Source organism: Flavobacterium aquariorum, from assembly GCF_003254745.1.
GTDB lineage: Bacteria > Bacteroidota > Bacteroidia > Flavobacteriales > Flavobacteriaceae > Flavobacterium > Flavobacterium aquariorum.
On the sequence record NZ_QKXH01000005.1, the window covers coordinates 230,687 to 326,726 of the forward strand.

Sequence of the window (96,040 nt, forward strand, 5' to 3'; positions counted from 1 at the left end):
TGATTTGTTTTGCCCAAAACAAGAGTTAAGAGATAAGATGCAAAAGAAGAATATTATTATTTTTTTCATTTTTTTTACATTAAAAGATTAAGATATACCAAAAGATTATTTTTTTCTCTCCATTTTATCCAATACTCTTTATTCAGAGTAGTGTTTTTAATATTTAACCAATCGTCTTTAATTTCAATTACTTCAATTTCATCGTCTGGTTGTAAGTTTTTAATATTAATTGCTTTTCCATTCACTTTATCAAACAATGGATTTAAGCGTATGTTCTTATTTTCAATACTAGTTACTTGATTTTTTAAAAAATCATACCAGTCATAATACAAATATTTTGGAGTAGGCTTTATATATGCATATTTACCATTAGAAATAGCAATTTTATAGTATTTGCTATTTTTTTCTAAGCAAACAAAAAATTGGATACCATAATCAGGTTTGTTTAAGATAGGAATTATATCCTTTCCGATTTTTGCTTGATTAGTTTTTATGATTTTACATGAACTATCATTATATAAGGCAATTTTTTCATTTGGATTTACTAATTGTACTAATCCAATACCTAGTTCTTTTATTAAATTGTCATTTTGATATTCTAATCGCGTTTCCTTCTTTTGAGCATTACAGTGTATTACTTGAAATAAGAAAAAGATGATACTAAATAATTTTGCTTTTTTCATATTACTATTTATCTTAAACTTAGATGAAATATGATCTTGGTTCTTTTCTAATTCTTGATCTATATACTTAATTTCTTTTTTAAAACAATTGACTTTACTACTTTGGTAAAACCATAGCGTATCTTGTTTATTACGACACGCTATTGTTTACCTTTATGAGCTATTTTTTTGTTTTTCTAAATGTCAATGAACTTTTGTTTTGTATTCAGAATCCCTTGAGGATTGTTTCGTCTATGTTCTTTGTGGGCATGGATTGCAAATCCGCGCTATCGGGTTAATGATGGTGATTATTTTTTATCCACCACTTTGATTGTTTTTGAATTAAAATTTTCAAATAAAACTGTCCCGAAATTTTTGTTTGAAAGTATAGTATCTGGTATTTCTTTATCTGGGTTTTTTCTGTCTGAAAAAGATTGTCCAAATTTATGAAGCACTATTTGATTTGTACTTCTATCGTATTTAAAGGTTGTGTATTCATCAATAAGATACCAGCCTCCACAAGTGTTTTGCTCAATGGTGAAAAAATTATCTTTTACTACTAAGTTTTGAAATCCATCCGAAGGGCAATTTGATATAGTCGTATAAATTATATCTAAATTTTTATACACCAAATAATCGTTATTCCCTTTGTTTAGTAATATGCAAACAGGAGAATTCATTGTAATATCAGTTTCGGAATTAGTAGCTACTTGTTTAGGCTCAAAAATTAATAACTCATCTTCTTTTCCATCTTGATTTAAATCACATTTTTTTTCGATGCTTATCACATATCCCTTATTTTGAAGATCTTTTTTGAAAGTGTTGATGTTGTAAAGATTAGAATTGTTTTCTTCTTTAACTCTAACTCTACTTTTATGTACGTAACCTGTTTTTCCTGTTTTAGTTTTTATATACCACCAATCACCTAGACTTTCTATTATTTTAATCTCTTCACCTGAGATTAGTTTGTCAATAATTTTTGAAGAAGAATTTTTATCTGCTCTTAAATTAGTATAGCCATCTTTATCAAAGATTTCAAATTTATTTTGTTTGTTTTTGGATACATTTTCAGGAACAGTGCTTCGTTCTTTCTTGATTTTTTCAAAAACTAACATTGCTTTATTCCTCATAGATTCATCAAGGACAAGATTTAATTTTTGAGGATATTTTAAATCTTCTTTATCAAAATAAAAGCTCCAAAATGAGTTTATTTTGTTTTCGTCTAATTTATTTAGCAATAGAACAAACTCTTTATCTGTTTCAATTATATTTTGTAAGTTTTTATGGAAATAATTAACGCCATCAGCTTCCCATTTACCATTAACAGCAATATTGACAATCTTTGTTTTGTAGCTATTATACTTCGATTGAGACACTAACTTGAAGAAATAATCTATATATTCATTAGCACTATCATAAAAGATATTAGGTTTATCTAACTTGTCATTCCATCCAAAAGTTGCTTTAAAATTTTCGAAATTTTCTGGAAATTTCTCTAAAAAAACTTTTTCGTCTTTGGCTATATATGCTTTTCTAAACAACTTAGTGCTATCGATATCTTGTGCTTTATTATTACATGAAACTAGTAATAGTAATAAAATAAAAAATTTATTCATAATTTGCTGTTATTATAATTTCTACTCTTTCTATTCCCTTAAGTGTTACATAATCATTTATTTATTTTAGTTTTGGCTTGCTTGCTTCAACAAAATCTTCTGATTTGCTAGAATCGATCAATAAGCAATATTCAGTATCTGAAGCGTAATTTCCAGAATGTATCAAAATTGCTCTTGATTCAGGGTTCTATTGTTTAACAAACCCATAGCGCATCGTGTTTATTGCGACACGCTATTGTTTGCCTTTAGGAGCTTTTTTGTTTCTATAATGTCAATGAACTTTTTTTATATATTCAGAATCCCATGAGGATTGTTTTGTTTATGTTCTTTGTGGGCGCGGATTGCAATTCTGCGCTATCTAGGGTTTATTTAATCCTTTCATAAACTCGTTTGGGGATTTTATTTAAATCTTTACCTTGAGCTTTCATTAATTCAAGATATTTCTGGTATGATTTTTTAGCTTTTTCATTTTGATCGAAGCCCCATTGTGCATCTCCTAAATTTAAATAAGCAACAACTCTGTCAGGAGAAAAACTAACAATATCTAATAGAATTATTCTAGCTTCATTATAATTCCCGCCTTCAATTAAGTTATATGCAGCATTGTTGTAAATCGTAATATTTTCTTTGGAAATAGGATTAGTTTTTAAAATATCTGCTATAGCATAAATATCCATTTGCATCAATTTTTCTTTATCTTTAATGACATCAAGAGAAGATGTTTTTTTGCTAGTCATTTCTCCAAATTGTTCTACTACAGTGTTGAAATCAAATTCTTTTATGGATATTGTGATTTTTTTTGTTTGCTTCACTTCTCCTGTAGGAGAATCACTGTAATATGTGATGGAATTTGAAACCCAATTATTTCCCGTATTAAAAAAATCAACATCTATCGATTTTTGTCCATTTATAATAGTTAATGGTATAAAATCTCCTTTTATATGTCTAATATGAATAATACTGTTTTCAAAACATCTTTCAAAAATCATTTCGTCTTTTTTGTTTTTTAATGAAATACAATTATCATCCTCTATATTGATTACTTTATTACCATTGTCAATTTTAAAAGAGTCATTAACTACATCCCCAACGTTATCATTTGTAACACAATCTTTTTTGGTTCCCTTTACAGTTTTTATGGTCTTTAATTTCAATATATTTACATAGTATTTAACAACTGTAGCTGATTTATCATAGTGTATTTCCCATTTAGAGATGCCTTTTTCTTTATTTTCCCAAAGAAATTTATAGTATGATTTTTCTTGCTTATCTGTAAATAGAATTATTTCATCATTGTCTTGTTTTATATGATCAATTTTAAAGTCACTATTTTCTATTATCCCTTTGTCAAGAATTGAAGTATTAGAAACTTTTATACTTGCTCCTTCATAACCACAATCTACTATTACAAAATCTCCACCTTTTTTTTGAATCTCTAACCATGTGCCTATATAGGCTTTTTGATTGTTCTGTGAATTGCAGGATACTATTATGTTTAATAAAAATAAAATAAATACTAATTTTCTCATTTTTTATTGTTATTTCTTATTTGTGTTACTGTGCGAAAATTTATATCATTAGTTATTTGCAGGAATTATCTACTATATAAGTATTCGCTCCACTACTTTGATATAAGAAATGCACCTCTTTCTTATTTTAACAAATCCATAGCGCATCGCGTTTATTACGAAGCGCTATTGTCTGTCTGATGAGCTATTTTTTTGTTTTTCTAAATGTCAATGAACTTTTATATCTAGAATCCTTTAAGGACTGTTTTGTTTATTCTATTTGTGGGCACGGATTGCAAATCTGCGCTATCGGGTTATTGGGATTTATTTTATTTTTCTTAAAGGAAACTCCTCATTACCTGGATTTATAGTAGAAATTGGTTCTCCAGAAATAATGTACTCTTTTCCATAATTTTGAATGTATATAATACCCATATCATCGTATTTTTTATTAAAAACTATTTTTATTTTGTCATCAGCTACTATTTCTCCAACTATATTTTTGTACGTTTCGGGTTTTTCCCCATCACTTATGTAAACTACCGTTATATTATTTAAATTATTAATAACAATTTCAAAGCTGGTTTTTAAATCATCTCTATTTGATTTTTCAAAGGAATATTTTCCTATCCAAGAATTGTTATTTTTATTAACATCCGGAGTTTGAGAATTATTAAAAATGTGATGCTTTATCAAATTGATTTTCCCACTCCCTTTATCAATCTTATAGTAATTCCAAAATATTACTTTTATTCCATCTTCATCTTCATTAGTTTCTAAAGTCCATAAGTTTAGATCAGAATCTATATAAAAATATTGATTTATTGCCACTAGTGCTTCTGAATAATTCTCTTCTTTATAAACGGTCAATTCATCAATTTTTTTATCGTTTTTATAAATTGAAAGATTAATGTGGGTAAAAAGGGTAGCATCTGGGTTTTTCTTTTTTTCCTTTTTTAATTTTAAAGTAATAGTACCAATATTCTTCTCTTCAGTGGTGTTATAATCCCATGTTGTAAACTTATCATAATCGAATTTAATTTTTGATAAATTTGCACGTTGTAATTTTATATCATTGTTGTTTTGTATTTGACTCACAAAATCAGACTTTGATATTAATAAATCACCATATGAAATAAAACCTATTTCACTATTCTGAGTATTCTGTATTTTATTTGATATAGATTTATCAGTTTCTTTTTTACAAGAAATTAATAAAATAACTGCTAAAAAAAGAATTATTTTTTTCATTATTTTTTACTTATTATTATACTATCATTGTTGAAATTTCCGGAATGTAAATGGCTGTTATGCAATGCTCCACCATCCTCTGCATTCTTGATTTGTTTGCAATAGTGGTTATTACCAACCAAAACTTCAGTGAATTTGAATTTAATTATAGCGTCTATAAATGATTGGTCTTTTATAAGGCTATTATAATAAATTGTATCTACACTTCTTCCATTAACATGTTCCGCACTAGGAAAGCAAGAACCTTCTTTAAAGCAGCTTCCGGTTGTTGTAATTCCTTCAGAGTAACTGCATTCAGCTAAAGCTCCGATAAAGCCTGCAAATACATTAGGTCCAGTATATTTCCTTTTTGTTTGAGAAAAACTATATTTAATTACAATACCATCTTTCGAATAATTCAAACTATCTGGCATTTTTATCAATTCAATATCATTTCCAGTAGATTTATATAACCTCCAAATTAAGCCTTTCGTAGGGTGTTTTCCGTATTCTGCAATGTCATCATTCTTATATTTAACTCTTCTTGATGTACTTCCATCTGAGACTTTTTCGTCAGTAAGAACTTCAGCGTGAGTCGGTTTGCTATTGTGTATTATTCCTACTTCTTTTCCTTTTGTATTGTACCAATCTAAAATGCATATAGGATGCTCTTTGTTCTTCTTATCATGATAAACATACTTATATCTATTTTCATAACCTTCTTTTATGGTTTTTGGGATTATCTTCTCGATTTTACCATCACTGTATATATTATAGGTAACAATATCTTTATCAGTAGTATTATTTAAAACTATTGGACAAGTACCAAAAAAAATAATTTTTTCAGGAATACCTTCATTGTGCAAATCATTTATCGCTTCCTCAAATTCCCAAGCATAAGAACTCCCTTTTTTTCCTGCGTAATAATGTTTTTTTCCTTTTTTATCTATCCAATATTCATCCTTTTCTCTTTTAAATATTGGATTGTCATCATATGCATCTTTAGTGCTATCATAAACGACATAGTTCTTTTCTGTACCGTGGCCACACGCATTGGGATAATTAACTGCTAAATATAAGTCTGTTTTTGTTTTTAGCTTTCCATCGAATTTTTTTTGTTTGAAAAATTTTTCTACATAATCTAATTGTGCAGTTGCTGATAGTTTTATTAATTCAGATCTTTTTACACCTAAATCAATAGCAGCAACCTTTCCAATTTGAATTAACCCTACATAGCCATTTTTTGTGTCATCTTTATGTTTTTTGAATGTACCGCATGTAGGACTGAATGTTCTTCCCGTTTCTAATGCCATTACTGCCATAAGCCAGTTTGCTCCTTCATTCTTCTCTTGAGGTAATCCCAGGTTTTTAGATATTTCAACAACTTTCTTTCTAAAGTCGCAACTTACTTTATTTCCCCAAATCAAATCATAGTCCTTACAAACACAAAGGCCATTCTTTTCTTTTTTCTCATCTTTAGGGTTTTTATCAGGCTCTCCAATTTTTAAAGGATTGTTTCCAGTAGGTGCTTTTGGGTTAGGAGCAACTATTGGTTTAACTTTAAATAAACCTTCCCACCAATCTATAATGTCATCTCCAATAGATTTTTCTTTCTCTTTTTGCTTCTCTTGTTTTTTGGATGGTCCTTTTTTCTGAGCAGGTGTTTCTTTTTTAGGAGCAGCTGGTTGTGCTGTTGTGTCCTTGTAACTAGGATTGGCAACATTAGTATTGGCACTAGCTGTTTTTTTATTCAAAATTTCGGCAGTGACATAATACTCATGCGTTTTGCCTTCGTCGGTATCGCCTTTTGCTTTTATGGCATTGGCAATTTTGGCAAAATCAGGTTCTAAAACAAAATCAATATCAGCAATTCCTCCTTTTACAGTGCCGGGAAGTGTCTTCATTTTGTTCTTCTCATTGGCTTTGTTATGTCCTGCGCCGGCAGCGTCGTCTTCCCATAAGGTAGCATATATTGTACGTCTTTCCATGTGCAGACAATGTACTCTAGCTTTGAGTGTTTGTCCGTATGCAAAAGGTTTGGTAGGTTTATTTCCGTTTCTGTCAAGAAATTCTATACTTTCTATTTTAGGACTTTCGGCTTTGTGTGGTTTTATATCAAGTCTAGCCACTTGATTACCTCTCTTGGCAAGAATGCGAATACCTTTTCTTTCCAGACTTTTTTGTATAAAAGTGTAAGAAACTTTGTTACCCGTTTTGTCGTTTTCTTCTTTTTGAATCCATCTCCCGTTCTCCAATATATGTACTGACCACTCCACTGGATATTCAAAAGCATTAAGTTTTGAACCATCAAAAATTTTAGTCGGTATTGCGCTAGATAGCAATTGGTTTACCGAATAGAATTCAGCCTTGCCTACTGTAGGGGTCGGGTTTCCTGTTATTTTTAATTCAGACATACTAGTTACTTTTATTTACAAATAGAATCTGTTCCATTAACCTCGGCTTGAAATTTTGCGGTATTGACCAAAGGATTAATTTGGTTGCTTACTTGTGGCTTTGCCTTTTTTGCATTTTGTTTACTGGCTTCTGCTTTTTGCCCGTGTTTGTCAACAGTGATGCAATCTGGTCCACCTATGGGACAGGTTGCTTTACTGCTTTCTAATAATATCTTCCCTTTATTAGACAACGTTACTTTATCATAAAAACCGCTCCATTTGGTAATCACAGCTTGGCATGGCAAGTAATCACCACTTCCGTTGGGTTGTTTTTTACATTTACCAAAAGTGTTCTTTTCTAAGGTTTGACCAATTTCTTTATCGGTGGCTATGAGTTTTTTTGAGGCATCTTTGTCATTGGCATAATGCTTACTATGTGTTTTTACCTTTAGTTTGTCTAACTTAGGCTCTACACTAAACTTACACTTTACGGTGGCTCCCTGTACTACTATATGTTTCTCGCTCATAGCTTTAATTTTGTGTTTCATTAAAAACGCCAGTCAGTAAACTAAAAAAGCTTTCTTTTTTAGGCATACCACCTGTATTTGTTGAATTTTCATTATTGGTGTCTACAACCTCTTCTGGTTTTATTTCCTCGATATTTATGGTCGCTTTTATAGGACTATCATAATGAATTACGCATTCTAATTCCATTTTTTCTACGCAATACGAATTTGGATTCAAAAAATACGTAGCATTATAATTTCCTTTCCAAGGGTCAAATTCAAAATCAATATCAAAATCGGTATCTAAATAATCTCCCTTTTGTTCTATCTTAATCCACTTACGATCTTCCAAAAAAGGAGTAACTTTTTGTTGAACAAGAAATGAAGCTTGTTCATCTTTTATTAAAGGGAAAGTGATGTTGTTTTCAAAAGTGTGATTTGTAGTGTAGTCAATATGTATTCCATTGAATAAGGCTCTCAAAAACAAATCGGATCTTAATGAATCATTTAATGCAGCTTTACTGGTAAGAGATTGTTCTGTATGTTCTATATATATTTGAGCGACTTCACCTTCATAATAATCTACTATTTCATTTTTTTTATTTTCCCAACGTTCTAGAATTTGATTGTAATTGTGTATATCAATCCATTTTCCAGTAAGGTCAACAACTATTTGTAACGGATATAGAATTTCGGCTGTTTTTGCTGCCAATTCCTCCATCATAGTGTCAGGTTCAGTATCGTTAATGTATGTTTTGGATAATCTGTCTATTTCAAAAAAGTGAAATCCTTTTGGATCAACAGCCATCCATTTTACACTAGTTTCAAAATGAATAGTATCTTTTTCGTCTCCATCTTCTAAAACATAAAGTACATCATAGTTTTTCTTAGAACCTGAAGGCAAAAAAGGCAATGTGCTTCCATTAACAAAACCAACTTTTCTAGTTTTTCCCCCTGTTGAACTATTTGCTGTAACTTCACTCTTATCGGATGGTAATAACAATAATTCAAGATGACTTGGGAAATCTGCTTCGATCAAATCTGGAATCTCACAATAGATATTGTGATGCCTGCGAAGTTCCATTGGTGGAATAGCAAGTTCTTGGGCTACTTTGTGCAAAGTATCTCCTGTTTTGATGGTATAGGTTCTTTCTTTTGTTCTCAAGATGTTCCTGTTTATAGTAGTGTTATTATAAAATTAAAGATCTGCTTACTGATTCTGGTAAATTTGTCGGCAAACATCTAAGTCTCTGCGCACTTTTTCCAGTTCTTCTTTGTAGGTTTTAGCTGATTGATTTAAGCTGTCTATAAGATGTGCATTATGTGTAAGGCTTCTGATTTCTTTTTTGTAATCGATGATTTGTTTGTAAGCCAAGATAATGTTGTTGTACATTTTTTTGTTATTGATTGAGTCTTTTGGCAGTTTTTGATAAATGTCTGCCAAGATTACATTCGCCAATCGCTGTTGGAAATCATTGTCTTGTTTTGGTGCATTTATTGAGTCTATCACCGTTCTTACGCTATCAATCTTAAGAGCGAAATTGGTTTGGTATTCCATCTCTTTTTTGAGTTTTTCATTATCTGACTTCAATACTTTATTTTCGGCCTTTGGCATATAAAAATTGAATGAAGCCGCAATTAGTATAACGGTAACCGTTAGAATAAAAACGATTAAAAAGGCGAGAAATGCTTTTTGGCGTTCTTGTTTGTTTAATACTTCCATTTTGATTTATTAATTTTATTTTTCTATAAAGAAACTGTGACGTTTTTTGTTGTTTAAAATGCTATCGGGTTTGTCTGTTTCCGCTACAAATAATTCGATGTTTTCTTTTTTCTTGCCTATGTAATCCAATCTGTTTAGGGTTTCGAAAAGTTTTTCTATTTTTTCTAGAAAATGCAGCGATGCAGAAGCTGTTTTATCAATATGAACGTGATCATAATTGGTGTTTATTAACGTCGTAAACAGCGTTTCAAAATCACCTTGTGATAATTCACACCAGTCTGCAAAATAGTTTAAAAGCTCTTCCTTACCAGATCCTGATTTTGAATCAATAAAATTTTTCATGACCCTAGCCAAGGATACAACTGTTGTAAACATGGCCGCTGGATGTTGGTGCAGCGAAAACCAACGAAATTGCGTAAGGACTTGCCCTAAATAATTGGCTGTAAAATCGGCCAAGCCCATCATCATTTGAACCAGAATACCAGTTTGTTGGTTTCGGTTGATTTTTTGGGATATTTGTACAGAGTATATTTCTAATTGCCCAAATGAATGAGAGATATTGGATTGAATATCGATAAGTTTTGGATGGCTAGATACCGTCATACACGAAGGAATATAGGCTTCGTCAAGAGTAGTATTGTCTCCAATAACTATTTTACCTATTGCAAGATAAAAACCACCGTATCCTATTCCTGATCTAAACTCATCCGAATTAATCAAGTGAAGTTTGTATTCTGGTTGCGTGTTTGGGTATCTTGGAGGCACCTCTTCTGGATCCGGTTCGCCAAAAGGAATTCTTTTCATGGAATTTACAGATATACAAGCAAGTAATACATGTTGCTCACCCTCTTTTATCTGATAAGTGTCCTCAGGATAAGGGATTTGTAAATCAAGAGTGTCAGTATAGTTTCGACTAATTTCTATTCTGGAACCATTGGGTGTTATGGCATGGCATTCTTCGACTCTTACTCTAAGGAGTTTGTGATTGTCTATTCCTAAAGTGATTTTAATAGCCTCTTTATTTTGACTGCCTAAATTCAATAAACCATAGGTTATTGGGGTAGTGTGAATACCAATGGCATCATTTACTAACTCCGCAACATTATCCTGCATTGCCAAAAAATGACTTTTATTTATCTTCATTCCATCAATCCAATTGACCGGAAAATGATTTAGTTTTTCAACCATTTATTTATAGTATTAGTAGTTCGTTTGTATTAGTTCTCTTGGTTTTCATGAATAAAACCTATAGTGTTGCTTTCTTTTTTGTTTACAATTTGTTTTTCTTTTCGTTCACATATAATTACTGAATTCTCAGTAATTCCATTCATGCCCAAAGTGTATCTAGCATCAACATATTTTGCCTTTTCGTTCCATTTAGGTTGTAGAAAAAAGACCCAATTACAAGGTTTTTCTTCAAAATTGAGTTGTATGGGCTGATTTGAAAAGTGTTTGTTATAATCGTGTGCTGTGTGATAAAATAATCGACCAAAGTCCATTCTTACTGGCCCTTTTGCTCTTATTGAGGTGTACTCTTTATCATTTTCATTCTTTTTTATCAATAAGGTTATTAATAAAAGATCTCTAATTTCTGCATCTTCTAAATCGGCGTATGCATTTTTTTCTTCTGGGAATTTCCATGTGACATAAATTTTTGGTGGAATTTTTATGATGTAATCGAATAGTCCATTTATCCAAGTAGGTACGAAAAATACAATGAATTGGGAACACATTAGTGCTGTAAATTGCAATCCACTAAGGGCAGTATATATAAGAATAAATGGAATGCAGGAATACAATATGATGACTAAAGAAAATAGTAATTCTGCACCGAGTTTTTTTATATCGAATTGATTAAAATACCATCGGTAGAAGAAAACGTGTATTCCGCCAAAAAGCAGCGTTGCAATTTGATAAAATAAGTATTCATCGGATAATTTTGAGAAAAGTTTATTGAACCCCAAAAAAGCAACTAAGGCATAAATGAAGACAAATGACAAAGCATAGATGTAAAATTTCCTTCTGTAGTTTTGATTGAAATCTTTGACTTTATCACTGAAAATCATAGTCAATACGACCGTGATGGCAATCAGAATTGCTAAAATTATAATAAGTCTTATGTCGATAAGATCTCTTAAATGGTTTTTGATCATTTTTATATTCTTGTTGAGTAGCCTAGTACAGGTTGTTTGTTAAAATTAAATTCTTCTATATCGTGATTCATCAGTAAAAGAGTTTTGAGCTCTACTTCCATAGGGAAGAAGTGGTCATAGAAACAATCAATGAATTTTTTTATCTCTCCGTTATTGATGAATTTTTCGAATGGATTTTTAGTGATAGGCCCAATTTCTACCGTGACATTATACGAATAGTCCGTATAGCTGTTGCCACATATAAAATCAATGCCCAAACGATTATCTCCTAATGTTATTTCTTCTTTATTGTCGCTGTATTCTTTTGATCCTGAGTTTTTAAAGCTTACCGGTTCTTCGATTATACTGGACAAGCAACGGCAGGAAAGTTCAATGTCGCCCACGATTTTATAAGCATAGGGCAATAGCTGGATGAATTTTGAAACCAAGACAGGTGGGAAGCTTTTTGATAAGCCCCAAAACTCATAAAAGAATTCTAAAGGTTTGCTTCCATTTAGTTTGTATAAAAAATCACGTTCTGTATTTTCGATTTTAGTTCTATAATGAAATATTTCATTTTCGAACGGATTGAAAAAATTACGTGATTCAGCTTCCTTTTTTTTCTGCTGTTTATGTTCTTTAATCATTTGATGAACTGATTTCTCGGAGCCATTGTCACTTGGGCTATGCATAAATCCTTCGGGGAGTGTATCGTAAATACTATCTCTGGATAGATGTAATTTGAGTAACTCATGATTATCATAGTTGTTGTCAACAATGCTTGAACTTAATACATCATGACGATAAGCTCGGGAGAATTGGCCTTCATTTGCAACCATGATATTGCTTTCAGAAATCATTCCGCTTTGAATGAGTTCATTAACAATAATCTCAGCTCTAATGTCATGAGAAATGGATTCTATCTGTTTGACTATTTTGTCTAACTCCATGATGTTATTTTGTTGCATCTTTATTAATTCTTCCTGAAGCAATATACCTTAATTGGAAATATTCGTCATTGAAATTGTAGATAGCAAGTCCTTTATCGGTACAAGCCAAGATTCTGTCATTGTGCAAATACATACCTACATCGGAGATAGGATGATCTTTGTCATATCTAAAAAAGACTAAATCACCTTCTTCAAGAAAAGTTCGTCCTGTAAACAGCTGTAAGGATTTTGATCGAAACATTCCTGCAGGATCTTTAGGTAGCGTCACTTTAAAAACACTGCTAAACAGGGATTGTATGAAATAAGAACAGTCAATACCATCCTTAGAAAAACTTTTTTCTTTGTATGGAGTATCAATCCATTGATCGATATATGAATATAATTTATAGTTTGTAATTTTTGTCGGCATTACTCCGAGGACAATTGAGTATTTTTCTTTAATAGCCAAAGTTTCATCATTCAAATTTTCGGAATTATCATTGACAACTGCTTGATTTCCTAAAGAAATATCATCCATTTTGTTTTGTTTTTTTAACAAATCAATAGAATAATCGTACTTAAATGGAACCTGAGCAATATAATTTTCGCTTCCACAACCTAATTGGGTTAAGAATAGAAGTATATACAATATTTTACATTTCATTTGTAGGTTATTTTTTTTGAGAACATCAACTTTATTAGGTTTATGTTTTCACTGTATTTATAAAACGATGTCCATTTTTTTTCGTTTATTAAATGGTATTATTATTCCTGAAAAAACAAGAATAATTATCTATGCTTTAAAATTTAATTGGAAAAACCTTAATAGAAATTATAGGATTTTCTAAAAAACAGAAAGCTCTGAAAAGGATGAAATGCGCTTTGGAAATTTTTCTGATTGACTAAAATTTGCAATTCAAAAAAAGTGTGGTAAGGCGCAAATGTATAAATTAAAATTTAAAAACAAATATTTTTTGTAATTTAAAACTTAAAAAAATAAAAACACGTATAAGAAAATGTTGCTATTTGATTTGTGTGATTTTAATGTTAAAAAAATAATTTTAAAATAGTCTATATTTTAGATTGTAATGTATTGATAGTTAGTTGTTAATAATTATTAATGCTTATTTTATATTCTTATTATTTAAAAATTTTCTTATACTTATGATGATTAGAATAGAATAAAGATATATGTTTGTATTTAAAATCATACACATTTACTTGATAATTGTATGATTTGTTTTTATTTTTAAAATAAATAGATTGATGAGAAAAGGTTTTTTGGATGTTAAGTTTGATTTAAAGATTGTATTGTTTTTTACTCTGTTTTTTTTGGGGGCAGTTGTGTATTTTTTAGTCCAATTTTTTAACAGAGTTGATTGTGATACAGCAAGATTTTATGTGCTGTCGGAGCATTTTCAGAGTGATGAATCCATTGAGTTTTATGATAAAACTGCTAATGTTGATACCTGGCTTTGGGATTTTGGTGATAACTCAGAATTAGACTCTAGGCAACACACTTTTCATATTTATAAACAGCCTGGAAAATACATAGTTTCTCTAACTCTTAATGGTGATTGTATTCATACCAAAGAAGTAATAATTACTGATAATAACAGTGTCAATAAAGAAGAAATGCCAACCATTATTGCCTCACGGAGTATTACTGTAGGAAGCCCAACTTATTTTAGAGGAATAAAAGAAGGAGGCAAAACGTGGGAATGGTCTTTTGGCGAAAATAGCGGAGTAGATGATACCTCCCAAAATCCTGTTTATACGTTTGAAAAAGCTGGAGAAAAAATAATTACACTTGTGACTAACGGCAATTTTAGCAGTGTAGCAAGAATTGCGGTTTACGTGCATCCGAAAGAAGTAAAAAAAATAAATCCTTTGGATGTTGCTTCTTATGAGTATGAAAAAGAACCGGAAAAATTTTCGTTGCCAAAAGGGAAAGTTCAAAAAGACCCACTGGAAGATATGTTGCAGTATATTCCTGTGGCGTCTCGCACAGAAGCGAAAAAAGACTCAACAAAAATTGATAAAAAAGCTCCTAAAATTTCCGAAGACCAATTTGAGCTTTTACTGTTAAAAGTGGCTGAAGGGAGCAAAGTTAAAGACGATTTTGAAGAATATCTCTGCGGAAATTTTGAAATTCCTGTGGTTAAAAATGGAGAAGATCTTTTGACTTTCGATCAATTATGTGAGAGTTTAAAAGGTAAAAAGATACGAATTGATGCCATTCGTTTGAATAAAGACAAGAAGACCAATGGTATAAAAGGGTTAAACATTACATATAAAGTCAAAAAAATGTTCATTTGGACAAAAGATTAAAGTAGAAATGGAAGAAGGAAAAAATATATTTAGCAGAGAATTAATAGATGCTTTTGAAATTGCAAAGAAAATTGCGAAGAATAATTCGAATCCATTTTATGCAGGCTCCCATTTGCTAAAAGCCATTTTGAATAGAGATTTTTCTCTTTTGAAACAGTTGGAGATTCTTGGTAAAGATGTTTATTATTTGGAGGAATGGGCTGAAGTGAGAATGGAAAATGAACCCAAAACCAATAATGTACTCAACGCTGAGCCGGATGATGTTATTGACGCGATTGTAAATGAAGCCGAACTTGTAAGGGAGATGTTTAATGAAGAGGAGATTTCTCTTTTTGCAATCATGGTTGCTTTGAGTTCACCAGGAGTGGGCTTCAATTTTGATCAAATGAAAACCTATCCAATCTCTAGAAATGAATTGCTTGATGAGCAAATTATATCACCTCAAGAATCAGGAAATTTTTCAAATAAAGAAGTGAAAAAAGGATTTTTAGGAAAGTATTGTTTTCACAAAAATAGCGAAAAAAATAAAAAGCATAGAATTGCAATTGGACGGGAAGAAGAATTGAATACGATGAAAGAAATTTTGTGTCGTTTCTCCAAACCCAATGTGTTAATTATAGGGGATAGGGGAATAGGGAAGTCCACATTGATTGATAATTTGGTTCTAAATGTAATTCAGAATCAGGTTCCTGATGTGTTGCATAAAGTGCAATTATTTGAGTTGGATTTGTCTTCCTTGATTGCGGGAGCATCTTACAAAGGTGAAATTGAAGATAGATTGCGTAATTGCATTCAAGAATTGAATCAATACCCAAAAGCAATATTGATTATAGAGGAAATTCATACTTTGCTGGATAAAAATGGAGGAGATTCTGGAGTTTCAAATGTTTTAAAAGCGGAGTTAGCCAAAGGATTAACCATCATTGCGACTTCAACAATTGAAGAGTATTCAAAAAGAATTGAAAAGGAGCAGGGACTAGCTGGAATGTTTGAAATTTTGAAACTGCAAGAAACTGATGATGACACTATGTTTCGAATGGTAAAAGAATCGATACAAGTCTATCAAGAACATCATAAAATTAAGATAGATGACGAAACAATTTCAGAATCAATCCGATTATCAAGACGTTATTTGAAAGAGAAAAGTTTGCCGGAGTCTGCATTGAATCTGATAGATCATACTATGTCAGTACTGAAGACTTCAGGGGAATCATTTTTAAAAGAAAAGCAATTATTGGTTGCTAAACTTGAAATTTTAAAAGTGAATGAAAAGGATTTGTCTGAGGAACAATTGTTTAAAGAAGCAAATTGGTTCATGCAGGATTTGATAAAAAAGACAACTTTTCTAATGGTTGTTGATGAGCAAAATAGTGTTGTTTTTGAAAATTCTAAATTTTTACTGCAGCATATTGAAAGCTTAATTAATACGCTGGAAGAAAAAGCATTGGATAAAAGAGTGCACATTGAAGCTTTTGATTTATCTCTTGTGATTGCACAAAAGACAGGTATTCCCGTGGGAAAATTAAAAGAGGAAGAAAAAAACAAATTGAACTCAATTGAAGAAGTGTTGAGTCAAAGAGTAATTGGTCAGGATCATTGTATTGCTACAGTTGCTGGATCTATATTAGAATCTCGATCTGGACTAAGCAAGGCTGGTCAGCCTATTGCTTCATTCTTTTTTCTTGGGCCAACTGGAACAGGGAAAACGGAATTAGCAAAAAGTTTGGCTGAGTTTCTTTTTCAGGATGAAAATGCAATTATCCGTTTTGATATGTCGGAGTTCAAAGAAGAACATTCGGCTGCATTGCTTTATGGAGCACCTCCTGGCTATGTTGGTTACGAAGAAGGCGGATTATTGGTGAATAAAATAAGGCAAAAACCTTATTCTATTGTACTTTTTGATGAGATTGAAAAGGCTCACACCTCTGTTTACGATGTTTTTTTGCAAATAATGGACGAAGGAAAACTTCACGATCGATTGGGGAAAGAAGGGGATTTTTCGAATGCTATTGTGTTATTTACATCGAACATTGGGGCTGATCATATAGTGGAGTCTTTTGGCCGAAATGTTGTGCCAACTTCAACTTCTTTAATGGAAATTATGGGTGGTTTTTTTAGGCCTGAGTTTTTGGGAAGACTTACGGAGATTGTCCCGTTTGCTCCTATTAGCAAAGAAAATGCCCTTAAAATATTTGAAGTGCATCTCAAGAAAGAGTTTGTCGATTTGCTCAAAAATATCAGTATCACAGTCGATATTCCGATGGAAGTCAAAATGCACTTGGCCGAAAGCGGTTACAATGCAAAGTACGGTGCAAGACCTATAAAAAGTATAATTAGAAGTCATTTGAGAAGACCTCTAGCCAAGAAAATTATTTCGGGAGAAGTGCAAGAAGGGGATAGGATGACAGTCTCTATAGAAAATGGAGAAGTGAAGTGGATGAAAGAATTGGTATTGGTTGATTAATAATTTTATTAGTTTTATAATTTTGATGAAAAGCAAATACGCGAGTGCTTGCTTTTTTATTTTAACTGAATAGGAATTTAAGGATTGTCCTAAATTCCACTAAAGTTGATGATTTCGACAGTGTGAGGGATAGAAATAAGCCACCAAAGTGGCATGGATAGCCCGACAGCAATAAAAAAAGGAGCAACTAGCACGAATGTTAAGTTAGCTCCTTTTTTTATTGGTGGCACACCCAAATGGCCTTTAATATTTTTCTTATTCTTCAATAAAAAGGCGATAGGGAAAAACATTGGAGGACCTTTGTTTTAAGTATTTCATGAAACTCTCGCATAGATAATCCCATTCGGTTGTGGAAATATGTTGTTTTTCTTCAGGATTTGTTTTAATAAACACATCGACTGTTCTGCTGAAGCCTGCTTTTATTGAGATTTCTTTTCGGGTTCCTTTTTCAATTCGAACTTCTAATGCAGTAGCCTTAAAGTGATCGTAAGCAAAAGCTTTGATGTCTGCAAAAGTTACGATTCGGCCACGGGTAAGCAGGGCATTACGGTAGGCAAGGATACGATCTTTGTTGTTTTGTTTATTGATGCCACCCACAGTGTTTGTGATTAATGTGGCTTGCTTGCTGACAAAAAACAAATCATCTTTGGATTCCAGTGCGGTTCCTGCTTTGATGTCATTGCCGTCTTCGGCACATGTTGACCAGTACTGGGCTGTGAAATTTTTCCCTTTTTCGGCGTTGTGTTTGGGTCTAATCATCAAGTAGGGAGCGTTATTTCTGGAAAAACTGCTTTCTTTGGCTTGCTGTTCTACGGATGCCAATAATTGGTTTATTTCTGTGAGAGCACTTTTCATGAAATCCTGCCCAAGATCTGAAAAGGAGGAACTCTCGTCTTTTAATAAATCTAAAACATTTTGTAACAATTCGGATGCAGTTCTGGAATCGAAACGGGATACTCCGCCGGTTCTCAAAACGGCATTTCCTTCATCGACAATTCCGTCTTTGAATTCTTTTATCTCATAATGATTTCCCGATGGATCAACGACAGAATCAATGTCTAAATAGTTGTTTTCGGCTGTATCCAAGGCCATATAGCTCAAAAAACCGCTTAGTTCACGGGTTATGGCGTGCAGCCTTTTGTTGATTACTGGAAAACAGTTTGAAGTAATAGAAACGTTATCAATAATTTCAGGGACTAAGGATTCTGGAAAAATCATTTTTATCCAAATAATATTGTTTTGGTTCTCCGCATCTATTTCTTCAAACACCTTGTATTCTGGCTTGTATTCGGAAATTTTTTTATGATTCAGTTTGCCTTTTATCGTATAAAAATTATCGAAATAAAATTCATTTACTTCGCGGGATATTTCAGCCAAATGAGTATAATTCCTGTTGATTATGGACTTAATATTCATGTCGTTTATTGGAACATTGTATCCTTCCCCTATTTTTAACTGTTGGTCATCATGAAAACATTTTAATTGTTTTAGGTAATATTGAAACATCTCTTTTTGATGAGTGTTTTTTATATCAATATATAGCATTAAATCTTCCAATTCGAGGACATCAGGATTGGTGATTTCTAGGCCTAACATAATTTCACCGGGAAGCAGCACGTTTTTATAACCGCGCAAAGGCTCTTTGTAAAAAAGATTCGAAATTTCGAATAAATTACGTTCGTAGGCCATGTATTTTACATTACAGGAAGATAGTTTTACTTCTAATGTTGGTGAAAGATGGATTTCTTTTAAAATTGGCTTTAGCGGATTGTAGATGTTGTGCATCCTACGGCTAACGACCATTTGGTTTTTTAGTGAAACATTGAGGTTGTTTTCCAAAGGCAATGCGTGAAGGATACCTCTCGCTGGTTTTGAACCTGAAGTAACTTCGGGAAACATAATTTCCAAAACGCGTTCTACCACTCTGGTTTTGGAATCTTCGAGTTCGTGTGAAACTTTTTCTAATTCATAAGAAAGGGCATTTAGCAGTAAACTGACCGCCGGGTCAAAAGTGGTTTCCATTTCAATATCCGAAAACCCCCAAGCTCTTGCCGCTCTTTTCAGTACTCTATCTTTTATTCTTTCTTGTCTCATATTCTAAAAAAATGTATTGAATCTTTATTTACGATTGTTGTTTTCGAAAACGGATTTTAGTAAAATTATTTGCGTAAATATAAGAACAAAATAATTTTATTCTTATATATTATTTTTTTTAAATAAGATTTTTGTATCAAAAAAAACGTATTCTATTTTAGAAGATCAAATTGAATAAAATGGATGTGTAAGGAAGGTTTTTTTTTAATAGTTCTTGTGGGAATCACGATTGGTAATTACAGAGCTTCAAAAAAACACAATACTTAATTAGGAATTATTCTATAATTTAAATTTTCATAAGTTGTTTCTTTTATTGCAAGTCTGGGGTGAAAGATCACTTTGATGGTGTTTAACATCGGCTGTAAATCCATTGTCACTTTTTTGTTTTAATTTTGTAAAAAAATAATCTGTAGATGTATTTGGTTTTTAAGTTTTTATCGTTGCAAAAAAGGTTTTATACGTTTCGTGAATTTATATAATCGTTTTTTATAACAAGCTATTATCTTATATTCCAATGCTTATTGGGATTATTTTTTAATCCTTTCGGATAATACTCAGAATTATGGAAGCCTTTATTGTCATAACTATAAAATATATAATAGGGATATATTGGGGCTCTATCTCCATATTCTTTTTCAGTCTCATCGTTTTTAAATATTTGATCTACAAGATGTTCCTCCGTAAACTCAGCGTTATCATCTCGAATATCAACATGGGCTCCTATAAAGGCAGTATAGTAAGGCTTATAAAATCGGGTTAAGTTAAAAGATTCCTTGTAAAATGCTTGAGTATATCGTTCAGTTGTTATTCTAGATTTCAAATCAATGGAATCATTCATTTTTTCTATTAATTTTATTAACATTTCCTTGGAAGAAGGTGGATTTTGAACAATAAAAATATCACCATAGCCATCTCCAATTTTTTTAGAATCAAATTTAAGCCAATGAATTTTAGTCCCTTGCAGTCTATAAAACAATAAAGGAGATGATAATATTGCAATAATGATTAACGTAACTTTTAAGCGTTTAGTAACTTTCATTAATTATTTTTCGATATATTTTTCAATGGCATATATTGGTTATTTCTAAGAAGCATTTACTTTTTCTCAATGTTTATTGGGTTATTTTTTAGTCCTTTTGGATAATACTCAGAATTATGGAATCCTTCATCATCATATTTATAAAATATATAGTAGGGATAAATTGGAATATTCTCTCTATGTATATTGCCATCTTTGTCATTTTTATAGATGTAATCAACGAGATGTTCTTTGTCAAAATCACCATCGTTATCTACTCTAATGTCAACATAGTTTCCCAGAATAGGAGCGTAGTAAGGTTTAAAAAAACGATTTAAATGAAAACTTTCTTTATAAAAATATTGGACATAATAAGTTTTTTTATTTAATCGGTCTGTAAAATTTATTGTATCATTCATTTCTGCTATCAGTCTTATTAAATCTTCTTTTGCTGAAGGTGGATTTTGAATAATAAAGATATCACCATTGTCATCACCAATTTTTTCAGAATCAAACTTAAGCCAGTATATTCTAGTTCCTTTAAGTTTATAAAATAAAATAAGAGATGATAATATAGTAATAATGATTAAAATAATTTTTAAGCTCTTAGTAACTTTCATTGATTATTTTGTTATTTATTTTCATTATAGTCAAAAAAGTTTTATGACCATATTTGTGTTGTAATGTAAACCAACAGAGAAAATCACCACGCTCTAGTCGCTATTTTGAGTGTGCTCTGTCTTTTATTCTTTCTTACCTCATATTATTAAAAATGTATTGAATCTTTATTTATGATTATTATTTTGAAAAACGTTTATCGTTAATTAGTTGTGGTAAATTGGGTATTATTTAATTACAATACAGTATTGCTATGCATATTGTAGTAATTATTATTTTATCTTTCATTTATTATAGATTATGTAAATGTTTTTTTAGAGTATTTGTTTAACAAAAAATGAAATAATAAATAAATAATAGAGCAAATCAAAATTGGAAAAAATGATAGTTTAAAAACATAAGAATCAATATCATAGTTTGAGAACGAACTCCAATCAGACACTCTAGTTTCGAAGATATCAGTATTGATTACTTTTAGCCAAATAAAAATTAAATAGATTATCACAACAATCACAGATAAATAATCTTTTTTGTAAAAATTCAAAATAAAATGAATTATAACAATAGGGATGAAAATTAAAAAGGTAACATATTTAATTAGTACTTCATTAAATGTGCATGATGTGCAACCGGAGGATAATTGATTTGCATATTGACCCATTGATAGATATGTTTGGATAGTGGTTAGTATGGCGCAAAAAAAACCAACAATAAGAGGCTTATATGATGTTGTCATTTTTAGATTTTTTAATTATATCTTTAATTTATCTTATTGTGTAGATAAATTAATATGGGTATACTTTTAACAAGTGAGAATTCAACTATATTTTTTTAAGTAGAAATAATAGTAACTAGCAAATCGGGCTATTTATAAGAATAAACCACCAATATTTTATCTTATTTATATTCAGAAAATAAACTATTGTTTGGAATAATAACCAAGAAAAAAAACCAGCCGATATAGGAAAGATATTCAAAGCTAACCATGTCTTAGTTGGTACACCTCCAAAATCATAACAGAATAGTAAAAAGGAAAAAAATAAAACTAAAACTAAAAATAACTCTAGAATACTTCTTTTAGTAAAAAAAATGGTTTTAAATCTCATAACTAAATTGTGTTAAAAATTGTCAGTAAATGATATTTTGGTTATAAATGGTTTGTAACCTCTAAAATGTTGAAATATAAACCAAGCTATAAATATATCATAATCAAATTTTTCTATGTCTGGATAATCTAAACCAAAGTGATCATAAAAATTAAATTGAAGCTTTCCGTGAGGTTCATTATTTTTTTAGATAATATGACACTGTCCCATAAAGTGTGTATTTTTTCATGTTTATTTCTTTTTATATCCTGGTTTTTTTCCTGAGCTAAAAGCGTTTTTTAATCCATCTTCAACCTCTGTCCAGAATTGTGTATAACATAAATCATGAGATAATATAGCAACGACTTTACCATCCATATTTCTTTTAATGCCATTCTAATTTAAAAAAAAGTTTTAGAGGGGAAAAAATCCAAACTTATATCCAATTTAGGATGAATTCTAAAGCATAATGAATTAAAGTAACTATTGCACTTATAATAAGAATTGCAAAAATCCTTACAATATTTTGATTTCGTTTAATTTCTATATTTCTTTTAATATAATATAAGTCGATTAGTATAAACGGGATAAAGGAAATCAATCCAATAAATTCACCTATCCAAATTATTATTGATTCATCTAGTCCATTAAATATGGTGAAAAAGTTCGTTGCCCTAGTGGGTTTTCCAAGTTCTATTCTCATCCATCCCATTCCTGAAAATACACTTATAAGAAGCCATATTAGGTATTTAATAATTGTTGCTAAAATTTTCATTTAAAATAATTAAGGTTTAAAATAAGGGGATATTTATTTTTTTTAACAAACGGATTTTTTTAAATAAAAAAATGTCTATTTAGGTTTATATCCAGTGTTTTTACCCGAACTAAAAGCAGATTTCAATACCTCATCGACCTTTAGCCAATATTGAGTATGACTCAAACTGTGCGAAACTGTCGCTAAATAAGGAATACTTCCATGTTTTTTAGCCATTTCTATGCTCATATCTGATTTTGCAACAAGATCCGCATTATATTTATTTACAAGATTCTTCACTCCCCAAATTTGATGTAAAACTGAATAATTTCATCACTTTTTATTAATTATGAGTAATTACGGATAATCAATAATTTTTTAATTATATTTATTTATAAACATTTTAGAATATACAATTACTACTATTATTATTAATAGAATTGATAAACACACTGGAATAATCCATAAGTCTAATACTTGTTGGGGCTTATATACAAAAAAATAAATACCTATTAATAATAGAATATTAAACAATGATAAAATAGTTGATTCAATCAAAGCAATTGGTATATGGCTGTTCCCATGTTTATTAATATAATATAAATATCCAAAGCTTATAATCTGAGCAACACTGATTAGAACTGGAAATAGTATGTTTTTATTCATTATTTTCTTTTGAATGAGCTGATTATTGTGTTAAAATTTAGGCTCTCTCATCATTTTGGCGCGTTCAATTTCAAATTTTCTTTCGATTTTGGGATCTGCTTTTTTGCCTTGTTTCTTTTTATATGCATCTAAGGACTGGATATGCAAATAAAAACTACACATTAAGTTAAGCTACATTTTTGTAATTAATTTGATTATTAAATTCTTCAATAGTTGCATAGTTCAAAGTAGAATGTCTTCTTTTTCTGTTGTACCAAATTTCAATATATTCAAAGATTTCCAGTTTCATTTGTTCTTTAGAAATCAGTTTGTTCCCATAAATCAATTCGGTTTTCAAAGATTTGAAGAAGCTTTCCACTACAGCATTATCCCAGCAATTTCCTTTACGACTCGTACTGCGGATTATTTTTTTATAGGAATCAAGAACATTTACAAACTTTTTGCTGGCATATTGGACACCTCTGTCGGAATGAAAAATCAAATCTTCTTCAATATCTCGATTTTTAATCGCCATTTTCCAAGCTCCAAGCGTTGTCTCCTCAGTACTCATTCCATCGTTTAAACTCCAGCCGATAATTTTTCTGTCGTATAAATCCATAATAGTGGTAAGGCATACAAATCCCTCTTTAGTTTTAATATATGTAATATCCGAAACCCAAACTTTTGAAGGCATTTTTACAATAAACTCTCTGTTTAATACATTTTCGACAACTAAATAATTATGATTTGAGTTGGTTGTAACTTTGAACTTTTTGCTTAATTTGCTTCGTAAGCCAAGTTCTTTCATGTATTTTGCAACTGTAATTTGTGAAACTTTGTAGCCTAAATGCTGTAATTTCAATGTTATTCTAGGACTTCCATATCTTTGTTTGGCTCCAAAATAAATCAATGTTATCTGTTCTTTTATGGCAATTTTTAGTTGTTGTCTTGCGGTGATTGCTTGTTTTTTCCATCGGTAATAACTTCCGCTACTTACTTGTGAACTTTGCACATTTTTTCAATCGGGAATAGTTGTTCATTGCTTTTTATGAAACTATAAATCATCGACCGCTCTTGGAAAAAATGCCGATTGCTTTTTTTAATATATCACGTTCTAACTCGGCATCTTTGAGCTTTTTCTCTAGTTCGTGGATTTTTTCTTGCTCAGGAGTTAGTTTTAAATTCCCTTTCCCAGGAAAACGTCCTTCTCCAAATTCCTCGAACTCTTTACGCCATTTATACAACTGTGGTGCTGTTATTCCCAACTCTCTGGCAAGTTCTGATACATTTGTTCTCTCATAACTCAATTGAACGACTTTTTCTTTAAAAGCTTTGTCATAAATTTTGCGCACTTGTTTCATAGGTTAAAATTAAGATTATTTCTTAACTTTCTGTAGTGGCTAAGTTAGCATGTCCAATAAAATTTTTCTTCGTAACCTGCATAATAAATTACATCGGCTCCTATAGGTGTGCCGTGCTGTGGTGTCCAAGCACTAGGAGACCACCCCCGCCCTCCACCAGATCCTCCAAAAGGCAAAGTGGCAGGAATGCCTTCGAGCGTAATAATATCTCCCCGAACAAATTCTACACAATATACATTTTCATTTCCTTTTACAGATAGTTGTGGCTGACAGGCAGTACTCTGCCATTCGTATTTGTTTTTCATTTGGCAACTGGCATTTAAACTTACTATTAATAAAATTAAAATTTTATAAAATTTATTCATGATGTATTCCTTAATACTCTTAATAATTCTAAGTTTAAATTGTTTTATTAGTAGGACCCTTTGTACATAACTGATCCTTTATAAATTCGTACACTGTCTACTTCAACAGGTTGGTTATTTAAAAACAATTCCAGTTTTTTGTTGTCTTTACTTATTTTTACCTCAAATTCCTGCTTATCCTCAGCTTTGAAGTTTTTGAATTTTTCGAATATCACTTTCTCATTTAAAAAGATATTGCCACGAAAACGTTCACGCCCACTGGTTTCCCAGTCCATCTCCAGAATTTGCGGTAAAGCCCGATTGTCATAACTGGTTGCCGGTAAGGGAGGCATAAAAATAATATCTTGTTCCCCATTATAATTGGTAAAACAATATTGAAATAGACGCAAATTGGGGTTTTCATTTTGCATCACAACCCTAAAGGTATAGCGTTTGCGGTACATATCCCACTGGGCACAGGAAGCATTGGGCATAAAATCACGTGCCTTTACCTCTTCACGGTTCATAGACCAATCCCTAAAGAGTTTTTTCTCCAATTCCTTATCATCAGTAATGACTTCTGCCTGATAACGCCCCAATTCAATCCTGATAACACCATATTCTTTCCAGACGACCACCATACCTTGTGGCGCAAAACCAAAAATTAATCCTGAAAATTTTTCATGGTTATCATCATAGTATTGATAGGTTGTGTCCACTGCTTTTTTCATCTCTTCTACAGGAAAATCTGTTTTAAGATGGTAAAATTTATCTTCGTAACCTGCATAATAAATTACATCGGCTCCTATTGGTGTACCATGTTGAGAAGTCCAACTTTTTCCAGAATCTCCCCAACGACCTGAGGAGCCTCCAAATGGCAAAGTGGCAGGAATGCCTTCGAGCGTAATAATATCTCCGCGAACAAATTCTACACAATATACATTTTCATTCCCTTTAACAGATAGTCGAGGCTGGCAGGTATAACTATCCCATTCGTATTTGTTTTTCATTTGGCAACTGGCATTTAAACTTACTATTAATAAAATTACAATTTTATAAAATTTATCCATGATGTATTTCTCTTTTTCGTTTTTCTATAGGCAATACTTCCTCGAATCTTGGACCTAAACCAAACTTATCTGCCTTTACTGACCAGTGCAGATACTCGTGACGCAGTCTTTTTAAATCTTCAGGCTTTATATAATCAAGATAACTTATTTTTGCTGACTCTGCAATATACTGCTGTGTATCTTTTTTTTCTTTGATGGAATCATTTCGATGCGCCATAACTGCCTTACTGTAAGTGGTTAACTGCTCAAAAATATCGGCAATAAACGGATCTGAAATATTTGTTTTTTTCTTCTCTCTTCCTTCATCATATTTTATATCAAACTGTTTCGAGACCATAATCATTTTATTCAGGGGTACTTTATCATATGTATTTTGTAAAGTGCGGGTACCTACAAGATAGGTTTTACTTTCGTCATATTTAAATTCAAAAGTCAGTTCATGCGGTTCGTACCATCCTTCTTCCACTACTATTTTTTTAAAAGCAGCAGCTTTTTTAGTATACGGAACTGTCTCGCGGTTCTCGGTGTAGGTTTCAGTATAGATTTCGCCATAAACAGCAGAACGTTCTTTATCATTTTGCAGATACGAACCGCCAATATCGGAGTGTACGCCGGGAAGTATTAATTCGAGGCCGTGTATGCCGGCACTGTGAATATCCGTTAAATCGAAATTTTCGCGGTATTCATCAGCTGCGGATAGCTGAAATACCATTCTTGCTTTTTTTATTGCATCAAGACCTAATTCGGAAACATCGTTGCCATGGTAGATTCCGTGCGAAGAAACCGTATCGTATAGACCCACAAAATTGAACGCTATTTTTTTTACCTCATACATACCATTGGCAATCAGGCATTGCCCAAAATAGCCATGATTTATCACTAATTGTTTTGGATATGGGGCTTTTGTATTGTCCTCGTTTTTGGGATGGGTCAGGGGTTTGTTTTTCCCCGGAAGATAAAAAGACCCATTAGATAAAATATTTGCCGTATATGATTCATTTGTAATATGTAAAAAGTGCCTAGCCGTTGCTGCGCCACGGCTAAAACCATATACATTGATCGTCAGTAAATCAATAGGTTTCCCTTTGGAAGCTTTCTTAACTTCTAATGCTGCTTTTTCACAACCTCTATTTACTTTGTCTTTTAAGCCCGAATGCCAAAATCCGGCACTTTGTGCTATACCAATGGGCAGGGTATCATCTGAATCCAAATCGTTCGTGCCTACCCCTTCGACATACACTGATTTTTGTGTTGGCTCATCTACAGAAACTGCATCATAAGCCCTTGCCACGTTGGTAAAATCATTTTCATAACTATCGTCTTTTTTATTAGAATTTTTTTGATAGGCACTGTCATTTTTTTCTCTGGCTTCTGTATTGATTTTATTATTTGTTGTACCATCAAAAAATATATTCAGGGTAAGTTCCAGCCTGTTTGACATTGTATCAGCAGGATGTAAAGGTTCGTATTCTTTATGAATAATTCCATTTTCTTCTCCATGCCAATTATTTTGTGTGGCGGCATAAAGATTATAATCACCATCAGTTGCATGTAAATCCATTATTCCTGTGGTGGCATTCTTCATTTCTCCACCAATAATTCTTGTAATACTCATAGTTAAGCGTTTTTGGATTTTTCGCCACTATGTGAGTTTACGTTTTTGGCACTTTTTATATTTATTGCAGCTTCTGTACTATCTAAAATTACCAATTTTGCTGTTTCTTTTCTCTCCTTACTTTCTGACTCTCTGTTTCCTTTTATAAGTTCAAAGAAACTTCCCTCTACATTTGCTAAAAAATCACCGGTTACAGATGTCATTTTCATGGCACCTATACTTTCTGTGTTGTTCATACCAATAGTATCAGATTTATTCAGTGCTATATTTGTAGTCATATTTTCCCCAACGTTTATGTTTAAATTTTTGCCGGCTGTAAAAGTTATATCATTTGGTGCATTCACACTAATATTTCCTTTTCCATCCATTTTCCAAGTATTGCCACTTGGGTCTTCGATGAATACACTTCCTTCGGCATCATTAAAAATCATTTTGGTTCCAGAGCGGGTGTGAATCACTTTTTGATCATTGCCACTGGTGTTGTATCCTGAACTTTCACTTCCGTTGTAGTTTGTTCCCATAACATACGGTCTATCGGCATTACCGCCTTCAAAACCTATGAGCACTTCTTCGCCAACTTCGGGGACAAAATAAAATCCTTTCCCTGCACCTGCATGAGGCTGTATGAGTCGTATCCAGTCGCTTTTGATATTTCCTCCTGCCCAGTAGAACGAAACCTGTATTCTTCCCAAACCCTCGGGATCGTTGTTGTCTGTTACTTTGGCGGGCTGGGTTTCGGATTTAGCGTAGGCGTGCACATCTGTGTAATGAGGTGCAGTCACGTCGGCAGGTATGGCTTTGAAAGAACAGCTGTAATTTCCGTAAACTTCGGAATTATGTGTTGCTTCAATAACCAGTAAATTATGTTCTACCGTTTTATTCTGAATCGTGAATTTTTGACCAATTCCAAGTGGAAGATAAGAGACACCGCTGTAAAAAATACTATTTGCATCTTTACCATTGGTTTGCAATTTTACCATTTCTTCAAGAGTGCTTGAATCCGGCGCTTGGGCGGTATAAGCTCCTACTTCAAGATCGGGTTGCGCTACGGCTCCTTGTCTGTATCCCACAGCAGATGCAAAGCCATCACCGCTTCCTGTTGTGGTTTTGGCCGAGGCATTCTTGATGTTGGAAGCACTATTGTAATCGTAACCCCCCAGAGATTCTTTGTGGGAAACCAATAGGGTTTGTATCTTAAAATGATGCAAAGAAGCTCCATTGATTAATTTTACCTTACTAGGCTTTGTCTGCCCAAACTGCATGCGCATTCCATCCGAGTAAAACCATTGTCCGTAACGCTGTGCCAGCCTTTTCAGGAAACCAAAGTTGGTTTCGTTGTATTGTGGCATATAGGCCAGATTCGGTTCATAAGTTGGCACGATAGCCTCACGATTATAAAAGTCTCCCGGACCTTCGGCTAGAACGGTTTTAACAATTGTTTCTAAATCCTGTTCCATAAAGGTTCGTGATCGATTCATGTCATCTAGAAATATTGAGTGGCTTATTCCTTTTACATGTAATCCCGCAGGACTTCCGTGTAAATCAATGGACTCCAAAGAATTAATAACTCCTTTGGCCATTAGCTGGATTCCGGTAAGACTCTTGAAAGTAAAAATAACATCTCTCCCTAAATAATCCCTTATGGCTTGTGCTTGGGCGTTAGGATCTATAATGGCAGTATTCGTGTATTGCCAGACAAAGGAAAAATGATGGTGATCCGCCATTTTTTGTTCCAGCTTTAAATCATAATAAATGACGCTTGGTGTGAAGCCACTAATATCTAAATGTACTTGTTCTGCAAATCTGCTCATGAGTTTGGGGGTTTAATCGGTTAAGAATTTAATCGGTGTCAATTAAATAGTTACTAGTCTAAAGCAATCCAATTGTTTGAAAATTTAGCGTCGCCAAAAGTTAATTCTTTGGCGATGAGCTCAAGAGTTATTTTCATTGGAATGTCAGTAGTGCTTGTAAACTGCTCATGGTAGTTAATACAAAAAGCTTTCTTAAAATCAAGTTCTTTCATTTTGCTCAAGGCATCACGGCGATAAAATATAATTTTCCCGTCTTTGGTCAATTCGCTGTTTAGCATCCAAGAAAGGAATTTGGTGTTTTGTGTAGCTTCTATTATTAATTTGATAGCACCACCTTTTGGATCTCCAATTGGTTTTCCTGTAGTGTCTGTCCCTTGTTTGAAATCAATATTAAATTCGAGTACATTGTACTCTTCTCCGTCAACATGGAAGGTGGATAAAAAACTCATATTTTATAATTTTAGATTTTGCATTTTAGATTCAAAAAAGGGGAATGCTAAAACAGTATGAAATAGGGCGAAATGTGATTGTAATACAAAAAGGAAGTCCATAAAATAGACTTCCTTTAATAGGTTCAAGCTTAAAAAAGTTTGACAAAGTCTATCGGATTATACCCAAGCATTGTCAAATTCTCCTCCACCCATTGCAATTTTGCGAGCAGAAATCATAAAAGTTTCTGTTAACGGATTGTCACCAGTGTGGTCAAAGTTTTCTTTGTACTTCACCATGTAAGCTTCTGTGAACTTCAATTCTTTTAGAGTTGCGTTTGAATCGCGTTTGATGAATTTTACTGTACCATCTTTTCTTTCGAAATTGTTGGTCATCCATTCGAACAATTCAGTTCCTCCAGTAGATTCAACCTCTACCATGATTCTTCCTCCACGTGTTACTGTAGATGGACGCCCTGAAGCGTCAGTTTCTTGTGCTAAGTCGTAGCTTACAGAAAGTACTTTGTAATCTTTCCCACCTACGGTCAATGTTGTTGAAAATGACATAATAAAAATGTTTTAGTTATAAATTTATTTATTTACAAAGTAAAACTAGCTAAAAATTCGTACACTATTTTGTAAGAATGTTAATTTTTTGTTAAATGTGATTTTTCTTATAAAAATCAATACTTGAGGAACTTTTTTCGGATTGATTTCTACTTTAAATTTGATTATTTCGATACTAAATCAATTAAAAATGTTAATTTTTTCTTTCAAGTTTGCATACATGTTAGAGATAAATCTTTCAATAATGATATTTTTTTATAAAAAACAAGAGAAATAGGAGTGCATTAGTGTTCTTAAATCGCGTATTTTTACGTAGGTGTTTTGCAAAATAGGCAATAATATTTTGTAAGAATTAATAAGTTTCTGCTGCTTTACTTTATATCCTAAAATAGTTTTAATTAACAACTGATAAACATCATATTTTGACTTGATTTTCTGTTTTAAATTTACTTACAATTTAAAATTAGGGTGTTATGAGACAGCAGGTTCCCGTGTCAACAATTATGACAACAAATATAATTAAACTGACTATTGCAGATGATTTAACAAAAGCGGAGTCGCTCTTTAAGCATTACAAAATTAGGCACATTCCTGTAGTCAACGGAGCAACCATAATCGGAATGCTGAGTTATACTGATTTGTTGCGTATTTCCTTTGCAGATGCAATAGATGATGATGAAGAGGTTGTGGATACCACCGTTTATAATATGTTTACCGTAGAGCAGGTTATGGCCAAAAAATTAATTACCATCACCCCGGATACAACTATTAAAGAGGCCGCCCAAATATTGGCCACTAAAGAATTTCATGCTTTGCCGGTTTGTGAAGACCATTTATTGGTGGGGATAGTAACCACTACCGATTTGATAAAGTATTTAATTGATCAGTACAAATAAGTGTTTACTAAAGAAGAAAGTCCCAATGTCTCTTTTATGAGTATTGGGACTTTTGTATTTTTATACTGTTGTCAATTGTTTTAAATCGGCTACGGTTTGGATAGGGTTTTCAGCTTTAAATACAAAGCTTCCCGCAACCAGTACATCCGCTCCGGCTTCAACCAATTGTAAAGCGTTTTTATTGGTAACGCCACCATCAATTTCTATAAGAGTCGAAGCTCCTTTTCGGGTAATCAAATCTTTTAATTTTTTTACTTTGACATAAGTGTTTTCTATAAACGACTGCCCGCCAAAACCAGGATTCACACTCATGATACAAACCATATCGATATCATTGATTACATCTTCCAATAAATCAACACTCGTGTGTGGATTTAATGCCACTCCAGCTTTCATTCCTTGCGCTTTAATTGCTTGAAGCGTTCTGTGTAGGTGAGTGCAGGCTTCGTAATGTACGGTCAAAATATCGGCACCAAGATCTTTGAATGTCTTAATGTATTGGTCTGGGTTGACAATCATCAAATGCACGTCAACTGTTTTTTTAGTGTGTCTTGTAATGGCTTCAAGAACTGGCATTCCAAAAGAGATATTCGGAACAAAAACGCCATCCATGATGTCAATGTGAAACCAGTCGGCTTGACTGTTGTTGATCATTTCGATATCACGTTGCAAATTGGCAAAATCGGCAGCTAGAACTGAAGGGGCAATTAGTGTGTTTTTACTCATCATTGTTTTTTGTTGCGTAGAGACGTACTGTTGTGCATCTTAACAAATTTGTAGTTTTTTGCAAAATTAGTTTTTTTTAGCGCAAAGGCGCAAAGATTTTTTCAAATTCGCAAAGATTAACGATTTTTTGGGTTTCGGGGAGATTTAAGAAATGAGATTGATGGAGGTCTTAATGGTGTAAAAAATAAAACTCCGGACCCGAGCCTTAAAAAGGCGAATAGTGCGAAGCAAAACCCGAGAACGAAGTTCGAACAGACTGGGGTTTTATTGATAAAAATAAAACTCCGGTAATCAGCCGGAGTTTCAATCATCAATCAAAAAACGAACAGTTAATCAGACTGTTGTTCACGTTGTATTAAAATAGTTAAAATTACTTTTTTAAAAATTTTAATTTGGGGATATTTTATACTAACCTAAATACGTTTTCAAAATTTTACTTCTTGAAGTATGTTTCAATCTACGGATTGCTTTTTCCTTGATTTGACGTACACGTTCGCGAGTTAAATCAAAAGTTTCACCAATTTCTTCCAATGTCATTGGGTGTTGGTCACCAAGACCAAAGTACAAACGCACTACATCGGCCTCTCTTGGAGTCAATGTTTCCAGTGAACGCTCGATTTCAGTACGCAAAGATTCGTGGATTAATTCTCTGTCAGGATTTGGAGACTCACCAGAACGCAATACGTCGTAAAGGTTTGAATCTTCTCCTTCTACAAGAGGAGCATCCATAGATAAGTGACGACCAGAGTTTTTCATAGACTCTTTTACGTCATTTACGGTCATGTCAAGTTCTTTTGCAATTTCTTCAGCAGATGGCGGACGCTCATTAGATTGCTCTAATAATGCATACATTTTGTTGATTTTATTGATAGAACCAATTTTATTTAATGGTAAACGAACGATACGAGATTGTTCGGCCAAAGCTTGAAGTATCGATTGACGAATCCACCATACAGCGTATGAAATGAATTTAAATCCACGAGTTTCGTCAAAACGTTGTGCTGCTTTTATCAATCCAAGATTTCCTTCATTGATTAAATCGGGAAGGGTAAGACCTTGATTTTGGTATTGTTTGGCTACCGAAACTACGAAACGTAAATTGGCTTTTGTTAATTTCTCAAGGGCTCTTTGATCCCCGGCTTTAATTCTTTGAGCTAATTCTACCTCTTCGTCAGCGGTAATAAGGTCAACTTTTCCAATTTCTTGTAAATATTTGTCTAATGAAGCGGTTTCACGATTGGTAACCTGCTTGGTGATTTTAAGTTGTCTCATGTTTCTGTCTCCTCAATTTTTTTAAGTGTACAAGTGGTTATACGTACGGGGTTTCAAAAAAGTTACAAAAGACATATTCTTTTTTTTAAATTAAAATAAAAATACCTGCCCCAAAAAGATTGAGACAGGTAAATCTAACTAATTTAATTGTTAATTGGTCGATTAGTTAATACAAGAAATAGTGCTAAATGGCATAGACTATTTTTTATTTTCATTGGTTTTATTCCATTCCTTCTAAATTGATGATTCGATCGAATATTTGCTTTAAGAATAAAATCATAAAAAACACGCCTGCAGCTAAAATCAAGTGATCAGAGGTGAGCAAAAAAGGTTCGTCTAGGATGTCATATAAGCTCGGTATAATGAGGCATAATGATGCTATAAGTCCAATCCAAGGATTGATTTTGTTAAAAAAAGTTTTGAATTGCATATTTGTTTGGTTGTTAATTTCTAGTCTCATGGTAATTCGGCTTTTTAATTTTTTGGTAGAGTAAAAGTAAAGTGCAAAACATCTTTTTTTTAAAGAAATGTCATGAATGCGTTTTTTACTGTCATGAAAGGGTAGGTTGAATATGTAAATCCACGTTCTGGAATAATCTAAGAAGATTATAAATTCGGAACAGTTAATTGTAAAAGATTTTGAGGAGCGAAAGAATAGGCTTTATTAGCAAGCATTGTTCCTGCACACGAGGCTGAAAGCCGAACTGGCGTAGCAATCCGCTATATTCCGTCCCGTCTCGTCTTTAGGGACGAGACGGGACGCGATGCTGTTTCTACCAGGGCTAAAGAGCCAGCATATTAAATTTTTGCAAAAAAATGCCTAATACTTGGCAGCAAGGAAACACAAACATTCAGGAGAGAATATTTGGGGTATTCAAAAAAGGGGTATTACGATATAATATTCATTTTCTTGATGAAATCTTTGTAGGTATCGCTAAGATTTATTTTGTGGTTTCCTTTGAGGATGACAAGGTTGTCGGCCAAGATGATTTCTTCTATTTTGTCGGTGTTGACAATATAATTTCTGTGCGTTTTGACGAATTTGTCCTTGTCGAGAAGTGCGCTGATTTTGGTTAATGAAATCAGGATGACAAATTTTTCTTTCTCGGTGATAATGTTGCAATAGCGTTCCTCCACTTCTATGTAGAGAATGTCTTGTAACGATACTTTTTTTAGTGCATTTTTCTTTTTGATGAACAGATAATCATTACTGATTACAGTATCCTGATCTTCACTCAAAAAGACATTGGTCTGCTCGTAGAATTTTTCGACAGCCATTTCAAGGGCGTAAAGAATTTCTAATTCATTGAAGGGTTTCATCAAAAAACTGAAAGGCTTCGTTAGTTTGGCTCTCTCGAAAATCTGACGATCCTGAGAGCTGGTCAAAAAAACAAAGGGTTTGGATGCGTTTGGTACAATGTTGATAGTCTCTGCAAAAGTGATTCCGTCTGGTTTTCCGTCAAGAAAGACATCGATAACAATAATATCCACTGTATTTTGGTAGAATAATGTCAGTGCATCAATATAATTTTTGGCAACGCCTACAATGTTGTATTTATTGGCTAGCAAGACTTTACTCAGTGCGTCACTTTGCTCTGGCGTGTCTTCTATAATAAGTACATTGATGTTATCCATTTTGTTCTGTTTTTGGGAACGTCAATACAATTTTGGTTCCTTTGTTTGGTTCGCTTTCTATGGCTAGCTTTCCTCCATTTTTCTTAATCATTTGTTTGCACAATTGCATTCCTAACCCCGTTCCTATAATCTCCGAATTGCTTTTCTTGGCCAATAACTCATTGTCTTCAAGCAACTCGTTTATGGTGTCTTGGCTCATTCCTAAACCGTTGTCCTGAATCACAAGTTGACAAAAATTTGTATTTGTTTCTGTCGTATAAATCCTGATTTCACCATTTTCATTAGAAAATTTAATAGCATTGTCAAACAGGTTGCGCAATACAATTTTTAACGAATCAAGGTCTACGAAGATAAAACTATTTTTGGAAACGGCGTTCTCAAAAGTAATGACTTTATCCAGTAGTAAGGGTTTGTAGTTGTATTCTATTTGTTGAACGATGGAATACAAGTGGACTGAATCTTTATGAAAATATAATTGTTTAGTTTGCAGCAAAGCCCAATGAAGCAAGTTGTCCAGCAAACTGTAGGCGCCGTTTGCAATCGCGCTATTTTGATGTAGGAGTTGATCTAGCTCGTTGTAGTTTTTGGTTTCCAGCGAAGTGGTTAATTTTGCATTGCTGGTTTTTAAGGCATTGACAGAGGAACGCAAATCATGACTCACAATGGAGAAAAGTTGGTCTTTGGTGGCATTGAGCTCGTCTAATTTATTTTTTTGAGTAAGGATTATTTTGCTGTTTTTTACTTTTTGAGCATATATATAAACGCCTCCTATTAGTAGAAATAACAAAGCTAATACTGAATAAAATAAACCATTACGTTGAGTGTCTTTTAATTTGTTCTCTACCTTAAGTACTGAGATTTGTTTTTGTTTTTGTGCTACCGCATATTTTTTTTCGTAATCTGCAAGTGCCCAAACTTTGTTTTGATTATTAAGAGAGTCTTTCCACTTCTCGGATTCTTTTCTGTAGGTTAGTGCTAATTTGAAGTTGCCTCTGTTTTCTTCTACAACAGCCATGTTTTTTGAAGCAATTCTATTTGAGTCAAAATCTTTTATTTCTTTTGAAAGGTTATAAGCTTTTTTAAAATAGAAAATAGCTAAATTGTCTTTATATAGCTCGTAATATAAATTAGCAAGATTAGTATATGAAGTGCAAATTCTTTCTTTGTTTTTAGTTTTTATATTTAATTGTAAATTTTTAATTAAAAATTCTTCGGCTTTCTTGTATTGCTTTAGAAAAATATATGTGGTACCAACCCCTGTATATATATCTGCTAAAAAAGTAACTTCTTTTTGGTTAATTGATTGGTTTTCTGCTAATTTAAAGAAAAAAAGAGATTTTGTATATTCTCTTGATTCTAAAAAGGAAGCGCCAAGAAAATAGTATTTGACAGATTTAAGAGGAAATTTATCTGACACTAAGAATAATTCTTTTTGAGATTCTTTATGGAGTTTTTTGTTGAAAAAACTTACTCCTCTAAAATGATGACAATAATCTGCTATTTTCCTATTATTGCTAGTACTTAATTGTTTCATTGAATACAATAAAGTAGAATCCCAATCTTTTTTTAAATAAAAAGATTGGGCTTTAACAAAATTGATTTCTCCTTTATATTCTATTGCTTTTTGCTGGAGTATTTTTTTTTCAAATGTATTGTTCTCTTTCGATTGTGAAAAAAGGAAAAAAGGAATTATTAGAATAAAGTAAAAGTAATAATTGTTGAGTTTTAAATTCATTTTAAGGAATTTTGGTCTCCGTTCCTCTTGAAGTCTCAGGATCTAAGTTTACCATATAGGACATAATAGTAGTAATATCTCCAACAGTAGGCGAGGTGTAATCTAGTTCTACATACCACACATCACATGTTTCTGGGGTTTCCATAGAAAAATCGTAATCGTAGTTGATAGTCAAAACACCATCTTTTTCTGTAGGGGGTTCTACAACAGGAGCGTCTGGAATTTCGGAGTTCATGTATACTGTTGCTCTTACTTTTATGGTTAAAGGACCTCCCTTTGGGGTGTAGAATTTTGCAGAAACCAATGGGGCTACTGGGTAATTAACTTCAGCTGGCTCAAGGAAAGTAAACGGTAAAGTGTTAATCTTGGTGGTTTGGATGGTTGGGTAAGGGGTAAAGGATAGTTCTTTTGTAGAATCACACATAGTTGTTTTTTTAATTGGTTAATAGATACTAATTTTCACGTTAAAGATATTTTTTTTCTTTGAATAAAATGTATTGGTTTTATTATTTTTTTGAATTATTCGCTTTGAATTGTATAAAATAGTAATTGTTGCTGAGTTTGTTTAAACGCAAGGAACACAAAGGTTTACGGAAGGGACGCAAAGTTTTAGTTTTGTGTGTTGGTTTTGGCCACAGATTTGACGGATGGAACGGATTTACACGGATTTTTTAAAATAGTTGTTTTGTGGAATTTAATGCAAAAGGCACTACCCTTTATGTGTTGAGAAGTGTGATTGGGATACTATTTTTAGGTATGAATTTCTCGCTTTTACGATTGCGTGAAGGATAGGAATAAGCTACCAAAGTAGCATGGATAGCCCGACCGCGTTGAGGGGAGGGGCTTTGTAAGCGGTGCTATTGGTAAGCCCCTTTACTCAACGGGGTCATGCCCTAATAATTTTTATTTGGATTAAAAAACCCCAAATCAAATTAATGAGTTGGGGTTTTGGGGGTATTTATTGTACTTCAAAAGTGTCTTTTAGCGAGACCGGTATGCCTTGGTCTGTGAAACCTTCGAGTGTAATCTCAAATGTTCCTGTTACATCCGAAGTGTAAAAGGATATGGGGTTTTCATTGCTGGCTAAGGTAAGTTGAGGAAGCCACAATAATTGATAGCGATAATCTGGAATTCTTTCGTTTTTAGATTTGTCGGTATAGTCTGGGGTGTAATACTCTTTTTTTAGTGATGGTCTTAAAACTGATGCATCAAGAATATAGGATCCGGATTGCTTACTGACAAAATCCTGAGTTTTTGTGGTAAAACTGATGATGCCGTTGAAAGCTTTTGGGCCAAGGTAATATAGTCCGGGAATCACACTAATTTTGGATATATTTTTCATGTTGTATTCAAAAAGTTCATTTGTGTCCTGTAAAAGTAATCCATCAATAAGTACTAATGCGGGTTCTGGAGATTGAGTATAAATACTAACATCTCTTAAATGTAAAGTGTATTTTTTATCTTTTTGCTCATAATACATTTCTTTTACAATCTCAATAGCTGTTTCTTTTAGCGTAGGAAATCGTGTATAGTCATCAAGAACATATTCCTTGGCAATTGGCTCGTAAAAAGCATTTATTGATTTTGTTTTTAGAATACTATCTGTTTTATTGCTGTAATAAGCATTTTCAATTTGACTGGCTATGGATCGATTAAGTAACGTTTCTGAAAGAGCAGGTGTCAAACTTATACTGGGTTGAAAATTGAGTTTTGAATAATCAACTCCAGAAGTGTTGTCTAGTACCACCGTGTAATTTGAACGTTTGTCATCTATAACTTGGATGTTTACTGCTGAGTTGTAGTAGGGTTTGTCAAGATTGAAAATGAAATTTCCATTTTTATCAGTTTTCACTACTTTGAAAGCAAATGTTTTTCCAGGAATTGATAAACCGATATTTATATTTTGGATATCGTTTGGATTGTTTTTGCAAGTGATCTTACCGCTAATCATTTCGCCTCTTAATTCAGGTAAAGTAATTTTATTGCCTTTATTTATTGGTTCTATTTTTGAAACTATTTTTGAAAATTCTTCAGCAGAGGTTTGTTTCGTTGAAGGTAAATCTTCTAGTTTTCTAACAGAGAAGGAATAATTTCCATTTTTTGCAATTTCATTTAAGGTTGCAACATTAACGTTTACTTGTTCTCTATTTGTGAATGCTTTTTTATTTAAATTGAGTTTTAAATAATCATTTTGAGTTATTTGAATTGGTATTGCAGTAGATGTTTCAGCTGCGGTATTGACAGCGGCAACGCTTGCTGCAGTTTGGTTTTCCGCTGTTTGAAATGGATTGATAATAACAATATCAATTTGGAAAAAAGGTGCAACAGTTTGGTTCAGCATCCAGTTAGTATAGCCAAGGAGTTTGTAATTACCTGTTTTTATTGTGGTAGGCACGAAATAATCGCCTTGGCCTCTAGTGTTTTCAAGATAAATTTTGTTTTTGAAAACCGTTTTTTTGTCACTGTCCACAAGTTCCACGTAAGCTATTTTACTAACATTACTTGGTGTTTTGTTGGATAATTTTAGGCAATTAAGTTTATAGTAAAGCGTCTCACCAGTGACAAATGTTGTCGCATTTGTACTTAGAAATACGGTTTCATCACTATGAAAATTTTGCTTTTCACTGGATGAGTTGATTTGCTGGGCAAATGCCGGTTGCTTGTTAACCATAGTTAAAACTAGGAGCAGGGTGTATTTTAAATTTTTCAAAATATATAAGATTTTATTAGATGTATTTTAATCTTCCCAAAATAAAGGTTTAATGTTTGATGAAAATGAAGTGCAATCTCCACATTCAATATTGACCATATGATAATTTATACCTTCGTGAAATTGATATGCTAATTTATTTAGTTCAATGCCTTGAATTAAATCTGCACCTCTGCAAGGATCGGGACCAAAACAAAGTGGATATACATCTTGATCACAATTGGTATAGTATGGTGGTGCTAATTCTCCTGGAAATAATTCTTCATAATTAAAATATATTCTTTTGGATGAAACTGAAGCGACATCGAAAAAGCCAATTATTTTGTCATTTTCATTGTTTACAGATTTCACATTGCCGTTTATAAAGCCGGGTTGGGTAGGATATAAAATACTTCCGGAACCGGATATTTTTTTTAAAGTTGTGTAATAAGTGTATGAAGCTAAACTTTCTACGTATTGTTTTACCAAAATACTATACCGATGTGTAATAATATAATTTTGATCACTAACAAAACGTACTAAAAAGTTAAGCCGGGCTTCATTTAGATTGTTAGTATTTGTTAAAAGTAGTTCTGTATTCTTTTTTGTACTATAACAAATTCTGGTGTTAGTTGGGTTTGGGATAATGCCGATTGTAAATTCGGTCAGTGCAATTGATTTGCTAGGAACCCATTTTGGAGCAATTATTTTATAGGTTTCTTCATATTCATAACGGTAATATTTTGCAGTATTTGTCGGGTCGTAACTGCTTACTCTAATACCAACGCCCCTTAAACTGTCTTTCGTTTCCACTGCTGCTTTAACCTCCTGCATAGCATTTATGGGAGTAAGTGTTTCGGTTGAAGATTCAAAAGTTCTGCCATCACTTGTTTTAATGTTTAATCTATATTCCTTGCCTGAAACGGCTTGGAATTCAGTTGTAGAAATGTATTTTCCTGACTCTTCTTTAAAGTCATATTGAATTCCAGTATTATCAGTAATAAAAACTTTTGCACCCTTTTCTATTTGAATCTCTTTGTCCTCAAATCGAGCCGTTTTCGTTAGTGTTATTTCTTGTTTTTTGAGTTCATTCGTTATTGTTGCTTCTACGACCAATGCTTCTTCATAGGTATTGGTTTCCAATATATACGGTTCAGTACATCCATTCAGTAGAAAGGAAGACAGTATTAAAAAGATAATCCCATTTAATACAATAGATGTTCTTTTACACGCTATTGGTGAAGAACTTTTTTGGTTTTTATTTTGATTGTAAGTAGTCATTTATTTTTAATTCGTTTGCTTTCTTTAATCTTCCCAAAAAGAAGGTTTTATATTTGAGCCAATTTTTGTACAGTCACCACAAGGAGCATTAACCCAATTTGGGCTACCAAAATAGGTTACTTTACCTAATCCGATGTCGTCTATAAGTCCATCTTTATGAGTGCAGGGTTGTTCTCCATAGCAAAATGGGGTACAATCCGTATAATAATGTGGGGGAGCCTCACCCGGAAATAAATCGATGTAATTAAAATAAATTCTTTTTGTTGATACCGAAGTTACATCAAAATAGCCAATTATTTTATCGCTAGGATTATCTACGGATCTTAAATTTCCATATAAAAAACCAGGCTGATTAGGGGATAATAAACTTCCGGATCCAGAGAGTTTCTTTAAAGTGCTGTAATAAGAATAGGAAGCTAAGTTTTCTACATATTGCCGAACCAAAATGCTATAGCGCTCCATAATGATATAATTCTGGTTGCTGATGAATCTCACGTTAAAATCGACGTGATTATCATTTAACTCCGCTGTGCTTGTCAACAAAATTTCGGTTGATTTTTTTGTATTATAACAAATTCTAGTGTCAGGTGAATTGGGAATTAAGGCGTAAGTTGGCTCTGCTCTAGGGTTTCTTGGATCAGCAGGAACTACAATTGCTTTATTTAAATTCCAACTGGGAGCAATAATTTTATAGGTTTCCTCATATTCATATCTATAATATTTGGCTTCGTTTGTTGGGTCAAAACTTGTCACTCTAATGGCAGCTCCTCTAATACTGTCTTTTGTTTCCGCTGAAGCTTTTACATCTTGCATAGCATTTATTGGAGTAAGTGTTTCGGTTGAAGATACAAAAGATCGACCATCATTGGTATTAATATTCAATCGATATTCCTTTCCTGGAACTGCTTGAAATTCCGTTGTAGAAATATATTTACCAGATTCTTCCTCGAAATCATATCGAGTTCCAATCTCGTCAATAATAAAAACATCGGCACCCGATTCTATTTGTGTTGCTGTATCTTCAAATTTAGAAGTTTTAGTTAAGGTTATCTCTTGTTTTTTGAGTTCATTAGTAATAGTGGCTTCAACGACTAATGCTTCTTCGTAAGTGTTTGTTTCTAAGATGTAGGGTTCAGTGCAACTATTTGTAGTAAAACAGATTAGGAACAAGAAGATTGTTTTGTTAAAAGACACAGTTATTTCTTTACGCTCTTTTTTGGAGGTAAATGTAAAATCTAAGGCTATTGGTTTGCTTCTAGATTTTGAAAATAAATATGTAATTAATCTACCCAAAATGCTGGTTTTATGTTAGAGCCAATTGTAGTGCAATCTCCGCAGGGAGCCGGATATATATGATAAAGAATTCCTTCGTGGAGAGAATAAGTCATTTTATTTAAAGCAAAGTAATAAGCTAATTCATTTCCATAACATTCTGGCGCACCGAAACAAAATCGAAGTACCTGCTCATCGCATTGTGTGTAGTAAGGAGGTAAGGGATCGGTAGGAAATAGATCAATATAATTAAAATAAATTCTTTTTGAGGAAACAGAAGCCACATCAAAATAGCCAATTATTTTGTCATTTGGATTATTTACTGATTTCAAATTACCAATTACTAAACCAGGTTGTAGAGGTGATAATACAGACTCTGTCCCTGAAATTTTTTTTAATGTTTTGTAGTAGGTATAAGCAGGTAGGTTTTCGACATATTGCTTGACTAAAATGCTATAGCGATGTGATATAATGTAGTTTTGGTCACTGATAAAACGAGGGACGAAATCTACTCGGTCTTCACTTAATTCATTAGTGCTTGTAAGTATGATTTCAGTGTTTTTTTTGGTACTATAACAAATTCTAGTGTTAGGATCATTAGCTATTATTTCTAATGTTGGGTCAGCACCATTTACGCCATCTATGGTAATCGCTTTTTTTAAACGCCATTCAGGAGCAATAATTTTATACGTTTCTTCATATTCATAACGGTAATATTTAGCTGTATTTGTTGGATCGTAACTGCTTACTCTAATGGCTACCCCTCTTAAACTGTCTTTTGTTTCTACTGCTGCTTTTACATCCTGCATTGGGTTTATTGCAGGAAGAGTTTCAGTTGTTGATACGATCGTTCTGCCATCTTTAGTATTGATATTTAATCGATATTCTTTTCCTGGAATGGCTTGAAATTCTATTGTAGAAATATATCTACCCGATTCTTCCTCGAAATCATATCGAGTTCCAGTATTATCTGTTATAAAAACGTCAGCTCCCTTTTCTATTTGGGTTTCCTTGTCTTCAAAACGGGAAGTTTTAGTTAAGGTTATTTCTTGTTTTTTGAGTTCATTGGTTATGGTGGCTTCAACAACTAAAGCTTCTTCGTATGTGTTTGTTTCTAATATATAGGGTTCAGTGCAACTATTTATCGTAAAATAGATTATCAGTAATAGAATTGTTTTATTAATAGGCATAGTTATTTGTTTACGCTCTTTTTTGGAGGTAAAAGTAAAATCTAAAGCCAATAGTAGGCTTTTAGATTTTGAAACTAAATATGTAATTAATCTACCCAAAATGGTGGTTTAATGTTTGATGAAAAAGTGGTGCAATCTCCGCAGGGAGCAGGGTATATATGATAAAGAATTCCTTCATGGAGAGAATAAGTCATTAAATTATTTGCAAAATAATAAACTAATTCATCTCCATAGCATGGCGGTGGTCCGAAACAAAATAAAAGTGCCTGCTCGTCACATTTTGTGTAGTAAGGAGGTGGGGGATCTTTTGGAAATAAATCTATATAATTAAAATAAATTCTTTTCGAAGAAACAGAAGCCACATCAAAATAGCCCATTATTTTGTCATTAGGATTATTTACCGATTTTAAATTCCCATTTAGGAAACCAGGTTGTAGAGGTGATAATATACTCTCCGTTCCTGAAATTTTTTTTAACGTTTTGTAGTAGGTATAAGCAGGTAGGTTTTCGACATATTGCTTGACTAAAATACAATAGCGATGTGATATAATATAGTTTTGGTCACTGATAAAACGAGGAACGAAATCTACTCTGTCTTCATTTAATTCATTAGTACTTGTAAGTATGATTTCAGTGTTTTTTTTGGTACTGTAACAAATTCTAGTGTTAGGATCATTAGCTATTACTTCTAATGTTGGGTTAGCGCCATTTACACCATCTATGGTAATCGCTTTTTTTAAACGCCATTCAGGAGCAATAATTTTATAGGTTTCTTCGTATTCAAAACGATAATATTTGGCGGTATTAGTAGGGTCGTAACTGCTTACTCTAATGGCAACACCTCTTAAGCTATCTTTTGTTTCTACAGCTGCTTTTACATCCTGCATTGGGTTTATAGCTGAAAGGGTTTCAGTTGTTGATACGATCGTTCTGCCATCTTTAGTATTGATATTTAATCGATATTCTTTTCCTGGAATGGCTTGAAATTCTATTGTAGAAATATATTTACCCGATTCTTCCTCGAAATGATATCGAGTTCCAGTATTATCTGTTATAAAAACGTCAGCTCCCTTTTCTATTTGGGTTTCTTTATCTTCAAATCGGGAAGTTTTTGTTATTGTTATTTCTTGTTTTTTTAGTTCATTGGTTATGGTGGCTTCAACCACTAATGCTTCTTCGTATGTGTTTGTTTCTAATATATAAGGCTCAGTACAACTATTAAAAATGAAGCATAATAGTAGTAAGGAGAAAAGATTAGATGTTATTTTGATTTTCATTATTTCAATTAAAATTTGAAATTATAGGTAATACTTGGCACAGGTATTGAAAAGATTGAAGTTTTGAAAGCTTTAACTTTTCCGTCACCATCAGTCACAAAATAAATAGAATAAGGATTTGCTCTCCCCAAAACATTATAAACAGAGATGTTCCAAAAACTATGAGCCAATTTTTTTATTTTATGATTTCCCTCAATGTTTATACCTATGTCTAAACGATAATAATCTGGAATACGAAATGCATTTCGATCACTATATAACGTATAGTTTGCATTATTGTATATATAGGTTCCAATAGGGTAGGTAATAGGCCTTCCAGTTTGGTAAACAAAATTGGAAGAGAGACTGTATCTTTTAGTAAACTTGTAGTTTAAAATAGCACTTACATCGTGAGGTTTGTCATAATTAGCTGGGAAATAATTTCCATTATTTACTTTTTCTTCACTAAACTGGCTATCCAGTTTTATGAAAGTTCTAGAGTAGGTATATCCCAACCAACCGTTTAATCGTCCAAACTGTTTTTTGACTAAAAATTCAATACCATATGCTTTTCCTTCTCCTTGCAAAAGTTCGGTTTCAACATGCTCATTTAATTGCAGTTGAGCACCGACTTTATAATCTAGGATGTTTTTTGATTTTTTATAATAGCTTTCTAAGCTAACTTCATATAAATTGTTATCGAAATTCTTGAATATACCAATCGAAGCTTGTTGCGCTGTTTGTGGTTTTATATTCAAATTCGACAGTATCCAAGTATCTGTAGGTGATTGTGTGACATTACTAGATAGTAAATGAATATATTGGCTGGTTTTGTCGTAACCAGCCTTAATAGATAAATCGTCAGTTAGTAAATATCGGGCAGCTAAACGTGGTTCAAAAGTTCCGTAAGTGGTTGCTACTTGGTTGTTGCCATAATGCTTAGTTTCAATAACCGTTGCATCATTTAGTGGAAGGTTAGGAGCATAAACTCTTTGATCTGTTTCACCCAAAGAAGCATATAATGAATAACGTAAGCCTAGATCTACAGAGAATTTGTCATTTATTTTATAACTATCTGAAACATAAAGTGCCGATTCCAACCCTTTTTCCTGTGCAATTTCTATTGGTTTTAGTGTGGTGTTAGGGTTGGTAGGATTCAAAAAGCCTGGGTAAACATTGTATAGTTTACTTGTTAAACCATATTGAAATTTATGTTTGTCACTATATAAATAGTTGAATTTTAATAATAGTTGTGTTTCATTTAGTTTATATCCTGACACAAAAGCATTTTTTGCAGTTGTATCGAAGTCAATGTCGAATTTGTATTCGCTATTGGTTAAAATTACGGCTGCTTTGTTTTTAGAATTAAAAGAATGATCCCATTTGATAGAAGCAAGTCTGTTACTATAAGAATAAATAGAATCAGAACTAAGGCTGAACTTATCATGGCTATAATAAAGAGTAGACTCTAGGAAGTTGTTTTTATTTAAAGCATTGTTGTATTTTAATATTCCATCATAAAAACTGGCTTGGCTATTGGCCAAATCGTCGTTTTTTAAAGATTTTAAAACCCAATCAGAGTAGGTTGCACGACCACCAAAAAGGAGGCTGGATTTGTTTTTCTCTAAAGGCACACTTACACTTAAATTTGATGTTATTGGGCCAATTGCTCCTTCACCAGTAATGGTTTCAGGATTTCCGTTTTTGGTAGTTATATCAAATACAGACGATAATCTTCCTCCTAAATCGGCAGGAATGCTTCCTTTGTAGATGGTTGCTTTCTTTGCAGTATATGGATTTATAGAAGAGAAAAACCCTAAAAAATGTTGAGGATTATAGAGTACAGCATTGTCAAGAAGAAATAAGTTTTGATCATCTTTTCCACCACGCACATTAAACCCTGCAGATCCTTCACCAGTGGTTTTAACCCCGGGCAATGTAGTCGCCACTTTTAAGATATCTCGTTCTCCAAGTATCAATGGCATATTTTTCATAGCTTCTATGTCTATGGAAATTACACCCGAAACAACTGATTCTACAGCTTTTGATCCTTTACCTTTTATAAATACTTCATCTAGCTGATTTGAATTTTCGGCTATATTGATGTTTAGTTCTCCGTTATTGTAAACCACCAATGTCTTTACCACCTTTTTGTGACTTAAGGATCTTGTTTCTATTATGTTTGTACCCGTTGGAAGTTTTAAGGAATAATTTCCATCGTTATCACTAATTGTACTTATGTTTTTGTTTCGGACTTTAATAACAATATTGGATTCAGGTTTCCCAGTTGTCGTGTTAATTATTATTCCGGTTATAGTACAGAATTTAGCATCTGTTGTTTTTGTTTCTTTTCCAATAAAAACTACTCCATTATTATTCTTGGTGTATGATTTGTTTATAGAATCATACTGCTGATAAAAAACAGGTTTTCCAGTTAAATCATTAGAATCTTTATTACTATTTTCAGTTTTAATCGCTCCAAAATAATTGGTAGCCAATTTTTCATGAATAACATTATTTTGAGTCAAAATAATCTTGTTTTTTGTAACATAGAAGTTTAAAGAGGTGTTGTTAAAGATGCTCTCTAGAAGAGTTGTGATTGTAACGTTCTTATAACTTCCAGAGATTAAACTTTTATCAGAATCCATCCATTCCTTTTCAAAATAAAAATGATAAGGAGTAGTAGCTTCTATAGTTTCTATAGCTTTTAATCTATCTACATTTTTGAATTCAAAGGAATAAGTGTCTCCAGTTTTTTGTGCTAATAAAGAAAAATGAATTAAGGCTGTGAAAAGGACGAGTAATATTTTCCTCATTTTTATTATTTTGAATTATTTATTGAAAAATCATAAATAGAAATCATTAAACTATTTATAAATTGTTTGTAGTCAGTTGTGCTTAGGTTTCTATTTTTTTGATAAAAGACATTGATATTCTTCTTGTTTTCCGGAAATATTTTTACAATACTAGCCTTGTTGTTTATTTCATAGAATTTATTGTTGTATTCAATGTAATATTGATATTTTTCATGGAATGAATAATAAACACCTTCCTCGTTGATTTCTTTAAGAATATCTTTGTGGTGTTTAATGAATAAATTAAATTTTTTGCCAATTTTTATCATCTCATAATATCCAGAAGTAAAATCGGATAGTGCGGTTTGACTCTTTGTTATTTTGATAAAATTAATCCCGTATATCGAAAAAGAATCTGTTTTGTCTTGAATTAGACCAATTCCAATATGCTCAGGCTGTTCAGGTGGGTTTAAAATCAATTGATCTTTGTAAATATCGTATTTTAATTTTGCATTAAAATAGGATTGACCATCATAAACTAGATTTCCAATAGTGTATTTGTTATTTTTGAGGAACATATTGTTGTCTCCAATGGTTTTGTAGGGGTTTAAAGCGAGGGGGCCATTATTTAGCCCAAGATTTTCTTTTCCAACAATGGAATCAAATTTAGTATATAATGTAATTTCAGAATTGGTTTGGGATTGTGCTTTAAAGGCACTGCTTGTAACTATAGTCAATAATACTATAAGTTTAATCTTTGATTTTCTAAATTGCATTTTTTTATAAATGGTTTTTTATAGTTGGTTTTTAGCTAATAGATGATTTTAAGCTTAATTTTAGAAAAATCATACATTTTTTTATAAAATTAATATTTAATCTTACAAAAGCAACACGATTTGTTATATTTTTTAATTTTTATTAAATTCTAAAATAAAAGCCAGAATAAATAGTATTTGAAAAATTGTTTGTGATAATATGTGAATTCCGTATAGTTTCAATTTAGGCCTGAATTTATAATGTATTTATTAGTTATTTAATAGATTGCGATAAGTTAAAAAAGTTGCGTTAATAAATGTTGTAAATTGAAAAACCCCGTTTCACATACATGAAACGGGGTTTTCTTTATAAATAAACCTTTAGTAAACTTAAGATCTGATTACTCTTTTTTCTCCTCACGTGGAGGTCTTTGTAAAAGCGCTTTTCTAGAAACTTTTTCTTTTCTAGTTTTTGGATCAACACCAAGGTATTTTACCATAAATACATCTCCCATATTTACAACATCGGTAACGTTTTCTGTACGTTCCCAAGCTAACTCAGATACGTGTAGTAAAACTTCATTTCCTGGAGCAGCAGTATATTCTACAACTGCACCAAAATCAAGCATTTTAATTACTTTAACTTCATATGCTTCTCCCATTTGTGGTTTGAAAGTTATGGATTGGATTTTTGCCAATACCGCTTCAATTCCAGCAGGATCTGTACCTAAGATTTCGATTACTCCTTCTTCGTTTACTTCGTTTATAACGATTGTTGTTCCAGTAGCTTTTTGTAATTCTTGAATCACTTTTCCACCAGGTCCAATTAATGCTCCAATAAAGTTTCCAGGAATAGTTCTGGTGATGATTTTTGGAGAATGTGCTTTAACGTCTGCTCTTGGAGCGGCAATAGTTTCAGTCAATTTTCCTAAAATATGCATACGACCTTCGCGGGCTTGGCCTAAGGCTTGCTCCATGATATCATAACGTAATCCATCAATTTTGATGTCCATTTGGCAAGCAGTAATACCGTCTTTTGTTCCTGTTACTTTAAAGTCCATATCTCCTAAGTGATCTTCATCTCCTAAAATATCTGAAAGTACAGCGAATTTTTCACCGTCAGTGATTAATCCCATAGCAATTCCGGAAACTGGTTTTATCATTTGAACTCCAGCGTCCATCAAAGCCATTGTTCCAGCACAAACAGTTGCCATAGAAGAAGAACCATTAGATTCCAATACTTCAGAAACAATACGAATTGTGTAAGGACAATCTGCAGGAATCATATTTTTCAAAGCTCTTTGAGCTAAATTTCCGTGTCCTACTTCTCTTCTTGAAGTTCCTCTTAGTGGTTTTGCTTCACCAGTTGAGAAAGGAGGGAAGTTATAGTGTAGGTAGAATTTCTCTTCACCTTGTTCAGATGGAGAATCTATTTGGTTTGCTTCTCTTGAAGTTCCTAAAGTTACTGTAGCCAAAGCTTGAGTTTCTCCACGTGTAAACAATGAAGAACCGTGAACTCTTGGTAAATAATCAGTTTCACACCAGATTGGTCTGATGTCAGTAGTTTTTCTTCCGTCTAGACGAATTCCTAATTCTAAAACTACATTACGAACAGCTTCTTTGTTTGTTTTGTAGAAATATTTAGAAACTAAATCACCGTCAGCAGCTAATTCTTCTTCAGTAAATAAAGCTTTAACTTCTTCTTTTACTTCAGCAAATGCAGCGCTTCTTTCGTGTTTAGCTGATCCAACTTTTGCAATAGCATAAATTTTATCGTATGCTGCAGCTTTTACTTTTTTGTAAATTTCTTCGTTTTCTTTCTCTCCTTCGTAAGTACGGATTTCTTTTTTACCAAAAGCAGCCTGTAAACGCAATTGAGCTTGAATTTGAACTTTAATTGCTTCGTGTGCAAATTTAATTGCTTCCACCATTTCAGCTTCTGAGATTTCTTTCATCTCACCTTCAACCATCGCAACAGAGTCCATAGAAGCTCCAATCATCATATCGATGTCAGATTTTGCTAAGTCTTCTCTACTTGGGTTAATTACAAATTTTCCGTCGATACGTGCAACACGAACTTCTGAAATTAAGTTGTAAAATGGAATGTCAGAAACAGCTAGTGCTGCAGAGGCAGCTAAACCAGCTAATGCGTCTGGCATAACTTCTTCGTCATGAGACATTAACTGAATCATAACTTGTGTTTCAGCATGGTAATCATCTGGGAAAAGCGGACGCAAAACACGATCAACTAATCTCATTGTCAATACTTCGCTGTCGCTTGGACGAGCTTCTCTTTTGAAGAAACCTCCAGGGAAACGACCTGCTGCTGCAAATTTTTCGCGGTAATCTACCGTTAAAGGTAAAAAATCTACCGCTGGGTTAGCGCTACGTGCTGACACTGCTGTTGCAAGTATCATTGTGTCGCCCATTCTTACTACTACAGAACCATCTGCTTGTTTAGCTAAACGTCCTGTCTCGATTGTGATGCTTCTTCCATCACCTAAATCGATTTTTTCTACAAATAATTGTGGAATCATAAATTTTTTCCTTATTGGTTATACAATGGGTTCTAGTTGTGTTGTTAGTTGTAGTTGTTGCGTAGTTAATGCCTAAAACCCAATGAAAAACCAAACTTTTTTTAATGTAAATATCAATCTTTTCAAATTAATATCGAATTTAAGAATTTAAAATATAACTTCTAAACTCTAAAATAAAAAAGAGGCACTCTCGCACCTCTTTTATATATTGATTATTTTCTAATACCCAATACTTTGATAATCTCACGATATCTGTTGATCTCTGTTTTCTTCAAGTAATCCAACAAAGCTCTTCTTTTACCTACTAACAGTACCAATGAACGCTCTGTATTGAAATCGTGACGATTTTTTTTCAAGTGCTCAGTAAGGTGGCTAATTCTGTAAGTGAATAACGCGATTTGACCTTCTGCAGATCCTGTGTTTTCTGCTTTTCCTCCGTGTTTAGCGAAGATTTCTTCTTTAATCTCTTTAGTTAAATACATTCGAATATTATTTAATGATTTTTATGTATGTCTTACATCTATTATAAGACGGGTGCAAAAGTAATGCAAAATATTGAAATATTCAAAAATTAAATGATTAATTGCCTTTTGAACCTTTTCAATCTTCTAAATTTTAATACAACTTTGCAATCTCCTCATTTACAAATTCCAAGAAGCGTTCATCTTCTTCTGTAAAAGGATCAATTACATGACTGTCTATGTCTATTTGGCCAATGTTTTCTCCATTTACAAATAGAGGGACAACGATTTCAGATTTTACAGTAAAACTACAAGCGATATAATTGTCCTGAGCACTTACATCCGGAACAACAAAATTATTGTTGGAAACTGCTACTTGTCCACAAATTCCTTTTCCAAAAGGGATAACTGTATGGTCAGTTTCTGCACCTACGTATGGACCTAGATGAAGTGTTTTGGCTTCGTGATTAGCAAAATAAAATCCTACCCAGTTGTAGTAGGAAATGGAATCGCTCAAAAGTTGGCAAACTGCTAAAAGTTTTTCGTCTCTTGAGAGAATTGTGTTTAATGTAATTTCGCTTACTTTGGGCTTTAATTCTTGAAAAGTCATATTCTGGTATTTTTTACAAAAGTATTTAAAGCCAATTTTAAAAATTGTATAAATTTGTTAAAAATTTAATTTTGAAAAAATATTTCGTCCAGTACAAACCTTTTTTGTTTTTTCTTGCTAGTTTTTTCGGCACTTATGTACTGCTTACCTTGCTTTATCAGTTCTTTTTGAATGGTTTTGAAAATGAAAAAGTAGATGAAATAACACGAATGGTGGCAAAAAATACAGAGGAAGTTATTTCTTGGATGAATCAATCGAGTTATATTGTGGAAAGTGATATTACTCCTGTTTTTACTATATTTTTTCAAAACCGAAGTGTTGCCAAGATTGTAGAAGGCTGTAACGGAATCAGTGTCATTATTTTATTTGTTTCTTTTATTGTGGCATTTTCGGGAAGCTTAAAAAACACGTTGCTTTTTATTTTTGGCGGAAGCCTCATAATTTATATTCTAAATGTACTTCGAATTGCGGCTTTGTCAGTTTTACTGTATTATTTTCCTAATCAATCCCATTTATTGCACGGTGTTCTTTTTCCATTGATGATTTATGGTTTGGTTTTTATTTTATGGGTGATTTGGGTGAATAAATTTTCTAAATATGCTAAATAAATTGCTTCAAAATAAAACTGCAGTTTTTGTTATTACGACCTTTGTCTTGCTATTGGTGCTTATTAGGATGTTTGAAAAGCAATTGTTCTATGATCCTTTTTTGTTTTATTTTGAAGGAGATTATATGAAATTGCCCTTACCCAAGTTCGATGGTTTACAATTGTTTTTTGGATTGTCTTTTCGTTTTTTATTGAATACGATACTTTCTTTGGGGATTCTTTATTTCCTTTTTAAAGACAAACAAATGATTGCATTTGTATCCATCTTGTACTTTTTTTTATTTGTTCTGTTAATTGTCACTTTCTTTTGTATTCTTCATTTTTTTAAAAATCAGGAAAATTTATTGCTGTTTTACGTACGCCGTTTTTTGATACAGCCTTTGTTTTTAATTCTCTTTTTACCAGCTTTTTATTATCAAAAGTTAAAGAATTAGTAATGCTTTTTTCTTATCTTTAAGACAGATTTGGACTTATGTAATTGTCAAATTTATTAAAGATGAAAATTGTAAAACATTCTGGGGATATTGTTGATTTTAACCGTTCAAAATTAAAACGATCTTTGCTGAAATCAGGCGCTTCTCCAACTATGGTTGATGATGTTTTGCAATTGATAGAAAAAGAAGTTTATGAAGGAATTTCTACCAAGCATATATATAAAATGGCTTTTGGATTTCTTAAAAAAATCTCGAATTCGAATGCCGCACGATATAATTTAAGAGAGGCAATTCGATTACTGGGACCTGCAGGTTTTTTTTTCGAAAAATTTATTGCCCGACTTTTTTCTTCTGAACACTATGAAACCAAAGTTAATATGATTTTATGGGGCAAATGCGTTTCACATGAAGTTGATATTTTACTTAAGAATAACAATATTATTACGATGGTGGAGTGTAAATTTCATTTAGGTAGAGACGCTGCCACTGATGTAAAAGTTCCAATGTATATTTTATCTCGATTTAATGATTTGAAAGAGAAAAAACATGAAATATTTTTTAAAAATGATGTTATTTCAAAATGTTGGATTGTTAGTAATAACCGTTTTACAGCTGATGCGATTGATTTTGCAAAATGTTCTGGTCTTGAATTGTTATCTTGGGATTACCCTCCAGCCAATAATTTAAAAACAAAAATAGATAGGCACAGCTTATATCCCATAACCTGTTTGACGACTTTGACACTTTCTGAAAAAGAGAAATTATTGATTTTGGATGTTATTTTGGTTTTGGAAATTGTCAATAATAGAGATGATTTGGAAAAAATTGGGTTGAGTCCCAATCGAATAAAAAATGTTATAAAAGAAGCGTCTGAGTTATGTGGATTTATATAGTTTTTTTAAAAGAGGCTAAGATTCTAAGAGACTAAGACGCTAATAATTTTATCTGGCAATTTAAAAGTGGCTGATTTTCAAACTTTTAAACTTAGCATCTCAGAATCTTTCACTATTAATATAAATTGAATTAAAATGAAGATTACATGCATTGGAGGAGTAGGAACAGTTACGGGGTCCAAAACTTTGGTCGAAAGTAACGGCATTCGAATTTTGATAGATTGCGGACAATTTCAAGGATTAAAGTCTTTGCGAGAACTTAATTGGGAGCCCTTGCCAATTTTGCCTTCAACCATAGATTTTGTTTTGTTAACCCACGGTCATTTGGATCATTGTGGTTGGTTGCCACGATTAGTAAATCAAGGTTTTGAAGGTAAAATATATTGCACTAGTCCAACAAAAGATGTTGCTAAGCTGATCCTTTTGGACAGTGCTAAAATTCAAGAAGAAGATGCCAGAATTGCCAATGAAGGAAAGTTTTCGAAACATGAAATAGCGGAGCCACTTTATACAGTAGCTCAAGCCGAAAAGGTTTTTCCTCATTTTAGGGTAATTAATCCAAATGAAAGTGTTGTATTGGATGCCGAGATTGAGGCTGTTTTTACCAATGCTGGACATATTTTGGGGGCTTGTACGATTGAACTTCGGCTTGAAAATAGAATTGTTGTGTTCTCTGGTGATATTGGAAGGGATAATGACGTATTGATGTTTCCGCCCACAAAACCTAAAAAAGCTGATTATATTTTCCTTGAAAGCACTTACGGTAATAGGCTTCATCCGGCTATCGACCCTAAAGTTGAATTGGAAATGTATATCAATAATACGGTTCGAAGCGGCGGAACGGTCATAATTCCAAGTTTCGCAGTTGAGCGATCCCAAAGTATAATGTATTTACTTTGGCGATTGAAGGAAGAAAATAAGATTCCTAATATTCCTTATATTATTGATACTCCAATGGGTATAAGTATGCTGGAACTTTTTACAAATAACAGAAAATGGCATCGTCTGCATCAGGATGAGTTTACCGCCATGTGTAAAATGTTTACCCTGAATTCAGATTACCAAGAAACCATAGATACCATTTATAATAAACAGCCCAAAATAGTGATTGCCGCCAGTGGTATGGTTACTGGAGGTAGGGTTTTGAGTTACTTGGAACGGTATATTGGTTTGCCTGAAACGACCATAATCATAATTGGTTATCAAGGAGAAGGTACTCGCGGAAGAAAATTGCTAGAAGGTGCTACTGATATAAAAATACACGGAAGATACTATCAGGTAAAAGCCAAAGTCGTTGAAATAGAAAGTTTGTCAGCTCACGGTGACCAAAAGGATTTAATTAACTGGCTTTCGGATTTGGAGGAGGCTCCAAAAAAAGTTTTTTTGGTACATGGTGAAAATGAACCCGCCGATGAATTAAGAATCAAAATTCAAGAAAAATATGGTTTTGAATGCATTGTTCCTTTAATGGGTCAGGAGTTTGAATTGTAGGTTTTTATTATCTTTTAAAAGTTTAACAAGAATTTGATTTTTTAGAGTTAATAATAATGCTAATTTTGCACAATGCAATTCAAAAAACACATAAGTATATTTCTAGCAGTCTTATTGTTGGTTTCCAATATAGGTTTTGCGTTTAATGTGCATTATTGTGGAGCCGAGATTTCCTCAGTTTCTTTGAATTCAACTTTGTCATCAATACAAGTTGAAAAGGGTTGTTGCGAAAAAAAAGTAGTCAGTAAAAAAGAAACTTGTTGCAAAGATAAAAAAGTAGTCATTCAGAAAAAAGGAGATAATGGTGTTATTAAATCATTTTCTTCCCAGATGGATTATGCTTTTGTGATTCCAGAAACACATTCGTTTGTTTTTACCGCTGTCGACAATTTTAAAAATAATTCTGCCACTTCTTATTATTGCGATGCAAACGCACCGCCACTTTTCAAGCTGTACAGCCAATACCTCCTTTACGATAAATTATAATGTCTAAATTAAGTTGAACCATTTTTAGAGGTTTGACATTTTTAATCATTATAATTTTAATCATGAAAAAAAGAACAACAATAGTTTTAGTGCTTTTGTTTGCTGCTTTTAATTCTTATTCACAAGATACTTTACGAGAAATAAAAGTTCAGGCCAAACGCAAGAGCATGCAAAAAACATACACACTTTCCGGTAATACTACATTAGTAACCAAAAAAGAATTACTCAAAGCTGCTTGTTGCAATCTTGCCGAAAGTTTTGAAACCAATCCCTCAATAGATGTCAATTTTTCGGACGCATTGACCGGAACTAAGCAAATCAAAATGTTGGGTTTAACAAGCCCGTATTTGATGATGACCCAGGAAAACATTCCTTCCGTTCGTGGGGCTTCGCAGGTTTATGGGCTTTCCTTTACGCCTGGCCCTTGGATAGAAAGTATCCAAATCACAAAGGGAGCGGGTAGTGTGGTAAATGGCTTCGAAAGCATATCGGGTCAAATCAATACTGAATTAATAAAACCGATGTCGGAAGTTCCATTTTTATTAAACGCTTATGGTTCTACTGATTCCCGTTTTGAACTGAACGCCAATTTCAATCAAAAACTGTCCGACAAATGGGCAACCAGTTTATTGGTGCATGGCAATATAAGGGATTCCAAAATGGATAAAAATGACGATGGCTTTCTGGATAATCCTTTGCAAAAACAATTCAATTTACTCAATCGCTATCAGTATTATAATGCCGAATCGGGTTGGGTTAGTTTCATTAATCTGCAGTATATGAATGATACTAAATTAATGGGAGAAACCAGTTTTGATCCTGATACAGACAAAGGAACAAACAACTCCTGGGGTTCTGAAATCGATACTAGAAAGCTAGATGTCTCTACAAAAATAGGCTATGTTTTTAAGGATATACCATTTCAAAGTTTTGGTTTCCAAAATGCTTTTTCTAGTTATGACCAGAATTCTTATTTTGGATTGAATGGCTACAATATGCAGCAAAATAGTTTTTATTCGAACTTGATTTTTAATTCGATCATCAATAATGAAAAGAACAAGTTTGCCACAGGCTTGAATTTTACTTATGATAGTTATAACGAGTTTGTTAATACAACAGATTACAGTAGGATAGACAATACTGTTGGAGTTTTCTTTGAATATACCTATGATAATCAAGATAATTTTAGCTTGATTCTTGGTGGTAGGGCAGATTATGGGAATCGTTTAGGTGTTTTTGTTACGCCAAGAATTCATATGAAATACAATCCTTGGGAGAAAGGAGTTTTGCGAGTTTCTGCAGGTAGAGGGAAACGTCCAGCCAATATTTTTGCCGAAAATCAAACCTTGTTTGCCAGTTCCAGAGCTTTTAATGTTACAAATGTTGGAGGCAAAATATATGGATTGGATCCTGAAATTGCTTGGAATTATGGTGTGAGCTTTATGCAAGGTTTCAAGTTGTTCAATCGAAACGGTGATGTTACGGCGGATTTTTACAGAACCAATTTTCAGAATCAAGTAGTGGTGGATATTATGCAAAGTCCGCAACAAGTGATTTTTCATAATTTGGATGGTGTTTCGTTTGCCAACAGTTTTCAATTGGAATTCAATTATGAATTGGCGAAGCGTTTGGAATTGCGTTCTGCTTATAAATATTACGATATCAAAACCGATTATTTGTCTGGGAAGTACCAAAGACCTTTGCAGGCGGCTCATCGTTTCTTCGGGAATTTGGGTTATGAAACCAGTATTAAAGACAAAGGAAAGCAATGGAAATTCGATTTTACCTATAACTGGATTGGAGAGCAACAATTGCCTTACACAGCATCAAATCCTGTGGGATTTCAACTCCCGGAATATTCACCTGCCTATTCTTTGATGAACGCTCAAATTACCCGAGTATTTTCTTCTACTTTTGAAGTGTATGTGGGAGGGGAGAATATTGGGAATTACATTCAAAATCCTGCAATCGTGGATGCGCAAAACCCTTTTGGCCCCTATTTTGATGCGACTATTTTATATGCACCAGTATTCGGGCAGATGTATTATGCGGGGTTAAGATTAAAAATAAAATAAAGGACTATCAATAATCAATATCAAAAAAATAATTAAATTTTTATACTTATAAAAATGAAGACAAATATTCTACGATTCGGAAAAAACAGCAATAAGGTTAAGTATGTAGTTGCGGTTTTACTAATGACTGTTTTTACAATTTCGGCTCAAGGTCAAGAAAAGCAAAATAAAAATGCAAAGTATGCTACTGAAGTAAACGGTAACTGTGAGCAATGTCAAAAGAGAATTCAAAAGGCTGCCTATTCGGTTCCGGGAGTGAAGTCGGCCTCGTGGAGTGTTGAGACACATCAATTGAGCTTAATTATTAATGAAGAAAAATGTTCTTTGGCGGACGTAAAAAAAGCAATTGCTAAAGTAGGCCACGATACGGATTCCGTAAAATCAACGAAAGAAGACTATGATAATCTTCATTATTGTTGCCAATATGAAAGATTGTAATTGTACAGCTATAGATTATTTTGTGGTATAAATTTTTTTTGTGCCCATTAATTTGTAACTTACATTAATAAAAAAAAGCATTAAAATAGAAGTTTAATTTTAATGCTTTTTGTGGTTTTTAAATCGTTAATAAAACTTTAAAATGAAGTAATAAATTGTGGTTAACCTAAATTATCCTTACTTTCACAGCCTAAATAAAAACAAAAATTTATGAATAATTTTGAATGGACCCAATTAGTAAATCCTGAATTTTATATAACTTTTACAATTGGTGGCATTCAACTGGGTTTGTACATTGTTTTATTCATTGTTTTTGCAGAAACGGGTCTTTTTGCCGGTTTTTTTCTTCCAGGTGATAGTTTGCTTTTTCTAGCGGGAATTTATAGTCGTGATTTGGTTCAGAACATTCTTTTCATAGAAAGTGATTTCGTAAATCTCGTTATACTTTCGTCTTTGGTAGCCCTTTCGGGGGTTTTGGGCAATATGGTAGGCTATTGGTTTGGCGCCAAAAGCGGTTATTATTTGTACAACAGAGAAGATACACTTTTGTTTAAGAAAAAATATTTGCTTCAAGCCAAGGAGTTTTTCGAGAAGCATGGTGGGAAGGCCATTATCTATGCAAGATTTTTGCCTATAGTAAGAACTTTTGCACCGATAGTTGCTGGAATAGGCTCAATGGACAGAAAGAAATTTATGTTTTTTAATGTAGTAAGTTCGATTTTATGGTCTTTTGTTTTGATTTTTTCAGGGCATTATCTTTATGGAATGTTTTTGGACATGGGAATTGACTTAAAAGAACATATTGAGAAAATCGTCATCGGAATTATTTTAGTTTCAACTTTGCCTGTTCTTCTAAAGATGATCAAGAAAAAAGTTGTTCATCATTAATAATTACTAAACAAATGGAACCGCCTTGTTCAATTGAGCAAGGCGGTTTTTTTGTGCTTTGTTTTGATGAATACAAAAATGCCATTACGTTGCCCAAGGTTGAAGCGTGGGCTATGACTCCTAAAAAGGTCAAATTTGACGTTTTTTGGAGTTTTTATAATTCTCTGATCACTGTAAAAATGCCTAATCTTTGCCTTTAGCCCCGATAGGAGTGAAAATCCATATGTGCTGGTGTTCGGTACATATGGATTGCAACGAATAGCGGGAACCATCTTTACTAAAAAGGCCTAATCTTTCTGCTCCTAAAACTGTTAATTGAATTAGGCAAAATGTTCCTGAAAAGGCATAAAAAAAACCCGTCGAGAATGAATTCAAGACGGATTTTATATTTGAATGTAATGCTGATTTTTACATCATTCCTGGCATACCTCCACCCATGTGGGCTCCACCTGCATTTTCTTCTTTAATGTCTATTAAAGCACACTCTGTAGTCAAGATCATTCCTGCAACCGAAGCAGCATTTTCTAATGCAATACGAGTTACTTTTTTAGGATCAATGATTCCAGCTTTTAGCATATCTACGTACTCGTCTGTTTTGGCATTGTATCCAAAATCTCCAGAACCTTCGCTAACTTTTGCAACAACAACAGAGCCTTCAAGACCTGCATTTTCTACAATAGTTCTTAAAGGAGATTCTATCGCACGAGAAATAATTTGAACACCTGTTTTCTCATCAGCGTTGTCTGAAACAATAGTGCTTAAAACGTTTTTAGCTCTCAATAAAGCTACTCCACCTCCAGCAACAATTCCTTCTTCAACAGCTGCACGAGTCGCGTGAAGTGCATCGTCAACACGGTCTTTTTTCTCTTTCATTTCTACTTCAGAAGCAGCACCAACATAAAGAACGGCAACACCTCCAGCTAATTTAGCCAAACGTTCTTGCAATTTTTCTTTGTCATAATCAGAAGTCGTAGTTTCCATTTGACCTTTGATTTGGTTTACGCGATTTTTGATCATATCAGCTTCTCCGGCACCACTTACAATTGTAGTGTTGTCTTTGTCGATAGTTACTCTTTTTGCAGAACCTAACATCTCTAGGGTAGTGTTTTCTAAAGTGTATCCTCTTTCTTCAGAGATTACAGTTCCACCTGTTAAGATAGCTATATCTTCTAGCATTGCTTTTCTTCTGTCTCCAAAACCAGGTGCTTTTACAGCAGCGATTTTCAAGGCACCACGCAATTTGTTTACCACCAAAGTTGATAAAGCTTCACCGTCAACATCTTCTGCAATAATCAATAATGGTTTTCCAGTTTGTGCGATTGGCTCCAATACTGGTAATAATTCTTTTAAAGAAGAAACTTTTTTGTCATACAAAAGGATGTATGGGCTTTCTAGTTCAGCTTCCATTTTTTCTGGATTGGTTACAAAGTAAGGAGAAAGATATCCTCTGTCAAATTGCATTCCTTCCACAACATCTACATACGTATCGGTTCCTTTGGCTTCTTCTACAGTGATTACACCTTCTTTACCAACTTTAGCGAAAGCATTAGCGATTAATTCACCAATCACTTCATCATTGTTGGCAGAAATAGAAGCAATTTGTTTGATTTTTTCAGAGTCGCTTCCTACTACTTTTGCTTGTTTGGCAAGGTCAGCAACGATAGCTTCAACAGCTTTGTCAATACCACGTTTCAAATCCATTGGATTTGCTCCGGCAGCAACGTTTTTCAATCCTTCTTTAACGATAGCTTGTGCCAATACCGTAGCAGTTGTAGTTCCGTCTCCAGCTAAATCATTGGTTTTTGAAGCAACTTCTTTTACCATTTGAGCACCCATATTTTCCAATGGATCTTTCAATTCAATTTCTTTGGCAACTGTAACACCATCTTTAGTTACGTTTGGACCACCAAAAGATTTTCCAATAATTACGTTACGTCCTTTTGGCCCAAGGGTTACTTTAACCGCATTTGCCAATGCATCAACTCCACGTTTTAATCCGTCACGTGCTTCAATATCAAATTTTATATCTTTTGCCATTTTATTGTTTATTTGTTGATTCGTTTATTTGATTTTAGATGATTGCTAAAATATCATCCTCACGCATGATTAGGTAATCTTTTCCTTCTAATTTTAATTCCGTCCCAGCATATTTTCCATAAAGTACTGTATCACCAATTTTGACAGTCATGGTATGGTCTTTAGTTCCGTTTCCTACTGCAACTACAGTTCCTTTTTGTGGTTTTTCTTTTGCGGTATCTGGAATAAAAATTCCTGACGCCGTTTTCGTTTCAGCTGCAACTGGTTCAATAAGAACTCGATCTGAAAGTGGTTTAATGTTTAAAGTCATGATTTTTTATGTTTATGTTAATTTTTACTGTTGTTGTATTTCAGAAATTATGCCACACTACGTAAACTGACATTTTTTCTTATAAAAAATGCCAGCTTTGACAGGCTGGCATTTTGAGTATTTATGTAAATAAATTATTTTGCTGGAGTTGCAGGTGTACTTTGTGCAGGAGCATTTGTAGCAGGAGCATTAGTTTTTGGTGCTGCAGTTTCTGTGTTGTCAATGATTTTTGAATCAGCATCACTCAAAGTTCCTGTGAAACTTAAACCTGAAAGTAAGATTAAAGCAATTAATATAGTTGCCAATGTCCAAGTACTTTTGTCTAAGAAATCAGTAGTTTTTTGTACACCACCTAACATTTGAGAACCACTTATTGTAGAAGAAAGACCGCCACCTTTAGGGTTTTGAACCATTATTACTACGATCAATAGAAAACATACTATTGTAATTAAAACTAAAAAAATTGAAAACATACTATTTATTATTAATTGTTATTTTGTTGTACTATTTTAATATCCTTTATACGGTCTGCAAAGAAACTACTTTTTTCTGGATATTTCAAAATTAATATTTCATAAGCTTGTATGGCTTTTTGGTATTTTTTTTGTTCCAAATACACTTTAGCCAAAGTCTCTGTCATTAAATAAGAATTATCCTCCTTGTTGAGATCTATGTTTGGAGTGAACACTACTCCGGGTTTTATTGGTGGAATCTTTGGACTGGTTTCGATGAATTTATCAATCAATTCTGCTTTTTTCTTTTTACTCTCGTCAATGATAGATTCGGGTTCTTTTGCCATACTATTATTTTCTTTTGGATTTTCTCGTATAATGGGTTGTATCCTCGAAATTTGAAGCCATTGATGGAATGAATGTGTTTCTGATTTTGAAAAATCCAGTGGTTTCCCAATTTCTAAATTTTTCTCAGCTTCTGTTGTTACTTCTTCCGATTTTGTTGGCGTAGCTTCCTTAATAGAGTCAAGAATCGATTGTTCAACATTTTTATCGATTTCTAATTTTTCAATAAAGAGAGAATTGTTTTGAGCAGGATTAGCATTAGCCTCTTTTATGGAGGTAAGTATAGAATGCTCCAAAGGAGTTGTTGTAATTGGTGCTATCTCTTCTTTTTCAACGATTTGACTGTCAATTACGGTTATATTGAGGAGTTCCTGTATTTTTTTCTCGTAAGTCTTTTTTTGAATAGCTATAAACGATTCGGAAGTAATAAAGTCAAATAAAACGCTACGGTCGGTAGTGTGTGCCGCAGCTACTTTTAATGCAAAATTATACTTGTAGCTATTTTGATTGTACAGCCCTTTTAAGCGCAACGCTCGTGCACTTTGAAAAAATGGAAATTCATCCAATACTTTTTCTAAAGCCACCGTTTGTATCTCGTTGATTTCTTCGGGTTGGTTTAATAAATAATTATAGCTACTAACGTTCATTTTTTTGTGTTCCTTAATTTAAGTGTTTTGTCTTGTTATTTTAGTATTCTTTTGTCTGATATCAAACACTAAAAAATCAAACTGTTTTCTGCTAACTGAAAACTGCAATCTGATTACTGCAGGTTACCATTTTGCAAGTGAATCATTGAAAATATCCTGAGTAATTCTTTCGAAAATTTCTTTAATCGCGGCATCTTTCGTTGCTCCTGTCAATTGTTGGGCAGCAGGAAAGTCATAATAAAACTCAAATGATTTTTCAAAATCGTCGGCTTCCTTGTTTTTATTGGTAAATCTAACCATTACTCTAATTTTTAATCGGTTTTGCGCCGCCTTTTGATCGGCAGTTGCGGTCATTGGACTGATGCGGTAATCTGTAATTTCTCCTTCATACATTAAATCTCCTCCATTTTTTACTAAGTGCAAATTAGTTTGATTCTGAATCAAGTCTTGTAATGTAAGTGTAAAAGTTCGGTCAATTCCCGGTTCAATCAAATCAGAATTGTTTGGAAAGAAGTTTACCTGATATGTTTTGGCATCAATTTTACCTGTTCCTGTAAAGTTATATACCGAACAACTGTTTAGGATGAATGAACTAATTATTAATAAGAGATAATGTGTTTTTTTCATAAAATGTATAAATTGCTACGCCTGTTCGCTGTCGCTCGAGTCCAAAATCTAAATTTGGTTCAAATTTCAAATGTACAAAAATCGAATTAGTGATTTGAAATTTGTTTTTTTGAAATTTTTATTTTTTGCTATAAGTCAAATTGTTTTATTTTTCGATACAAAGTACGTTCCGAAATACCTAATTCATCTGCTGCGGCTTTTCTTTTTCCTTTGTTTTTTTCCAATGATTTTTTGATCATTTCAATCTCTTTTTGTTCGAGTCGCAACACCTCTTCCTCTTCGATGGTTTCAGCCAAAAGGTAATTATTGTTGTCCTGTTCTTCGTAATTCTGTTCTCTATTTGAATTGGATATAAACGAAGTTCTGGGTTCTTCTTCAAAATCAATTTCACTGTCCTCTTCCTTGGAACCGTATATTTTTTTTATGAGTGATTTATTGGTTTCCTGAACATTGGAATTGCTATTTTGCATCAATTCTAAAGTTAGTTTTTTTAAATCATGCAAGTCGCTTTTCATGTCAAAAAGGACTTTGTATAAAATCTCTCTTTCGGTATTAAAATCGGTGTCGTTTTTTTTGTCTTTTATTACCGATGGCAAATTAGTTCCTTCTGTGGGTAAATACGTTTGCAAGGTTGCGGCAGTAATATCTCTATTGGTTTCTAATACCGAAATTTGTTCTGCAACGTTTCGTAATTGTCTAATGTTACCGCTCCAACGGTATTTCTGCAATAAGGAAATAGCACCTTCGTCAAGCTTCAATGGAGGCATTTTATATTTATTGGCAAAATCGGCAACAAATTTTCTGAATAGTAAATGAATATCTTCTTTTCGCTCCCTAAGTGGAGGCAGAGTTATATCAACGGTACTTAAACGATAGTATAAATCCTCACGAAATGTTCCTTTTTCAATTGCTTTAAATAAATTGACATTCGTTGCAGCTACTATTCGGACATTCGTTTTTTGAACCTGAGAGGAACCTACTTTTATGAATTCTCCATTTTCTAATACCCGCAGCAATCGTACTTGGGTGGTCAAAGGCAATTCTCCCACTTCATCAAGGAAAATAGTACCGCCATTGGCCACTTCAAAATAGCCCTCACGAGTGCTGGTAGCGCCTGTAAAAGCTCCTTTTTCATGGCCAAAAAGTTCACTGTCAATAGTTCCTTCCGGAATTGCTCCACAGTTTACAGCAATATATTTACCGTGTTTTCGGTGTGATAATGAATGTATAATCCTTGGGATATTCTCTTTTCCCACACCACTTTCTCCAGCGACCAAAACCGAAATATCGGTAGGTGCAACTTGAATGGCTTTTTCTATGGCACGATTGAGTTTTGGGTCATTCCCAATAATCTCAAAACGTTGTTTTATTGATTGTACTGTATCCATTTGCTTTTTTTCTAACACAGATTTCACAGATTATCACAATTAAAAATCTTTGAAAATTTTCCTGATTATTAAAATTGAAATTTGTTTGAATAACTGCTTGATTCTTTTTCTATTATTGTGGCTTTGTTAGCGTATCTTTTTGGATAGCTGTTTTTTCAACTTTGTGTTTTGGGAAATAAGTTCTAATGATATAGAACGTTGTTCCAAAAGCAAGAATAAAAGTAATTAAAGCGATAAGTATATTTTTTTTCGACATAACAATGATCTTATTTTTTGTAACCTTTTTAGTAGTTGATTAAACGTTGTTAAAAAAATCAATTCATACTTGAATATCCAACCGCTTCGCCTTTCAAAGTTCCTGAGGTACAAGAATTAATTTTTACATTTACAAAATCACCTATTTTATAGTTCTCCTTTGGGAAAACGACAGTTATGCTTTGTGAATTTCTGCCAGAGAATTCTTCAGTCGATTTTTTTGAAATTTTCTCAACCAAAACTTCTACTGTTTTACCAATAAATTCTTCAGAACGGATCCAAGCATGTTTCTGTTGTAAATCGACAATTTCTTGCAATCTTCTTGCTTTAGTAGTTTCAGGAACATCATCATCCATTTTTCTTCCAGCCAAAGTTCCAGGACGTTCAGAATAGCTGTACATATAACCAAAATTATATTTCACATATTCCATTAAACTCAGAGTGTCTTTATGGTCTTCTTCCGTTTCTGTTGGAAAGCCCGAAATCATATCTTGAGTAATGGCTACATTTGGAATAATAGAACGAATCTTATCTATCAAAGCCATATATTCTTCTCTGGTATGCAAGCGATTCATTTCTTTCAAAATTCGATTACTACCCGATTGCACCGGTAAGTGTATGTGTTTACAAATGTTAGGATATTTGGCAATGACGTGCAAAATGCTTTCGTGCATATCTTGTGGATTCGAAGTTGAAAAACGAATTCGCATTTTCGGAAAACCAATCGCTACCATTTCCAGTAATTGGTCAAAATCCACCGCTGTCGCTTTTTGCATTTCGCTTGCATCGGCAAAATCCTTTTTCAAACCGCCGCCATACCATAAATAACTATCTACGTTCTGACCTAGAAGTGTTATTTCCTTAAATCCTTTGCTCCACAAATCCTGAATTTCGTTCATGATACTTTGCGGTTCACGACTGCGCTCACGTCCGCGGGTAAAAGGCACCACACAAAATGTACACATATTATCACAGCCTCTAGTGATAGAGACCAATGCTGTAATTCCGTTGCTCATCAATCGAACTGGTGAAATATCACCATATGTTTCCTCTTTGGATAAAATCACGTTGATGGCATCACGACCTTCTTCGACCTCACTCAATAAATTAGGTAAATCTTTATAGGCATCTGGCCCCACAACGAGGTCAACGATTTTTTCTTCTTCCAAGAACTGACTTTTCAAACGCTCGGCCATACAGCCCAAAACGCCTACTTTCATTTTTGGATTAATGCGTTTTACCGCATTGTATTTCTCCAGACGTTTGCGTATCGTTTGTTCCGCTTTGTCTCGGATAGAGCAAGTGTTTACCAAAACCAAATCTGCCTCTTCCAAAACTGAAGTGGTATTGTAACCGCCATCAGACAATATGGACGCTACAATCTCACTGTCCGAAAAATTCATCGCACAGCCGTAGCTTTCTATAAAAAGTTTTTTGGTATTCTCCGGTTTATGTTCCAGAACAAGGCTATTTCCTTGTTTGCTTTCTTCAATTATCTTTTCCATTGGGTAGTTTCAAAGTGCAAAGATAAAGCAATTACAGCGATTATGACAAGATGTCAGCCGAAGAATTAACAACTTTTTAAGTCCTTCAAAATGGGGATGGATAAGGACATTTTCAAGAGGAGCCATTTCCCGCTTTCCATTACAAGTCCTCGTCCTGTTGTCAACATTTTTATGTAGTGGCAAGAGCTTCCTTTGGTCGCTTTGACACTACATAAAATGTAAGCCATCTGGTCTCCGGGCTTTTCACTTTAATCGGGGCTAGGTGTTTGTTTTGAAAATCGTGTTTTGTAAAATATAATTATCTCTGTATTTTTATTGAACCCGAAACTCTTTCAATAAAAACCCATTGGCCAAAATCTTAAATTCGACCACTTGATTTTGAATCCAGTTTTCATCATGACCTAATTCTTTAGCTAATAAATAGGCTACTTTGGTAGAACAAGAAATTGCTGCACGAGCGTCTAAAAACAATAGCCGAACACGTCTCGCCAAAATATCATCAACAGTAGTGGCCATTTCTTGTCGGATAGCCCAAGCCACCTCGGCTAAGGTATAGTTGTAATCTGGGTGTAATTTTTCTTTTAATTCAGGTTCGCTTTCTTGCAATTCAAGAATGGCTTTACTATCGGTTCCGTAAATAAATAAATGGTTTTCAAAATCTGCTGCATTGTTTTTCTTGTTTCCGTGAATGGTTAAATGTTCTGTAACACATTTATTTGGTTTTAGTTCATGCACTTTGATAGCTTTATCGATGATATCTTCAGCAATTTTCCGGTACGTCGTCCATTTTCCTCCAGTAATTGTAATTAGTCCAGTTTCAGAAACGATTATTTTGTGGCTGCGAGAAACTTCTTTGGTGCTTTGTCCTTTTTTATCAGGAGCGGCCAAAGGTCTTAAGCCTGCAAAAACCGAGAGTACATCTGCTCTTGTTGGATTTTTTGTCAAGTATCTTCGCGCTGTTTCCAGTACAAATTCAATTTCTTCTTCGAGGGCTATAGGTTCAATATCTGATTTTTTGACCAAAGTATCCGTTGTACCAACCACAATTTTATCATGCCAAGGAACCGCAAAAAGTACTCTTCCGTCACTCGTCTTCGGAATCATTAAAGCATAATCACCAGGCAAAAAAGACTTGTTAAATACCAAATGTATTCCTTGACTGGGAACAATGTATTTTTTATAAACAGTATCGTTCATTTTCATGATAGCATTGGTAAATACTCCTGTTGCATTAATTATTGCTTTGCCTTGTACTGTATATTCGTCTCCTGATTCTTGGTCGGCTGCTATTACTCCAGTAACTTGGTTTTTGTCATCCTTTAATAATTGGACAACTTTAAAATGATTGAGTACACAAGCCCCCATTTCTGTTGCAGTTTGTGCAAGGTTAATAGCCAGTCGGGAATCATCAAACTGCCCATCATGATACAATACACCACTTTGTAGTCCGTTTGGTTCAATGGAGGGAATTAATTCCATTGTCTTTTTTTTGGATAAATACTTTGAACTTCCGAGGCTTAATTTACCGGCTAATAGATCATAGAATTTTAAACCAATGGTATAAAAATAACCTCCCCACCAGTTGTAATTAGGAATGATAAACGATTCGTTCTTAACCAAGTGCCCTGCGTTCTTTTCCATCAATCCTCTTTCTTTCAAGGCTTCTTTTACTAATGTAAGATTGCCTTGTTCTAAATAGCGAACACCACCATGAACCAATTTAGTGCTTCGGCTTGAGGTTCCTTTTGCAAAATCTACCGCTTCTAAAAGTATTGTTTTAAAACCTCGGCTTGACGCATCCACTGCAGCACCAAGTCCATTGGCACCACCACCAATAATGATGAAGTCCCAAGCTTGGTTTTGTTTTAGTTTTTGTAGCTGTTCGATTCGGTTCATTATCTATTTTTGTAGGTTTGGGATGGTTTCTTGTAGTAAATTTAACTAAATAATGAAATGGATTTACTTTTTGAAAAATTAAATATGGATTTCTTTTTTATACCTATATATAGAGGTTGAATGGGGTGGTCGTTTTATTGTTTTAAAGATGTTCCTTGTATTTAATGGTTTTGCCTTTTTCGGGTTAAAATTGGGATTGCATCAATTTATATGCGAATGAAAATTGTTGTGCTTTGTGTTGTTGAATTGGTTCATTTACCGATTTAATTAGTTTTTAAAATCAATGAAAGGTTGATATTTAAAAAAAAAAATTACTTTTGCGATTCAAACAATAACAAAATGGCAAAGAATTTAGTGATAGTTGAGTCCCCTGCAAAGGCAAAAACAATCGAAAAATTTCTCGGAAGTGATTATCAGGTTGAGTCAAGTTATGGACATATTGCTGATTTACCTTCTAAAGAAATTGGTGTTGATGTTGAAAACGGATTCAAGCCCAAATATGAAGTTTCCTCGGATAAGAAGGCATTGGTGTCTAAATTAAAAACTTTAGCTAAAAATGCAGACATGGTATGGTTAGCGAGTGATGAGGATCGCGAGGGAGAAGCTATTTCTTGGCATTTGGCGGAAGAATTGAAACTTAAAAAAGAAAAAACGAGGCGTATTGTTTTTCATGAAATAACCAAAACGGCAATCCTTAAAGCCATTGAAAAACCACGTGAAATCGATTATAATTTAGTTAATGCGCAGCAAGCGAGAAGAGTTTTGGATCGTTTGGTTGGTTATGAATTGTCACCGGTTCTTTGGAGAAAAGTAAAAGGGGGATTATCTGCTGGACGTGTGCAATCGGTTTCTGTTCGATTGATTGTTGAGAGAGAACGCGAAATCCAAAACTTTACTGCGGTAGCAACTTATTCTGTTGTGGCAGAATTTACTAATGAAGCAGGAAAGTCTTTCAAAGCAAAACTTCCAAAAAATTTTAATACTAAGAAAGAAGCCGAAGATTTTTTAAAACAAAATATCGGTTCTATATATAAGGTAGCAGATTTAGAAACTAAACCTACCAAAAAATCACCAACGGCTCCTTTTACAACTTCAACTTTACAGCAGGAAGCCGCTAGGAAGTTGTATTTGCCTGTTGGAATCACGATGCAATTAGCACAACGTTTGTATGAAGCGGGACTTATTACTTATATGAGAACCGACAGCGTTAATTTATCCAAAGAAGCGATGGATGCTGCCCAGGCTGAAATTATCAAATCGTATGGGAAAGAGTTTTCTAACCCAAGAGTTTTTGCCAATAAAAGTAAAGGTGCGCAAGAAGCTCACGAAGCGATTCGTCCGACCGATATGTCACTTCATACAGTAAATATTGATAGAGATCAAGCGCGTTTGTACGATTTGATTTGGAAAAGGACTTTGGCTTCCCAAATGAGTGATGCCAAATTGGAACGTACCAATGTGAAAATTGAAGCCAATAATCACGGCGAAATATTCACTGCTTCTGGTGAGGTTTTACTTTTTGAAGGGTTTTTGAAAGTATATCTTGAAGGACATGATGAAGAAGAAGAAGAGCAGGAAGGTTTGTTGCCTGCCTTGAAAGTGAATGAAAAATTGCAAAACAATTTTATTACTGCAACCGAAAGATATTCAAGGGCTGCGGCAAGATATACAGAGGCTTCTTTGGTGAAAAAATTGGAAGAATTAGGTATTGGCCGTCCTTCTACTTATGCACCAACTATTTCTACCATTATTAACAGAAATTATGTTGAGAAAGGAAATCTTGAAGGGTTAGAGAGAAATTATACTCAGTTGACTTTGCAATCTGGGAAATTAGCAGAGAAGTTACTTAAGGAAAATACAGGTTCTGATAAAGGAAAATTAGTTCCCACAGATATTGGAACAATTGTTACTGATTTCTTGGTAAAGAATTTCGGAAATATTTTGGATTATAATTTTACTGCAAAGGTAGAGCAGGATTTTGATGAAATTGCCGAAGGAAATATAGAATGGACAAAGATGATGCAAGAGTTCTACGATAAATTTCACCCAACGGTGAAAGATGTAGAAGCGAATGCTGATAGAGAAAGTGGAGAACGAATATTGGGAATTGATCCAGAATCAGGAAAACCGGTTTCGGTTCGTTTGGGTAAATTTGGACCAATGGCCCAAATTGGCGATGCCGAAGATGAAGATAAAAAATTCGCGAGTCTTAGACACGAACAAAATATAGGTAATATTACTTTAGAAGAAGCTTTGAATTTGTTTTTGCTTCCAAAAAACTTAGGTGTATATAAAGGAGAAGAAGTTGAAGTAAGTAATGGACGTTATGGGCCATATGTACGACACGGAAGTGTTTTTATTTCTTTGCCAAGAGGGGAGGACCCTTTGGACGTTTCGATGGTGAGGGCTCAGGAATTGATCGATGAAAAAGCTATAGCAGATGCACCTATTGCTGTTTATAAAGGGGAAGGTGTTCAAAAAGGAACTGGTCGTTTTGGTCCTTTTATCAAGTGGAATGGAATCTTTATAAATGTAAGTAAGAAATATAATTTTGATAATTTATCTCAGTCGGATATACAGGAATTGATTGAGGATAAATTGCAGAAGAATATTGATAAAGTACTTCATAATTGGGAAGAAGAAGGAATATTGGTTGAAAAAGCACGTTGGGGTCGTTCGGTTATAACGAAAGGCAAGATAAAAATTGAATTAAGCAAAGATGTTGATGCAGCAAAATTAACATTGGCTGAAGTTCAAGAAATGATTGCCAAGAAAACACCAGCCAAAAAAGTTGCTGCCAAAAAAACAACTGCTGCGAAGAAACCAGCCGTTAAAAAAGCAGTAGCCAAAAAGAAATAAAGAATTAAATTCAATTAGTCCTCATTTTTTCTTTCGTGGAAAGTAATGTAGGAGAGGTAAAAGAAGCAAAAAATGGAGTTTGATTTTTTAGAACCATTAAGTGAAGAATTTCTAAATTATGTTTTAGGTTTGTCTGCTCAAAATTTGGGGAGTAAAATAGTTTTGCATACTAATGAAGCAATACCTGATTTGAGTAAAATTGATATTGCAATAATTGGTGTTCTTGAAAATAGAGGTGATAAGAGTGGTAATGTAGATGTTGACCTAGACGCCATTCGAAAAGAATTATATGGAATGTTTCCTGGGAATTGGAATGTTACAATTGGCGATTTGGGGAATATTCTTCCTGGAAACTCAAAAGAGGATACTTTTTTTGCATTAAAAAAAATAGCTTCAAGTCTTATAAAAAGAAAAATAGTACCTCTAGTTATTGGAGGATCTCAGGATTTAACCTATGCATTGTATAGAGGATATGATGATTTGGAGCAAATGGTGAATCTAGTTTCTATTGATAGTAGGTTTGATTTTGGTAAAGAAAATGAGACGATTAGTTCCGATTCTTTTTTAACTAAAATTATTATAGATGAGCCTAATAATCTGTTTAATTTTTGTAATATTGGCTATCAGACCTATTACAATTCTCAAGAGGAAATTGATCTGATAGAGAAGTTGTTTTTTGATGCATATCGTTTAGGAGAAGTTTCAAATAATATTTCAATTGCAGAACCGGTTTTTAGAGATGCTGATGTTGTGAGTATAGATTTGAATTCAGTAAAATCATCAGATTCTGGTAATTTTACTGTTTTTAACCCAAATGGGTTTAATGGTAAAGAAATTTGCACGTTGTCCAGATATGCAGGGATAAGTGATAAAGTAAGTTCGTTTGGAGTTTTTAATCACAATAATTCAAAACAGGAAGCGGTAATTATAGCGCAGATATTTTGGTATTTTATAGAAGGATATCATTATAGGTCAAATGAGTATCCTTTTGGGAGTAGAGAAAATTATTTAAAATATATAGTTCCGCTTGAAGAAGAGGATTTGGTGTTTTATAAAAGTGATAAAACAGATCGTTGGTGGATAGAGATACCATTTATTTCCAAAGCCAGCAATAAATTGAAAAAAAACACGTTATTACCGTGTTCTTATGAGGAATATTTGGCCGCTTGTAATCAGGAAATGCCTGAAAGATGGTGGAAAGCTCAAAGGAAAAACATTATATAAATTTTAAGCTTTAAATTACTTATTAAATTTATCGTAAAATCGTTAATTTTATGTGAATATTTGAAATATTTGAGATATACTTACAAAATTTTTAAAATGATGTTTTTTGTCGTTCTTTTTTGGCGCTTTGGCGATAAAATATTTTTTTTTTAGAATTTTTAACATACATTTGACCAAATATTAAGTGACTATAAAAGAATTGTTTTTTAAATAAAAAATAAATAGGTTTGCAGTCCTATTAATAATGAATAGATAACCCCAATTTTTATGAAGAATTTCATTGCATTTACGGCAATTTTAACAGTGTTGATTAGCTGTGGCAGATCAAGCGACAAAGGAGAGTTGGTTGGTGTAAAAGGAGCAAAGTGGCATCCTGAAAAACCTTATGGAATGACACTAGTACCTGGTGGTTCATTTATCATGGGTAAGTCTGATGATGATGTCGCTAATGTTGCAGATGCACCAACAAAAACAGTTACTGTTAGGGCATTTTATATGGACGAAACAGAGATTACAAATAGCGAATACCGTCAATTTGTGGAATGGGTAAAAGATTCTACGATTCGTTTCCGTTTGGCTATTTTGGCCGAAGAAAGCGGTCAAGGTGCTGCTGCTGATGGTAAAGGTAAAGGAAAGAATACAGGAAGTATTGCTGATTATTCTTTTAGTAATAACAACTCCGATCCGGAAAAAATGACTGCATATGATAAGTATATGTATGATAACTATTACAGTATTGGTACGGATAAAGATCCAAACGCTTATAAAAGATTGAATAGAAAATCTAAATTAGTAAAGGATGTTAAGAAGTATCCAGATGAGTACTATACAGAAGTGATGGATTCTATGTACCTGCCTTTAGAAGCGTCTTATAATGGATTGAGAACTATTGATGTAAATAAGCTTAAATTTCGCTATACTTGGATGGATATTCAAGCTGCCGCTAAAGCTAAAGTGGGTAAAAGGCAAGATTTTATAAGAACTGAGGAGGTTAAGGTATATCCTGATACTACAGTCTGGATTAAGGATTTCGCTTATTCTTATAATGAACCGATGCATAATGACTATTTTTGGCATAAAGCTTATGGGGAATATCCTGTAGTTGGTGTGACTTGGAGTCAAGCAAAAGCATTTTGTGAGTGGAGAACTTTAAATAAAAATAGTTATTTAAAATCTAAGAAAAATCATGTTGACAATGTGAATTCGTTCAGATTACCTACGGAAGCAGAGTGGGAATACGCTGCTAGAGGTGGTTTAGAGTCTGCTACTTTTCCATGGGGAGGACCTTATACAAAAAGTGACAGAGGATGTTTCTTGGCTAATTTCAAACCTAATAGAGGTGATTATGCTGCGGATCAAGCTTTGTATACTGTAGAGGCTAAATCTTATGAAACTAACGGCTATAACTTATATAATATGGCAGGTAACGTTTCTGAATGGACAGACTCTGCTTATGATGCTAACTCTTATGATTTTGTGTCTACAATGAATCCTGCTGTTATAGATAACTCAAATAAACGTAAAGTTGTAAGAGGTGGATCTTGGAAAGATGTTGCTTATTTCCTTCAAGTAAGTACTCGAGCATTTGAATATGCAGATTCAGCTAGAAGTTATATCGGATTCAGAACAGTTCAAGATTATATGGGAACACAAACAACCGGTAATAACAAAAAGAAATAACCCCAAATAAATTAAATAAAAATAACCTATTAAATTAACTTTAAAATTTTTACAAGATGGCAGTATTGAGCAAAAAAGCAATGAATTTTACCTATGGTATGGGAGCGGCAGTAGTAATTATCGGAGCCCTATTTAAAATTCAACATTACCCTGGAGCTAGTGCATTATTAATTATTGGTCTTTGTACAGAAGCTTTCATTTTTGCTCTATCGGCATTCGAACCAGTTGAACATGAATTAGATTGGTCTTTGGTTTATCCTGAATTGGCAGGTGGTGAAAAATCTGAAAAGAAAGAAGTTGTGTCTGATGATGCTGATGGAATGTTGTCTTCTAAATTAGATGCAATGTTAAAAGAAGCTAAAATTGATGGTGAATTGATGAGTAGTCTTGGAAATAGCATTAGAAATTTTGAAGATGCTTCAAGAAATATTTCTCCTACAGTTGATTCTATCTCGGCTACTAAAAAATACAGTGAAGAGTTATCTATGGCTGCAGCTCAAATGGAGTCATTAAATAGTTTGTATAAAGTACAATTGGAAAGTGCTTCAAGAAACGCTGAAGCTAATAAAGAAATTGCAGAGAATGCAAGTAAATTGAAAGAGCAAATGCAATCAATGACTGCAAATATTGCATCTTTAAATAATGTATATGGTGGTATGCTTACTGCAATGAGTAATAAAGGATAATTAGTTTTTTAACTATATATTATAATATTAAATAATAAACTAATTAGAAAAAATGGCAGGAGGAAAATTAACCCCTAGACAGAAGATGATTAACCTAATGTACTTGGTTTTCATCGCGATGTTAGCATTAAACATGTCCAAAGAAGTATTATCAGCTTTTGGATTAATAAACGAAAGATTTGAAACGGCTAATAGTTTAGCATTATCTTCAAATGAAGCTATTTTGGCGGATTTGGATCTTAAAGCACAAGATAAACCAGAGCAGTATAAAGTGCCTAATGAAATTGGAAAAAAGGTTAATGCTGCAACTAATTCCTTTTATAAATATGTAGAATCGTTAAAATCAGATTTTACTAAAGATATAAAAAGAGAAGAGAATGGTAAATTGCCATACGAAACCATGGATAATTCATCAAAATTAGATGAGTCTTGGTTTAGTGGGGATGGTTTATCTGCAAAAGGTAAAGAAGTGGTTGCTGCTGTAGAAGCATATAAATCAGCAATTAAATCTGCTATTGGTAGCGATCCTAAATTTAAGGATATTGCAGCAGAATTTAACACAAAGTTCAATACTGGAGATGTAGTGGATAGAGAAGGTGTAAAAAAGAATAATTTAGATTATAATTTTAAGCATTTCCCACTTATTGCTTCTGTAGCTAAATTAACTGCTATTCAAAATGATGTTAATACTATCGAGAATCAAATTTTGAGCAGATTAACAGGTTCAACTGCTGTTGCAGCTGCATCTATGAAAAATTATACTGCAATTGTTATTCCTGAAAAATCTGCTTTCTTTGCAGGAGAAGCTGTAAAAGGAAAAATCGTTTTAGGACGATTTGATAAAGCAACTGTTCCTACTAAAGTTGTGGTTAACGGTAGTAATTTAAATCTTGGTTCTGCTTTGCACGATGGTCAAGTTGACTTTAGTTTTGGTGCTGGTAATGTTGGTGAACACGACATTAATGGTAACTTTACTTTTATGGAAGATGGTAAACCAGTAGCTATTCCAATTATTGGGAATTATGTAGTGGTTCCAAAGCCAAACTCTGCAACTATCTCTGCAGATAAAATGAATGTAGTTTATAGAGGTGTTGTAAATCCTATGACTATCTCTTTTGCAGGTATCTCTGCTGATAAAGTTTCCGCTTCGGCTCCAGGGTTAAGTTCTGCTGGAAAACCAGGTGCATACAACATGAATCCTGGACAAGGTTCTGAAGTTGTTATTAATGTTACGGGTACTTTGCCAGACGGATCTAAAGTTTCTGATAAAAAAGCATATAGAATTAAAGGTATTCCACCTCCAGTAGGTGCAATTGGAGGAGAAATGGGAATTGTTAAAGGAGCTAAGTCTCGTTTAGAAGTTTCGCAAATTTCGGCAAAACTTCCTGATTTTGATTTTAATGTACAATTAAATGTTGTTGGATTTACTTTAAAAGTTGCTGGACAAGCTGCCGTAATTGTATCTGGAGACAGAGTTAATGCACAATGTAAAACTGCTTTAGCAAGAGCTACAAGAGGTGATCAAGTAACTATTTCAGATATAAAAACTAAATTGGTTGGTTCTGATATAATGCTTTCAAGAACAGCTGTAGTAATTTACGAAATACAATAATATTTAAGTTTATATTCTACTTAAATAATCTAATAATTAATAAAGATGAAGACTAAAAATTTAGTTGCGGTTATAGCATTTGTTGCGGGAAGTTTTTCTTCATTTGCACAGTCTAATTTGCTGAATGCTAAGACACCAGATCAAATTGGGGTAAAAACTAAATCTCAAGTGTCTCTTGACAATGATAAGCCTTTGGCTTATGGTTATGTGGATGATAGAGATATATTGATGGGTAAAACTACATGGGAGATTGTTGATTTGAGCGAAAGATTTAATTTTCCTCTTTATTTCCCAATCGATTCTACTAATATTGGAAAGGACAGAAGATCATTGTTTGATGTTTTGATTAAGGGTATTAAGACTAATAAAATAACTGAAGTATATGCTGATGATTATTTTAATACCAAGAAAACTTTCAAAGACATGAGTAGTTCATTTACTTATATTGATACGACCAATGCTGGTAGAGAAGAAGTAAATGCCAATAGAGATTTGTATTACCCAAAAGCTAAACCGTCGATTACTTATAAAACCGTTAAAGGTAAAAAAGTAAAAGTGGTTGGTCCTGCTACTGTTCCCGTTGCTAAAGCTTTAGATCCTCAATTTATTGATAAAAGAGAACTTACAGCACAAGATATCACAGGATACAAATTAAAAGGGTATTGGTATTTTGATAAACGTCAAAGTGAATTGAAATATCGTTTACTGGGTATTTGTCCAATTGCTCCAGAAGCTAGAGAAGTTGGTAGTGAAAATCCTGATTATATTGATTTGTTCTGGATATTCTATCCTTCGATTCGTGATTATTTGCATCAGTATTTGGCTTTCAATGAGAAAAATTCGGCTATGCCAGTTTCTTTTGATAGAATTTTAGATTCACGTCAGTTTAGTGGTGTTATTTACAAAGAAGAAAATGTATACGGTGACCGTTTGATTACTGAGTATGTTAATGAAAATGCTTTGAATCAATTATTGGAATCTGATAGAATTAAAGATAAAATTCGTGATTTCGAACATGATATGTGGAATTACTAATTACCTAAAATTTTACAATAAAAACTCTTACTTAATTTAAGTAAGAGTTTTTTGTTTTTTACATTTATTACATTGTTTATGATTGATTATATAATTGTTGGGTCAGGTTTAGCGGGGATTTCTTTTGCGGAGATAGCCTTGTTGAATAATAAAACTGTTGTGGTTTTTAATGATGATTCTCAAAATTCATCTAAAGTTGCTGGAGGACTCTATAATCCTGTTATTTTGAAGCGCTTTAGTGAAGTATGGCAAGCTCAAGAACAATTACAATTAATGGAGGGTTTTTACTCAAGGCTTAGCGCCAAAATTGAATCAAAGGTCGATTTTAAAATACCTATATTAAGAAAGTTTTTCTCAATAGAAGAGCAAAATAATTGGTTTGCTGCATCGGATAAACCAGCTTTGACACCCTTTTTGTCTACTTCTTTAATCTTTAATAATTTTGAAGGTATTGATTCTCCTTTTGGTTATGGTGAAGTATTACAGACAGGATATGTTGATACAGCTTTGTTGGTTTCTGAATATCATGATTATCTTTTATCTCACCAACTTTTGAGAAATGAAACTTTTGATTATAATGATTTAATTATTGATGAGGAAAGAGTCTCTTACAAGGGAATAATTGCTAGACATATTGTGTTTGCAGAGGGTTTTGGTTTACAAGCCAATCCTTTTTTTAGTGAATTGCCATTGGATGGCACAAAAGGCGAATTGTTCATTATTAAAGCACCGCTTTTAAATCTGGATGTTATTGTAAACACCAGTGTTTTTATTTTGCCATTGGGAAGCGATTTGTTCAAAGTTGGTGCAACTTATAACTGGAAAGATAAAACCAATTTACCTACAGAGGAAGGAAGAGCAGAATTAATCGATAGAATTAAAGAAATTATTTCATGTGATTTTGAAATTATCAATCATTATGCTGGAGTTCGACCCACTGTTAGGGACAGAAGACCATTAGTGGGAACACATGCAGAATATAAAAGAGTTCATATATTGAACGGATTGGGAACTCGTGGTGTAATGCTCGGCCCAGCAATGGCCAAAGCATTGTTTGAAAATATAGAAGAGGATATTGACCTAGATAAGGAAATTGATATTAAAAGATTTACCAATAAGCGCAAAGCAAAATCTTAATTAAATTTTAGTTGTTGGGTCATAAGAAACAAACATGTTAATGTAAATGTTTCTGGACCATCTTAGCACTATTGGAAATAATATAATTAATGTAGCAATAATTGCAATAAACGAAGTTTGTATACTGGTTTTGATTATAAGGTATGATACGATAAAAGTCGCAATGCCGACTGCAACATTCAAACCATAACTAACATACATAGCTCCATAAAAAAAGGAAGGTTCGATTTGATATTTTAGACCACAATGACTGCATTGTTCATTCATTTTGAGTACTGAACCTAAATGTAAAGGATTTTTATCCACATACATACTCTCATTCATGCATTTTGGACAAGTTCCTGTTAAAATGCTATATAGTTTGGATCCTTTTTTTAACATTTGCAAAAAATTTAATTTTTCTATTTTTAGAAAGACCAAATTTACTAATTCATAAAGGAATAAAATAATAATACATGCTTAATATACACAATTTATCGGTTTCGTTTGGTGGTTCTTATTTGTTTGAGGAAGTGACTTTTCGATTAGGAGCGGGAGACCGTGTTGGTCTTGTCGGAAAGAACGGTGCAGGGAAATCGACTATGCTTAAAATACTGGCTAAAGACTTTGCTCCAGATTCTGGAGTAATTTCCCAGGAGAAGGAAATTCGTTTGGGTTTTTTACGTCAGGATATTGATTTTGAAAGAGGAAGGACGGTTTTGGAAGAAGCTTATGAAGCTTTTACCGAAATCAAAATTGTTGAGAAAAAATTAGCGGAAATCAACCATCAATTAGTAACTCGTACGGATTACGAAAGCGAAGAATATAGTCAAATCATAGAAGATTTATCTGATTATACCCATCGTTTTGAATTACTTGGAGGTTATAATTATGTTGGGGATACCGAAAAGATTCTTTTGGGTCTGGGTTTCAAACGTGAAGTTTTTGACAATCAAACCGAAACTTTTTCTGGGGGTTGGAGAATGCGTATTGAATTGGCCAAATTGTTGTTGCAATCAAATGATGTTTTGTTGCTGGATGAGCCTACGAATCACCTGGATATAGAAAGTATCATTTGGTTGGAAAGTTTTTTACGTAATTATCCTGGGGTTGTTGTTATTGTTTCGCATGACAAGATGTTTTTAGATAATGTGACCAATAGAACGATAGAAATTTCTCTTGGTAAAGCCTATGATTTTAATAAGCCCTATTCTCAATATTTAGAATTGCGTCATGAAATCCGTGAAAAGCAATTGGCGACGCAGAAAAACCAGGCTAAGAAAATTGAAGAGACTGAAAAGCTGATTGAAAAGTTTAGAGCCAAAGCTTCTAAAGCTTCCATGGCACAATCTTTAATCAAAAAGCTTGACAAAGTAGAACGTATCGAAGTTGATGAGGATGATAATTCGGTTATGAATATTTCTTTTCCTGTTTCCAAGGAGCCAGGTAGAGTCGTTATAGAAGCTGAAAAGGTTACTAAAAGTTACGGTGATAAAACCATTCTCAAAGATATTAGTTTGTTAGTGGAACGTGGAAGTAAAATTGCTTTTGTGGGTCAAAACGGTCAAGGAAAATCTACATTTATTAAAGCTATTGTTAATGAATTTGAATACCAAGGCTCGATTAAATTAGGTCATAATGTACAATTGGGTTACTTTGCTCAAAATCAAGCCGAATATCTTGATGGAGAGATTACCTTGTTGCAAACTATGGAAGATGCTGCAATGGACACGAACCGCATGAAAGTACGCGATATGTTGGGTTCTTTCTTATTTCGTGGTGATGATGTAGAGAAAAAGGTGAAAGTGCTTTCTGGAGGTGAAAGGAACCGTCTAGCGCTATGTAAATTGTTGTTGCAACCCATTAATGTATTGTTAATGGATGAGCCAACAAATCACTTGGATATCAAATCTAAGAATGTTTTGAAAGCCGCTTTGCAAAAATTTGGAGGAACTTTACTGTTAGTTTCTCACGATAGAGATTTCTTGCAAGGAATGTCTAATATCGTTTACGAATTTAAAGATCAAAGAATTAGAGAATATTTGGGAGATATCAATTATTTCTTGGAAGAACGCAATATGGAAAATATGCGTGAAGTGGAGAAAAAAGATGCTTTGAAAGCTACTGTAGCAAAAGAAAGCAACAAAGCTTCCTATGAAGACCAGAAAAAAGGCAAGGCTTTACAAAATAAATTAAGTAAAGTTGAAAGTCAAATTAAGCAATTGGAAAGGGACATTCAACAGGATGATAAAATGTTGGCTTCTAATTATGATAAACATATTGAAGATGCTTCGTTTTTTATAGCTTATAATAAAAAGAAAGCCGAGTTGGATAAACTGCTTTTGGACTGGGAAATTGTTCAGGAAGAAATTGATAATTTGTAATAAAGAGAAGCTCCATTTTGGAGCTTTTTTTATAAAATTTGAATTATGTTTTTTTTGTAATGTTGTAAAAAAAAAGCAAAATATCTCTTTTTAGCCCCGATTGCAGTGGAAATCCTTGTGAGCCAGGGTTCGGCTTACAAGATTGCAACGGAAAGCGGGACGATATTTCCTAAAAATGCCTAATCTTTCTGCTCCAAAAAATAATAATCGAGTTTAGGTTTATATTTTGTTCTCTGTTATTAAATAACTTCAATTCTTTTTGAATGTTCAATGGCTTCTTCACTGTTTTTAAAATAGCAAATTTCTACATTTAATTCCTTTAAGTTGTTCAGCACGGATGTTACTTTTCTTGACTTGGAACTGCCAGTTTGCCTGATATAAACCGCTTTTACATTTACTGGAAAAATTTTACATATATTCTCATATAAATAAGGGTCGGCCTGGGAATCATCACCCAATAAAACGTATTTTAAATTAGGATAAAATTCTAGTATGTGTTTTATTTTTTCAAATTTATGGTTGTGTCCTCCTCTTCCTGTGAAGATGAAATCTTTTAAACTTGTTTTAATGTCTTTTAGTAATAAAACTGCTCTGGGCAACTGGTGGATTTCGGTAAAACGAATTATGAAAGTGTATAAATTCCACTCACTGCTTGATACATAAAAAAAGGCATTTTGTTCGTTTTTATTATTTCTGCCTGCGGAGCTTAAAGCTTGATAATGGGGAACTACATTTTGGTAAATTTTTCGATTGTTTACATTTCTAAACAATAAGACATACAGTTTTTTTAAAGGATTTGATGTATACGAAATTAAAAAAGTGTCATCAATGTCGGAGATAATTCCAAGGCTTCCTTTGGTGGGTCGGATATAACTTCCTTGTTCCACTATGCTTTCATCGTTGTGTATGATACTTACTTCATAATCAATCCAGCCGTAACCAACTGAAGCATCAACGGGAATACAAAACTTAAAATAGCCATCATCTAATGTTCTTGTTCGGATTGTTGAATTTTTGTACTTTAAATACACATCAGCATTTGCTTTTGTTTTTGTTCGAAATAAATTAATTATCGCAGTCGCATTTTTGAAATTATTTTTTTTATAATCATAATCCTTGACTTTGTTGGAATGAAAAACATGGCCCATGACAATGAGTTCTTGTTCATTGGCATATCCACGATATAATTTTAAAAAAGGTTTCATTTGATATGATTGATTTTATTATGACTAAATTTATCGTTTTTTATTAACATACGATCCGAAATTATGAAAAAGAGTATTATCATGGTAGTAAATCCAATATCAGGAGATGTTGATAAAGCCCAATTTGTGGAAGCGGTCAGTTTTTTTGCAAAAAAAGAAAATTTGGAACTCATTTTATACGAGACTATTGGAGAGGGTGATGTGGTTAAAATAAGAGAATTGTATAAAGAGCATCAACCTGAAAGAATTTTAGTTGCTGGTGGTGACGGAACAATAAAAATGGTTGCGGAGGCAATAGAAAAGCATGATGTAATTCTGGGTATTTTGCCAGCTGGTTCCGCAAACGGTTTGTCAGTTGATTTGAATTTGCCAATAACGCTTGAAGAAAATTTAGAGATTGCTTTTTATGGCAAGTATATTGAGATAGATATGATTGCTATTAATGGTAAAAAAAGTTTGCATTTGAGTGATATTGGACTCAATGCGGATCTTGTTAAAAACTATGAAAACGGAGAAACGCGTGGTATGTGGGGATATGCGGTTCAAGCCTATACTACTTTAAAAGATTTGCAGGATCCTTTTGAAGCAACAATCACTGCCAACAATCAAACTATTACATGTGTAGCTCGGATGATTGTGATTGCCAATTCCCAAAAGTATGGAACTGGGGTAATCATTAATCCAGATGGACAAATGAATGATGGCAAATTTGAATTAGTAATTATTAAAAATTTGGATTTAATTGTTTTTGGAAAAATTATCACAGGAAATATGCCGATTGGGTCTGATGATATTCAAATAATCTCGACAGACAGTGCTACCATAAAAACTAATATTCCTGTAAATTTCCAAATTGATGGTGAGTATTGTGGAGCCAAAAGTATTTTAGAAATTTCTATTCTGCACAAACAATTGAAGGTAGCTGTTGCCTAAATTTTGTTAATCATTTAAACGGATTTCTTTCCTGCCAGATAATTTCGGGTTCCAATTTTGGAAATATTTTAGGAACATGTTTGTTTATTTGCTTATTGCTGTGTTCCATAAAACCAAACATTTCCATTGGTTTTGCCCCAACAGAGCTCTTGATTTCCAAAGCCGTTCTAGAGAAAATAATTTCTTTAAATCCTTTATTGATAGAATAGGCAATCATATCGTAGAGCATATTCAAATACAGCATTTTTTCCCTCTGTACAGTATCGTCATAGCCTAAAAAATAAGTATCTATCGAGCTGCCATTTTTGATTAATGTATTGAAACCAATAAGTTTTTGGTTCAAAAAATAACCATAGAATAAGAAATTGTCTTTGAGAGTTTCTTTAAAAATCCTAAAATGATTTTTGGGTAGAAAAAAAGTATTGAAAGGAGCATTTTGCGCAACATGATGATATAAGTCATAAATTGTTTCTTCATGCGTGATTATGTCTTCTAAATGTAATTTTCTTTTTTCAATCCCTTCTGCTTTTTTTCGAGCTCTTTTATACTGGTCACGATATTTTTTGATTAAGGAATCGATATAATCTTGTTCTGCTTTCCATTCATCTCGGATCTTGAAGATCATATTTGGCTGAATGCAATATTTGTAGTTTTTTGCAAAGACATCTGCTGTGAAGTTTTCGACCTCTTTTTGAGTGTAATCTTTGAAAGTGGTGATGTGTACTTTTTTGCCAATTGATTTAAATTTAGCCTTCAACTCATTAGTTGCTCTTTTTAAAGTTTTAATGCCTTCAATTGTCGATATGGAATCCGAAAAAACAAATGAATTTTGTCCTGTGAGCATGTTATTTCCTATGAGCAGAACGTGCGAAGCAAAATTTTTCAGAATAAATTTTCGAACACTAGCCTTAACGCATCGATCCCTATCACCAAACGATTCCAATTTGTTTAAGTCCAAAAATTGCGAGATAGCTATTCCCACCAAATCTTGGCCCTTAAAAAGGCCAATGTAATGGCAGGTCATATTGCTGGGAGCTGACTTTTCTAAAATTTTGAAATACGCTGCGGACAAAAAAATATTTTTGCAACCTAGATCATTCCAGTTTTTAGGAAGTTGCATTTTGGTCTCGTAAATCTGATATGAAAGAGTTGTTTTCAAATTGGATAGGAATATTTTTTCAAATTTAGCCAATTTATATGGAATTGTAATTAAGTTTCTAACAGGCTAAGAAACTAAGATTCTAAGTTTTTTTTGGAGCAGAAACATTTGACATTTTTAGGAAACATCGTCCCGCTGTTCGCTACAATCTTGTGGGCTGAACCCCAGCCCACAAGGATTTCCACTGCCATCGGGGCTAAAGAGCGACAATTTGTTTTTTTGTATTCATCCAATAAAGAATTGCAATAACCGAATTTCAGTTTGAAATAATTAATAACATTCTAAGAAACTAAGAAACTAAGAATCTCAGCATCTTAGAAACTAAGAATCTTTTTCCTTAACTTTATAGAAAGAAACGATTATGCAAACATATAACGAAGAATCAGCAAGCCCCTTTTTAGAAAATTTAAAAGATTGGCATTTCAAGAAAAATGCCATTGAAAAAGATTTTAAATTCAAGAATTTCACTCAGGCACTGGGTTTTATAGTGCAGGTTGGAGTATTGGCTGAAAAGATGAATCATCATCCCGAACTTTTTAATGTTTATAATAAGGTGAATATCCGTTTGAATACACATGATTCGGGAGGAGTGACCACCAAAGATTTTGAATTGGCAGGTCAAATTGAAAGTTTGTTTCAATAAAAAAAGCCTTATTTCTATAACGCATAGAAATAAGGCTTATTTATATTTTTAGCATGGATTTACAACCATCCGCAAATTAAAGCTCCTATAATAGTCAAGGTTACTATCCAATATCCAGCGTGGATCCAAATATATTTCCAAGATCTTCTTTCGAATAAACCGTTTATTGCAATCATTGGGAAAGCGAAAAATAAACCGGAGATGAATCCATGTAAAGCACCATGTTTGAATGTTCTAAAGGCAGTACCATAATCAGTCATGAAAGCTTTAAACGATGGAAGAGCTTCATTTATTTTGGCATATCCTCCTATCATGCTCATGGCTCCTGTTTGATGTATTGTTAATGACATTTCAACAAATACAATAAGAAGAGAAAAAATGTAGGTCAATCCAAAAATTTTCAACATATTTCCTTTTTGTAGTTCCTCTTGGGTGAGGCCAGTTTCTTTCATCCATACAGTACCGAATACTTTTGGATTGTACCAAACAAATCCTACTACTAATGTTGCTAATGCACTTACAAAAATTGCAATCCAATTCATTTCCATAATTTAAGGTTTTAAGGTTATGCATCAAATGTAATTAATTTTTTGTTATGTATTTCAAGCCTTCATAATTCAAAATAAGTAGTATATAGATTATATTTAAATATTAAATCATGTATTTCGTCGATTATTTTTGTATTTAATAGAGTTTTGGTATTACTTTTGTTTTGTTAAACGCAAAAAATAAAGGATTATGAAAAGTATCATTACATTATTTCTTACAGTAGTCTTTTCGATTTCGTTATTGGCAAACATTCCAAATTCCGAGAAAAATATTTTGATAAAATTGAATCAAAGTACAAATGGTAGCCAATGGAAAGTAAAATGGGATCTGAATGCACCGGTTACTACTTGGCACGGTGTCAAAATTCAAAATGATAAAGTAGTTGGAATCAATCTTTCCAATAATAATCTGGTAGGGACATTACCTAATGAAATTACCGATTTGAAAAATTTAGAAGAATTAAATTTGTTTAAAAATCAAATTTCGGGGACAATCCCTGAAAAGATTGGGAAATTAAAAAACTTAAAAGAATTAAATCTTTCTTTTAATAAGTTGTCAGGATCAATACCGAATTCAATCTGTGAAATCCCTCATTTAAATTCATTAATGCTTTTCATGAATAAGCTTTCAGGGGAATTGCCTAGCCAAATTGGAAATTTAAAAGAATTAGAAGTGGTGTCTTTATTTAACAATGAATTATCAGGTCAACTTCCCGCTTCATTATATGAACTGAAAAATCTAAAAGAGTTAGTCTTGAGCAGTAATAAATTTTCGGGGCAAATCAGCTGGGACGTAGAAAATTTAAAAGAACTTGAAAATTTAAGTTTGTTTGACAATAAAATGAATGGACATATTCCATATACTATAGCAAAATTGGATAATTTGAAAAGTGTTAATTTGTCATACAATTCATTTTCCGGTGCAGTGTCTCAAGCTTTAGCCCAAAAAGAAGGTTTTAATTGTACAATGATTAATGAATTCGGTCTTGCATTCCAGTTGGAAGTGTCTAATAATGCCAAAGGAGTTTTGGCTGCAGATGAATAAGTGTTTTAAATAAAGTTAAGTTAGTTGATAAGTAATATTTAATTTTTAATGGTTACCAAAAGCGCAGTAGTTTAGTTTCTAAATTACTGCGCTTTTTTATGCGCTTTTGATTTTTTTTTGAATACAACCTTATTGGTTGTGATTTTTTCTTCAAAATTTATATTTTGCCAATACTTGACTTTGTTTATGGCTTTAAAAGCCGTTTTTTTAATAAATACTAATTAAATTTTTTAAAAAATTAGTTTCTAAATTTATTTAATTTATTGTTTTTCAATGTTGATTTTGGGTCATACTTGATTTTTTTGTAAGTACAGTAATTCTTTTTTTTTGAATTGCTGTACTTTTTTTGTAAGATATATATTTAGTAAAATTATTTCTGTGTTAATTTGTCGATTTTTTTTGTTTGTTAGCGAACTTTTTAATTATTTTTGGCTCAATCAATTTTAATCAAAGCAAATGAGTAATAAAATTACGCTACTTCTTATCGTCTTCTTTTCATTCTCTGCTTTTGCTAACGTATCCCAGGCAGAAAAAGATGTCCTTATAAAATTGAACCAGGCTACCAATGGTGCTAAGTGGATTAATAAATGGGATCTTTCTTTGCCAATGAATAAATGGTACGGAGTTAAAGTTGTTGACGATAAAGTAATTTCGATAAACTTGAACAATAATAATTTGACAGGACGTATTCCTGTAGAGATTACTACTTTGTTGAATCTGCAAGAACTTAATTTAGGTACCAATTTATTGAACGGAGAAATCCCACTCAATATTGGCAATCTGAAAGCTTTACAGGTTTTGGATCTTTCGTTTAATAAATTAACTGGTTTTATCCCTGTTTCAATTTGTAATTTGCCTAATTTAAAAGCATTAGTATTGGACCGAAATATATTGTCTGGTGAATTACCTCCGCAAATCGGTAAACTTTCGGTGTTAGAGAATTTATCATTATATGAAAATTCTTTTCAAGGACAATTGCCTGTTTCCTTTTATGAGTTAAAATCACTAAAATCGTTGTCTTTATATTCTAATAGATTTACTGGAAAATTAAGTCCCGCAATTGGAAATCTGGTATTATTAGAAAATTTAAACCTTTTTGATAATGATTTTAAAGGGCAAGTTCCTTTAGAATTGGAGAAATTAATACATTTAAAAAAAATGAATATATCGTATAATTTGTTCTCGGGACTAGTTTCCAACAGATTATCATTGTTGGATAAATTGAATATGACCATGCGAAATGAAGTAGGAAACGTAGTTTCATTACCTGTTATTAAAGGGTAAAACTTCCTTGCAAGTCTTCAAGAGATTGAAAGTTGTTTGTTTTAATACATTTAGTTAGAATACCCTGTAACCTCATACTTTACAGGGTTTTTCGTTTTTGTATGAGTTTCAAATGATATGATTTTTGAGATTAAAATTTTTATGCTACTGTGTTGTGTATTATAAAAATAAAAGCCTGATTGTTCTTAATCAGGCTTTGCGGTGTAATGTGATTTAGTTGTTCGTTTTTTTACAAGACAGAACGGGACGATTGATGAAGAAACTCAGGTTCAGATATTTTTTTTGTATTGTGTAAACCGAATAGCGGTCGAATCAAGAACCATCGTCTAATTAAAAATTCATAAATCATCCATGAGAGTAAAAAGGTTCCAATGGACATGATCGAAAACTTAAGGAAGGAATTCGACTGTGAATTCATTAAATAATAGCCTAAAATTACCGTTATCGTTTGGTGCAATATGTAAAAAGGATATACCGCTTCGTTGCAATATACCAGTATTTTACTGGGTTTGTTGAGGTATTTGGAAGCATAACCAAACAGCGTTAGAATCCATGACCAAAAGGAGAAGACTTTGATTAAAGCTTCTGTAAAATGTCTCACATAACTATCTTCAAAAACAGTAGTGATCAACATTAGTAATGTAAAACCAATAATGCCACATTTTATATAGGTCTTTCTGTTTGCTTCCACTGTTTTCCAAAAAGTTTCTTTCACGGAGATTAATAGGAATCCAAAAAAGAATAGAGTGATGCTATTGATAAGGACAAACCAATCGCCGACTAAAGCATGGGTTTCTTTGAAAAAAGGCTCTACAAAAGCTTCTATTAGATAGAGCGGAACTATAAACCAATATAGACCGAATCGAGTGCTGCTTATTTTTGCAGTTGTTCTTAGTATAAAATTATTTGGGTTGTTTCTTAAAAATATAAAGACAGGAATAAGTACCAACGAGAATAATAGTAAGTAGGGTATAAACCATAAATGATGCCAACTTAAATTCCCAACGGGATATGTGCCTACAAAGGCGTGCGAAGGCCAAAAGTCGAAATAACTGCCTTCGATCATTCCTTTTGAAAACTTTTCAAGATACACTTGTGGAGGAACGATGACCAACATTCCGAAAATTAGCGGAAGCAGTAATTTTTTGGTTCTTTCAAAAGCGAATTGAATCGCCGTTCTTTTTGAAAGGGCATAGGATGTTCCCATTCCCGAAATGACAAAAAGGATGGGTAATCGCCATTGGTTTAAAAATAACATGGGATATTTAATCCATTCATAAGTAATGTTGTTCTTGATGTGCCATTCCCAATCAGGAGCCACAAAAAACATTCCCACATGATAAAAAATGAGTAATCCAAATACTATTACTCGAAGCCAGTCTAAGTCATATCTACGCATAAGTTCTAAAGTTTTTTGCAAATGTGTGAGCAAAAAAACAACGCTGCAAATTCTTGTTCTGAATCGCAAGATTATGTGACGAAAGGCATTTTTCTGGGGTGGTTGGCAACATTTTGGGATAAATAACAAGGTGTTTTTATCGCGATGCAGTTGCTGAATCGAACGATTGAATGAAGTTTCTGGAAACAGGAACGGTATCTGGACAGTCCTTTAGTTGCACTTTATAGCCCTGCGCATTTCCGGTAACCTTTTCGATGTAATTCAGATTTAATAAAACCGATCGGTGGGTTTTAATGATAAACGGAAAAGTACTCAGTTGTATTTCCAGATTTTTGATTGGGATGCGTTTGATTAGTTTCTGTACTTTCTCCTCTTTCTTCACGAATATTTCAGCGTAGTTGCCTTCTGCTTTGGCGTAAATAAAACTATGGCTTTCGAAAACAAATTTTTCCGATTTGACTTCCGTTTCAATAGTGATTGATGTATTGTTTTGAAGTTCCTTTATGTCAGTTATGGAGGAAGAAATGCGTTCTGCTTTTTGAGTGTTTTTAAGTTGTTGTCGGTTTAAATTGATGGAAATAATGATGGGCCCAAGGAAAATACCGGCAATAAAGGTGTTGGAAATCTCTTCAAGAAAATACTTCCAAGACCAATTCTGTGGATTATCATAAATAACATCACGGATCAGAAATTGGGTTATTCCGGTAAACAGAACCAGAAAGAAAATCAGAATACATTCGTTTTTAATTTTCCAGTCGTCAGTCGTTTTTGGAAATAATTTACAGATTAATGATATACACAATAAAACTAAGATAGGAGAGGAAGAATGGATGAAGCATATCCAAAAATAAGGCATTTTCTGCTCTTGTGGGTTCACATCAAAAGGCTGAAGCATGTAGTTGAAAAAAAGAGAAATCAAAAAAATGACACCTACTATTTGGAGGAGTTTTTTGCCTTCATAATAAAATGGATACAGCTTTTCCAGAAAGTTAAGAAGTGATGTTTTTTGATTCATTTTTTATTTGTCTTATGAAATTCTATAGTTGCTAACCTATTTGTTTTTAGTTAAATTGTTGATTTTATTCTAAAACAAATATATGTATAATCGTACTAACGGCAACAATTAATTGAGTTATCAAACTTGGTTTATTCAACGAATAATTTATGAAAATTTTACATACTTAATTTCATTCGTAATCATTTTATTAATTAGCTTTGTTATAAACTGATAATTTAACGGTCGTTATTATATCATTTTCTTGTTTTTAAAAGCTTTAATAAAGAATTCAACGAATATAGAGTTGAAACTATGAAATTTAATTTAACCACATTTTAATCTTAAATAGTATGGTAGTACAGTATCAAGGGGAGCAAAACGGAATCCCGACAACATTCACTTTAAAAATAATCGGAAACAATCTATCGAAAAGCAGTTCGAATTACCAAATTGATTTATTGGTAGGCGACAAGCAGTTGCCGACTTTTACAACATTAATTCACCAGAGTTTGTCTAATTGTTTAAAAGAAATTTACTTGTTCAGAAAACACAACGGTATCAAGTTTGATGCTGCTTCAGAGAAAGTTGCGACAAAATTAGTTCCTTACGATTTGGTTTTATACAACGCTCACAAGCAAGGTTTGTTTGCTGCATAAGCCAATTTCTTAAATGCATAAAAAAAGACTGTTCGTAATTGAGCAGTCTTTTTTTGTGGGTTATGATGAAAGATTGTTTGCTGATTTTAGTGGGTTTGCTTCGTTCCTCGAAAAAGACTAGTAAAAGCAGTAATTTCTAAAAGTTACTTTTTTAAAACTGTTTTATTACTTTATAGGAGATGTTGAATTAAACTTACCCAAAAAAGATGTATTTATTTTCAAAAATAACATTAAATTATAGTTTAATTCTTATATATTTACAATTTAAAAATAAATAGGAGTATAAGAACAAATGTATGACGTGTCAATTCTTATTCAATAACGGAGAAACGTGTAGCTTTTAAGGTACTCTATTTGTAAATTAAAATTGTATGTCTGAATTTAGAATTATAGGGGATCCAACCCCAGTAGTAGGCAAGGAAGAGTGGTACTCGGTGAGCCAATTATTGCCAAGCTTATTCCCTTTTCAAAATCTGAGCAATGCTGCTACAAATCCTTTTGAGCAACATGTTGAGTGGTCAGTGCATGTATTGGAGAATGGGAGATGGATTCAAAAAGAGGAAAACAATAAAACAGGCAACAAAGTTCCCTATAAATTTACACAAAAAAGTCTGGAAAGAAATGGTATTCGTATTCTTGCGAAGAGAGGTGATCAAGTGGCTAGACTTGATGTCAAGCCGCACAAAGCTGAAAGCCCTAAAATAGACAGTATAGAATTTCTTGACAAGCTTGGAAACAAACCTACTAAACCTTTTGCTTATGGTCAAACCCTAAAAGCAAGAGTGCATTGTCTACATATGGAAAGACGTACTGTGTATGCTACCCTTTGGGAAGATGATGTTGCCGGCGCAGGACATGACAAAGCCAATGGAAAGAACAAAATGAAGACACTTCCTGGAACTGTAAAAGGAGGAATTGCCGATATTGATTTTGTTTTAGAACCTGACTTTGCCAAAATTGCCGATGCCGTAAAAGCCAAGGGAGATGCTGACGAAGGGAAAACGCATGAGTATTATGTCACAGCCGAAATTTTGAATAAAAAAACAGCGAGTAAAAATACTAATGTTGCCAATCCTAGTTACAAGGATACAACAGCAAAACCAGCGACTCCTAAAAAACAAACTCCTGCACAAAAAAAAGGTCCCTCCAAAAAACAAGAGAAAGAAAAATCTATTGGCGATGACATTATAGATTGGATTGAAGATAAAATTAAAATAGATCCTATAATATTACCAAATCCAATTGATGCAATTAATAGTGTCTTAAAGATTTTTCAGCCGGATGAGAAAAAAGAAGATGAAATGAAAGATGAGAAAGGAGGATGCTATTGTCAAAACCAAGGAATAGTTAAAACATCTTGTAAAGAGCAAGGAGCATTAATACGGGAAGATGATTACAAAGAAGTTTCTAAAAGACTAGGTGTTGAAGTTGAAGTAATGAAAGCTATTGCAAAACAAGAATCTAAAAGAAATAGTTTTTGGAAAAAAGGACAGGCAACTATTCTTTTTGAAAGACATAAAATGTGGAAGTATTTAAAAAAAACAGGCAAGACAGATGACGAACTAGAAGAACTTAAAAAGAAATATCCTAGAATAGTGAATAATTCAGCCGGTGGATATGGACAATATTCTGAGCAATATGAGAAATTAAAGACGGCAAAAAAGATAAATTACACTTGCGCATTGAAAGCATGTTCATGGGGTAAATTTCAAGTTATGGGTTTTAATTATACTGTTGCTTTTAGTAGTCCAAAAGAAATGGAAAAGGCTGTAAATATGTGCGAGTTACAGCAATTTAAATTTTTTGTTGGATATTTAGAAAACACCGATGGTTTGCTAAATGCAATGAAAAATAAAGATTGGGAAAGTATTGCAGAAAAATATAATGGTTCCTCTTGGAAAACTACTAATCCAGATTACGCAAATAATTTAAAAAAATATTACAATGAACTCAAATAAATTTAAATTTTATGTTTTAGCAATTAGTTGCTTATGTTTTATCAATTGTAAACAATCTCCAAATGATACAGTTTCTATAAAAAATAAAAAAATAATCGTAAAGAGCAAAAATAAAAAAAATGCGAATAGCAATGAAAAAATATTAGATTCACTTATTATAGATCTAAATAATGATGGGAAGCTAGATAAAATAGAAGTAAAAGAAAAAAACAATTCAGAAAGATCATTATTAGTCCAAATCAGGAATGAGAAAGGAAATAAATTAATTTCTACCAACAATGAAATTATTGGATGTTCAACATGTGGCTACCAAGGAGGGGATCCCTATATTGGTTTGAATAAAAGCAATATAGGCTTTGAGATAGAACTTGAATATATAAAACTGTCCTTTTTTTATGAGTCTAATGCTCTTTATTTAAAAAAAGTTGATGTTTTAAAAACGGAACCAAATGAAACAGGCATTACTGAAAATCATGAAATTTTCACATATGAGCAGTTTGGAAAAATGAATTTATCAGATTTAAAAAAAGATTTTATAGTTGGTTTAAGAAAAAGGTGTGGAAAAACAGAAAACAATATTGAGGGTTTATATATTTTACATTCCTGCGAAAAATCAAGATTTAAAATAAAAATCGAGGAAAACGAAAAAGTGTACTATTTTTCAATTTTCGATGGAAAAAAAGTGATTTCTAAGGGTAAAGCAGTTCTAATTAATGATAATGAATCAACCACCATAGAGCTTGGGAAAATGGGAGGGCTTTATACCGCGGAAAGCATCGTAATTCAAAATTATGGAAATTCCATGAATGAGTATATTCATTTTACTCAGTGTGATGAAAAATATTTAACTTTTGAGAAGGTTAAACTTTAAGAAAAGTATGGGTAAATAATCAGTTTTATAAAATTTATGCAGTATGACGCTTGACAAAGCGACCTAATAGTTGCTCAAAAGAGATTTAGTTGTTAGAAAGCACAATCATATTTAGTTTGATAATTCGAAAGGGAAAGTAACACCAAAATTAGTTCCTTACGATTTGGTTTTATACAACGCTCACAAGCAAGGTTTGTTTGCTGTATAAACCAATTTCTTAAACGCATAAAAAAGACTGTTCATGATTGAACAGTCTTTTTTTGTGGGTTGAGATGAAGATTATTTTAGTGGGTTTGATTCTTTCCTCGCAATGACTTGGCAGATGGTTATTATGGGTCATTGCGAGGAACGAAGCAATCTCATTTGCTAAATATATAAACAAGATTATTGTTACATTATACTTGATTTTACTGCATATAAAAAAGTTCCAGAGAAATGGGAAGCTTTTCTAGTAGCGCTAACAGGAGAATTCTCGAACCATTTTCTAGATGATTTAAAAATAAATAGTATCCAATTATTAAATTTTCTGGTTCAAATCCCTCATCCCCCACAAAAAATTACAAACCTCTAAAGTCATTTCATTTTGGAGCTTTCTATTGGTTCGAAAATTGCTTCAAAATTTATTTACAATTTGTCAACCCTCTATATTTGCTGAATTATTGGTCATAACTCTTTAAGGTCATAAGTAAAATAAAATAGGGACATACAAGACCGGGTTAGGAAAAAGGTACTAAATTTTTAACTCTACTATTTTTATATCTGTGTTGTTCATTTTATTGTAAGTTCCTTACTAGAATTGTTAATTCTTATTAAGCTCCTCTTTAATTTTTGATTCAATAAAAGCTATCTTTTCAAGTGTTTGGTCTCGATAGCTTTCCATTATTAATTTGTTTTTGACATTTGCATTAATATATCGGGCTTCGTTGTATTCGCTAAAGAATGTTTCTGCAAAAGTTCCGTTATTATATATCAAATTGTATATATCAACTTTACATTTATTATTTTTAGATTCAATTTTAATGAAAAATGATAATGGTACCGGAGTGGTATATTTGCCTTTTTGAATATTAAGTATTGTATGTCCTTTACCAATAATTGTTCTGTTTTCCTTATCATCTAATTCAATTACATCTTTGACGGAATTAAAATTATTAATGAAAAATAATTTTGATTTATTATAGGTTTGCTCTTGGCTCAAATTATTTGACTCTATAATTTTAGTAAAATGAACTTTCCCATTTTCGTCTTTTGGGAGAACATTAAGTCTTTGTCCGTATCCACATAACGAAAGTATCAATAAAGCAGAAATGAGAATTCTTTTCATGGTAAGCGACTATTTAATTATTACCGTTTTAAATCAGCAGTGTTAAATTCTAATTGTAAATTCTAGTGATATTGACTACCTATTTCCAATTTAAAGTGACCAACCCAACTTTCATTAAAAACTACTTTTTTTATTAATTAGTATTCAAATATCACAAAATATCGCTCTTTGTTTGTTTAACCATTGAATTATTAGGTTGAAACTTCTGAAGGATGATTAACAAGAATAGGAGGGCTGAAATTATCCAAATTCGTTTACTAAAGATATAGCAAACAAATTTCAGTAGATATCATTAAAATAAAATGTACCCTTCATTTTATTTAATAACAAGTTTTTTTTAAGTCATGCAAAAAATGGTTCGTAAACAGACTCTTAAGGACCACGAAAATCAATAATAAAATGGAGGACGATAAGAACCCGGTAGCGCGGATTTGTAATCCGTGCCCACAAAGATTAGTAATTTCAATTTTATAAAAAAGCTACAGGATTTATTTAATAAATTTATAGTGTCTTGTCCTGAAATAGCTATACACAATTCACGAGTGTATGGAATACAAGGAACAGGACGTTTATGCTGTCCGCGATCGTAAGCAAAGTCATTATGACCAAAGGTTGATTTTAAAAGTGGTAAAGG

At 32.9% G+C, this 96,040-nt stretch carries 86 protein-coding genes and 1 pseudogene (1 of these 87 only partly in view); 26 read left to right on the forward strand and 61 right to left on the reverse strand.

Features of this window, described 5'->3' with window-relative positions; translation table 11 throughout:
• The 13 genes from DOS84_RS09725 to DOS84_RS09785 form a co-directional block, all read right to left on the reverse strand.
• Nucleotides 1-69, reverse strand: partial view of a hypothetical protein gene (locus DOS84_RS09725; RefSeq protein WP_111409927.1) — the start only. The gene continues 504 nt to the left of window position 1, outside the view; 69 of the gene's 573 nt are visible here — the first part of the coding sequence; its start codon is at nucleotides 67-69; the stop codon falls past the left edge of the window.
• A gap of 5 nt (nucleotides 70-74) precedes the next feature.
• Nucleotides 75-683 carry an SH3 domain-containing protein gene (locus DOS84_RS09730; RefSeq protein WP_111409928.1) on the reverse strand — a complete coding sequence of 203 codons (609 nt, stop codon included), beginning with the start codon at nucleotides 681-683 and terminating at the stop codon, nucleotides 75-77.
• A 287-nt stretch (nucleotides 684-970) separates the two neighbouring features.
• Nucleotides 971-2,278, reverse strand: coding sequence for an SH3 domain-containing protein (locus DOS84_RS09735; RefSeq protein ID WP_111409929.1), 1,308 nt, complete (start codon nucleotides 2,276-2,278; stop codon nucleotides 971-973).
• 365 nt (nucleotides 2,279-2,643) lie between these two features.
• Nucleotides 2,644-3,807 (reverse strand): tetratricopeptide repeat protein, encoded by a 1,164-nt coding sequence (locus DOS84_RS09740; protein WP_111409930.1) that lies wholly within the window; start codon nucleotides 3,805-3,807, stop codon nucleotides 2,644-2,646.
• A 303-nt stretch (nucleotides 3,808-4,110) separates the two neighbouring features.
• Nucleotides 4,111-5,037 (reverse strand): hypothetical protein, encoded by a 927-nt coding sequence (locus DOS84_RS09745; RefSeq protein ID WP_111409931.1) that lies wholly within the window; start codon nucleotides 5,035-5,037, stop codon nucleotides 4,111-4,113.
• Nucleotides 5,037-7,430 carry a hypothetical protein gene (locus DOS84_RS09750; protein ID WP_111409932.1) on the reverse strand — a complete coding sequence of 798 codons (2,394 nt, stop codon included), beginning with the start codon at nucleotides 7,428-7,430 and terminating at the stop codon, nucleotides 5,037-5,039. Before DOS84_RS09750 ends, DOS84_RS09745 begins: the two co-directional genes overlap by 1 nt.
• An 11-nt stretch (nucleotides 7,431-7,441) precedes the next feature.
• Nucleotides 7,442-7,936, reverse strand: a complete 495-nt coding sequence (locus tag DOS84_RS09755) for a DUF4280 domain-containing protein (protein WP_111410016.1) — start codon at nucleotides 7,934-7,936, stop codon at nucleotides 7,442-7,444.
• A gap of 4 nt (nucleotides 7,937-7,940) precedes the next feature.
• On the reverse strand, nucleotides 7,941-9,080 hold the full coding sequence (locus tag DOS84_RS09760) for a peptidoglycan-binding protein LysM (protein WP_207802040.1): 1,140 nt from the start codon (nucleotides 9,078-9,080) through the stop codon (nucleotides 7,941-7,943).
• Between the two features lie 45 nt (nucleotides 9,081-9,125).
• Nucleotides 9,126-9,638 carry a type VI secretion system TssO gene (gene tssO / locus DOS84_RS09765; protein ID WP_111409933.1) on the reverse strand — a complete coding sequence of 171 codons (513 nt, stop codon included), beginning with the start codon at nucleotides 9,636-9,638 and terminating at the stop codon, nucleotides 9,126-9,128.
• A 15-nt stretch (nucleotides 9,639-9,653) separates the two neighbouring features.
• Complete coding sequence (locus DOS84_RS09770) at nucleotides 9,654-10,826, reverse strand: hypothetical protein (RefSeq protein ID WP_111409934.1); 1,173 nt, start codon at nucleotides 10,824-10,826, stop codon at nucleotides 9,654-9,656.
• A gap of 29 nt (nucleotides 10,827-10,855) precedes the next feature.
• On the reverse strand, nucleotides 10,856-11,791 hold the full coding sequence (locus DOS84_RS09775; RefSeq protein WP_124020628.1) for a TssN family type VI secretion system protein: 936 nt from the start codon (nucleotides 11,789-11,791) through the stop codon (nucleotides 10,856-10,858).
• A gap of 2 nt (nucleotides 11,792-11,793) precedes the next feature.
• Nucleotides 11,794-12,720, reverse strand: a complete 927-nt coding sequence (locus DOS84_RS09780; protein ID WP_243636349.1) for a type VI secretion system baseplate subunit TssG — start codon at nucleotides 12,718-12,720, stop codon at nucleotides 11,794-11,796.
• Nucleotides 12,721-12,724: 4 nt separating this feature from the next.
• Entirely contained in the window at nucleotides 12,725-13,363 is a 639-nt protein-coding gene (locus DOS84_RS09785) for a C40 family peptidase (RefSeq protein WP_111409937.1), read from the reverse strand.
• 602 nt (nucleotides 13,364-13,965) lie between these two features.
• Between DOS84_RS09785 and DOS84_RS09790 the strand changes: the two genes are divergently transcribed.
• Nucleotides 13,966-15,030 (forward strand): PKD domain-containing protein, encoded by a 1,065-nt coding sequence (locus DOS84_RS09790; RefSeq protein ID WP_243636350.1) that lies wholly within the window; start codon nucleotides 13,966-13,968, stop codon nucleotides 15,028-15,030.
• Nucleotides 15,031-15,037: 7 nt separating this feature from the next.
• Nucleotides 15,038-17,494, forward strand: coding sequence for an AAA family ATPase (locus tag DOS84_RS09795; protein WP_111409938.1), 2,457 nt, complete (start codon nucleotides 15,038-15,040; stop codon nucleotides 17,492-17,494).
• Nucleotides 17,495-17,583: 89 nt separating this feature from the next.
• Here the strand turns inward: DOS84_RS09795 and DOS84_RS18985 are convergent, their stop codons facing one another.
• From DOS84_RS18985 to tssD (DOS84_RS09875), 16 genes and pseudogenes are all read right to left on the reverse strand, one after another.
• Nucleotides 17,584-17,784, reverse strand: a complete 201-nt coding sequence (locus DOS84_RS18985; RefSeq protein WP_124020629.1) for a hypothetical protein — start codon at nucleotides 17,782-17,784, stop codon at nucleotides 17,584-17,586.
• The gene (locus tag DOS84_RS09800; protein WP_111409939.1) at nucleotides 17,750-19,588 is read right to left on the reverse strand and encodes a type VI secretion system baseplate subunit TssF; all 1,839 of its coding nucleotides are present in this window, start codon (nucleotides 19,586-19,588) and stop codon (nucleotides 17,750-17,752) included. The genes DOS84_RS18985 and DOS84_RS09800 overlap by 35 nt, the downstream gene beginning before the upstream one ends.
• A 499-nt stretch (nucleotides 19,589-20,087) precedes the next feature.
• Nucleotides 20,088-20,627, reverse strand: coding sequence for a hypothetical protein (locus tag DOS84_RS09805; protein WP_111409940.1), 540 nt, complete (start codon nucleotides 20,625-20,627; stop codon nucleotides 20,088-20,090).
• Between the two features lie 56 nt (nucleotides 20,628-20,683).
• Nucleotides 20,684-21,226, reverse strand: coding sequence for a hypothetical protein (locus DOS84_RS09810; RefSeq protein ID WP_111409941.1), 543 nt, complete (start codon nucleotides 21,224-21,226; stop codon nucleotides 20,684-20,686).
• Between the two features lie 1,116 nt (nucleotides 21,227-22,342).
• Nucleotides 22,343-22,498 (reverse strand): annotated as a pseudogene (locus tag DOS84_RS19470) (DUF3289 family protein); the annotation flags it as partial.
• Between the two features lie 63 nt (nucleotides 22,499-22,561).
• Nucleotides 22,562-22,687, reverse strand: a complete 126-nt coding sequence (locus DOS84_RS19380; RefSeq protein ID WP_279386389.1) for a hypothetical protein — start codon at nucleotides 22,685-22,687, stop codon at nucleotides 22,562-22,564.
• A gap of 58 nt (nucleotides 22,688-22,745) precedes the next feature.
• Nucleotides 22,746-23,084 (reverse strand): hypothetical protein, encoded by a 339-nt coding sequence (locus DOS84_RS09830; protein WP_111409944.1) that lies wholly within the window; start codon nucleotides 23,082-23,084, stop codon nucleotides 22,746-22,748.
• Nucleotides 23,085-23,159: 75 nt separating this feature from the next.
• Nucleotides 23,160-23,363 carry a hypothetical protein gene (locus DOS84_RS09835; RefSeq protein ID WP_111409945.1) on the reverse strand — a complete coding sequence of 68 codons (204 nt, stop codon included), beginning with the start codon at nucleotides 23,361-23,363 and terminating at the stop codon, nucleotides 23,160-23,162.
• Nucleotides 23,364-23,895: 532 nt separating this feature from the next.
• Nucleotides 23,896-24,720: an IS3 family transposase gene (locus DOS84_RS09845; protein ID WP_424320172.1), complete on the reverse strand. Its 825-nt coding sequence runs from the start codon at nucleotides 24,718-24,720 to the stop codon at nucleotides 23,896-23,898.
• Nucleotides 24,721-24,769: 49 nt separating this feature from the next.
• On the reverse strand, nucleotides 24,770-25,069 hold the full coding sequence (locus DOS84_RS19475) for a transposase (RefSeq protein ID WP_424320173.1): 300 nt from the start codon (nucleotides 25,067-25,069) through the stop codon (nucleotides 24,770-24,772).
• A 44-nt stretch (nucleotides 25,070-25,113) separates the two neighbouring features.
• Nucleotides 25,114-25,374 carry a hypothetical protein gene (locus DOS84_RS09850; protein ID WP_243636351.1) on the reverse strand — a complete coding sequence of 87 codons (261 nt, stop codon included), beginning with the start codon at nucleotides 25,372-25,374 and terminating at the stop codon, nucleotides 25,114-25,116.
• A 107-nt stretch (nucleotides 25,375-25,481) separates the two neighbouring features.
• Nucleotides 25,482-26,423: a DUF2931 family protein gene (locus DOS84_RS09855; RefSeq protein ID WP_243636352.1), complete on the reverse strand. Its 942-nt coding sequence runs from the start codon at nucleotides 26,421-26,423 to the stop codon at nucleotides 25,482-25,484.
• A gap of 52 nt (nucleotides 26,424-26,475) precedes the next feature.
• Nucleotides 26,476-28,098, reverse strand: a complete 1,623-nt coding sequence (locus DOS84_RS09860; RefSeq protein WP_111409948.1) for a phospholipase effector Tle1 domain-containing protein — start codon at nucleotides 28,096-28,098, stop codon at nucleotides 26,476-26,478.
• 2 nt (nucleotides 28,099-28,100) lie between these two features.
• The gene (locus tag DOS84_RS09865; RefSeq protein ID WP_111409949.1) at nucleotides 28,101-29,909 is read right to left on the reverse strand and encodes a type VI secretion system Vgr family protein; all 1,809 of its coding nucleotides are present in this window, start codon (nucleotides 29,907-29,909) and stop codon (nucleotides 28,101-28,103) included.
• 53 nt (nucleotides 29,910-29,962) lie between these two features.
• Nucleotides 29,963-30,358: a type VI secretion system tube protein TssD gene (gene tssD, locus DOS84_RS09870; protein ID WP_111409950.1), complete on the reverse strand. Its 396-nt coding sequence runs from the start codon at nucleotides 30,356-30,358 to the stop codon at nucleotides 29,963-29,965.
• A 159-nt stretch (nucleotides 30,359-30,517) separates the two neighbouring features.
• A complete protein-coding gene (gene tssD / locus DOS84_RS09875) occupies nucleotides 30,518-30,904 on the reverse strand; it encodes a type VI secretion system tube protein TssD (RefSeq protein WP_111409951.1) in 387 nt (128 codons plus the stop codon).
• A gap of 473 nt (nucleotides 30,905-31,377) precedes the next feature.
• Here tssD (DOS84_RS09875) and DOS84_RS09880 point away from each other — a divergent pair, with 473 nt between their 5' ends.
• Entirely contained in the window at nucleotides 31,378-31,800 is a 423-nt protein-coding gene (locus DOS84_RS09880; protein ID WP_111409952.1) for a CBS domain-containing protein, read from the forward strand.
• A gap of 60 nt (nucleotides 31,801-31,860) precedes the next feature.
• On the opposite strand, the gene rpe is transcribed toward DOS84_RS09880, so the two are convergent.
• The 16 genes from rpe to DOS84_RS09960 form a co-directional block, all read right to left on the reverse strand.
• The gene (gene rpe / locus DOS84_RS09885) at nucleotides 31,861-32,529 is read right to left on the reverse strand and encodes a ribulose-phosphate 3-epimerase (protein ID WP_243636353.1); all 669 of its coding nucleotides are present in this window, start codon (nucleotides 32,527-32,529) and stop codon (nucleotides 31,861-31,863) included.
• Nucleotides 32,530-32,934: 405 nt separating this feature from the next.
• Nucleotides 32,935-33,798, reverse strand: coding sequence for a sigma-70 family RNA polymerase sigma factor (locus tag DOS84_RS09890; RefSeq protein WP_007804760.1), 864 nt, complete (start codon nucleotides 33,796-33,798; stop codon nucleotides 32,935-32,937).
• Between the two features lie 220 nt (nucleotides 33,799-34,018).
• Nucleotides 34,019-34,258, reverse strand: coding sequence for a hypothetical protein (locus DOS84_RS09895; RefSeq protein WP_111409954.1), 240 nt, complete (start codon nucleotides 34,256-34,258; stop codon nucleotides 34,019-34,021).
• Nucleotides 34,259-34,686: 428 nt separating this feature from the next.
• Entirely contained in the window at nucleotides 34,687-35,433 is a 747-nt protein-coding gene (locus tag DOS84_RS09900; RefSeq protein WP_111409955.1) for a LytR/AlgR family response regulator transcription factor, read from the reverse strand.
• Entirely contained in the window at nucleotides 35,426-37,168 is a 1,743-nt protein-coding gene (locus DOS84_RS09905; RefSeq protein ID WP_165830420.1) for an ATP-binding protein, read from the reverse strand. Before DOS84_RS09905 ends, DOS84_RS09900 begins: the two co-directional genes overlap by 8 nt.
• Before the next feature lies 1 nt (nucleotide 37,169).
• Nucleotides 37,170-37,592 (reverse strand): hypothetical protein, encoded by a 423-nt coding sequence (locus DOS84_RS09910; RefSeq protein WP_111409956.1) that lies wholly within the window; start codon nucleotides 37,590-37,592, stop codon nucleotides 37,170-37,172.
• Nucleotides 37,593-38,126: 534 nt separating this feature from the next.
• Nucleotides 38,127-39,878 (reverse strand): hypothetical protein, encoded by a 1,752-nt coding sequence (locus DOS84_RS09915; RefSeq protein WP_111409957.1) that lies wholly within the window; start codon nucleotides 39,876-39,878, stop codon nucleotides 38,127-38,129.
• Between the two features lie 27 nt (nucleotides 39,879-39,905).
• The gene (locus DOS84_RS09920; protein ID WP_111409958.1) at nucleotides 39,906-41,138 is read right to left on the reverse strand and encodes a DUF4249 domain-containing protein; all 1,233 of its coding nucleotides are present in this window, start codon (nucleotides 41,136-41,138) and stop codon (nucleotides 39,906-39,908) included.
• Nucleotides 41,139-41,162: 24 nt separating this feature from the next.
• Nucleotides 41,163-42,431 (reverse strand): DUF4249 domain-containing protein, encoded by a 1,269-nt coding sequence (locus tag DOS84_RS09925; RefSeq protein ID WP_243636354.1) that lies wholly within the window; start codon nucleotides 42,429-42,431, stop codon nucleotides 41,163-41,165.
• The gene (locus tag DOS84_RS09930; protein WP_243636355.1) at nucleotides 42,419-43,651 is read right to left on the reverse strand and encodes a DUF4249 domain-containing protein; all 1,233 of its coding nucleotides are present in this window, start codon (nucleotides 43,649-43,651) and stop codon (nucleotides 42,419-42,421) included. Before DOS84_RS09930 ends, DOS84_RS09925 begins: the two co-directional genes overlap by 13 nt.
• A 35-nt stretch (nucleotides 43,652-43,686) precedes the next feature.
• Nucleotides 43,687-44,877, reverse strand: coding sequence for a DUF4249 domain-containing protein (locus tag DOS84_RS09935; RefSeq protein ID WP_111409959.1), 1,191 nt, complete (start codon nucleotides 44,875-44,877; stop codon nucleotides 43,687-43,689).
• A gap of 8 nt (nucleotides 44,878-44,885) precedes the next feature.
• Nucleotides 44,886-47,672: a TonB-dependent receptor gene (locus tag DOS84_RS09940; protein WP_111409960.1), complete on the reverse strand. Its 2,787-nt coding sequence runs from the start codon at nucleotides 47,670-47,672 to the stop codon at nucleotides 44,886-44,888.
• Nucleotides 47,673-47,677: 5 nt separating this feature from the next.
• Complete coding sequence (locus tag DOS84_RS09945; protein ID WP_124020630.1) at nucleotides 47,678-48,388, reverse strand: hypothetical protein; 711 nt, start codon at nucleotides 48,386-48,388, stop codon at nucleotides 47,678-47,680.
• Nucleotides 48,389-48,807: 419 nt separating this feature from the next.
• Nucleotides 48,808-50,943, reverse strand: coding sequence for a polyribonucleotide nucleotidyltransferase (locus DOS84_RS09950; RefSeq protein WP_111409962.1), 2,136 nt, complete (start codon nucleotides 50,941-50,943; stop codon nucleotides 48,808-48,810).
• A 212-nt stretch (nucleotides 50,944-51,155) separates the two neighbouring features.
• A complete protein-coding gene (gene rpsO / locus DOS84_RS09955) occupies nucleotides 51,156-51,425 on the reverse strand; it encodes a 30S ribosomal protein S15 (RefSeq protein ID WP_077374687.1) in 270 nt (89 codons plus the stop codon).
• Nucleotides 51,426-51,558: 133 nt separating this feature from the next.
• A complete protein-coding gene (locus DOS84_RS09960) occupies nucleotides 51,559-52,014 on the reverse strand; it encodes a GAF domain-containing protein (RefSeq protein ID WP_111409963.1) in 456 nt (151 codons plus the stop codon).
• Nucleotides 52,015-52,085: 71 nt separating this feature from the next.
• Here DOS84_RS09960 and xrtF point away from each other — a divergent pair, with 71 nt between their 5' ends.
• From xrtF to DOS84_RS10000, 8 genes are all read left to right on the forward strand, one after another.
• Entirely contained in the window at nucleotides 52,086-52,622 is a 537-nt protein-coding gene (xrtF, locus tag DOS84_RS09965; protein ID WP_111410021.1) for an exosortase family protein XrtF, read from the forward strand.
• Nucleotides 52,612-53,055 carry an exosortase F system-associated membrane protein gene (locus tag DOS84_RS09970; RefSeq protein ID WP_111409964.1) on the forward strand — a complete coding sequence of 148 codons (444 nt, stop codon included), beginning with the start codon at nucleotides 52,612-52,614 and terminating at the stop codon, nucleotides 53,053-53,055. Before xrtF ends, DOS84_RS09970 begins: the two co-directional genes overlap by 11 nt.
• Nucleotides 53,056-53,117: 62 nt before the next feature.
• A complete protein-coding gene (locus DOS84_RS09975; protein ID WP_111409965.1) occupies nucleotides 53,118-53,948 on the forward strand; it encodes a restriction endonuclease in 831 nt (276 codons plus the stop codon).
• A gap of 135 nt (nucleotides 53,949-54,083) precedes the next feature.
• A complete protein-coding gene (locus DOS84_RS09980; protein ID WP_111409966.1) occupies nucleotides 54,084-55,439 on the forward strand; it encodes an MBL fold metallo-hydrolase RNA specificity domain-containing protein in 1,356 nt (451 codons plus the stop codon).
• Between the two features lie 72 nt (nucleotides 55,440-55,511).
• A complete protein-coding gene (locus DOS84_RS09985; protein ID WP_111409967.1) occupies nucleotides 55,512-55,925 on the forward strand; it encodes an HYC_CC_PP family protein in 414 nt (137 codons plus the stop codon).
• 62 nt (nucleotides 55,926-55,987) lie between these two features.
• Nucleotides 55,988-58,000 carry a TonB-dependent receptor plug domain-containing protein gene (locus DOS84_RS09990; RefSeq protein ID WP_111409968.1) on the forward strand — a complete coding sequence of 671 codons (2,013 nt, stop codon included), beginning with the start codon at nucleotides 55,988-55,990 and terminating at the stop codon, nucleotides 57,998-58,000.
• Between the two features lie 123 nt (nucleotides 58,001-58,123).
• The gene (locus tag DOS84_RS09995) at nucleotides 58,124-58,438 is read left to right on the forward strand and encodes a heavy-metal-associated domain-containing protein (RefSeq protein WP_424320174.1); all 315 of its coding nucleotides are present in this window, start codon (nucleotides 58,124-58,126) and stop codon (nucleotides 58,436-58,438) included.
• Between the two features lie 210 nt (nucleotides 58,439-58,648).
• Complete coding sequence (locus DOS84_RS10000; protein ID WP_111409970.1) at nucleotides 58,649-59,326, forward strand: DedA family protein; 678 nt, start codon at nucleotides 58,649-58,651, stop codon at nucleotides 59,324-59,326.
• 408 nt (nucleotides 59,327-59,734) lie between these two features.
• Here the strand turns inward: DOS84_RS10000 and groL are convergent, their stop codons facing one another.
• The 8 genes from groL to DOS84_RS10045 form a co-directional block, all read right to left on the reverse strand.
• Complete coding sequence (gene groL / locus DOS84_RS10010) at nucleotides 59,735-61,363, reverse strand: chaperonin GroEL (protein WP_111409972.1); 1,629 nt, start codon at nucleotides 61,361-61,363, stop codon at nucleotides 59,735-59,737.
• A 34-nt stretch (nucleotides 61,364-61,397) separates the two neighbouring features.
• Nucleotides 61,398-61,673, reverse strand: coding sequence for a co-chaperone GroES (locus tag DOS84_RS10015; protein ID WP_100431955.1), 276 nt, complete (start codon nucleotides 61,671-61,673; stop codon nucleotides 61,398-61,400).
• A 134-nt stretch (nucleotides 61,674-61,807) separates the two neighbouring features.
• Nucleotides 61,808-62,146, reverse strand: coding sequence for a preprotein translocase subunit SecG (gene secG / locus DOS84_RS10020; RefSeq protein ID WP_111409973.1), 339 nt, complete (start codon nucleotides 62,144-62,146; stop codon nucleotides 61,808-61,810).
• An 11-nt stretch (nucleotides 62,147-62,157) separates the two neighbouring features.
• The gene (locus DOS84_RS10025; protein WP_111409974.1) at nucleotides 62,158-63,117 is read right to left on the reverse strand and encodes a tetratricopeptide repeat protein; all 960 of its coding nucleotides are present in this window, start codon (nucleotides 63,115-63,117) and stop codon (nucleotides 62,158-62,160) included.
• A gap of 123 nt (nucleotides 63,118-63,240) precedes the next feature.
• Complete coding sequence (gene lptE / locus DOS84_RS10030; RefSeq protein ID WP_111409975.1) at nucleotides 63,241-63,744, reverse strand: LPS assembly lipoprotein LptE; 504 nt, start codon at nucleotides 63,742-63,744, stop codon at nucleotides 63,241-63,243.
• A 128-nt stretch (nucleotides 63,745-63,872) separates the two neighbouring features.
• Nucleotides 63,873-65,132: a sigma-54 interaction domain-containing protein gene (locus tag DOS84_RS10035; protein WP_111410022.1), complete on the reverse strand. Its 1,260-nt coding sequence runs from the start codon at nucleotides 65,130-65,132 to the stop codon at nucleotides 63,873-63,875.
• A 314-nt stretch (nucleotides 65,133-65,446) separates the two neighbouring features.
• The gene (miaB, locus tag DOS84_RS10040) at nucleotides 65,447-66,892 is read right to left on the reverse strand and encodes a tRNA (N6-isopentenyl adenosine(37)-C2)-methylthiotransferase MiaB (RefSeq protein WP_111409976.1); all 1,446 of its coding nucleotides are present in this window, start codon (nucleotides 66,890-66,892) and stop codon (nucleotides 65,447-65,449) included.
• Between the two features lie 312 nt (nucleotides 66,893-67,204).
• Nucleotides 67,205-68,788 carry a glycerol-3-phosphate dehydrogenase/oxidase gene (locus DOS84_RS10045; protein ID WP_111409977.1) on the reverse strand — a complete coding sequence of 528 codons (1,584 nt, stop codon included), beginning with the start codon at nucleotides 68,786-68,788 and terminating at the stop codon, nucleotides 67,205-67,207.
• A 339-nt stretch (nucleotides 68,789-69,127) separates the two neighbouring features.
• On the opposite strand from DOS84_RS10045, the gene topA reads away from it, so the two are divergent.
• The 7 genes from topA (at nucleotide 69,128) to DOS84_RS10080 (ending at nucleotide 79,021) form a co-directional block, all read left to right on the forward strand.
• Nucleotides 69,128-71,647: a type I DNA topoisomerase gene (gene topA / locus DOS84_RS10050; protein ID WP_111409978.1), complete on the forward strand. Its 2,520-nt coding sequence runs from the start codon at nucleotides 69,128-69,130 to the stop codon at nucleotides 71,645-71,647.
• Nucleotides 71,648-71,719: 72 nt separating this feature from the next.
• Entirely contained in the window at nucleotides 71,720-72,871 is a 1,152-nt protein-coding gene (locus tag DOS84_RS10055; protein ID WP_111409979.1) for a formimidoylglutamase, read from the forward strand.
• Between the two features lie 267 nt (nucleotides 72,872-73,138).
• The gene (gene porK / locus DOS84_RS10060) at nucleotides 73,139-74,551 is read left to right on the forward strand and encodes a T9SS ring complex lipoprotein PorK/GldK (protein WP_111409980.1); all 1,413 of its coding nucleotides are present in this window, start codon (nucleotides 73,139-73,141) and stop codon (nucleotides 74,549-74,551) included.
• Nucleotides 74,552-74,607: 56 nt separating this feature from the next.
• Nucleotides 74,608-75,237: a type IX secretion system motor protein PorL/GldL gene (gene porL / locus DOS84_RS10065; RefSeq protein ID WP_111409981.1), complete on the forward strand. Its 630-nt coding sequence runs from the start codon at nucleotides 74,608-74,610 to the stop codon at nucleotides 75,235-75,237.
• 52 nt (nucleotides 75,238-75,289) lie between these two features.
• Nucleotides 75,290-76,849, forward strand: coding sequence for a type IX secretion system motor protein PorM/GldM (gene porM, locus DOS84_RS10070; protein ID WP_111409982.1), 1,560 nt, complete (start codon nucleotides 75,290-75,292; stop codon nucleotides 76,847-76,849).
• Nucleotides 76,850-76,894: 45 nt separating this feature from the next.
• Nucleotides 76,895-77,884, forward strand: coding sequence for a type IX secretion system ring subunit PorN/GldN (porN, locus tag DOS84_RS10075; protein WP_111409983.1), 990 nt, complete (start codon nucleotides 76,895-76,897; stop codon nucleotides 77,882-77,884).
• 78 nt (nucleotides 77,885-77,962) lie between these two features.
• A complete protein-coding gene (locus DOS84_RS10080; RefSeq protein WP_111409984.1) occupies nucleotides 77,963-79,021 on the forward strand; it encodes an NAD(P)/FAD-dependent oxidoreductase in 1,059 nt (352 codons plus the stop codon).
• On the opposite strand, the gene DOS84_RS10085 is transcribed toward DOS84_RS10080, so the two are convergent.
• Entirely contained in the window at nucleotides 79,022-79,402 is a 381-nt protein-coding gene (locus tag DOS84_RS10085) for a DUF983 domain-containing protein (RefSeq protein WP_111409985.1), read from the reverse strand.
• Nucleotides 79,403-79,476: 74 nt separating this feature from the next.
• Here DOS84_RS10085 and DOS84_RS10090 point away from each other — a divergent pair, with 74 nt between their 5' ends.
• Nucleotides 79,477-81,384: an ABC-F family ATP-binding cassette domain-containing protein gene (locus DOS84_RS10090; protein WP_111409986.1), complete on the forward strand. Its 1,908-nt coding sequence runs from the start codon at nucleotides 79,477-79,479 to the stop codon at nucleotides 81,382-81,384.
• Nucleotides 81,385-81,623: 239 nt separating this feature from the next.
• Here the strand turns inward: DOS84_RS10090 and DOS84_RS10095 are convergent, their stop codons facing one another.
• Entirely contained in the window at nucleotides 81,624-82,589 is a 966-nt protein-coding gene (locus DOS84_RS10095) for an App1 family protein (protein ID WP_111409987.1), read from the reverse strand.
• A 63-nt stretch (nucleotides 82,590-82,652) separates the two neighbouring features.
• Here DOS84_RS10095 and DOS84_RS10100 point away from each other — a divergent pair, with 63 nt between their 5' ends.
• Nucleotides 82,653-83,522, forward strand: a complete 870-nt coding sequence (locus DOS84_RS10100; protein WP_111409988.1) for a diacylglycerol/lipid kinase family protein — start codon at nucleotides 82,653-82,655, stop codon at nucleotides 83,520-83,522.
• 10 nt (nucleotides 83,523-83,532) lie between these two features.
• On the opposite strand, the gene DOS84_RS10105 is transcribed toward DOS84_RS10100, so the two are convergent.
• Nucleotides 83,533-84,642, reverse strand: coding sequence for an 8-amino-7-oxononanoate synthase (locus DOS84_RS10105; protein WP_243636356.1), 1,110 nt, complete (start codon nucleotides 84,640-84,642; stop codon nucleotides 83,533-83,535).
• 400 nt (nucleotides 84,643-85,042) lie between these two features.
• On the opposite strand from DOS84_RS10105, the gene DOS84_RS10110 reads away from it, so the two are divergent.
• Entirely contained in the window at nucleotides 85,043-85,324 is a 282-nt protein-coding gene (locus tag DOS84_RS10110; RefSeq protein WP_111409990.1) for a 4a-hydroxytetrahydrobiopterin dehydratase, read from the forward strand.
• 59 nt (nucleotides 85,325-85,383) lie between these two features.
• Here the strand turns inward: DOS84_RS10110 and DOS84_RS10115 are convergent, their stop codons facing one another.
• Nucleotides 85,384-85,872 carry a DUF1761 domain-containing protein gene (locus DOS84_RS10115; RefSeq protein ID WP_111409991.1) on the reverse strand — a complete coding sequence of 163 codons (489 nt, stop codon included), beginning with the start codon at nucleotides 85,870-85,872 and terminating at the stop codon, nucleotides 85,384-85,386.
• 190 nt (nucleotides 85,873-86,062) lie between these two features.
• Between DOS84_RS10115 and DOS84_RS10120 the strand changes: the two genes are divergently transcribed.
• Together DOS84_RS10120 and DOS84_RS10125 are read left to right on the forward strand one after the other, a co-directional pair.
• Complete coding sequence (locus DOS84_RS10120; RefSeq protein WP_111409992.1) at nucleotides 86,063-86,917, forward strand: leucine-rich repeat domain-containing protein; 855 nt, start codon at nucleotides 86,063-86,065, stop codon at nucleotides 86,915-86,917.
• Between the two features lie 456 nt (nucleotides 86,918-87,373).
• Nucleotides 87,374-88,201: a leucine-rich repeat domain-containing protein gene (locus DOS84_RS10125; protein WP_111409993.1), complete on the forward strand. Its 828-nt coding sequence runs from the start codon at nucleotides 87,374-87,376 to the stop codon at nucleotides 88,199-88,201.
• A gap of 229 nt (nucleotides 88,202-88,430) precedes the next feature.
• On the opposite strand, the gene DOS84_RS10130 is transcribed toward DOS84_RS10125, so the two are convergent.
• Nucleotides 88,431-89,600, reverse strand: a complete 1,170-nt coding sequence (locus DOS84_RS10130; RefSeq protein ID WP_111410023.1) for an acyltransferase family protein — start codon at nucleotides 89,598-89,600, stop codon at nucleotides 88,431-88,433.
• Nucleotides 89,601-89,736: 136 nt separating this feature from the next.
• A complete protein-coding gene (locus DOS84_RS10135) occupies nucleotides 89,737-90,615 on the reverse strand; it encodes a LytTR family DNA-binding domain-containing protein (RefSeq protein WP_111409994.1) in 879 nt (292 codons plus the stop codon).
• 332 nt (nucleotides 90,616-90,947) lie between these two features.
• On the opposite strand from DOS84_RS10135, the gene DOS84_RS10140 reads away from it, so the two are divergent.
• From DOS84_RS10140 to DOS84_RS10150, 3 genes are all read left to right on the forward strand, one after another.
• The gene (locus tag DOS84_RS10140; protein ID WP_111409995.1) at nucleotides 90,948-91,253 is read left to right on the forward strand and encodes a hypothetical protein; all 306 of its coding nucleotides are present in this window, start codon (nucleotides 90,948-90,950) and stop codon (nucleotides 91,251-91,253) included.
• A gap of 371 nt (nucleotides 91,254-91,624) precedes the next feature.
• Nucleotides 91,625-93,211 (forward strand): N-acetylmuramidase family protein, encoded by a 1,587-nt coding sequence (locus DOS84_RS10145; protein WP_111409996.1) that lies wholly within the window; start codon nucleotides 91,625-91,627, stop codon nucleotides 93,209-93,211.
• Complete coding sequence (locus tag DOS84_RS10150) at nucleotides 93,198-94,082, forward strand: hypothetical protein (protein ID WP_111409997.1); 885 nt, start codon at nucleotides 93,198-93,200, stop codon at nucleotides 94,080-94,082. The genes DOS84_RS10145 and DOS84_RS10150 overlap by 14 nt, the downstream gene beginning before the upstream one ends.
• Nucleotides 94,083-94,881: 799 nt before the next feature.
• On the opposite strand, the gene DOS84_RS10155 is transcribed toward DOS84_RS10150, so the two are convergent.
• Together DOS84_RS10155 and DOS84_RS19220 are read right to left on the reverse strand one after the other, a co-directional pair.
• Complete coding sequence (locus tag DOS84_RS10155; RefSeq protein WP_111409998.1) at nucleotides 94,882-95,406, reverse strand: DUF4468 domain-containing protein; 525 nt, start codon at nucleotides 95,404-95,406, stop codon at nucleotides 94,882-94,884.
• A gap of 388 nt (nucleotides 95,407-95,794) precedes the next feature.
• Nucleotides 95,795-96,040 (reverse strand): hypothetical protein (locus tag DOS84_RS19220; RefSeq protein ID WP_207802041.1); only part of this gene is annotated, 246 nt, incomplete at its 5' end.

Coding starts and splice junctions, on each gene's coding strand:
- DOS84_RS09980 (WP_111409966.1), top strand. CDS start 54,084: ATGAAGATTACATGCATTGGAGGAGTAGGAACAGTTACGGGGTCCAAA.
- porN (WP_111409983.1), top strand. CDS start 76,895: ATGAAGACTAAAAATTTAGTTGCGGTTATAGCATTTGTTGCGGGAAGT.
- DOS84_RS09970 (WP_111409964.1), top strand. CDS start 52,612: ATGCTAAATAAATTGCTTCAAAATAAAACTGCAGTTTTTGTTATTACG.
- miaB (WP_111409976.1), bottom strand. CDS start 66,892: ATGGAAAAGATAATTGAAGAAAGCAAACAAGGAAATAGCCTTGTTCTG.
- rpe (WP_243636353.1), bottom strand. CDS start 32,529: ATGATGAGTAAAAACACACTAATTGCCCCTTCAGTTCTAGCTGCCGAT.
- DOS84_RS09735 (WP_111409929.1), bottom strand. CDS start 2,278: ATGAATAAATTTTTTATTTTATTACTATTACTAGTTTCATGTAATAAT.
- DOS84_RS09750 (WP_111409932.1), bottom strand. CDS start 7,430: ATGTCTGAATTAAAAATAACAGGAAACCCGACCCCTACAGTAGGCAAG.
- DOS84_RS09830 (WP_111409944.1), bottom strand. CDS start 23,084: ATGAAAATTTTAGCAACAATTATTAAATACCTAATATGGCTTCTTATA.
- DOS84_RS10105 (WP_243636356.1), bottom strand. CDS start 84,642: ATGCAACTTCCTAAAAACTGGAATGATCTAGGTTGCAAAAATATTTTT.
- DOS84_RS09940 (WP_111409960.1), bottom strand. CDS start 47,672: ATGAGGAAAATATTACTCGTCCTTTTCACAGCCTTAATTCATTTTTCT.
- DOS84_RS09880 (WP_111409952.1), top strand. CDS start 31,378: ATGAGACAGCAGGTTCCCGTGTCAACAATTATGACAACAAATATAATT.
- porL (WP_111409981.1), top strand. CDS start 74,608: ATGGCAGTATTGAGCAAAAAAGCAATGAATTTTACCTATGGTATGGGA.
- DOS84_RS09960 (WP_111409963.1), bottom strand. CDS start 52,014: ATGACTTTTCAAGAATTAAAGCCCAAAGTAAGCGAAATTACATTAAAC.
- DOS84_RS10110 (WP_111409990.1), top strand. CDS start 85,043: ATGCAAACATATAACGAAGAATCAGCAAGCCCCTTTTTAGAAAATTTA.
- DOS84_RS09860 (WP_111409948.1), bottom strand. CDS start 28,098: ATGAGTATTACAAGAATTATTGGTGGAGAAATGAAGAATGCCACCACA.
- DOS84_RS09785 (WP_111409937.1), bottom strand. CDS start 13,363: ATGAAATGTAAAATATTGTATATACTTCTATTCTTAACCCAATTAGGT.
- porM (WP_111409982.1), top strand. CDS start 75,290: ATGGCAGGAGGAAAATTAACCCCTAGACAGAAGATGATTAACCTAATG.
- tssD (WP_111409950.1), bottom strand. CDS start 30,358: ATGAGTTTTTTATCCACCTTCCATGTTGACGGAGAAGAGTACAATGTA.
- DOS84_RS09900 (WP_111409955.1), bottom strand. CDS start 35,433: ATGGATAACATCAATGTACTTATTATAGAAGACACGCCAGAGCAAAGT.
- secG (WP_111409973.1), bottom strand. CDS start 62,146: ATGTTTTCAATTTTTTTAGTTTTAATTACAATAGTATGTTTTCTATTG.
- DOS84_RS09990 (WP_111409968.1), top strand. CDS start 55,988: ATGAAAAAAAGAACAACAATAGTTTTAGTGCTTTTGTTTGCTGCTTTT.
- DOS84_RS09790 (WP_243636350.1), top strand. CDS start 13,966: ATGAGAAAAGGTTTTTTGGATGTTAAGTTTGATTTAAAGATTGTATTG.
- DOS84_RS09890 (WP_007804760.1), bottom strand. CDS start 33,798: ATGAGACAACTTAAAATCACCAAGCAGGTTACCAATCGTGAAACCGCT.
- DOS84_RS09910 (WP_111409956.1), bottom strand. CDS start 37,592: ATGTGTGATTCTACAAAAGAACTATCCTTTACCCCTTACCCAACCATC.
- DOS84_RS10100 (WP_111409988.1), top strand. CDS start 82,653: ATGAAAAAGAGTATTATCATGGTAGTAAATCCAATATCAGGAGATGTT.
- DOS84_RS09855 (WP_243636352.1), bottom strand. CDS start 26,423: ATGAAAAACAAATACGAATGGGATAGTTATACCTGCCAGCCTCGACTA.
- DOS84_RS10130 (WP_111410023.1), bottom strand. CDS start 89,600: ATGCGTAGATATGACTTAGACTGGCTTCGAGTAATAGTATTTGGATTA.
- DOS84_RS10120 (WP_111409992.1), top strand. CDS start 86,063: ATGAAAAGTATCATTACATTATTTCTTACAGTAGTCTTTTCGATTTCG.
- lptE (WP_111409975.1), bottom strand. CDS start 63,744: ATGAAAAAAACACATTATCTCTTATTAATAATTAGTTCATTCATCCTA.
- DOS84_RS09935 (WP_111409959.1), bottom strand. CDS start 44,877: ATGAAAATCAAAATAACATCTAATCTTTTCTCCTTACTACTATTATGC.
- DOS84_RS10155 (WP_111409998.1), bottom strand. CDS start 95,406: ATGAAAAGAATTCTCATTTCTGCTTTATTGATACTTTCGTTATGTGGA.
- DOS84_RS10055 (WP_111409979.1), top strand. CDS start 71,720: ATGGAGTTTGATTTTTTAGAACCATTAAGTGAAGAATTTCTAAATTAT.
- DOS84_RS09780 (WP_243636349.1), bottom strand. CDS start 12,720: ATGGAGTTAGACAAAATAGTCAAACAGATAGAATCCATTTCTCATGAC.
- DOS84_RS10025 (WP_111409974.1), bottom strand. CDS start 63,117: ATGAACGTTAGTAGCTATAATTATTTATTAAACCAACCCGAAGAAATC.
- DOS84_RS19380 (WP_279386389.1), bottom strand. CDS start 22,687: ATGGATGGTAAAGTCGTTGCTATATTATCTCATGATTTATGTTATACA.
- DOS84_RS10035 (WP_111410022.1), bottom strand. CDS start 65,132: ATGGATACAGTACAATCAATAAAACAACGTTTTGAGATTATTGGGAAT.
- rpsO (WP_077374687.1), bottom strand. CDS start 51,425: ATGTATTTAACTAAAGAGATTAAAGAAGAAATCTTCGCTAAACACGGA.
- DOS84_RS10125 (WP_111409993.1), top strand. CDS start 87,374: ATGAGTAATAAAATTACGCTACTTCTTATCGTCTTCTTTTCATTCTCT.
- tssO (WP_111409933.1), bottom strand. CDS start 9,638: ATGGAAGTATTAAACAAACAAGAACGCCAAAAAGCATTTCTCGCCTTT.
- DOS84_RS09975 (WP_111409965.1), top strand. CDS start 53,118: ATGAAAATTGTAAAACATTCTGGGGATATTGTTGATTTTAACCGTTCA.
- tssD (WP_111409951.1), bottom strand. CDS start 30,904: ATGTCATTTTCAACAACATTGACCGTAGGTGGGAAAGATTACAAAGTA.
- DOS84_RS09810 (WP_111409941.1), bottom strand. CDS start 21,226: ATGAAAGTTACTAAGAGCTTAAAAATTATTTTAATCATTATTACTATA.
- DOS84_RS09995 (WP_424320174.1), top strand. CDS start 58,124: ATGACTGTTTTTACAATTTCGGCTCAAGGTCAAGAAAAGCAAAATAAA.
- DOS84_RS10115 (WP_111409991.1), bottom strand. CDS start 85,872: ATGGAAATGAATTGGATTGCAATTTTTGTAAGTGCATTAGCAACATTA.
- DOS84_RS09740 (WP_111409930.1), bottom strand. CDS start 3,807: ATGAGAAAATTAGTATTTATTTTATTTTTATTAAACATAATAGTATCC.
- DOS84_RS09770 (WP_111409934.1), bottom strand. CDS start 10,826: ATGGTTGAAAAACTAAATCATTTTCCGGTCAATTGGATTGATGGAATG.
- DOS84_RS10045 (WP_111409977.1), bottom strand. CDS start 68,788: ATGAACCGAATCGAACAGCTACAAAAACTAAAACAAAACCAAGCTTGG.
- DOS84_RS10015 (WP_100431955.1), bottom strand. CDS start 61,673: ATGACTTTAAACATTAAACCACTTTCAGATCGAGTTCTTATTGAACCA.
- DOS84_RS09850 (WP_243636351.1), bottom strand. CDS start 25,374: ATGAAAAACAAATACGAATGGCAGAGTACTGCCTGTCAGCCACAACTA.
- DOS84_RS09950 (WP_111409962.1), bottom strand. CDS start 50,943: ATGATTCCACAATTATTTGTAGAAAAAATCGATTTAGGTGATGGAAGA.
- DOS84_RS10080 (WP_111409984.1), top strand. CDS start 77,963: ATGATTGATTATATAATTGTTGGGTCAGGTTTAGCGGGGATTTCTTTT.
- DOS84_RS09895 (WP_111409954.1), bottom strand. CDS start 34,258: ATGAGACTAGAAATTAACAACCAAACAAATATGCAATTCAAAACTTTT.
- DOS84_RS10085 (WP_111409985.1), bottom strand. CDS start 79,402: ATGTTAAAAAAAGGATCCAAACTATATAGCATTTTAACAGGAACTTGT.
- DOS84_RS10090 (WP_111409986.1), top strand. CDS start 79,477: ATGCTTAATATACACAATTTATCGGTTTCGTTTGGTGGTTCTTATTTG.
- DOS84_RS10095 (WP_111409987.1), bottom strand. CDS start 82,589: ATGAAACCTTTTTTAAAATTATATCGTGGATATGCCAATGAACAAGAA.
- DOS84_RS10135 (WP_111409994.1), bottom strand. CDS start 90,615: ATGAATCAAAAAACATCACTTCTTAACTTTCTGGAAAAGCTGTATCCA.
- DOS84_RS09805 (WP_111409940.1), bottom strand. CDS start 20,627: ATGAAAGTTACTAAACGCTTAAAAGTTACGTTAATCATTATTGCAATA.
- topA (WP_111409978.1), top strand. CDS start 69,128: ATGGCAAAGAATTTAGTGATAGTTGAGTCCCCTGCAAAGGCAAAAACA.
- DOS84_RS09865 (WP_111409949.1), bottom strand. CDS start 29,909: ATGAGCAGATTTGCAGAACAAGTACATTTAGATATTAGTGGCTTCACA.
- DOS84_RS10140 (WP_111409995.1), top strand. CDS start 90,948: ATGGTAGTACAGTATCAAGGGGAGCAAAACGGAATCCCGACAACATTC.
- DOS84_RS09775 (WP_124020628.1), bottom strand. CDS start 11,791: ATGATCAAAAACCATTTAAGAGATCTTATCGACATAAGACTTATTATA.
- DOS84_RS18985 (WP_124020629.1), bottom strand. CDS start 17,784: ATGTTTTTCCCTATCGCCTTTTTATTGAAGAATAAGAAAAATATTAAA.
- DOS84_RS09795 (WP_111409938.1), top strand. CDS start 15,038: ATGGAAGAAGGAAAAAATATATTTAGCAGAGAATTAATAGATGCTTTT.
- DOS84_RS10000 (WP_111409970.1), top strand. CDS start 58,649: ATGAATAATTTTGAATGGACCCAATTAGTAAATCCTGAATTTTATATA.
- groL (WP_111409972.1), bottom strand. CDS start 61,363: ATGGCAAAAGATATAAAATTTGATATTGAAGCACGTGACGGATTAAAA.
- DOS84_RS19475 (WP_424320173.1), bottom strand. CDS start 25,069: ATGAAACAAGTGCGCAAAATTTATGACAAAGCTTTTAAAGAAAAAGTC.
- DOS84_RS09800 (WP_111409939.1), bottom strand. CDS start 19,588: ATGAGACAAGAAAGAATAAAAGATAGAGTACTGAAAAGAGCGGCAAGA.
- DOS84_RS09755 (WP_111410016.1), bottom strand. CDS start 7,936: ATGAGCGAGAAACATATAGTAGTACAGGGAGCCACCGTAAAGTGTAAG.
- DOS84_RS09920 (WP_111409958.1), bottom strand. CDS start 41,138: ATGACTACTTACAATCAAAATAAAAACCAAAAAAGTTCTTCACCAATA.
- porK (WP_111409980.1), top strand. CDS start 73,139: ATGAAGAATTTCATTGCATTTACGGCAATTTTAACAGTGTTGATTAGC.
- DOS84_RS10145 (WP_111409996.1), top strand. CDS start 91,625: ATGTCTGAATTTAGAATTATAGGGGATCCAACCCCAGTAGTAGGCAAG.
- DOS84_RS09905 (WP_165830420.1), bottom strand. CDS start 37,168: ATGAATTTAAAACTCAACAATTATTACTTTTACTTTATTCTAATAATT.
- DOS84_RS09745 (WP_111409931.1), bottom strand. CDS start 5,037: ATGAAAAAAATAATTCTTTTTTTAGCAGTTATTTTATTAATTTCTTGT.
- DOS84_RS10150 (WP_111409997.1), top strand. CDS start 93,198: ATGAACTCAAATAAATTTAAATTTTATGTTTTAGCAATTAGTTGCTTA.
- DOS84_RS09730 (WP_111409928.1), bottom strand. CDS start 683: ATGAAAAAAGCAAAATTATTTAGTATCATCTTTTTCTTATTTCAAGTA.
- DOS84_RS09985 (WP_111409967.1), top strand. CDS start 55,512: ATGCAATTCAAAAAACACATAAGTATATTTCTAGCAGTCTTATTGTTG.